Here is a 115,343-nt window from a genome sequence, read left to right on the forward strand (position 1 = left end):
GCAGCATGCAGCTTGGCAGACAGGAGCTGGGGTCGTTCCTGCAAGCGGACGTACTATCGTTACCCCTTACCCCCGAGTGTTAAGTCTGATGAAACGTCTTTCTGTCACGGTGTTGGCAGGACTCCCTCGTGAGATAGAACTGCTGGCCGAAGCGGCTCGTCTTGGCGGTTCTGAGCCGAGCAAAGACTTTCCAGCAATGCGCGCCATTTGCGTTGCTGGTGAATTAATGGGAGACAAGCGAAGGAAGCATATAGAAAAGCTGTGGAATGTGCCTGTATTTAATATGTACGGTTCGACGGAAACTGCCAATATCGCTACAATGTGCGAGTATGGCACAATGCATATCTCAGAACTAGATTTTTTCATAGAAGTACTTAATGAGGACGGTTCAAGCTCCGTCGCTTACGGAGAAAGAGGGTTTGCGGCGATCACGACGCTTTCCCATCAGGGTTCTCCTCTGTTGCGATATTTTAATGAAGATATAGTCTCTGTAGAGTCCTGTTCATGCGATTGCGGCCGAACTGGAGCCAATCTGGTTCATTACGGCAGAAGCAAGGATCGAATACGTTTCGGAGACATCATCTTAGATGTAATGGATATTCAGGAAGCCGTATATTCGTTGTCTCCTGCTCCGGATGCTTGGAAGGTGATAGAGCAGGAAGAGGGGTTGCACTTTTTACTAGATTCGCATTGTTCCAGGAAATGGTCGGAGGAAAATGTCCGTTTTCGATTATCTTCTCAACTTCAAGTGCCGGTTTCCGTTGAAATCACTACATTGGTCGATCGTGTTGAGCTCATGAGTAACGTTCCATCAGTTAAGCCTGTATATATCAAGAAGCGAAGTAACGACACATAAAAATAGATCCATTGAATTTGATACCATAACGATAATTGGTTGGGAAGATTTCTATTATAGACGAAGAGAAAGGATTGTGTATCATGAGCGATAGATTGCAACAAGAGAAATCACGACTTCTCGTAAGTCGTCACCATAAAAACGAAGATACGATTATTCATATTAAGCAAGCGGTGATCGGTGGTTCTTCACATACGCTGATCGTAGGTCCTTGCTCTGTCGAATCAAGAGCACAGCTCGCAACGGTTGCTTCCGCTTTAAAGAAAGCTGGCTTAACGGTCTTACGTGGCGGAGCGTTCAAGCCGAGAACTTCTCCTTACGATTTTCAAGGACTCGGTGAAGAGGGATTAAAAATTATGAAGGATGTTGCAGATGAATTTGGATTGATAACCAATAGCGAAATTATGAGTCCCACTCAAATCGATACAGCCGCTCGTTATATCGATATTTTTCAAATAGGCGCGCGTAACATGCAGAACTTCGACTTGCTGAAAGCCGTCGGTCAAACGAAGAAGCCCATACTGCTGAAACGCGGCCTTTCTGCAACTTTGAAAGAGTTTATGCTCGCAGCAGAATATATTCTGAATCAAGGGAATGACCAAGTTATGTTAATGGAACGTGGTATACGTACTTTCGAGAAAATGACTCGCAATACGCTTGATATTTCCGCTGTTCCAATCTTAAAGCAGGAGACCCATCTTCCAGTACTAGTGGATGTCACTCATTCTACCGGGAGGAAAGATATTCTGTTGCCTTGTGCAAAGGCATCGTTAGCAGCTGGCGCCGACGGGATTATGGTTGAGGTGCACCCGAATCCCTCAGCCGCTCTCTCCGACTCGAAACAGCAACTCAACATCGATGAGTTTCAGACGTTTTGGAAGGGGCTCTGCAATTCTGATTTGTACCATTAACAATTTTCAATAACTGTCAAAGAGAGCACGCACAATTGTCTAATGGAGGTGAGAGTATGGTAGACTCACAGTTTGAACGAAAGCTATCAGATGTTTTACACGGATTGATATTCGACCTTCTGTTAGTGACAGATGGACGGACAACGGACTTGCTAGAAATGCTGTTGAACGAGAAAATGAATGTACATGTGATACGGCAAGAACAAATTGATGGAGAGAATGTAAACCTTATGGGTGAATCCTCGGGAGGTCCAAATTATATTCGAGAATCAGTTTTGATCTGTGAGCAAAGTCGATTTGTCGTGTCACACAACATTGCACTTGTAAATTCTAAGCATGTACCTCCCATTTTGTTCGAGAAAATTGCGCATCGACAAGAGGGAATAGGAAAAGCGATGAGCTCTCTTGGAATGCACACATTCCGAAAGGTGGCTGACTTCGGATTCATCAACGAAGCGGAAACGGTCGATCTTTTTCAACAGCCGATCAAGATCCACTTTCCTAATCTGCAAAACAAGGTGCCTTACAAAAAATACTTCATTTATTTCGAACGTAAACCTGGGATTCAGATGCTAGAATATTTCCATCCGAGCATCATCAGACACCGTTTGCAACAAGAGATGACGAAAGAGCAATCGAACAAAGAAGAATAAGGTTCTGAGAAGAGTAATTGATCAATTTCTTGCTCTACATGGAAAAACGCATCCTTTGGAGTCAGCCAATGCTTTTTGAGGATGCAAGCCTCAACAGTGAAATTTATGCTGAGAGGCAATTTTATTTTTTTTTATTTTTTTTCATTTGTTCAACCATATCGACTCCACAATCGATCATTCGTTCGCCGGCATATTGTACACCCGTCTTTATAGCTTCGAACAGTTTTTCTAAAAGAATATCGACGGGTTGATCACGATTTTTTACAGATTCCATGATTTTTTGCTTGGCTATGTCTGCTCCATTTTTGACTGCTGTCGTATAGTTAGCAGTAAAGTATCTAAATTTCCGATTAATTTCACGGAAGATTTCTGAAAACTCTTCATTTTCCCTAGACAACTGCTTCATCTCCTTATGATACTACATTTTCATACTCGACTCCTTCTTCGTCTTGAAACTGAAGCGATTCAGCCTCTACACGTTGGATTCGGTTTTCAACGTGATCGTAACCTTCATCATCCCGTATCGGAATGGAATCAATCGTTCCTGTTAGTTTCTTGCTAACCCTAGATGTAAACAATGCAACGATAACGCCCACCACAAGTACGAAAACAAGCACGCCACATAAACTCATACCCAAAATGAATAATATTCTATTCTCGACATCCATGTTCTTTGTTTCCATGCTACTTTCACTCCTCCTAAGATAGTTCAGTATATGAGCAAATATCTCAGATCATATAGGTAATGGACTATTATTGGATGAATTCCACTTCAGTCCAATCTAGGTTCGTTAACTCACATAAACATATAAGAGTCATAAACATATAAAAGGAGGTTTTGATCAATGGATGATATTCAAAGAAAAACCGAGTCTATTCCGGTCACAGATAAAGAAGCATTTTCGTTAGTTTCGAAACAGGAGAGCGTTTCGGAGTGGAAGAGGTTTATCCAAACGGAGTTAGAGAAACTAGAAAATCAAGAAAAGGATGATGGAAAAGAAGACTCAAAGAAAACCTCGTCTGCTGAGGCAGAGTCTACTCTCAGTACCCTTATCGAGAAGATACCTGTAGAACAATTGGTCAATAAGGCAATACGAATTATTACTAAGAAAACAGAGCTGGAAAAACCAGAGCCGGAAAAAGGTGAGTCGAAAATACCAATGGGGGAAAAATCGGAATCGAAAAAAGATGAGCCGAAGAAACCAAAGAAGGAAAAATCTGAATCGAAAAAAGGTGAGTCGAAAAAACCAAAGAAGGAAAAACCGGAATCGAAAAAAGGTGAGTCGAAAAAACCAAAGAAGGAAATACCAGAATCGAAAAAGGATGAGTCGAAAAAGCCAAAGAGGGAAAAACCAGAGTCGAAAAAAGGCGAGTCGAAAAAACCAAAACGGAAAACAATACAACCCAAAAAACAGAACCGAAAAAAATAGAGCAGGAAGAACTGGTGGTATATTTAAAACACTGAAGCATCTTGTTCGCGAACAGGCTTTCACAATTCTCAATCGTTTCTTTGTGAATGGCTGAAAAGGAAAATTATATACATGTTTATCGGAAGCAGTTCTTGGAGAAAAAGTGCTATGGCCACAAATGTTTTATATATAGTTTATTTGATGAGTTTGCAAATGACTTGCGATAGATACTCTCCAATTGGACGCTTTCCCCCTCCTTCCCTCGCTGTTAGAAGATTCACTGGACAACGTTGGGTTCTTGATAAAACATGTAGAACGAGGTGAATCGTCCTACAAATCGTTGAAACTATTCAAAGCCGCTCTGTTTCAAGTCGCGACTATTCTTCTTGATCAGTTGGAAATAGCAGAAACAGAAATTAAATAAAAACTTGGTGAGGTGAATTTAGGATCGTGGTAGTAAGATTGGAATTGAAATGCTTGAGCATTTTACACAGGAGAGCAGTTTCTGTTCTTGCTACAACCTGATATGTTCAGTTTTCAAGAATCGGAACATATGTACCTATTAACTATTTCTATAAAATTTTTTCTTTTCCTTCTTTGAAAAAGGAAATTTGTTCTAGACATCCACAAGGGGGAGTTGAACAAGCTTCATTCACCTCGCCACCTTAGAGGTGGGAGTCTTCTTGTGCGAATTTAATAGAAAATTACTAGCTTTGATGCAATGTTGGAGCTTGAAGACTGAAAGTTACATACTTTAAATAGCAAATGAAAAGGGATGGAATAAAATGCTTCCATCCCTTTGTCCATTAGTTTTGAAGTTCAGCTAAACGGGCTTTTACTTTGTCTCTTTTCTCAAGATAATCCTTTTCTTTGCTGCGTTCCTCTTCTACAACATGCGCAGGTGCTTTACCAATAAATCCTTGATTGGACAGCTTCTTTTGCACACGATTTACTTCAGAATCAAGTGTTTTTAATTCTTTCTCTAAGCGGTTCAATTCTTGTTGGATGTCAATCAATCCTGCTAGTGGCAAGAGTATTTCAGCTCCTGTCACTACACCACTGATTGTTTTTTCTTGGATGGAAATGTTCGAATCGATGGTCAGACTTTCAGCATTACACTGTTTATGAATCCACTGCTCACCTTCTTGCAAGTCATGGAGAGTATTCTCGTTATCAGGTTTAATAAAAATGTTGATCTTTTTACCCATAGGAGCATTCACTTCAGCGCGTATATTTCGAACGCTGCGAATGACTTCCATATAGAGTTTCATTTGTTCTACTGCTTTAGGGAATTGGTAATTCTGTTGCGAAATTGGCCAATCAGCAATTACAATGCTTTTCCCCTCATGAGGAAGGTTTTGCCAGATTTCTTCTGTTACAAAAGGCATAAATGGATGCAGTAGCTTTAAGATGTTGTCAAGTGTATAACAAAGAACAGAACGCGTTGTTAATTTGGCCTTTTCATCATCCCCATAAAGAGAGAGTTTAGCAAATTCAATGTACCAATCGCAGAATTCATCCCAAACAAACTCATACAAGATTCTACCTGCTTCATTGTAGTGGTAACTATCCAGTTGTCTTGTAACTTCAGAAATTGTTTCTTGCAGTCTAGTAAGAATCCATTTGTCTGCTGTGTTTAATTCGCCGGTTAGATCCATATCATCAACACCAAAGTCATCCAAATTCATGAGTGTAAAACGGGAAGCATTCCAAATTTTATTGATGAAATTTCGAGCTGATTCTACTCTTTCCCAACGGAAACGGAGGTCTTGACCTGGTGTTGAACCAGTTGAGATCATAAATCTCATCGCATCAGTACCATATTGATCAATGACATCCAGTGGATCAATTCCATTTCCAAGCGATTTGGACATTTTAATTCCGTCTGCATCTCGAACCAACCCATGAATTAAAACATCTTGGAACGGTTTTTTATCTGTAAATTCTAAAGCTGTAAATATCATGCGTGCTACCCAAGGATAGATAATATCGTGTCCTGTAATAAGTACACTGTTTGGGAAATAACGATTTAAGTCATTTGTTTTTTCTGGCCAACCCATAGTGGAAAAAGGCCATAGTGCCGAACTAAACCAAGTATCCAGTACATCTTCGTCTTGAGAGATATTGGAGCTGTTACAGTGCGAACAGTGGGTTGGATTATCGATAGACACCGTTATTTCCTTACAGTTTTCACAATGCCAAGCTGGAATTCGATGTCCCCACCACAATTGTCGAGAGATACACCAGTCGCGAATGTTTTCAATCCAGTCTACGTAGAGCTTCTCAAAACGTTCTGGAACGAATTGAACCTTATCTTCGCTTTTTTGAAGGGCTACTGCTCTTTCAGCAAGTGGTTTCATTTTTACAAACCATTGTGTAGATAGATATGGTTCTACCACTGCACCGCTTCGTTCACTATGTCCAACGGAATGAATGTGTTCTTCTATTTCTACTAGTACTCCTGATTCTTGTAGATCAACTATTATTTGTTTGCGAGCGTCAAATCGATCCAATCCTTGATACTTACCAGCATTTTCATTCATTTTTCCTGATTCGTCCATTACCACAATCTGTTGCAGATCGTGACGCAGACCGATTTCAAAATCGTTAGGATCATGAGCAGGAGTTACTTTTACAGCACCAGTTCCAAACTCTTTATCTACGTATTCATCAACAATAATTGGTATCTCACGGTTTGTTAATGGAAGAGTAACGGTTTTTCCGATTAAGCCTTGATATCGTTCATCTTCTGGATGTACTGCAATTGCTGTGTCTCCTAGCATGGTTTCTGGTCGTGTAGTAGCTACTTGAATATAACCAGTGCCATCAGTGAGAGGGTAGCGTAAATGATGAAGTGCACCTTTTACTTCTTTATGGATAACCTCAATGTCAGAGAGAGCTGTTCGTGCTGCGGGGTCCCAATTGATGATGTATTTTCCACGATATATTAAGCCTTTGTTATATAAGTCAACAAATACTTTTCGAACAGCTTGAGAAAGTCCTTCATCCATAGTGAAACGTTCTCTGGAGTAATCCATCGAAAAGCCTATTTTTTTCCATTGATCATGTATGATAGAGGCAAAATGATGTTTCCATTCCCAAACTTTTTCGAGGAATTTTTCTCTACCGAGATCGTGACGAGAGATACCTTCTTCTCTTAACTTTTCCTCTACTTTTGCTTGAGTCGCGATTCCAGCATGATCCATACCCGGAAGCCATAAGGTATCAAAGCCTTGCATACGCTTCATTCGAATCAAGATGTCTTGTAGAGTAAAATCCAGAGCATGACCCATATGCAACATTCCTGTTACGTTTGGGGGAGGTAACACAATACTAAATGTTTCCTTGTTTTCATCTTCTGAAGCCTTAAATAGCTCGTTATCCAACCAAAATTGATATCTGTCTTTTTCTACTGCTTTAGGATCATACTTTGTAGGCATTGTGATTTCTTTCGTTGTACTTTCCAAATCGGAAACCTCCTAAATACATATAAAATATAAAAATCCCTTTCATCTCAAAGGACGAAGGGATTAGTTCGCGGTACCACCTTTGTTAACAAAAGTACAATAAATAAAATAGTACTCTTGTTCACTTGAACCTGTAACGTAGGTATACGGCTCCAACTACTGATCAAAATTTGACTTTGGCGGGAGCACTCTGGAGTGACATTCAATAGTAAATCCTGAAGAATCTCACAGCTACCGTATAGGTAAATTCTTCTCTCTGAAGGGTTATCCTATTTACTCTTCTCCGTCAATGGTTTCACATATGGTAAATATATTCTACTCAACATAATTGTAGAAAGCAACCTAAATATCATTCTCATTTTGTCCGATTAGGATGTAGCATACTTTTTTAAACTTTCTGTTGCATGGATAGAAGTCATGACTATTTATTAAAATCAGCATCGATCTGTCTCTTATTCCATTGAAATATGGCAAGACTAATCGGTGCTTTTTTGTTTAATTTTGAGTGCCAAAATGTTGATCTGTCCAGTTAAGAGCATAGGTAAACCAATCTTGATTGTTTTTCATGAAATTAATATCATGCCCTGCACTATTTAGTACATAAGCATCAATGGAAGGAACATTCGGTCCTAAGTATGGTTTTTCTATATTTGTCACTGATTCTGGTGTAGAACAATCAGCTTCTGACCCACAAAAGAGATAATCCTTTTCGCCCATCACTAATAGTACTGGTACGCGGATGTCTTGGACGGTATTCAGAGAAACGAGAAGACTCGTAATCTCAGTAGTTGTAAGGGTTTGTTTTAATTTTTCATCTTGATCGATAACAGCAGAATCGACCTCGCCTGGTTTCATGAAGGATTGATAACGGGTATTTGGACGAGTGGTCAGATAACCAAGATCTTGTCCCAAAAGACCAAATTTAGGATCAAGTGAAGCAGGATAAAGATTAAGTGTGAGTTCAACTTTTTCTAATGTACTACTCTGAAAGCCCCTTACGGGATCTGTTAGAATGATACCATCTACATCTTGATAACGAGTGGCTTCTTCCATCGAGATATGGGATCCATAGGAGTGTCCGACTTCTATTACTTTGCTGAAAGCAATGGAACCATTTGGACCAACCACTTTTCCTCCACGAAGAGCTTGTACCAATTGATGAGCTACCCAAGCATCTGAAGCCATATCAATACTTGTACTAAGTGGATGCGAACTTTTTCCTGATCCAATTCGATCGATATTTAAAGTTGCATATCCTGATTTGATCGCTGCATCTACATAGGAATATTGGCCATCAAATCCTGGAAAATCCCAGTAGTTATGATCGTAAGTAATCCCATGTAGGAGAAGCTGGATAGTAGAAGGAGTCTTCCCTTTAGGTAAGCAAAGTTCTCCATAAACCAACTGATTGACAGGGCCACCAGGTGTAAGAGAAACAGGAATATTACTTGCATAGCATTGTTTTTCAGGAGTGGACTCCGCAAATACTGTCTGACTTTCAAAAAGAGGGAGAAAATTAGACAGCGCGATTATGAACAATATAATAAATACTTGCTTAAAACGACTGTGGATCAATTTATCGTCCTCCTTTTTTGTTAGTTTTTTCTGAAAGGTGCAGCAGAGAACGCAACAAGTTTTAAACAGTATACTCCATAATAAGATTGAAATAATAGTTACATTTTAATAAATTATCATACTTTAAATATAACTATTATTTTATATTAAAACGGTGCTCGTGATCTATCAAGAAGATAGAGTGTTCAAAGGATATTCCGCGTTCAAGGAAGGAAAGGAATATTTGCGTGTTTACCAAGAGAAACTGTTTTTTCCTGAGTGAAAATACTTTGTATCCAAGCAGTTGAGTTGAAAGATCCATAATCGCTTCACTCCAGAAAAAAAGGGAAACAGACGATCCCTAGCGAACAAATATATGCAGAATATATGATCGAAGGGAGTAATAGAATCGATGGGTCTGATCTATGAAGAGAAAACGAGTCGAAAAATCGAAGAAGGCAAAAGAGCTATTTTCACCTTAACCGCATATACAGATGATTTTCATTCTGAAAATGATGAAGGCTGCTATACATGTGTGATTCAAATATTTAATGCTGCTCATGATGTAGTTGATGAGTACTACAGACTTTTTCTCGTAGATGATTTCAGCGAAAGACATTACAACAATTTTATTAAAAAATTTTGTAAAGATATGAATTATCGTGATCAATTTCACTTCAAGCATAATGTCAGAGAAGAACGTAACAACAATGGCGAGATTGATGAAGAGCTTGTGGATGTTATCGTTAGACTTAATCAGCTGAATCTCAAGACAAACTATTCTTGTCAAGGAACTAGGGTTCCATGGATAGATAGGCCACACAAATCAAACGGACACAGTGTGGACGCATATATAAGCTTCGTAAAGCCGTTGCCTGGTGAGTTTATACAACTGGTAAATCGATGTGAATATCTTTTGGTTTACAGTTCGATGATTCGATCAAAGAAGCGTGAATACAATTCACGCTTTGCAGAGTGTATGATGCAAGTTATGGATGAATGGGAGCATTTGCTTTTGGAAGCAATTCAACAATAATCCTAGTAAATGGGAATTAAAATAACTAGGAGGCAACATATTGTCGCCTCCTAGTTATTAAACCAATTCTGAAATCAATCTTTTTTCTTCTTACCTAAATGCTTTTTGTTGCGGATAAAATTATTCGTATATTACATTGCTTCGTATCCAATCATAGATTAGATTAGTTGTATTTTCCCACTGGGATTCCAATAATAAATTATGTGAACTTTCTTCTAAATATATATAGGTCCCATTAATTTGCTCAGCTAATTTTTGTATCTTTTGATGGGATACAACAGTATCTTTTCCTGCACCAATCAGTAAGTTAGGGCAATTTACTTTGGAAAGATCGACTTCTGCCGTGGAGTTAATTCCTTCATATATAGCCTGTGGTGATTCAGGATCAAGTAAGCCATAGTACTTTTGTGCATCTTCTATACTGCTACCTAGAAAAAATCTCTGATAAGTTTGCTCAAAAGGAGCAGGGTTGCGAGGATGATTTAGATCAACTGGAATTGGAGCTTTCGTTTCCCCAATCTTGTTAGGAATAGCAGGTGCAAGCAGGACAAGTGCAGCAACTTGTTTGAAAGTACTATAATGTAGGGATGCAAGTCCGCCCATACTATGACCAAACAAAATTGGCTTTTGATTTAATGTACTTACCACAATATCAATTTCGGTAGGAACATCTAGAATACTTCGTTTAAGAAACTCAGATTTATCTAGTTCTCTTGATCCGTTATGATGGTACCAGTTTAGGGCAATAGTATGAAAACCTTGGGAAGCAAAGTAGGATTGATAGTTTTCCCAACACCAGCTACCTTGGGAACCTCCATGAACCATAACGATAGGTGTATGATGAATAAGTTTATCTGGATACGTTAGTTCTATAGCTACACCATTTAACATATCTTTTTCCTTTTTCATATTCTCATTCCTCTTCTAAATAATTTTTTACATGAATTTGCGTGATAAACTGATTGCTAATAGTCCAGTGCTAATAATTGCGGCGATAAATGCAATAATGTGTAATCCAGAAGTGGTTACAGATCCACCAAATGTCATCCCCAATAAACTAGTAGATAATATGCTGCCAATAGAGCGGCATGTTTGAAATAAACCAGAAGCAACACCAGTTTCTTCGGGTAATGTGTTACTATACATTGCTGTCGATAATCCTAAGTTATTCAGCCCATTTGGGATACCCATAATAGCAGCTACAATCAAAATCGTAATCACAGAGGTTTTCGGATCGAGAAGTAGTAGGAGCAACGTTCCGATCACTAAAACAAAACTACCAATGATAATGACAGGACGGTAGCTGGATCGTTGGATAATACGCACAGCAATTGGAGTTACCAATACACCTAAACCAGCAAACGGCAGCATAATGAATCCTGCTATTTGAGGATTATACCCTTTAACTTGATCCAGCCACATTGGTAATCCAAAAAAGAGAGCATAAAAAACGACATTTAATCCAGTAAATTGGAGGAAGACAAAAACAAGACGTATATTTGTGACTAGCATTTTTACATCTATAAAAGGCTTATCTATTTTTGATTCGCGCAAGACAAGCACAATTGCAAATAAAACGGAAAATATGAGTAACCACCACTGAAAACTATTTTTCAATAAGGATAAAAACAATGTTAAACTTATAAGCATGCTGCTAAACAGAATAATTCCAGGTATATCAATGATCTTAAAAATTTCATTTCGCTTTATTGTTAAATTTTTTTTATCTTTTGGAATAAAAATCCATGTCAAGAGGAGCACGATGACTGCGACAGGAATGTTAATCCAAAAAATTGCTTTCCATCCGATATTTGTGACTAGCAAACCACCAAGTGTTGGGCCGAATGCAGCCATTACATTTGAAGTAATGGAAATCAAACCAAGCGAAGACGCAGAGCTATTATTGTTTCTATTTTCTGGTGAAAGGGAACGGATTATGGCTAGCCCTGCTGGATACGCACTGGTTGTACCCAAGGCTTGTAAAACCCGGTAAAAAAGCAACCAGCCAAGAGATGGAGCCCAAATGGAGAGTATGCTACTTCCAATCACCAGACCAACACCAATGCTAAAAATAAGGCGTGCTCCAAATAGATCAGCTAATTTTCCCATCAGGGGTTGTCCTACTGTCGCTGTTAAGTAAAAACAAGTGATCAACCATGTGACAGTAGATATAGGAATACCAAAAGAAGACCGGATGTCAAAAAGTGCAACAGAAATCATGGATGAGTTTAATGGATTGAGAAGTACTCCTAGTGCTATAACCTTTGTTACCCTTTTCATCAATTGCTTTGAATGGATTCGATTGACATCCGTTATTGTATCAATAGCCGTTGTCATACTTTTATCCCTCCTCATGTATCGAAAATCAATTTTATTATTACTTCCAATGCCTATTGTAAGGTTGATGTTTTATAAAGAAAAATATATATTTTTATATAAAATGATAATTAATTTATTATGGATAAAAGAGGTAAAGGGAATGGATTTGTTACATTTTACCTATTTTCAAAAAGTAGCACAAATGGAGCATATGACAAAAGCGGCACGGGAACTGCGCATTGCACAGCCGGCTTTGAGCGCTGTTATTGCTCGGTTGGAAGCGGATTTGGGTGTGCCTCTTTTTGACCGTCAAGGGCGGCAGATCAAATTAAATGTTTATGGAAAAGCCTATTTAAATAAAGTAGAATCTGCACTTCGAATGTTGGAGGAAGGTCGAAGAGAAGTCGCGGAACTGGCAGGTTTAGAACATGGAAGTGTGGTAGTGGCTGCAACTACGTTAAATCGTCTTTCCAAGCTGCTTGGTGATTTTCTCTCTCTTTATCCAGAAGTTCAGTTTCGAATTATTCAATCCTCTACTGAAAATGCCAAGATACAGTTAATAGAAGATGGTCAAATCGATTTTAGTTTTTCTTACCAACCATACGAAAAACCATCTTTTCGTAGCTTTCCATTGATGAAGGAAGAAATTATGCTGGCAGTGCCTCCAAACCATCCTTTTCGAGAGTATACCAGTATTCCATTGCTAGAAGCAGCTGAAGAATCTTTTATAAGTCTAAAAAAAGGTTATGGTTTTCGAGAGATTACAGATTTATATTGCCAAGAGGCAGGATTTACACCCAAGATGGTTGTGGAGTGTGATGAACCAGCAGCTATTAGTAAGTTGGTGAAGGCGGGGCTTGGAGTTGCCTTTTTACCATTTGCAGCACAAAAAGAAGCCCCGAACCTTCCCCTTCTTCAAATCGAGAGACCTGTCTGTCAATGGACACTTTATTTAATTTGGAAAGAAGATCATTATTTTTCTCAAGCAGCACTTCTGTTTCGTGATTTTTTAGTTCAATTTTTTGACAAAGTAAAGCAGATTGATTGGTGTTGACAAAAATAAAGAAAAAAGCTAAGATTTCAATTAAATTAAAATAACTGCCTGCAAAGATTGGAAATAGTAGAAGGAAGCATTAGCTTTTAGAGAGCCAATGGTTGGTGAAAATTGGTAGCTTCTCTCCTTTGAACTCATCCATGAGCTACTCCCTGAACAACTCATTAGTAGGGGATGTCGGTTTTCTACCGTTAACAAGATAGATAGTGTTGGCTATCGAAAACAAGTGGATTAATCATGTTTGGGTTAATCAATTAGAGTGGTACCGCGAGCAAAGTCTCGTCTCTATTTTTATATGGAGGCGGGGCTTTTTTAATATAAAAAAGATGAGGAGAGATTAGGATGGCTAGAAAAATATGGGTGTTTGATACGACTTTGCGTGATGGAGAGCAAGTTCCCGGAGCAAAGCTAAATCTGTACGAAAAGGTTGAGGTAGCACAGCAGTTGAAAAAATTGCAAGTGGATATCATTGAAGCTGGTTTTCCTGCATCTTCTACGGGTGACTTTCAAGCGGTAAAAGCAATAGCAGAGAAAGTAGGAAATACAGATAGTTTGATGATCACCGCATTGGCAAGAGCAGTGAAATCGGATATAGATGCAGTGTATCAAAGTGTGAAATATGCAGTGAATCCTTTGATACATATTGTTTTAGGGACATCTGATATCCATGTGGAGAAAAAGTTTGGTAAATCCAAAGATCAAATTCTCGATATTGGAGTAGAAGCGGTTAAATACGCAAAAACGTTGCTACCGGATGTGCAGTATTCTACAGAGGACGCATCCCGCTCTGATTTTGAATATTTGTGGTCCACCATTGAAGCAGTAGTTAAAGCTGGAGCTACGATTATCAATGTACCCGATACAGTAGGATATGCCATTCCGGAGGAATTTGGAGAACTGATCTTTAAAATAAACGATCGGTTGAAAAATGTAAATGATGAAGTATTACTGAGTGTACATTGCCACAATGATTTAGGGATGGCAACTGCAAACACATTAGCTGCGATAAAAAATGGAGCAGATAAAGTGGAGTGTACCATCAATGGGATTGGAGAGCGTGCAGGAAATGCAGCTTTAGAAGAAGTAGTGATGGCACTGCATACTCGCTCAACTGCTTACGGTGCCTATACCAATGTCAACAAAAAAGAAATCATGAATACGTCCAGATTGGTTAGCAGTTTTATGGGATTGGATGTACAAGTCAACAAAGCGATTACAGGTGGAAATGCTTTTGCTCATTCTTCTGGTATTCATCAGGATGGATTGTTAAAATCTAGAGACGCTTATGAGATTATCAGCCCAGTCGAGATCGGATTGGAGGATATGGAGCTAGTCCTGACCGCACGTTCTGGTCGACATGCAGTGAAAAATGCTTTAGGGAAACTAGGGTTTCAATCATTGACAGATCAGCAATTTGAAGGCATCTTTGCAGCTTTTTTAGCGTTAGCTGATGCGAAAAAAGAAGTATACGATCATGATCTATATGTATTAGTGGAAAACTATTATCGAGAACACGAGAAAAATCAAGATATGAGGTATAGTGATCAGTTTTATGAATTAGTCGATCTCCAAGTCATTAGCAATACAGCTTTCCCATCAGCGAGTATTCATTTGAAAAAAGGAGATCAGACAATTAAGGGTAGTAGTGTTGGAGATGGTCCAATCGATGCACTTTATTCAGCTATCACAGATGTGTGCGATTTGGATGTAAAATTGATGGAATATCATATTAGTAGTGTATCCAGGGGAAAAGAAGCTCTAGGGAAAGTAAAGATACAAGTAGAGTGTAAAGGGAATACCTATACAGCAAAAGCAACAGATACTGACATTATGAAGGCAAGTGCATTGGCTTTTATTAATGCAATAAATAGTATTATAGTAGAAAACTTGATTTTAGTTGATTAATTTAAGATAGAAAGTATGAGGTTTGATAGCATGAATGAAAGAGTACAAGCGGTAGAGCAAATACTTCAAGATATTGGACATTCCCATGAAATCGTGACATTACCAGATGATGCTCATACGGCCCTTGCGGCAGCAGAGGCGATTGGATGTGAAGTCGCACAGATTGCTAAATCTATCATCTTTCGTTTAGAGCTATCAGAAACTGCGTTGTTAGTGGTAGCAAGTGGAATAAATCGGATTGATGAATCGAAAGTAGAGACCATAGTAGGAGAAAAACTGGCCAAAGCAGATGCAAACTTTGTCAGAAAACAAACTGGCTTTGTCATCGGTGGAGTAGCACCGATTGGGCACAGCAACCCCATACAGATTTTGATCGATGAAGATTTATTGCAGTATGAAACCATATGGGCAGCGGCAGGACATCCGAAAACAGTGTTCCAAATGACACCTGAGGAATTGGTGGAGATGACAGGTGGAAAAGTAGTACAGGTGAAAAAATGAGAAGAAGATCATTTTAAGAATCAGTATGATCATTTGCAGCACCTCTCGATTTAAGAGAGGTGCTTTTACTTATGAACCTACCGCACTGTCTTTATCTTTTGGGATCCATCCGCGACCATAAAACCGCAGAATAGCGAAGATACAAAGAATGAGCCAGTATCCCATTTCGACAAAGTACAAGCTCTGGTAGTTCCATTGGTTGTTGATTGCGATCCACACACCCATACAGAAACAAATGGAACTGATGAGATCAGTCAAAATCAGCCATTTGTTGTACGTAACCCCGTTGAGGGATTGCTTTGCACACATATAAATGCCCCAAATGCTATCCATGATGACCAGCATCATAAGCATCCAGTAACTCATATGTGCGATGTGTGAGTTATGGGTAAAGATTTGGATAATCCACTTGCCTGTCAGCAGTTCCAGTGTCAGCAGGAACCCGCATGCTCCAACCATCACTTTGATTGCCCAATTGCAGTAGCGCAGGGAGTTTTTATAGTTTTTCATCCCATATTGCTCTGCTACCAATGGGTTCAGTGCACTGGAAAATCCAACGACCCAAGCGACATCGATGGCATTTTTAATCTGCCATGCGATACGATTGGCAGCGAAGGCATCTTCACTTCCAAGCTTCAACATAGCATAGTTGAAGGTGTTGGCGACAGCCCATCCAGCCAAAAGGGATACTGCGTTAGGCAGTGATTGGCTGATGATTTTTTTCTGTAGTGTCCAGTTGACTTTCATGGAAAAGCCAACATAGGAAAACGCTTTTATCAGCATCTTTCGCCACGTATAAACAGCACCAAACGTAGTGGCGAGAACCGTTGCCCAAGCTGCGCCTCTAACTCCTTGATGCAGAGGGAAGATAAAGAGGTAATCGAGCGGCAGATGAATAAGATTCATTCTCCAGCCAGCTTGAAAGACAGACGTACTGTCTTGAACACCTCTAAGGATAGCTCCCATCGTTTGCATAAGCCATGTTACGATGGAGCAGCCTCCGACGATACGGATATAGGTAGAGGCTTCTGCTGAGGTTTGAGCGTCTACACTGAAGTAGGAAACCATCTCATGTGCAAAACAGATGATTGCAAGACCACCAAGCAGACCTAGAACAGTGGTTAGAATCAAACCTTGCACAGCAACGAGTCTGATCTGGTCATCCCGATTTTCCAATGGTTCGTCGTTTTTTAGAAGATTTTTACCACCTGTGCTCTGTGCCACAAAAGCACAGGTGGAGTTGGATACTGAGAATGCTACAGTGGCAATGGTTCCTAGGATCGTAGTACAGATTCCCACTGCGCTTACAGCTGCCAGACTGATTTTTGCGACGAATACAGCATCGACGAGGTTGAGGCTCAGTTGGAAGACTTGCGTGAGAATGTTGGGCCACGCCTGTTTCCATAGGTTTTTTACATACGGAAGGGACACTTGAACTCCTAGGTAAAAATAGACAGTAATAGTGTGGATAGAATGATTATACCATTTAGTTGATTGAATATTAGTAACAGTCAAGAGTTTTATTATAAAGATAATGGCTAGTGTTGGAGTTACTATTCTGTTAGGAAATATAGAAATAATTATTCTTTAAATGAAATTAGCCGAATATTAAATGGATTTTTCTTTTTTAAAATTAATATCAATTAAATGAATTTCAAAATTTCCCATAGCCATACTTATGCCTTGTCTGAGGTACAGATCTTCGCTTTGTATTTTATGATTCATTTTCGTTCGGATAGAATATAATTCTATTTTAAAATATATTGATGAAATATAATATTATTTCTATAATGATTTTAAATATACTTTCAAACTATAGAAAAGGAGGTTAAGCTTGGTAATTTAAAAAATAAAAATACTACAAAAATCCAACCAGTTGTTTGCGAATTTACAAAAAGCAGGTGAACGTTTTGAGTGTCCTCATAATTAATCACTACCCTCATGAGTTAACCCCATATGAGCAGCTTTATGAATCGTTAGACGAACAATTGGTTCTACTAACCGATACGGAGTCAATAGATACGTATCCCCGAGAAGCATATGCCCATATAGAGGCATTTGATAATTTCCTATAATGAAATGGTGATCGAACGGGCTATTCAACTTCATAACGTTTATCAATTCCGAAAAGTGGTTGCTCTCTATGAATTTGATTTATTGCGTGCGGTGGAATTGCGTGAACCCTTAAATATTGAAGGACAGACTGTAGAAAGTGCTACTCAGTATCGGGATAAAGTGATTATGAAAGAAAAAGTAGCCGCACATGGACTGCGTGTTCCCAAAAACAAACGAATAGACGAAATACAAGAGAAAAACAATAATCGCTGATTTCATGGCATAAAGAATGGCATAAAAATCGAAGCTTTGCTCTTTTAGAACGATCGGTAGGGTAGTTTCAAGCTGGATAAAGATCGTAAAAAAGATCAAACCTGCGATGACATACCAAAAGAGCGTTCGATCTTGGTATAAAACTCTAACTGTATCCTTTAATGCAGGTAGCTGCTTTCGCTCACCAACTGCTAGTGGCTCCCTCCACAACAGATCTAGCACAACTAAACAGCTAAGACCTACACCTACCCAAACAAACAACAAACTGATTGGAGTAACTAACGACCCAACTAATGGTCCTAGAGCCATGGCACTTGTAAGAGCAATAAAGTTATAGTTAGCTACCCGGGAACGATCACTTGGTAGTACAACTAAGAAGATTCGGTCCAAAAGAATTACATCCATCACACATCGACAAAGACCATTAGCAACTACAAGTAGGATTAACACAAAGAAATTGGTAGATAAGCTAAATCCAAAGAACGTTAAAGCCCAAATAGCTAGTATAAATTGGTATAACTTTTTAGAATTCCAGCGATCAGAAAAATAACCGATTACTGGACCGCCAAAAGCCCCCATTATCCAGCCTATTCCCACAATCCACCCAATTTGTTCTTCGTTTAAATGTAAACTTTGTAAGTAAATAACCATAAACGGTAGGATCATAAAGACGATGAAACGAGACAAGAAACTTACGATGATTAAGTAGTTGATCATAGTGTTGTTGGGAAGAACGTGAGAAACTCATCAATATTCACCCCTTTTATTTATGAATTATATTTCTATTCTATCAGGAGTGCATTTTATAAATAAATATAAATATTTACTTCAGTTGAGCAAATTTACTAACATTTTGTTCCAAATTCGCAGTTATATATGTAAATTTTAGAAAAGTATACACTCTTTGGCTTATCTGTCATCATACCATTGTTGTTCTTAGTTCCTTTTTATTCATAGCAAAGTATTCAATGAAGAAGCAGATCCCAGACGAAGAAACATTGGATGTTAATGGTCTTTATGAAGAATGAATGAAATAGTCAAAAAGCAACAAATAGATATTTTCCAAAGTAATAGGAACCTTTTTTGTTTATTTTTTAGGAGCTTGTTGCATTATTCGTCTCAAAAGCGCAGATGTGCACCTAAGCCTTGGGCACAAGTCTCGCTAGGTCGCTGTGCTCCTAGTCTCGCTTTGTGTGGGTGGAGCGTCCTTTGTGTTTTTTTAACAACAGACGCGGAAAACACACACATCCCGGGTTTCCCCGCTCGCGAAGCGGAACCGGAGGTTCCAAAGTAATACTTTTTGGGGTGGATCAGCGACCTTATCCAGTGTTCAAATCTATTTATGCAACAGGCTCTTAGCAATAGGCCCATTATTATTTTTTTAGACAAGGAAAGAGATTTCATTTTCGAATTCGTTAAGGGACATATACTTTGTTTATCCTATCAAAAATTTATTTTCTATCTAATAGAGTAAAAATGAATATAATTGCTCTATCTATATAATCAATCTATTAGAATAGTGTGAATGAACCAGATTACACATAGGTTTTAAACAACAAAAAAATATATTGATTTATTCTTTCTGATAGAGTAATCTAGATGATAATTACTCTATCAGAAAAAGTAATTTGAGTGCAGAAATATTCAATTCGTCGATCAAGGGAATTTATAGGAGAAAAAATGATGAAATTAGGAGGATTTATAAATGATTGAACATGATAAAGGTAATTGGCGACAGATGATCGCCCCATATGAAAAATCCAATACAAAACGTAGTATTTGGCAATTATGTAATACATTTATTCCTTTTGTAATACTATGGTATGCAACTTATTGGAGCTTGTCTGTGTCTTATTGGCTGACTTTGCCTTTAGCAACTATAACAGGAGCCATTTTAGTTCGCATCTTTATTATTTTTCATGATTGTTGTCATGGATCTTTCTTTGCTAGTAGAAAGGCAAATCGGATCGTAGGTACGATTACAGGCATACTCACTTTTTGCCCATATGATCAATGGAAATACAGCCATTCCCGTCACCATGCTACTAGCGGTAACTTGGACAAGCATGGAGAAGGAGATATTTGGACACTTACAGTAGAAGAGTATTTGGCATTGCCAAAATGGAAACGTATCGCTTATCGACTTTATCGTAATCCCGTCGTGATGTTTGGGCTAGGTCCCATCTATATCTTTCTTATCGATTATCGATTTAATCGCAAAGGTGCAAAACAGAAAGAGAAAAATAATACGTATCTAACGAATGCTGCCATTGTTGGGATAGTAGCTTTCTTCTGCTGGTTAATTGGTTGGAAAGCATTTTTACTTGTACAAGGACCTATTTTTTTCATCTCTGGGTTAATCGGGGTTTGGTTGTTCTATGTTCAACACCAATTTGAAGGAGCTTACTTTGAAAAAGAAGAAAATTGGAATCACGTGGATGCTGCCCTGCAAGGAAGTTCCTTTTATAAATTACCACTTATTTTACAGTGGTTCACTGGGAATATTGGTTTTCACCACATCCATCACTTAAGTAGTCGTGTTCCCAATTATTATCTGGATAAAGCACATAAAGAAAACGAATTATTTCAAGATGTTGCACCTGTTACTTTTTTTTCGAGCTTCAAATCATTACGATTTAAAATTTGGGATGAGAATCGGAAAAAATTAATGAGTTTTGGATATATCAAAAAGTTCCTCCACAGCAAAAAAATAAGCTAACAAATTATGTCTTTTTATTCTGCGATTCCTCACTATAATAGAAGAATAGGCTTACATGTGGATTGATCATGCGTTAGGAGGGAAAAAACATTCGAAGTGATATTATTCGTGGACATTTGGACTCCATTATCTTGCGGCTGATATTGGAGAAGGATCGATATGGTTATGAGATATCCAAGGAAATTAGCGAGCGCACAAATGATCGATTTCACATAAAAGAAGCAACACTATATGCAGTTTTCCAACGGTTAAACCGGAAAGAACTTATCGAATCTTACTACGGCAGTATTACACACGGTAGCAAGCGGAAATATTATCGAATCACTCCACTGGGAAAAGCCTATTTGCATGAAATAGCTAAGGAATGGCAGGAGACAAAAGATATCATTGATCTGTTTATGGAGGGAATGTGAGTGAAGACGTTAAAACAACATGTGGAGAGACTTTTTAAGGATGTCCCGGAAAGTGATGAGAAAAAGACAATCATACATGAGATTGTAGAAAATTTAGAGGAAAAAGTACAAGATTTAATGGCTGATGGGAAAGCAGAAGAAGATGCCATTAATAAAGTAATTGTTGAATTCGGTGACGTGCAAGAAATTAAACAAGAGCTGATGCAAAAAACTCTTTCTCCCAAAAAGAATATGTCTAAAGTAAATCTAGGTTTTTCCATATGGGGAAGTCTGTTGATCATTGCTTTGTTTGTTTTTGCTAACTTTTACTACACTCCTCATGAAATTTGGTTCGTTTATCCAACATTTGTCGTTTTGTGGTGGCCCTTATCCATGTTGTTTATTTGGATGAGATCTAGATAGGGAGTGAGGGCGACTCTCCACCATTCGATTTCCCTCTTCTTTTTCGCCTATGAGATTCAAAGAAAGGTATACATATGGTAAAAGATATATAACAAAAAAAGTAAAACTGCCGTTCAGAAGATTAGGCGAACGACAGTTTTTTTGTGCAATCTCACTTAGATGGCCAAATAGCTTCTAGTAATATCCCATTGGTTTTGTCGATAAAGATCATATCTTTTAAAGACTCAATCTCATATATGTCCGTCATTTCTACTTCATTTTTCAGTAACCGCTCACGTAAGATAAGTGCACTGTCTTCATCAGGTAAGGAGAAAGCGATATGTTGCAATACGCCGTCGACAAAAGAATTGGTTTGAAGAGATTCAGGTCGTAGTGAACCTTTTGGGAAGGAAATAATTTTTGCATGTGGATTTTCAAAAAAATGCAAACCTAATCCGTCACAAATACCAGGCTTAATAAATCCATGTCTTCCCCTTCCACCTTTAGCTGGATAAATTTTACCGATTTCCATTCCTAGTATATCTTGATAAAAGTGAATGGTTGTATCCAGATCAGGGGTTACAATGGCAATATGATGGAATCCTCTCCAAGGGAATTTTTTTGATCCGTGACCCATATCTATACATCCTTTCACTTAGCTGTTAAATTTTCATAGGCTTGTTGCAACACTTTTACAGTTACTGCGATCTCCTCTAGTGGAATGTTATTTGACAACTTTTGATGTACCAGTGATTTTGGATTTGGGAGGGAAGCCCATCTGATTTGCCCAGTTTTCGTCATCATAATTTGTTTGATTCGTCGATCCTTCGGATCTTCTTCTCTGAGAACCCAACCTTTACGAATCAGTGCATCAATCACACCAGTTAGCGTGCCGGATTCAACATTCATCTGTTCCCGTAACTTTTTTATCGAAATTTTCTTTTCTGCATCCAATATAGAAAGTACTTGCCATTGGCTATGCCCTAAGTCAAAAGGTTTTAATGTTTCACTAATACTATGGATCAAAACATGATTAAGTTGTCTTACCCAATGACCCAATTGTTGTTCGGCTAAATCATTCAAGTGAACATCCTCCAAAAAAAGAGTATGTACTCATTATATAGGTACCGACATAATGGTACAATGGAACGTTTGCTTCATATTGTTGGTCCATTTTAGAATGTATCTGTTCTTCCTTTCTAAATATTCCTTAACCACTTTCATTTTAAATACAACATCATATTTTGCCATGAAAAATGCACCCTTTAAGTTAGTCTTTGGTCCAACTTTCGGAGTGCATATCAACCTTGTGTGTTTATGTAAGTGTGTATTTCGTTAATAACTTACTAGTGCTGCTAGTAATAAACCAGAAACAATACTCATGCGGGAAGCGAATATTCCGATAGCAACATTTCCTTTTGGTATTTCTTCGATAACATGAAAAGGAGTGAGCCATGCAAAAAGATAAAAGATGACGACTTGAAAAACGATTCCGATCACTCCCCAAATGAGTAGATCCAAAATACTTCCAGAGTTGATGACAACAGAGGCTACAACAATAGCGAGACCGATGATTTTTCCACTTAAATCATGTGCAGCAGCTTTGGCGGCAGCTATTTTTCGCGGGTCATCTGTAGCAGCTCCATCTTGTATGAGACGATATTCACGATAAGGAGTTGTATAAATGAAGACAAGAATCCCTACAATTAAAATCGGTAATGCGACAACGAGATACAATAAAAAATTTAATATCGAATCCAACTGACCGTTCAATACAATACCTCCAATTGTTGTTTTATATTTGTGATCACTTTTAAATTACAATAGAAGTAATCAAAACAAAAGGTTATTTAGTTATTTTATTGTATTTATTTATGTATTCTTAGATTGACAAGAAAGAAGATGTAGTGAAATGTAACGTTTTTATGAACGGAATTGTCAAGGAATAGACATTTTTCACAAAAGAATATAAATTAGGAGGAAAAGGTAAAATTTGATGACAAAGGGGATAGGCATGTTTCGTGTATATCGTTTTCAAAATTATTCTTGGGCACGCTTACGTAAAGACGTAATCGCTGGAATTGTAGTTGGAATTGTAGCTTTGCCATTAGCCATGGCGATTGCAATCGCTTCTGGTGTTCGGCCGGAGTATGGGTTATACACTACCATTATCGCAGGATTTCTGATTTCTTTATTTGGTGGCTCTTTTTTCCAAATCGGAGGACCTACTGCTACCTTCGTACCAGTTTTACTAGGTTTAACAATGGTATATGGGTATGAAAATCTCCTGCTAGCTGGACTCTTATCGGGTGGTTTACTGGTTTTGATGGGGATATTTAGATTAGGAGCAGTCATTCATTATATTCCAAAGCCTGTGACAATTGGGTTTACTGCTGGTATTGCTGTCATCATTTTCTCCAGCCAAATTCATACTTTTTTGGGAATGGAGAATATCAAAGATGGACATATCCTGTATAAATTAAAGCAAATATTTGTCCAGCTACATACGATTAGTTTAGCTAGTGTTGGAACAGCTTTGATTTGTTTGTTGGTTATTTTTTTAGTTCAAAAGTTTCTGCCGCAAATCCCTGCGCCTCTGGTAGGGTTAATTGTTTCGAGTTTTATTGCCACATGGTTTTATCCTTCACATGTTCAAACCATAGGAAGTGCTTTTGGTGGAGTCCCTTCTACACTGCCTTCTATTCATCTTCCTGAGATTACGTGGAGTAAATTCGAGTTGCTATTTTTTCCTGCTTTATCTATTGCTTTACTTGGAGCGATTGAATCTCTTTTGTCAGCTGTAGTATCTGATGGAATGTCTGGTAAGAAACATCACAGTAATCGAGAATTAATCGGGCAGGGAGTTGCTAATATTGTAACACCCTTTTTCGGTGGGATTCCTGCTGCGGGAGCAATAGCTCGAACAGCAACCAACATTCGCAATGGAGCGACATCTCCTGTTTCTGGAATTGTTCATAGCATTTTTGTTCTGCTAGTTCTGCTTTTTCTTTCCCCCTTAACGATGCATGTTCCTCTTGCTAGTATGGCACCGATTTTAATGCTTGTTGCTTGGAATATGAGTGAACGAAAAGAATTTAAATTTGTATTGCGCTCCAAGACAAGTGATTCTATTGTACTATGTGCCACGTTTCTCTGTATTGTACTGACTGATATTGCAATTGGAGTAATGGTTGGACTTGGATTGTCCATATTGTTCTTTGTATTTCGAATGAGCAATGAATTTGTAGTGAGAAAAGCGAATGTGGAACTACAAGAAAATGAGATAACACATGTATACACGTTAAAAGGACCTATATTTTTTGGCACTGCAAAACAGTTGGCAGGTCTTTTAGCAAAAGATTTACCAAAAGATTATCTTATTCTCTCGATGGAGCATGTTCCGTATATGGACATCACAGCTGAAGCAGTATTGAGTTCGATCATTCGAAGGTGCAAGCAACACCAGGTGAAATTTATCCTCGCTGGTTTACAAACTCAACCGCTCGAATTGCTACAAACAACAAGGTTATATCAGAGCTTGGATGAAAAATACATTTTCAAAAGTATAGAAGAAGCAAAAGATTATGCCAAACAACTCGAAATACAATCTTCTCCCATTCAAGTGTATGAAAAGTAACAAAACATGTAAAAAAGAACTTGTCTCGTAGCACCAGATGAGGTGCAGTTCACAGACAAGTTCTTTTGATTTTTATTTCAAGTTCTTTTGATTTTTATTTGCAAATGTACTGGAAATGTACTAGTATAGATGTACTACTTTAAAAGAAGGATATATTTATTCATTAATATCCAATTTAATTATATCATTTGCATCACTTGATGTCAAACATTCTTTTACTAAGAACGTAAGGGGAATTAGGATGAGTATCTCAAATGAAGATTGGGAAAAAGAGCAGCAGCGAGTGGACCATGTAACGATCAAAATTGCTACTTCTTTAAGTAAATTAACAACAGAGACAGATAAGTTAAAGTCAGATATCGTCAATATCCGAAAAGGTTTTTGGGATGATGTGACAGTTAATATGGAGGATGCGGCAGAAGCAGTAGAAACAGCAGCCAGTATCCGTCAACAAGCAGAAGTTTTGTCTGAAAAAGAGCGAACTCACCGTCACACGGATCAACGTGTCGTTTTACTTGAAAAACTGAAAAATTCTCCGTACTTTGGACGTGTTGATTTTCAAGAGGATGGGGAAACGGAAATAGAATCCATTTATTTAGGATTAGGTTCTTTTTACGATGAAGAAACAAGTGAGTTTCTTATTTATGATTGGCGTGCTCCTATCTCTAGTTTGTATTACGATGCTTCTTTGGGAAGTGCATCATTTGATACACCAAATGGAACGGTATCAGGAAAGATGAAAATAAAACGGCAATTTTTGATCCGTCGAGGTGTGATCAAAAGTTTGTTTGACACAAGTGTCACCATTGGTGATGAGATGTTAAAAGAAGTTTTGGGACAGCAAGCTGATCCAAATCTTAAAAATATCGTTTCCACTATTCAAAAAGAACAAAACCAAATTATACGTGATGATAAAAGTCATTTATTAGTAGTTCAAGGAGCAGCAGGAAGTGGAAAAACATCCTCTGCTATGCAGAGAATGGCTTATCTTTTGTATCGGTTTCGAGAAACATTGAAAGCTTGTCAGATCATGCTGTTTTCGCCAAATGCGATGTTTAATAGTTATGTTTCTACTGTACTTCCAGAGCTAGGTGAAGAAAATATGCTACAGTCTACGTTCCAAAATTTTTTGGATCGCCGCTTAGGAAAGCAGTTTCGAGTAGAAGATCCTTTTGGTCAGTTGGAATATGCCTTGAATCCTAGAAATAATAACGATTATTTGGCGAGAATGGAAGGGATACGTTTTAAGTCCTCCCTTTTATTTCTAAATATGATGGATGATTATTTGACCGGTTTAAAGCAATCTGGTTTTTTGTTTCGTGATATTCATTTTCAAGGGGAAGTTGTCATTTCTAAAGATGCTATCAGAAAGCAGTTTTATGAAATGGATTCTAATATGTCTATCAGAAATAGGTTAGAGATCATACAAAAGAATTTACAACAACAGTTAAAGGAAGTGGAAGAAGCACAAAAAGATAAAGAATGGGTGGAGAAAGAAGTTGATCTTTTAGAAGAAGAAGTATATACGAGGGTACACCAACAACTGCAAAAACAAAAGCGATTTGCTGATAATACGTTTGATGATCATACAAGGGAGTATGATATGTTAGCTTCCATTGTGATAAAACGTGCGTTTCGTGCTACTTATCGATTTGTTAATCGACTTTCTTTCGTGGATGTCAAAGGGATATATAAGCAATTTTTTGATCCAGAAAAGACAGACAGCAATTTACCAAAGTATTGGAAACTTATTTGTAAACAGACGAAACAAAAGATCGATCAATCTATCTTGCTATATGAGGATGCAACTCCTTATTTATATGTAAAAGAATCCATTGAAGGATTTGATACGAATCGTTCTATTCGTCATGTATTTATCGATGAAGCTCAAGATTACTCTGCCTTTCAATTTGCGTTTATCAAACATTTATTTCCCAAAAGCAAATGGACCGTTTTGGGGGATATTAACCAAACGATTCATGCTCATCAGCTGGAGGATGGATTAACTCCCTTGCTTTCTTGGTTTGAAACAGATCGATCCAAAAAAATAATCTTTCATCGAAGCTATCGATCTACAAAACCAATTATATTATTTACGAGAGAATTACTCCCGGACGGTCAGAAGATTGAACCATTTGAACGCCCAGGTTTGCTTCCCGCACTTACCAAAGTGACTAATAAGGAAGAATTAGTGGAGGGATTGGTCCAGCAAATCAAAAAATTACAAGGGTACCTTTCTTCTATTGCAATTATTTGTAAAACGAAGAAGGAAAGCATGGAGGCGTATGAACAATTAAAAGAGAAGATTGACGTGACACTCATTAAAAATGGGAATAGCTCTTTTAAAAAAAGAACTGTCATTATCCCGTCCTATCTGGCAAAAGGAATTGAATTTGACTCCGTTTTGGTCTATAATGCTTCGGATCAAGTTTATGACAGAGAAGAAGAAAGAAGATTGTTTTATACGGTTTGCACAAGAGCAATGCATGAATTGCATTTATTTTCCTTAGGAGAGGTATCTCGATTTATAAAGAATGTTGATCCTAGCTTATATGAAATGGAAAAACCCACCTAAAGTGGGTTTTTATGTTTGTTATTTATGATTCATCTAATAATATTTGATATAAGCAATCTTGGTCCATTTGGGTGGTCATCATTTTCTTTAGGCTAATGTGTTCCGTATGGGTAATGGGGAGAGTTTCTGTTTCGATTTCACTTCTGAAAAAATGAATATGGATAAATATATTTTTTGTGTATTTCGCTAATCTGTTAAAATAGTGCTGGACATCTGCCCGAAATCCGTACATTTGATTTTCTGTTTTTTCGTAAAGTTCACAGGAACATACTTCTGTAGTAAGAAAATATGTCTGAAAAGTATGGGGAACAAGGGCTCGAAAAGATTTATTTTTGTTTGGATGAAGCTCTAAATTAGGAGATAGCATCATATAGGCCTTATGATGGATGTTGGATTTAACAGCGAAAGAGATATAATAACACATGTTTTATATTCGTCCTCCTTAGCAGATTGTATTATTATATACAAAAAAAGAATAATAAAACGGAAAAGTCACGAAAATGAAAAGAGATTTTCATTTCCTAATAGTAATATTTTATTAATAGTTATTATGCGATTGAAACAGTGAGTTATAATACTATAAAATCCATAGAATAGGGAGCTAAGCATGCTAACCATCAGGCACATTAAACCAAGTGATACATATCATTTGCGACATACAATCTTACGACCCAACCAATCCATAGAAGATTGCATGTATAAAGGCGACGAAGACGACTCTACTATTCATCTAGGTGCATTTTGGGAGGGGAAATTAATTAGCATAGGAACTTTTATGCAAGTATCTCATCCTGATTTAGGTGGAGATTTTCCTTATCAACTGCGTGGAATGGCTACCGATCCAAATTATCGCCGTCAAAAAGCAGGAAGTACATTAATGGCTCATGCGGAATCACTATTAAAAGAAAATAACTGTGATTTGCTTTGGTGTAATGCACGTTATAACGTAAAGGACTATTATGCACATATGGGTTTCCAAGAGCATGGGGATATATTTGAAATTGAACCCATTGGATTACATGTAGTGATGTTTAAAAACCTAGACTAAAAAAGAAAGGGGAGTCCCTTTCTCTAATAATAAGTCGGATTATTCCAATTAATGGTAAAAAGAAAACATCATTTTAGTATGTATAATTATTGTTTGAAAACACACAGAAAGTAGAAGCAAAGTTAAAAGAGGGAGAAATTATGGGGAAACGTATTTGGTATACTGTCATTCGAAAACTCATTGTATTTAGTTTGATTACGATCATAGGGTTGCTAGGTGGTTTTGGAGCGAGTCTCATTTTTGGCGGACGTGCTGTATTGATCGGGATCAGCGCTACTGTCATGATCGTAATCTCGGTCGCGCTCCTCATGACGGTAGTAAGTTTGATTGTAGATGGAGTTTTGATCAGGGCTGGTGAATGGAAACGATGGGTGAATCTATTGCTTATTATTGTCTCTACTTTCCTACTGGTATATTATTACTTTTTGGATAAAGGTATCTTTTTAGACTTACCAGAGTTTAAGATACTCAGTCAAATTGTATTATATGGTTCAATTGTGTTGTCCTTTTTATATTGGGTAATAGATGGGTGGGCTGCGAAGTTTATAAAAAATCGTTTCAGTAAAGAAGGAATAGAGAAACAGACCAAAAGCTGAGTTGTAAGACTCAGTTTTTTATATAAAACTATTGATACTTCTTGACAGGAGTGATTTCTTTGACCACTATCCTCATCGTGGAAGATGATAAGGAAATTAGTAGTCGCTTGCAGTCGATGTTAAACAAAAATGGATATGAGGCTTATTGTGTGGATGACTTTGAAAATATTATAGCTACTTTTACTTCGCATAATCCTAAAATGGTGTTACTAGATGTCAATCTTCCTTTTTATGATGGTTATTATTGGTGCAGACAAATCCGCTTGCAGTCGAATTGTCCTATTCTATTCATATCAGCAAGGGAAGGAAAGATGGATCAAGTAATGGCATTGGAAAATGGAGCTGATGATTATATTACCAAACCATTTGAATTAGAAGTGGTGCTGGCTAAGATACGCAGTCATTTTCGAAGAGCGTATGGGGATTATGCGTTGACGAACGCGGAGCGTTTATTAAATGTCAATGGACTTCTTCTTTACTTAAATCGCTATGAATTGCTCTTTCAGGGCCAGAAAATAGAGTTGAGTAAAAAAGAATTAGTGTTAATGGAAGTACTGATGAATGAAGTAGAACAAGTAGTGAGTCGTCATTATTTGTTGGAAAAGCTCTGGGACGAAAATACTTTTGTAGATGATAACACACTAAATGTCTATATTACGAGGGTGAGAAAAAAGTTAAAGGATATTGGTATAGTAGGAGCAATTGAAGTGGTAAGAGGTGTAGGTTATCGTCTAAAAACTTCCTGGAGGGGGTAGGTATGAAGTTATTTTTAAGAGAGCACCTTGTTCTTATTTTCCTTTATCTTCTACAACTTGCTGCGATCTCTCTTGTTTTTTGGTACGGGGAATACCAAAATAGTTGGATTGTTTCCTATGCACTTTTTTTAGGTTTGGCATGTCTCATTTGTTATTTACTCTATCGCTATATTCGCTATCGAGCATTTTATCAAAGACTCACCCATTTACCGAAAACGTTAAAAGAGACAGTGATGTCTTTGTCTGATGCTACCATTGCAAAAAAGGTACAACAACTGCTTGTTACCCAATATCGATTTTACCAAGAACAACTTCAACGTTATCAAGTAAAACAAGAAGATCATTTAGCATTTGTGAATTTATGGGTTCATCAAATGAAAACACCTTTATCTGTGATTTCGTTGATCTTGCAAGAACAGGCTAGTCCAGCCTTCGATAGTATTCGTGACGAAATAGAAAAAGTATCAAGTGGTTTGGAGATGATCTTGTATGCTTCTCGTTTGGATGCATTTGAAAAAGACTTCCGAGTAGAAAAATTAAATCTTTCTTCTCTATTGAAGCGTATTCTACATGAAAATAAGCGACTATTTATTCAACATCATATCATGCCGAAACTTGAAGTGGATTCTTCCCTAATGATTTTCTCTGATGAAAAATGGCTAGGTTTTGTCATGAAGCAATTGCTTACCAATGCTGTTCGATATTCGGCAGGAAAAGGAAAAACAGTAAACATCTCAGCTTTTCAACATGGAAATCGAATTGTGGTAGAGATTGAGGATCAAGGTATAGGAATTCCTCCGCAAGACATTCATCGGGTTTTTGAATCACATTACACAGGAGAAAATGGACGGCATTATCGAGAATCAACTGGAATGGGCTTATTTTTAGTACAGGAAATATGCAGTAAATTAAGCCATCACATCTCGTTAAGATCAGAAGTGAATGTGGGGACTACCATCTGCATTGAATTCTATAACAATGATTCTTACCAAAATGTAAGTTTGATTTCATAAACATCAATTGGAGAAACTAGTGAAATTTATTACAGTAGAAGTCAAAGAGAGGAGAGGAAGCTGTAATGGATATTTTGCAGATTAAAGAATTGCATAAAGTGTATGGAAAAAATGAGTTGACAAATGCACTAAATGGTATCACTTTCTCCATCCAAGCAAAAGAGCGTGTAGGAATTATGGGTCCGTCTGGAAGTGGAAAAACAACCTTACTGAATATTATCTCTACTATCGATGAACCTACTTCTGGAAAAATTGTGTTAACAGGAGAAGATGCACAACAATTATCTCTAAAACAACGAAGTCATTTTCGGCGGAAATTGGGCTTTGTCTTTCAAGATTTTCATCTGCTTTACAACCTTACGGTCAGGGAAAATATTACCCTTCCGCTAGTGATGCGGCAAGAGAGCAAGATGTTGATCACTGAACGTTTAGTAGTATTGGCGAAACAACTTGACATTCAATCCATTCTCGATAAATACCCATTTGAACTTTCAGGAGGGCAAGCACAGAGAGTAGCTATAGCTCGTGCGATTATTCACCAACCTTCACTCATTCTTGCAGATGAACCCACAGGTAATCTAGATTCTAAAGCTTCACGGAATGTTATGGAGTTGCTTTGCAGCGTTCAGGAAACAGAAGAGTCAACATTGTTGTTAGTTACCCATGATCCAGTGGTTGCTAGCTATTGTCATCGAGTACTTTTTATTAAAGATGGAAAACTGGTCAATGAAATCCATCTAGGTGCAAATCGTCAAACGTTCTTTCAGAGTATTATCAATACACTCTCGTTATTGGAGGGTGATCTAGGATGAACTATTTTACGCTAGCACTAAGCAGCATTCGCCGAAATGGGAGAGCTAATCTCGCGTATTTCTTAAGTAACCTTGTGTTTATCGTAATATATTTTCTTGGCAGATTGTTTATGAACCATCCTATGACTTATAAGTATTTTCATGATGGTGATGGATTTGCTTTATATGGTATTTTTTATCTGATATTGTTTACTCTTTTTTTAATAACTTCCACAAGTTTCTATCTTCAAACGCGTAAAAAGGAGATAGCACTTTATTCGTTGCATGGTGCTTCGTTTGGTCAAATTGGTTTATTGATTATGTTAGAAAATATGGTAGTGGGATTTTTTGTGATTGTAACAGGAATTGTTGTTGGATTATCTTTGAGTAAACTGTTCTTTATTCTAATAACTCCCATGCTCGGCACACCTATTTTTACGTTTTATCTTTCATTTGAAGTTATTTGGGATACTGTATCAACATTCGGATGTTTTTATATCGTCCAATCCATTTTATTATTGTTTATGATTCGTTCGAATAAAGTAATAAAGCTGCTAAAAGAGAGACGATTACCAACAAATCAACGAAAACTTTCTATGGTGTTATTTGTGATTGGCCTCGTATTAACAAGTTCAACCTTTTTGGTTCCTTATTATCAGCCTACTGATCTATTCCTTTTTTATTTTGTATTTATACTTGCTTATATTTCACCACTAGTTGGTTTTTATTTGATCCTTGCAAATTATAGTACTTTCTATTGCCAATTAACAAAGCGAAATGATCCCGAACAACCTACCCATGTATTGAGGAGATCGAGACAATTATTCCAATCGAAATCTATTCCACTAATGGGAGCGATCTCTGTTTTTTTCTTATGGTTATCCCTTTCTTCGATAATTGATTTGTTGTCCACTTACGATTCAACAATGGGAGTATATAAGGATTATCCTTTTACGTACTATCTATTTGCCAATGAAAAGGATAAGAGTAAACTGCCTGTATATGATAGGCTACTTCAGCGGCAATTGACTCAGAAAAAAGTGAACTATAAAAACTATTCATTCGAAGCTATTATTTTGAGAGAAAAAAGTGGGGGATACATCAGAGCAATACGTTATTCTGACTATCAGTCTATTGCTGCGATATTAGGTCGGAAACATCCTAGATTACAAGATGCTCAAATCATTTATTTAGCAACACGAGAAGGTAATTGGATCAAACAAAAACATACAGAAAACACACTACGAATACAAAAATATCAACATCCTTTTCAGATTCAAGCAATAGACAAAAATATTATTCCACGGCATGATGTGATAGTAGTTTCAGATAAAATGTTTATTCAATTGTCTACAATAAAAACAACAAGTAATTACCCACCTTATCGACAATTGCCTGATGAAAAGTACATTGCATATTTGGTTCCACAATGGATGAAGAATCTGCCTAAGTTATTTGATCAGGAAGTCAAAGTTAGTGATTCAGTCAGTAAAAGTATGATGTCAGAAGGTTTTGGAATTGATTCTAGACCAGGATTTTCTTTGGCTGACAATAGTGTCTTAAGTTTGCTTGAAGCAATCGTTTACTTCTTCGCTGGTGTTAGTTTCTTATATTTTCAGAGCTATATGAAATTGGAAGAAGAAAAGGAGCAATATCAGATTTTATCAAAACTGGGTTGGTCGGAAAAAGAGATGTATCAGCTTGGTACTTGGCAAATGTTCATTTACTTTTTCATTCCATTTATTTTAGGAGTAATCCAAAATGTACTACTAAACCCTAATAACTTAGCAATAGTATCACTTGCAATGGGAATACAATCTCTTGCTTTGATTGTGTATTTTGTTTTTGCTCGATCCTCTTATCTCCGAAAAGCCATACCAAAAAAAGAGGTGTTGTAAAAAAACAGAACTGAGTGAAATACTCAGTTCTGTTTTTCATAAATGGGAACCCAACCTTCTTTTCCTTTAAAAATTCGAACGGCTACTACTTGTTTATCTTCCATCAAGGTAAAGTAATGACGGTAGTTTTCTGGTACAGAAATGAGGTCTCCAGGTTCTAACTCTACATCTACAAATCGTCCGTTCGGACCCTGGATTGCAAAGATTCCGTGACCGCTTACAATAAAACGAACTTCATCATCAGTATGATGGTGTTCTTTAAGGAAGTTATTCAGCAACTCATCTAGATTTGGAGTATCAGGAGATAAAGAAATAACATCTTCTGTCACATAACCACGACGTGCGGATAAATCATCGATTTCTACTCGGAAAGTTTGGATGATTTCTGCTTTTTCACTGTCTGACAGGTCATATTTTTCTTGAAGATGGCTAGGAAGTTTTGCGATGTTCCAATGTTCGTAAATAACACCTTGGCTTTCCAAATACTTGCTCACTTCTTGTTGATCGGAAACACGTTCTTGGTTGTCGTGAAAACGTAATTGTGCCATATTTACACACTCCTAAATGTATTGGATTTTAGATGAAGCTATCATTTGTAATTTCACTTCATAGGAAAAAAGGAATTCTAAGGCTTCTAAATGTTTTTTCGCTTCAAATCCATTTTTTCCCCAAGCCGTAATGCCATGATTCCGAATCAGTACTCCAGGAATTTGTGGCCTGATAGCATTGCCAAACAAATCAGCCAGCGCGTTTAGATCAGCCAGGTTTTCGATAATGGGTACTGCAATCTGAGCATCTTGTTCCCAGATACCAAATGCTTTGATCAGCTCTTGATTGCGGATCACAACTTGTCCCTGGTCGCCATAGAGTTCGGAGATAATATTGTTGTCGACAGTATGGACATGTAAGCAACATCCAGCACTCGTGCGTTTATACACTTCCACATGTAATGCCGTTTCAGCTGAGACTTTTGCATCCGTTTCTTCTATTGGATTCCCTTGTTCATCGACCAATATAAAATCATCAGGTGTATGCTTCGTTTTATCTTTTCCGCTTGCAGTGACCAGAAAGGTAGTAGGGTTGGTAGTTATCTTAATTGAAAGATTGCCACTGGTGCCAGGAAACCAGTTTCTTTCAGCCAATTCTTGCTTGATCATTGAGATTTCTTTGAGGCGCGCTAGTAAGAGACTCATACTGGCTTAACTCCTTTTAAATCTTGGATAATATCTGTGAATTGCTCAAATGGAGTATAAGGTATTTGTAATTCTTCACATTTTTGGATTAAGAAATCTCTTGCATAAACACGATCAGCAAGTTTGGCAGCTTGTAAGTCTGTGATCGAATCTCCGATGACGATTTTCTCGTATTTCGTGCTGTCAAATTGGCGTAAAATGGAAGGTTTGCAACATCCACAATCATTGGAACAATGTGCGTCACAGGCATGTGGCCAAATAATATCAATTGTCTCCTTCGAGAAATCACTTGCATTACAGTAAATATGATCTCGATCTATATAGGGATCTAAGATCGGATATACAAAAAAGTCTATACCGCCAGAAACGATATAAAGTGGGATATCCTGTTCTTTTGTGTGAGCAATAAACTCAGCAAATCCTGCTCGAATAATACCAATTTCTTTTACATATCGAATGATTTCTTCCTTTAGCGTACTTGGTAACAAGGAAAACATTTTGCCTACCCCTTCTTTGACAGATAGGCTTTGGCTTAACACTTTGTCTTTGAGTGTTTCCCATTCAGGAGGAGCAAAGTGTTTCATAATGGATACGATGTTATCAGATTGAGTGATCGTTCCATCAAAATCACAAAAGATAATTGGTTTTTTGCTCATTTTCCTTTATCACCCCATTGTTGAAGTGCTACTGCAAGTTTCTTGTGTATTTGAGCTGCTTCTTTCAGTGGAATACCTTTTTGGACAGCTTGGATAGCTTGTCGAAATGCTTTTCCACCAGCAGCTGCACCGTCTGGATGTCCATGCACGCCACCACCAGCATTGATTACAGAATTCATTCCAAAATCTTCGATCAACCTTGGAACGAGAGCTGGATGAATTCCAGCAGATGGTACAGGCAGTGCTCTTTTCCATTTTTCATGGGGGGAAGTCAGCTCTCGTGCAATCCCTAAAGCTGCGTTTTTTTCAAGTGCTACACTTCCATAAGGAGACGGAAATAGTACCAAATCAGCTCCAGCTGCGCGCAATAATTTCCCATACCACAATGGTGCGCTTACTCCATAGTGAGCAGATGCAGTCACTGCACCTCCAAATGAGGGATGTGCCAAAATAGGGATACAGATATCTTTATCTTCTGCTAATGCCTGCAACGTGTCTAAGCCATATGTAAACACATTGAACAACAATGCATTGGCCCCCAGCTGCACAGCTCTTTTTGCCTTTTCTAATAGTTCAGTAGAACGACCAGAGAGATTTACAGCATATAAAGTCGCTTCTCCTGTTTCGTGTTCGGTTTCTTGAAGTACCTTTTTGGCAGCATCGATTCGTTGTTCAAAAGGAGTAGCAGGGTTGTCGAATAAGATCTCATCATCTTTCACAATATCGACACCGCCAAGTGCCTGTGCTCTCAGTTGCTGTTTGAAGAAAGTAAGATCTCTGCCGAGAATGCCTTTAAAAATACTCATCAATAATGGCCGGTCGGAAACTTCTAGTAGATTGCGTACACCCAGATTTCCAAAGGCAGGGCCTGGAAAACGCTGTGCTAATTCTGGTGTGAAATCGAGATCCACTAGCTTTACTTTTCCATCAAGGGATAATTTCCCAAATACCGTTGTGAGGATTGCAGGGATATCAGCGGAAAAGTTGACAGCCGGATAGGAGATGGTGATCAAACCCTGATCATCAGAGATTTCTTTGACAGAAATAACTTCTCCTTTGTGTTTCGCCAATTGCTTTTGATCTACCTCAGGTAAGCTTGTCCATGAACCGACAGTTAGTCCAAGGGCGATCTGTTCTGCTTTTTCTAGTAAGTTTCCCTTGTTTGGTACTAAATAAGTTGCAGTTGCTGCACCCATACTTTATCCCTCCTTTATCGAAAAAAATGATAAACCCTCTTCCGAGAGGAAGAGGGGATGTTTTACGCCACTTCCTCTTATCTTTCAGTTTGAAAACTGTAAGAATTAGCACCGTTTTTACCTTTTAGGTAAATCGGTTGCCGGGCTTCATAGGGCTCGTCCCTCCACCTGCTCTTGATAAGAGAATGTCTGATTTTATATGCAACAGTTAGTAAGATTATGAATGAATATAATTCTTTTGTCAATGAAATAATGCCAACTGATCCAATCGGTAAACTGCTTCTTCCAATCGTTTTTCGTCTGTGAGCAAACCTACGCGAACATAGCCATCTCCTGCTTTTCCAAACCCTATGCCCGGGGCGACTGCAATATGTGCCTGATCTAAAAGTTTTGCAGCAAAAGAAGTGGAGGTATACCCAGAAGGTACTGGAAGCCAGCAAAAGAAAGAACCTTTTGGCTGAGGGACTTTCCATCCTATTTGAGTTAGACCAGAAATGAAAGTATTTCTGCGATTTTCATACGTTTGAACCAACTCTTTTACACAGTTCTGAGATTCTAGGAGGGCAGTTGCAGCAGCCTGTTGAACTGCTCCGAATAAACTGACATAAAAATGATCTTGTAACAGTTCAATCGCTTGAATGACAGATCGATTTCCAAGTGCAAACCCAACCCGCCAACCAGCCATGTTATAGGTCTTACTCAATGTATAGATTTCGATACCAATTTCTTTTGCTCCTGGAGTTTGTAAGAAACTAAGTGGTTTTTGTCCATCAAAACCAATTGCTCCATATGCAAAATCGTGAACAACACAAATACTGTTTTTCCTTGCAAGTTTTACGGTTTCGGCAAAAAACTCTGGTGTTGCAACTGCGGCAGTTGGATTGTTCGGGTAGTTTAAAAATATTAGTTTTGCTTGTTCTAAAATTTCTTGGGATATGTGATGATAGTCAGGGAGAAATTGATTTTCTGCTAAAAGTGGCATCATTTCCATTTGGGCTCCTGACATGGCAATACCAGACCAATAATCAGGATACCCAGGATCAGGTACCAATGCGACATCTCCTGGATTTAAAAAACATTGTGCGATTTCTACTAATCCTACTTTTCCGCCAAATAGAATGGCTACTTCTGTTTCTGGATCAAGTGATACGTGATATTCTCGTTGATAGTAGGTTGCGATTGCTTCTTTGAGAAAAGAAAATCCTCGAAAAGGAGAGTACTTATGAAATTGTGGATTTGTAACTGCTGTTTGTAAGGAACGAATAATATGTTCAGGGGTGGGAAGATCCGGATTTCCTTGTCCTAAATTGATGACATCTTTTCCCGTTTGAACATAATGATTTACATCTGTTACCAATTTAGCGAAAAACTGTTTGGGTAATGCCTTTAATCGGTCAGCATATTGAAATGTTTGCAATTTTCCCACTTCCTAGTTCGTATCTAATTATCTTATGCTACAATCTAGATGATCAACTGTCAAAAATATTTTACTAAAAAAAGAATTTTTGTTGACAAAATAAAAATAAGCCTTTACTATTCTGAGGTAGTACTTATTCAAAAACATGGATAAAAAATATATAGGTTAGTTATCTCTTATCAAGAGTAGGTGGAGGGAAATGGCCCGATGAAGCCCAGCAACCGACCGTAATACCATCGCGAGATGGAGCTCATGTTTTTTTATGGGCCGTGGAATACATCCACGCAAGGCACGGTGCTAATTCCAACAGGACGTTGTTAGTTCTGTAAGATAAGAGGTTTGGACTTTTCCGAGCCTCTTTCTTACAGAAAGAGGTTTTTCATTTTGTCTGAAAAAGGAGAGGTCACTGATGACAACAGCTCAGGAGCGTTCGTATCAAGCACTTACAATTGATACGGTTCGATCAGTAGTCGAACAGCTCCAGTATTTTGAAGATGTAAAACAATTGGAAGTATCGGAGATTGGAGATGGCAATCTCAATTATGTGTTTCACCTTCAAGACCCAAAGACAAGTAAGTCTTTGATTGTAAAGCAAGCATTACCCTATGCAAAAGTGGTAGGAGAAAGTTGGCCGCTTACATTAGACCGGGCGAAAATCGAATATTTATCCTTACAAAAAGCAGCAGAAGTGGTTCCTGAATTAGTTCCTGTCGTTTATGATCATGATCAAGACTTAGCTTATACCGTGATGGAAGATTTATCTTCTCACGTTATTCTTCGCTCTGGATGGATAGCAGGAAACAAGTATCCTGAGCTCGGAAAACATATTGGTACGTATACCGCACAAACATTATTTCATACCAGTGATTTTTACTTACATCCATTTACCAAGAAAGCATTGGTCAAAGATTTCCTAAATCCAGAATTATGTAAAATTACGGAAGATCTCGTTTTTACTGATCCATTTTTTGATCATGATACGAATGAGATTTCTGATGAAATAAGACCTTTTGTCGTGAAGCTTTGGCAAGATGAAGAGTTAAAACGCGAGGCAGCCAAACTCAAACTTCAATTTCTCACAGAAGCAGAAGCTTTGCTCCATGGGGACCTTCATTCTGGAAGTATTTTCGTTACCAAAGATTCTACTAAGGTGATTGATCCAGAATTTGCTTTTGTTGGTCCTATTGGTTTTGATCTAGGATCTTTTCTTGCCAATCTATTGCTAAACTATCTTTCTCAAGAAGCTCACCTCCAAAAAAGTGAAGATTTACAGGCTTTCCGCAAGTATTTATTGGATATAAGCCAGCAAACATGGGAAACGTTTGCCACTCAGTTTTTAGAACTGTGCAAGACTAAAGGGCATTTCACTTTTTCAAGTATTGAGGGCGTAGCCGAATCATTCCTTGAAAAAGTATGGCGGGATACACTTGGCTTTGCAGGTTGTGAAGTAGTTCGTAGAACAATTGGTCTTGCACAAGTTGCTGATCTTAATTCGATCGAAGATGCACCAGTTCAAATCGATTTAAAACAAAAGGCACTGACTGCTGGAGCAACATTGATTAAAAATAGAGGAAAGGTGAAAGATATCCACGCTTTTCTCGCTTGGGTGGAGGAATCGTTAACATGACAGTTGTGGAGCAGAAAGTCGGAGTAGTATCTGTAATTTACAAAAAAGATCACATTTCTTTATTGGATCAGCGTTTATTGCCGCAAAAAATGGAATACGTTCAACTTTCTACTCTTCAAGATGTTTGGCATGCCATTTCACGTTTACAAGTGAGGGGTGCACCGGCTATCGGCATAGCTGCAGCCTTTGGGCTTGTCATTTGGGCTAATGACTGGAAATCATCTGATTTTCCTAGTTTTCTTGACTCACTACGAGGTGCGAAATCTCAGTTGGCAAGCTCACGGCCTACCGCTATCAATTTGAAGTGGGCATTAGATCGAGTTGCAAATCAAGCAGAGAAGTCAAGCAGCGTTTCAGAAGCAAAATTAGCGATGGAAACAGAAGCTTTGAAGATCCAAGCTGAAGATGAAGCAACTTGCCGAAAGATCGGTGAATATGGGTTGGCATTGTTTGCGGACGAACAGAATATCATGACGATTTGTAATGCCGGCAGTATAGCAACAGCAAGATATGGTACTGCTTTAGCCCCTTTTTATCTATCAAAAGAAAAGGGATGGAACCTCCACATCTATGCCTGTGAAACGAGGCCGCTTCTACAAGGAGCACGTCTTACTACTTGGGAACTGCAACAAGCGGACATTGATGTCACATTGATTACAGACAGCATGGCGGCACACACCATGCAGACCAAAGGGATAGACGCTGTGATAGTTGGATGTGATCGAGTTGCTAGAAATGGTGATATTGCCAATAAAATAGGCACTTTTGGACTTGCTATTCAAGCGAAAGCATTGAATATACCATTTTATGTGGCAGCACCGCTGTCTACATTTGATATAGATACAGCTACTGGTAAGGATATACCGATTGAAGAACGTTCTGACGAAGAAGTCACATGTATAGGAAATGCGCAATTGGCACCGTTATCTACCAAAGTCTTCAATCCCGCGTTTGATGTTACACCTGCTGATTATATTACAGCGATTGTTACTGAACAGGGAATTTTCACTCCAAACAACTTAGACAAACTCATCGAGCAGATAACAAAGGAGACGGTATCATGAAACGTACGAAATGGTTTATTCTTTTCCTCATCTCGATTATTGCTTTAACCGCTTGCTCTAATGAACAAAACCAAGTAAGCCAATCAACGAATAATGATTCTGTTTCAACATCGACTAGTCAAAGCAAGAACACAGAAATCCCAGAAAAATTAAAGAAGCATCTAAAAATAGCAGCTATATCGCAATTGTCTATCGGTACGTTTTCAAGTCAATATATAGCAGGAGTACAAGCACAAGTAAAACAATTTGGAGGAGAAGTGCAAGTATATAATGCTGATAATGATCTTTCGAAGATGGCTTCATATATCGATAATGCAGTAAGTCAAAAAGTGGATGGGATATTATTGGATCATGGTCGCGCAGATGCCCTCCTTCCAAGTGTAAAAAAAGCAATAGCAGCAGGTATCCCTGTCATTGCTTTTGATAGTGACCTGCGAATCCCTGGTGTCACTGTTATCGACCAAGATGACTACTCCTTGGCTTGGAATTCCCTTCGTACTCTCGCGCAAGATCTCAATGGAAAAGGGAATATTGTCTATGTTTGGGTCGGCGGATTTGCTCCGATGGAAAACCGCAATGTCATTTATAACGCTTTTAGACAGCGTTATCCAGAGATCAAAGAGATTGCTAAATTTGGGAATGCTTCTAACAACACTGCACTTGATACACAAACACAGATGGAAGCTATTTTGCAGAAATATCCAAAAGGTCAAATCGACGCTGTATTTGCTCCTTGGGATGAGTTTGCAAAAGGAGTTACAAGAGCAATTCAACAAGCAGGAAGAAATGAAATCAAAGTATATGGAATCGATTTAAGCGATGAAGATTTGCAGCTAATCCAACAGAAAAACAGCCCTTGGGTAGCAACAACAGCAACAGATCCATCGGAAATGGGAAAAATTCAAGTTCGATTCCTCTACCAAAAAATAGCTGGAGAAACTATTCCCCAAGTATTTAGTGTACAGCCTCATTTGGTTGAAAAGAAGAATTTACCTGATCAAGCTGTAACAATGGATCAGTTAGGAAAATACATTCCAGAGTGGGGAGCTACCAAAACGGCTACTTCCCCTTGGATGGACAAGTTAGTTGAGGCGAATAAGAAATGACACTCCAAATGAAACGCATTGTCAAATCTTTTCATGAGAACAAGGTGCTCAAAGAAGTAGATTTTACGGTTCAAAAGGGTGAAATTCATGCTTTATTAGGAGTGAATGGAGCAGGAAAGAGTACATTAGTAAAAATTTTGTCTGGTCAACTCCAAAGCGATAGTGGAGAAATAAAGATAGGAGAGCGACTGGTGTCGCTCTCTTCTCCACATCAAGCAATCGATGCTGGAATCGGTATTGTTGTTCAGGAAGTGGATACAGCATTATTTCCTGAACTTACGGTAGCGGAAAACGTGAGTATACATGAATTGGTACAAGGTCCTGCATTTTTTAGCAGAAGAGAACGAAAAAAACGAGCAAAAGAATGGTTAGAGCGAGTTGGATTAAACATTTCGATGGACCGCTTGGTATCCGAATGCAGATTGAGCGAAAAACAGCAAATCGTAATTGCCCAAGCACTGGCCAGAAATGTGCAGTTTCTTATTCTAGATGAACCAACAGCACCGCTGAGTGAGGTGGAAACAAAAGCTTTGTTTCAGCTCATGATCCGTTTAAAAGATAGTGGAGTAGGAATTGTTTTTATCTCTCATCGTTTGCCTGAAATTCGTGCTATTTGTGATCGAGTAACGGTATTGCGTGAAGGACGAACTGTTTTGCAAAGTGAAGTATCGGAACTGACAGATGATCAAATTGTTGAAGCAATGCTTGGTAAACAATTGTTAGCGATTCAAGAGAAATCACCCAGACAAAGTACTACTCCTTTGTTAGAGGTTCAGCAATTTTATGTTCCTAAATTAGATAAATCGGTAACTTTTACCTTACACGAAGGGGAAGTTTTAGGTATAGCTGGTTTGGTAGGATCTGGAAAAACAGAGATTGCTAGAGCTCTAGCAGGTCAAGATAAGAGTTCTAGTCTTGTTACGATAAGAGCAAAGCATTGGAAAATAAAACATCCACGAAAAGCAATAGAAGCTGGGATTTGTCTCATTCCAGAAGAACGGCGTAAAGAAGGGGTATTGGTCGATTTTCCAGTAGACCAAAATATTTCCTTGCCACATTTGGATAAAATTACCCAAGCAGGATGGCTAGATCGGCGGAAAGAACGACAATTAGCAGAAAAAGTGATAGAACAATTAAGCATTCGAACTTCCTCTTCCAAACAATCAGTTGGGCTTCTCAGCGGAGGAAATCAACAAAAAGTATCAATTGGAAGATGGTTGGATACGGATGCTTCCATCTACCTATTTGATGAACCAACAAAAGGTATTGACATTGGAGCAAAAGTAGATGTTTTTTCGATTATCTCCAAATTGGCAGAGGAGAAAAAAGGTATTTTGTATTTTACAAGCGAGCTAAACGAATTATTGACGATTGCTGATCGGATACTCGTGTTATATGATGGCAGATTTATTGCAGAGAAAAGGACAAATGAAACAACATTAGAAGAGCTTATGACATTAGCAACAGGAGGGAATCCAGATGGAACAGAGCATCGAGGTAGCGAATGTCCCTAAGAAGAAAACAAAGAGTAAAGATGGATGGATTCGTTTTTTGACCAAGTATGGTACGATCATCGCGATTCTCTTGATTATAGCTTTTTTCAGCATTTTATCGGATGAATTTTTCACCTATAAAAACTGGACAGATATACTACGTTCTATTTCAATTACTACATTAGTGGCTATTGGGGTTACCTTATCCCTAATCGTAAAAGGTTTTGATTTATCAGTAGGTTCAACCGTGAGCCTCGCTACGATTACTAGTACAGCTGTGATGGTTTGGTATCGACAAGAAACGGTGCTTGCTATTTGTATACCGCTATTAGTTGGATTGTTAGTAGGGCTTATAAATGCATTTTTAATTGTTAAAATCCGCTTACCAGATATGTTAGCAACACTTGGTATGATGTATATGATCAATGGTCTTCATTTGACGATTACAAAAGGATACAGCATCTATAACAATATGCCGCTTCAAGATGGATCTCTAGCACCGGGGAAAATTTTGCCTTCTTTTTTGTTTATTGGTCAAGGTGAAATTTTTTCCGTTCCCTTTCCCGTGATTGTGATGTTTTTCTTTGTGATAGTAATTCATCTTTGTTTGAATTTTACGAAGTTTGGTCGCCTATTGTATGTTACAGGTGGAAATGAAGAAGCAGCAAGGCTTTCGGGAGTTCCTGTAAATAGGTACAAAGCTTATGCTTATGCTTTAAGCGGTTTATTTGCCAGTATTGCAGGCATTGTTTTGGCATCACGTATTGGGACGGGACAAGTTTCTGCTGGAGCCTCTCTACTGATGGATTCAGTTGCAGCTGCATTAATTGGATATTCCGTGTTCGGGGCAAATAAACCAAATGTATTAGGTACATTTATAGGTTCTATTTTAATTGGGATTTTGTTAAATGGATTAACTATGCTCAATGTTCCGTATTATGCCCAAGACATTGTCAAAGGCGCTATTTTGGTTGGTGCTTTAACGTTAATGTATAAAAGTAGGAAAGAAGTATAGGGATAGGCTTATTCCGTTTCTCTTCCTAGTAGACTTCCATATAATAATAGAAGTCTTTAGGAGAGGAGGTACTGCTTTGAGTACTTTACAGTATATACCTCACCACAAGTTGGGAACGAAACACATCGGCAAACCTATGAAATTAGTTTTAAAAAATGGCAAAGTGATTTACGGCGTGATTAAAGAATTACACCAAAAAGGGATCGTGTTTATTCCTGTACAAGTGAAGAAAGAGAGAGGAAAAGCGAAAGCTCAGTGGTTTTTCCCGCTGTTTCCTATCTTCTTACCCTTTCTCTTCTTTATTCCGTTCTTGTTTTTCTGCTTTTAGGCTAAACCAGCTTGTATCTTTCGAGGATACAAGCTGGTTTGATTTTTGTATTGTTGTTATGAATCAAGCTTCTAATAAGATGGATTACTACCTCTATGCCATTTTTTTCACGATATCCCTAGCAATCCAAACTCCACATGCACCTGCTTGTGCTAGTCCACGGGTGATTCCTGCTCCATCGCCGCCGAGGTAAAGTCCTGCTATCTCTGATTCGAAATGCTCGTTTAATTTCGGACGAGCGGAATAAAATTTTGCCTCTACCCCGTAAAAGAGGGTATGTTCGGAAGCGATCCCAGGTGTGACATAATTAAGTGCTTCCATCATTTCTTTTAAACTGCCCAGTGTATGAGCGGGCAATACATAACCAAGATCCCCTGGTACTGCCTCTTTCAAGGTTGGCTCGATAAAACCTTCCTTGATTCGCTTATCCGTGGAGCGACGACCTTTTTGAATATCACCATATTTCTGAACAATGAGTCCTCCATTGGACAACTGATTTGCCAGTCGAGATATTTCATGTGCATATTCTGTTGGTTGATTGAAAGGTTCTGTGAACTGATGGGAAACAAGTAATGCAAAGTTGGTGTTGGCACTTCCGAGGTTAGGATCTTTATACGAATGACCATTCGCTAACATGATACCAGAGTGATTTTCGACAACTACGTGTCCTGATGGGTTGCTGCAAAATGTTCGAACTTTGGTACCGATAGAGGTATTATAAATAAATTTTCCTTCATAAAGATGTTTGTTGATTTCACTCATCACAATGTCAGATGTTTCCACACGAACACCGATATCTACTTGGTTGGAGTACATTGGTAAGCGGCGTTTCTTCATTAAAGTAGTAAGCCATTTGGAACCATCACGACCAGGTACAATGACCACTTTGTCAGCATATAAGATTGTACCATTTTTTAGTTCTACACCGGTAATGGTATGCTTTCCACCGGTTTTCTCAGTTATAATGTCAGCAACTTCGGTTTTAAATCGCATTTCTATTTTTGTTTCAAGGTATTGAAAAATACTAGCTAGAATCGAGAGATTTTGTTCGGTTCCAAGGTGACGTACTTGTGCACGCAATAATTTAAGGCCAACAGCAGCACCTTTTCGTTCAATTTCTCGAACTTCTTCTGTTAAGGGATCTGTAATGGTATCTGTAGCTCCATGCTCCAAATTGATCTTATCTACATAACGTATCAAATCTACTACTTGATCATTTGGCAGAAAGTCTGTCATCCATCCACCAAACTCACTGGTAATATTGAATTTTCCGTCAGAGTAAGCACCAGCACCGCCAAACCCATTGGTGATGGAACATGCAGGCAAGCAGCCCGCAAACTCTTTTTTTTGGGTAGCAGGTGGGCATTTTTGAATTTTATGTTCGAGGATAGGACAGTTACGTTTGTAAATATCATGTCCCTTATCTATCAATAGTATTTTTGCATTTGGCATTTTTAAGCTGAGTTCATAACAAGTAAAGATGCCAGCGGGTCCTGCTCCTACGACGATTACATCGAATCGATTACTCACAGCAAATCCCCCTAAGTTATAGTAGGCAAACCTTATATAAGATACATGATTCAACTATAAATATCAATAATAATATTTACCAAAATGACAACAATTCGTATCTTAAGAGGAACGTGATACGTACCGCCTTCAAAGGTAAAAAAACTCCCGACAACATGAAAATGTGTTGTCGGGAGACTGCTTTTAAATAAGTATTTAATTTACTCGCTTTGCACCCCAATAATGGGTTTGGGAGTACGAATTGTTTAAGGAATCGATTTGCAGATCATTCTTTTCATTTTCATTGGAGATATATAATCCGTCACCTAAGTAAATTCCAACGTGAGAGACACCAGATTTATAGGTTCCTTGCAAGAAAATGAGATCCCCAGGTTGGAGATTGCTTCGAGAGACGGAAGTACCTACTTGTGATTGAGCTTCTGATGTTCTAGGTAAATTAATACCTCTATATTCACGGAATACATATTGTACCCAGCCAGAGCAGTCAAAATTAGGATAACTTTCCGCGCCGAACACATAGTTGACTTTACCGATCATTGCTCTTGCTTTGTTGAGCCATGATGTATCAGATAGTTTCCCAGGATCGCTGACACCTGATGATTTCGCGAGTGCTTTGAGTTGTTCACTCTTTAGCTGTTTTTGTAAAGCTTTGTACTCAGCTTGTAATTGCTTCATCTTTTTTTCTGCATCATCGAGTAATTGTTTGGAGTTAGCTGCTTCTTGTTTAATAGCTGCTTGATTTTTCTGAATCGCTTCTGCTTGATCTTTATACTTTTGATAAACTTGGTAGTCATTTTCCATCAACAAGCGAATACCTTCTAAACGACTTAGAAATTCAGAAAAAGAAGTAGAAGCAAGTAATTGTGCTTCCATATTGTTGTGCCCAGAAGTATAAAGGCGGACCAACACGGAATCCAAACGCTTTTTGGTTTCGTCCTGTTCTTGGTTCAATTTGGTCAATTGCTGGAAAGTATCGTTCAGACGCTTGTCTGAAGATGCGATTTCCGTTTGAATTTTATCATATTCTTTTTTCGCCGCTTGGTACTGATTTAATGCTTGTTCAACTTTTGCTTTCGTAGTGGTAGTAGACGGTGCTGCATAACTGTTATTAGCCAAAAAGGGGTTAACGGCTAACGTGAGCGCTATTACCGCACTACATAAATAGTACGTCTTTGTTTTGTGGTTACGTTTCAGCATGTCAAACTCCTTATTTGGAATAGGCTGATTTTCCGCTACATGTTTCAATTATTTTCCAATCTTTCGCAAATAAGATAAAGACTGCCTTTATTGCCGGAAAATCAGAGTAACACGAGTATACCATTTCTTTATGAAAATGACGACGAAATCTAAAAAGGTTTCGCAAAACTGACAATTCATAAATGACTTATTTTTATATATAAATGGATTGAATGTATATATTTCAAGGCATTAGAAATGATAAGAAGTGGGCAGCCAAGCGCTGCCCACTTTCAATTTGTGAAATTTACCAATTCATTATGGTGAAATAGATTCCAAATTTTAGGGGATTAAAAAGAGGCATATGGAGAAAATATTTACTTGTTTTTTACTTATTATTCTTATGTTTGTTGTCTTTGTTTCACACGAAGAAATAGGTTTATTTACAATAAATTTTAAAAATTGATATAATAAATAAAGTTTGTTTTTCTGTCAATCGCTCTAACGAGAATAGGATTTTTCAGAATGAGTAAGCAAACAACAAGAGGTACAGAAAAAACGTTCACAGATCTACAGAAGTCGATTTTGTGTATGCTGGAAGCGAATCCTAGACAAAGTGCGGCCCAACTGGCTGAAAAGCTCAAGCGGGATCCATCTTACCTGAGACGGACATTGAATGAACTGGAGAAAAAGAAAGCAGTTCATTCAGTGAAAGGACCAGGAAGATCTGGTGGAAGAAGAACTCGCTACTTTGCACTACCTTTCCATTCTATCACTGTGCCTCCAACTATGGGAGATCAGATCTTGCACATGCTGGAATCGATGCCCTGGGTAAGTGCAATTGAGCTGGGTGAAAAGCTAGATTTTCATCAGGTTTCAATTTATAAGAAACTGAGAGAGCTGGAGAATAAGAAAGCAGTGATTTCAGTGGAAGGACCAAAAGGCATCCGTCTGTTCGCGCTATCATCTGAGCCGCTGGAAGGAGCCCCAATTACTAAGTTGCTCAGAAAGCAGCCCAGCGCTTATGAGCGAGCTCTTCTGATTCTGCTGCAACTGTACAAATCCGGAAATTCTTGGGTGGAAGCATCCAAGGTGAATGGCATCTCGAATCCGATGTTTGATTACCTGCTTGCGGAGAAGTTGGTAAGAAAGACTATTCATAACAGCCTTTCTTACTACAAACTGACTATTCCTCTGGGAGTTGATGAAGCGGTGAGGATCAAGCAGCTATGGCATTCGACTAAACGGGATGGCACCTGAGCGTGCTTGATTTTCCCTTACCAATCTCAGTGGAGTTGGTTGAATTCGTCCTCTGTTGATGATGGTTCCTTGGAAGAGGGATAAATTCAGCAGAGGGCGAAAATATTTATCATGCATACAGACAAGCCCAAACATCCAACCTCCTGTTCTAATAGGAATAGTAATTAAAGATAAAAAGTAGCGTACACAGTTGGATACATCTATCTTTAGCGAAAAAAGACAAATGACTTGCATTACATATTCTGCAAATATACAATAGGCATTAACGAAATAGCTTAGGGGTGCTTTTTTTTGGATAATGAGCAACTACTAGAGGCGATTCAGAGCAGCTTCCTGTCGGAATTAAGCAAATTGGAAAATCGGATTTCGCAAGAAATGAATACGTTGAGACAAGATTCAAAAACTCGTTTTCTAAACGTCGAAGAATGTATTACCAAGTTGCATGATGATACGAGTGAAGGATTTCAGGAAGTCAAAAATATTTTGTATGAAGATGTTGTGGAAATTACTAATGAAATGGTAAGCGATAAAGAATTGATTAGAAGAGAAATCGATGCATTAAAGGGACGAATTTATTTACTAGAAAAGAAATTGAGTAAAATAAGTTAATAGATGTAACCTTCCGATGACTCTCTTTGAGTCGTTTTTTTATAGGGGAAATTAGTATGGGTGAATTAAAGCAGCGTGTTCAAGCTGTTATTAGAGAAAAACAACTAACTTCGCTTCTCAATCGTACCAAGTGGGAGAGATTACAGAAATCTGTAATAGAAGAATTAGCCTTTCCACCTGCGTATCAAATAAAATATGTATTGGAAAATAGGCCCTATCCAGAAAGCTTTGAACAAGATGTCTGGTATTGGGGGGATTGGGAAGAAGGACTTGAGCCTTTTTATCATATAGAGTGGATCCGGGTTAGACCACGATATGTAAAGAAAAGGGGAAAAATATCAGAGGGTGAAATTATTGATATTACAGAAGAATTCATCCGTTTACTACGAAAATGGAGGATTCCATTTGTTGTGAAAAAGGAATCCATTTATATATATGGTTATGTAAAACATGCAGATGTATTTTATGTTGATTGTCACAAAGAATAGGGTGTTTGTTTTTTTGCCTAAAAATGATAAAAAATTTAATAATTATCGACTATTCCTGTTTTCGGTATACTTAGTGGTGTTTTTTCGCTACCATAGTAGAGGCAGTGGAAAGAAGGAGTAGACGAATGAAGAAAATATGTTCGATATTGTTATTATCGATGAGCTTTTCTTTACTGATTTTACCTGTCAGTGTTTTTGCACAACCACAGGTAAAAATTATTACGAAGCAGTCAGTGTTTGAAGATGAGATCGTAGATTCGCCCAAAGAAAAACAGTCTCTTGTAAAAAGTAAAATCGAAAAAGAGCCAGACAATATCAAAACAACCCAAGATCAGACAAAACCAAATATTGAAGCAGAGGCATATCTTTTAAAGGACTATCTATCCGGTGTTGTCTTAGCGGAGAAAAATCAAAGTGATCCACGTCCGCCGGCAAGTATGACAAAAATGATGACAGCTTATATTGTACTGGACCAAATAAAACAAGGAAAACTTCATTGGACGGATGAAGCGGTGATTAGTAAGCGAGTCGAAGATATCAATGAAGCACAAATTTATTTACAAAAAAATGAAAAAATAACGATTAAAGAATTATTTACTGGATTAATGGTACAATCTGCAAATGATGCAGCAGTAGCTCTAGCAGAACATATAGCAGGGTCAGAAGAAGCATTTGTCAAATTAATGAATCAAAAAGCCAAAATATTGGGATTAAAACATACCCATTTTCTCAACTGCTCTGGATTGAATCAAGAAGATTACCCAGATCCTCCTAAAACCCAAGGTCAGCATGTGATGTCGGCAGAAGATACCGTTCAGTTAGCAAATATGCTAATAACTGTTCATCCAGAAATATTTGACTTTACTACCATCGCAACCTACACTTTTCATCCAGGCACCCCAAGAGAACAGAAAGTAAATAACTGGAATAGTATGTTGCCAGGATTAAAACATGAATATAAAGGCGTTCAAGGGATAAAAACGGGTTCCACCCAGCTGGCAGGCTTCTGTTTTGCTGGTACAGTGAAGCGAGATCAAACCCGTTTTCTATCTGTAGTAATGGGGACAACATCCAAAGACAAACGCTTTATCGAGACAAAAAAGTTGTATGACTATGGATTTAGTCAATTTAAACGGTTAACCTTTTTGAAGACAGGTCAATCAGTTCCCGGTCATGTTTATGTGCAAATTGCAAATGCAAAAGGGAAGAATCAAATTGCAATCGTTGCAAAAGATATAAACATACCTGTACCCGTACAAACCAAAAGCAAAAACGATTACAGTTATCATGTAACATATAAAAGTAATCTGAAGGCACCATTGAAAAAAGGTACAGTAGTGGGAATGGTAGAGCTTTATTATAAAGGGCATCAAATAGAAGGCTTTAAACCGATACAAGTTGTGACGAAAAATGCAGTAAAACAAGAGAACATCTTAGACCGTATCTCTGATTTTATAGCTAGCTAATATGGCAAAAGAGGCTGCTTACCTTAAATAGGAAGTGGTCTTTTTTTGTGAGAAGAAATAGACATCGATTTATGTTTGCAAAGTGCTTCATAAACAATTGCTAGACTTGAGCAATTAAATGTGTTCTATTTTTTGAAAAATGGCAATTCTATACATAACATATGGTATAATTAAGTGTCCATTCCTTGGACGACCTACGACTGAAGGGAACCCCCTTGAGCGACGAAAACGAGCAGAAGTGTAAGTGCAGAGATCGGTTTCACGACAAGGACTGCACCCTACAACTGAAGGGTGGGAACCAGTTCTGGGTGGAAGATCCCCAGAAGCCACAGTGTCGATGCTCAGCGAGCAAGGGACACCACCCGACCTGTACTTATCGCGGCCCGAAGCAACAGGGGTCGATCCCCAACCAGCGAATGTAGGTAGGTGTATCTATGAACGCATCTGCGATACCCAAAGCCCGTGTCCTAGCTTAAACAAGCCAAGGATGCGGGCCCGCGTTTGCAACTGATATATAAAATAATTTATATAGCATAGAAAAAAGCGGATGTCAGAAGACATTTCCGCTTTTTTATTAGGAATAAGCCATGATTCGTCCATTGAACAACTGCAATTCCCCTTTTAGCTGTTTGGCGATAAACTTTGCATACTCGTTGCCTTTGGCAACATCATGATGAGTGGCATCTTCCGGCAATACGATTTGTACATAATATTGCTGAGTATCTTCTTTTTGTCCTACTCCAATCACTATATGGTTGTTGAGATGAGGATCATTTCCTGTTAGAAGCAAATATTTGGTGCCGTCTGTTTCCTTTTCTTCCATCGTGTAGGGGAAAGCGGCTGCTTCGTAATCCCAAGCGAGCTGTTTTCCTGTATTGCGGGTCATTTCTCGATAATAGTTAAGTGTGTTTTGGACATCTGCTAGTTCAATCGTTTCAGTACGTCGAATGTAAGCGCTTTTTTTCAAAAAGATCATCTATCCTTTCTTAAAGGGAATTCATTTACTCCTCTGAATTGTACCACTTTACCGAATATGATACACTAACCGCTAGCAATGTTAGGAAAGGATTGGGTTTTTATGGATAAATCGGACTTGTTTGATGATCTGCGGGCGGAAATCGGTTCCGTAGCAGATGGTTGGAAAGGAAATGACACCGTTTTATATGAGGCAGTATGTCAACTTGTCTACGATCAAGTAGATGAATATAAAAGCGTTTCCATTTATTTGACAAAAGAAGATCACTTTGAACGGAAATTTCATCAAGGCATCGATACGTTGCCGATGAAGATTCCATATGGAGAAACCGTACTGAGCATTGCAGCCCTGCGTGGTGGTTTGTCGTCACATACGGATAACACATTTACCCAATTATGTATCCCATTTTATTATGGTCATCATTTGATTGGTGAGATTGTCATCACAACAGATACAAGGGATGGAGTAGATGATGATGATTACACGTTTTTTAGTGAGATAGCATCTCTGTTGGAAAATAAGTTGCAAAAATATAAATAAATGATAGCCTATTGACATAAATAGTATAACACAAATATAATAAAGGCACATACTAATACGACGGAGAGGAAGATGGGTAAATGGAAACCATCGTCTGCCAAACTTGTGAAGAAATTATTGCCTTTCAAGAAGCTGATAAAGTAGGTACGTTATACGGTACTTGTGATCATTGTCATGAGGATCATCAAGAATAAAGTAATAGGTTATACTCGTCCACCAATAGCGGACTTTTTTTAAAAGTAACAAAAAGCCTGATATCACAGTGTATCAGGCTTTTTGCTTTATATTTAATCTCGATGAACACGTCTTGTCCAATGGGAACGAATCACGCGGACGTTTTCCACAGAAGGGTCTTCGGTGCCTTGGACAATCAGTCCAGCTGCTTTGTTTTTTTCGATATAAGCGATATTTTCCTCGGTAATCCGTTCACCTGGCAGTAAGATAGGGATTCCTGGCGGGTACATAAAAATAAACTCTGCGATAATCCTTCCAGCGGCTTGTTGGAAAGGAATCGATTCGGATTCACTGTAAAATGCGGTACGCGGATTGAGTACGAGCTCTGGTATATCAGGCAGTGAGATCGATTCTTTTTCAGTCCACGTTTTCCCTGCAAAAGTAGTTGCTAGATCTCGGAGCCCATTTAGTAACTTCCTAATGGTTTCTTCTGTATCCCCTAGTGTTACCAGACAGAGAATGTTATACAAATCGCTCATTTCTGCCTCAATCTGATGATGCTCTCGTAACCAATCACTAGCCTCATGCCCGCTGATGCCGAGTTTTCCCACATGGATTAGTAGTTTGCTTTCATCTAAGTCATATCGGGCATCCGTACCTAACCACTCTCGGCCAACACAGATAAGTCCAGTAATCTCATTGATTTGTTCACGTGCATCTCTTGCCAATTTCAGCGTATGAGTGAGTGCTGCTTCTCCATGAATGGCCAAATACCTGCGAGCAGTGTCTAATGAAGCTAATAAGATATAAGACGTAGATGTAGTTGTCAGCATACTCATTATTGCTTGTATATGCTGAGGATCAACCAAGTTCCCTTGCATATTCAATACGGAACTTTGCGTGAGTGAACCTCCTAGTTTATGAACACTAGTCGCTGCCAAATCTGCTCCAGCATCCATTGCTGAAATCGGAAGTTCGGAGTGAAAATGCGTGTGAACCCCATGTGCTTCGTCTACCAAAACCGGAATGTTGTGTGCATGTGCAATTTGGACAATTTCTCGTAAATTACTAGTAAAGCCGAAATACGTAGGATTGATCACCAAGACTGCCTTAGCGTCAGGATGTTGCTCGATTGCTTCTGCGACTTGCATTGGAGTGATTCCATGTGCAATTCCGAGCATCGGGTCTAACTCTGGGTGAATAAAGATTGGGTTGCAGTCGGCAAATACAATAGCGGAGAGTACCGATTTATGGACGGTGCGTGGAACGATGATTTTATCTCCAGGTTTACAGGTGGCAAGGATCATCGCCATGATGGCACCGCTGGTTCCCTGTACAGAAAAAAAAGTCCGATCTGCGCCAAATGCTTCAGCTGCTAGTTTTTGGGCTTGATCAATGATTCCTTGCGGCTGGTGTAAGTCGTCCAATGGTTCAATATTTATTAAATCGATGGATAAAGCATTCATTCCCATAAACTCACGAAATTCTGCATCCATGCCTTGGCCTTTTTTATGTCCAGGTATATGAAAAGGTAATGGATTGGAATCGGCATATTTTTTCAATTTGGTAAAAAGTGGGGTGCTGTTCTGGTTGGATTGCTTCATTATTTTTTCGGCCCTGCTTTCTACTCGTAATCACAAAACAAGCCTATTGTACAAGAAATACACATGTAGGTAAATGATAATTATAAGATATTTATGTATTTTTATTCGAACGACAAATGATAAAGAGGTAGAAGCTGATCAAACGTCTTTTCTATTTTCTTTTGCAGGACATTGCCATTAAGACTTACTGCTTCTTTACGGGGGATTAGCATACCACAGAGAAATTCTGCTTTCTTTACGGTAGCTAACCGTTTCATGATCGATTCCCAATTCTCCTTATCCAATGTTTTAACTAGCGTAACATCTGGAATCGTGTGATCGAGGGAAATGTAGAAGTCTTTTGGTATTTGATTGCTATATTTTTGTACGTTTTTCAAGAAGTTGTTCGCAAATTGTTGCTTTTGTTCACATTCATAGATTAACGCGAACCAAGCAAAGACAAATGTATCCCGTAAACCTAATTGAAAATGAGGATGAGCTTTGTATCCTCGCTTATTGGTAGCCCAAGCGACCCATGTTTCCTCTGGTGGATTTACAGTTCTTCTGGCATGTCTTGCAATATGGGTGTAGACTGTATCTCCTAATTTGTTAGTCAAATGGGCAGAGACATGTTCTCCTATAGTTGAAAATTTCGGTTGAATTTCTCTTTGTAGCGCCTCCATTCTTGTCTCCAACCCATCAATCGCAAACACATGAAAATCTTGTTCTGTAAAAGTAGGGAATACCATGATCCATCTATCCTTTCTTTTTATCTTCTTTAGTATGTAGAAAGAATTAAATTTTACTATTTTCTTGTCTTCTTCTCATCAAATACCGTTACCTTCTTGCTATCCATTCATATACTAATTTAATCTCCAAAAAGGACTGGCTCCATGTGTTTATTTCAAATGAGCTCGGGGCATCCTGTTATCAAGTGGTGGAGTTGCCACTTGTTAGTAAAATGAAAAGGGGTGCAGTGGTTACATGGAAGATGTCATTCGAGCTTTCAAGTGCCGAGATCCGGAGAAACGAATTCCCGTATTACGTATGGAACTGGATTATGAGCTGTCCCTGTTGTACGAAGCAATGCTAGAAAATAGCGTACACAAAATAGATCAATGTAAAAAAAGATTGCAAGAAATACGCCGTGAAATGTTGATGTTAGAAGCATTGTAAAAACCCTGAAAAACCGCTACTCTCGATTAGTAGTGGTTTTTCTAATTTATAAGAAGCTAATAATCTCATTATGGCATATATTGAATTCAAGGAAAAACAAGGGGGTATGGGTATGGCAGTTCAAATTTTTGCTCACCGCGGTTATTCGGGAAGAGCGATGGAGAATAGCTTGACGGCTTTTCGAATGGCAAAGGAAGCAAAGGTAGATGGAGTTGAATTGGATGTTCATCTTACCCTTGATAGGGAAGTAGTCGTTATCCATGATGAAAGGTTGGATCGCACGACTACTGGAACAGGTTGGATCGGTCAATTATCTTATGATCAAATCTCCCAGCATTCTTTACTCACTTTGCCAAATGAAACAGTTCCAAAACTCTCCGATGTTTTGGAATTATTTTTCGATACATCTATTGTGGTGAATATCGAGTTGAAAAATCAATATATTCGCTATCCTCAATTGGCAGAAGAGGTAGTAAATTTAGTAGAGTATTATGGGATGCAGCAAAGGGTTATTGTATCTTCTTTTTATCATCCATGCTTAATAGAACTAAAAAAGTACAGACCGTCATGGAATATTGCTTTTTTGCTCGATTGTGCCCTTTATGAACCTTGGAAGTATGCGAAATCCTTGGATATCCACCAATTACACCTTCATTATACCGCTATTGATCAGCAACTCTATTCTGCATGTAAAAACAATGGTGTCGTAATCAGAGCTTATACGGTAAATGAAGAAAAAGAGATGTTTCGACTAGCATCGATCGGGATAGAAGCAATGATTACCAATTATCCGGGTAGATTGCGCCGAGTAATTGATCACATAGATATGGAATGTTAGAGTAGAAATGATGGTGTAGTATGGATAGACAAGGGAGTGTCGTTCACATTGTTTAACTGGATTTCTGAAGTCCCTCCATGGACGTTATACTTTATTATTTTGATCCTTAGTGTTGTGATTTATAAGGTAGCATTTGCTAGAAAATTACCACCTTTAAAATCACTCGTCATTTATTTTGTATTAGCAATAGGATGTGTGCTATTTTGGATCATGCAATTAGCACAATTTCCTATGATTCAGGCATTATTGATTACAGTAGCAATAATTGTTGTGACCCGTTTTCGACTTTGGTATAGTAAAAAACAGGCAAAATAGGGTTAAAATGGGAGGGTAAGAGGTGCAACAAAAAGACGCTCTGTTTAATTGGTTGCAAATCAAAATTGTTTGGGAAGCTAGACCAAGTGATGTATCTGCAAAAGATACAGTGGAATTCTTTCAAACTATGTTGAAAGAAGATCATGAGGTAACGGCTATAGAGATGAAAAAACAAGATCATGCATATCATGTTTCTTATCACCAAAAAGGGGAAGAGTATACGATCTCTTTCCCTGGAGAATTAGCGGAAAAATTATTAAAGGATATTACAGAAGAGCCCAAATATAATCAATGTCTCTAAGTTTTTTCCATACGATGCATATTTACTTTTGCCGTAATTCGATCATGACAAGCATCACAGATTTGAATCTTATGGGGATGTTTTATAATTTTTCTGGCTTGTGATTTGGTAGGTGTAAATGGTTCATCACAAAGAATACAAATTACTTTCATCAGAATCAATAATTCCTTTCTAAGTAAACAGGTCATACATCCTTAAGTATACACCAAATTTTTTCATTATAGTATCTCGAGCGAGAAAACCCATGGTTTAATATCGTGGGATGAAAGCGAACGTTGGATAAGAGGAAAGAATTTCCTTCATCTGTTCAACCTTTAAAAAAAGCAATTTTACAAACAAACATTCGCATGGTAATATATGTCTAGTCGCAGCAGACGAAAACCAAGTTGTTTGCGGCAAAGAAGAAATTAACAAACGAAAACCGTGGGGAACACGGGGTTAGCTTGGTAATAAAATAGTCATGAGACTATCGTCCCAAGAATCCAACGGTTTTAGCCATGTGGAGTTGTAAAAAAAAGAGAGTAGCAACTTTTCTGTTCTGCTCTCTTAGTTTTTTTCAAATATAATTAAAAAGGCACATCAACTGGTTATATAAAGAAGATCGTAAAAAGTAGTGTATATACGACTTAAGATGGAGAGAAGAATACAACTTATCTCCCAAGCAAATTGTATTGTTTATTTATATAATGGAGATAACGAAAAAGAAAAGGAGCGGTTACATTGGACACCAAGGGAATAAAAATTTTGGTGCATGCTAGTACATGGTTTGCTCCAATCTTACTCCCATGTATTGTCTTCTTTATCATCCAAGATCGATCTGTGAAGCGAATTTCCCTCCAAGCCATATTTTTTCACTTGATCATGGTAGTATTGATTTCTGTATCGTGGTTTTTCTCCTTCATTCTCATAGGTATACCATTCTTGATTATTTTCGGGCTGATGGCGATTATTTGTCCAATTATGGGTATCATCTATGCAGTGCAAGATCGCCAATACCAATATCCAATTGTGAAATGGTTTATCCAGTAAAAGTACAAGAAAGGATAGAACTTCATGTTCTATCCTTTCTTTTTTTTAGGATTCGCATTATATTAATATAAAAAATGTTTTTATATTTTATTTGTTTCATTGTCTGTTATACTGCAAATAACATCATTCGGAATCTTAATTTTTATATCGTGGAATTTAATAATGCAGTGGATAGACAATGGAGGAAAATAATATGGTGGAAGCAGATTTAGTGAATCTTTGTAAACTTGGAAATATCCCATCGACCACTTTCTTTCATCAACCGACGAGAAGTGCAGCCGAAACTCAAGCAGTATTACCAAAAGGATGCCTTGTACAAAAAACCATTACATGCAAGTTAGCTGATAAAACTACAAATAAACTTGTTTTATGGACGGGTGTTGCTGATTTTCGAATTCATCGTTCTTTACATAGAGAGGCATCTCAATTATTAAATTTAAAACGAATTCGAAGTCATACATTTAATCCGAAAGAGATTGAACCCCTACAATTTTATGGTGTTCCAGAAGGAACAGTGAATCCCTTTCTTTCTTATAGCTCACCTGCTACCAGGAATCTCGATGCTATTTTTTTTCTTCCTTGGCCTAGTGAATGGAATGAAAAATACAAAGTCGCTATTTCATTGTCACTGCAAGAAAGTCTTATCATTTCACTCTCTCATTTAAAGCATTTACTATGGGAATACCAGCAACGGATTTTTCCAGATTTACATGTTTTTGAACTTTCAGAGATACCATCTTATATGGCACAAGAAGTAAAAAACAACAACTATCCTAACTAATGTTGTTGTTTTTTTATTTATCTATTTCTTTATGGATATCGCTTCATAATATTCTTCTAAAGTAATCTTTTTTTGGGTAATCTCTTTTGCTATTGCTACTCCTACATAGCGAATATGCCAAGGTTCGTATTTATACCCAGTAATTGCTTCTTTTCCTTTTGGATAACGGATAATAAATCCAAATTCCTGTGCGTGTTCTGCTAACCATTTGGCTTCAGGTTTTTTTCCAAAACAATCTTCTGCTGCACAGGTTCCGTCTTTACCTGTCATATCAATGGAGAGACCTGTTTCATGTTCACTTGTTCCAGGGATTGCACTATAGGTTCTTGCTTTGTTATATCCGTCACGTTTTACATAATTATTGAAAAGTGCTTGTTGTGTTTGATAGGAGCGATATCCTGAAACTCCTTTGAGGAAAATATGATCCTTTTTCGCATCTTTCACCATTTTTTCTAATTGAACTGCTGCTTCTTTGCGTAGTTGGCGTTTTTCGGTAGAAGCACTTGCAAGAAAAGGTATGTTAGGGAAGACCAAATCTTTTGGGTTAAAAGTTTCTGGTAATTTATTGAACTTGTTTACCAACACGGAGATATTATCAGGTTGAGCTACTATTTGTAACTGTTTGGAAGCTGGAACCTCAGTGTTACTTGATTGTTGGTTCGTTTGTACTACAATCGATTCCGGTGATGTGACTTTTGGATTGGTAGGTTCTGCATGATTGGTACATCCAAACGATACCAGAGAAATTAGACAACAGGTCATGCAGATCGCAAATTGCTTTCTCATTATGTGATTCTCCTAATGTAGGTATGATTTTAAGAGTTGCGGGATAGGAGTAGTAAGAGTGAGCAAAAACATAAAATGTTTAGACTTCAACAGACACCTATTTAATATATTTATGGTAAAGAAAAAGAGGGAATAAATCAAATGGCAAATATAGAGGAAATGAGAAATTTTCTATAAAAATAGAAAAAGCCATCCTATTTTTAGAATGGCTTTCCTATGAACCAAAAGGTTTTCTTATTTTTTAGGAACTACTTTAGTAGGTTGTGGTGCGATTCGTTCAGCAATCGCTGCTAATTCTTTTAAGGTCCCAGAAATAGGCTTACCTTGACGTATATCCTTTGCTACGTTTTTAATACGTTGCACTAAATCTACATCTGCAGTAACGAGAGCTTTTGCACCAACAGGGTCTTTGTGTAAAGCTTCTGCGACAGAATATTTCACTGTCCCAACTCTACCTCGATCCAAATTTGCGTCTAAATCAAGACCGACAATCGAGTATTTTCCAACCGAGACAGCAGTTGCATCTTTTACATGAGGCACATGCTTGGCAATTTGTTCAAGTCGATTGGAAACATTCCGGGAAGATTTGTTATACTGAGGGACGGGAACAGTTTGTTTTACCCGCTGGGTATAAGAAATCTTTTGGGTTTTAGGTGTAACTTTATTTGGAGCGGATTTTTGTGGCGCACATCCAAATAAGAGCCCTGCGGTCAAACTAAATATACCAATCAAACGAATAAAAGCAACCATATATGGATAACTCCTTTCTGTCAGTTATCCTTTAGTTTGCTCAAAGGAGAGCTCTTCATGCAGGTGGAAAAATATGTATTAGGGCCTATTGCGACTAATAGTTATCTGCTTTATGATGAAACGAGTAAACAAGGCGTTGTAATCGATCCAGGGATGAACCCGACAGTTTTAACGGATCGGATTAGGCAATTGGGTTTAACAATAGAAGCAATATGTTTAACGCATGCACACTTTGATCATATCGGGGGATTAGGGATATTAAAAAAACTTACGAGTGCTCCTGTTATTGTCCATGAGACCGAACAAACTTGGCTTTGTGATCCTGTTCTAAATGGTTCAGGTACATTTGCTGGAACAGAGCCTATGTCATTTGAACCTGCAGATATAGCGGTCAAAGGTGGAGAAACCCTTTCCTTTATGGGGAAAAATTTTAAAGTATTGTTTACTCCAGGTCATTCCCCTGGTAGCATTTCCCTTTTCGATGGAGAAATGGTCATTTCAGGTGATGCCTTGTTCAAAGGAGCGATCGGACGTACGGATCTCCGAGATGGCGATTATACAACTTTGATTCAGTCCATTGAAACTCAATTATTTACACTAGCAGATGAAATTATTGTTCATCCTGGACATGGTCCGTCTACGACGATTGGTCATGAACGAAATACCAATCCGTTTTTTTCCTAAGAAGGAGGAAGACTGTTGAAGTTGATTCGCACTTTACTTATATTTGTTCTGCTTATTGCAGTAATATATGCTGTATATGATGCTTCCGTAAATCAAAAACCGGTAGTCCAGTATGCAAACTGCAAAGGAGATATCGGGATTGAAGTGAAAAACTGTGCACCGAACTTTAAATTAAAAACGTTAGATGGTAAGAAAGTGGAACTGTACCAAACCAATGGTAAACCCACAATTATCAATTTTTGGGCATCATGGTGTGATCCATGTAAAAAAGAAATGCCTTTTTTAGAAGCAGCGTACAAAGAACACAAAGATCAAATAAACTTCCGAATGGTAAATGAGACTTCGCAAGATACCATACCAAACATCAAAAAGTTTATGAAACAGTATAAATACACTTATCCAGTTATTTTGGATCAAGAAAATGAAGACGGTCAGACAATTGGAACAGACCACTATCAATTGCTAGGTGTTCCAACTACCTTTGTCATCGATTCAACTGGAATGATAACACATAAAGTCGTTGGTGAAATGAGTAAAGAAGAACTGCAAGATATTCTCGATGAAGTGTTATCGTAGAGAGGATAAATTTTCATCATGGAACAAGTAACAATTTGGTTAGCATTTGCAGCAGGAATGCTGTCATTTGTTTCTCCCTGCTGTCTACCGCTTTATCCTTCATATCTGTCATACATAACTGGGGTTTCTGTCTCACAGTTAAAAGAAGAAGGTCGCTCTACACATCTCACTAAGTTAACAATGATCCACACCTTCTTCTTTTTACTTGGTTTTTCACTCGTTTTCTATGCATTAGGTTTTACTTTTTCATGGATTGGTCAATCATTTGTAAATTACAAAGATTTGATTCGTATGCTCGGCGGCGTTTTGTTGATTTTTATGGGTTTATTCCTCATCGGGATCATTGAGCCAAAATTTATGATGCGTGAAAAGAAATGGGATGTGTCCAAACAAGGTCTGGGTTATCTGAGTTCTATGCTGATCGGTATCAGTTTTGCGGCTGGTTGGACACCTTGTTTGGGACCAATACTAGCTTCTGTGCTAGCTATTATCACAATCAAGGCACAGTTAGGAATCGGTTTTTTGTATATCACGATGTATGTGCTTGGATTCGCAATCCCTTTTTTCATAATGGCCTTTTTTATTGGACGAACCAAATGGATACTCAAATATTCGAACCAGGTCATGAAGGTTGGTGGAGGGTTGTTGATTTTATTCGGCATTATTTTATACACCAATCAAATGACCACCATTATCACTTGGTTTACCAATCTAACCGGAGGTTTTACCGGGTTTTAGTCTGAAGGGGAAAAGAAAATGAAGAAACAGACAAGATATTGGGTGAGAAGGATATTATTGCTTTGCTTAATTGGACTAGTAGGATACGCAATTTACCAAGTTTCTACGGATACAGGTGGAAAACCAGTAGAAGGTGATAAAGCTCCAAATTTTACTCTTACTACACTCGATGGGAAGCAGCGAAGCCTTTCGGAACTAAAAGGCAAGGCAATTATGCTCAACTTCTGGGGGACTTGGTGCCCTCCTTGTAAGACAGAAATGCCAGTGATTCAACAAGCTTACATCATGAACAAAAACCGCGGATTTGAAGTTGTTTCTGTTAATATCCATGAGAATGAGTTACCAGTTAGTAATTTTGTTAGACAATTGGGACTTACTTTCCCCATCTGGATGGATAAAGATAGGGAAGTAGTAAAACAATACAAGATCGGACCCATTCCTAGTTCCTTTTTTATCAATCGAGATGGGGAAATTGTAAAGAGAGTGGAAGGTCCCTTGCAACTGAGTCAATTGCAACAACTAATTGATCAAATAACATCTTAGACTATGGAGTGATCTATATGGAAAAATACCAACATATACCTGCATCTGTTTTTGGAAAAAAGTTTGAAGAGGAAAAACATAATTATGTTTTTGTTGATGTTCGTACCAAAGAAGAATATGAGGACGCGCACGTAGAAAATTCCATCCATATTCCATACGATGAAATGGAAGAACGTTATGAAGAATTACTTTCTCATAAAGATGAAAATATTTTGTTGATCTGCCGAAGTGGGATGCGCAGTCAAATTGCAGCTCAAATACTCTCCGAACGGGGATTTGAAAAGCTGTATAATCTCGAAGGAGGCTTATTGGAGTGGACTGGTCGTCTACACAGATAGAAGGGATGTCGCAAGTGATTCGCAGTCATTTGCGGCAGACTTCTCATGAACAACTACCTTTTGCAAAAGTTATGGAACTTGCTTTATATCATTCCTCTTATGGTTATTACACGAAGCCCATTCCCAAATTAGGGAAAACGGGCGATTTTTTTACCAATGTTCATGTTAGCAATCTATTTGGACGTGTTTTGGCGGACTATTTTTTGCAATATTGGCAAGAATACAAGTCACCCTATCCTCTTCAATTGGTTGAAGTAGGAGGGGGCGATGGCAGATTAATGGAGCAGATCGCAAATCAATTTCATCAAAAATCAATCCCAAAATCAGAGGTTTTTTTGTATGCCCTAGAGAAAAGCAAATATCATCAATCCCTGCAGCAAAAAAGGATGAAGGATATCCCTTATGAAGTTAAATGGATTCAACAGTGGAAGGAAATACCTTATGCTCCCTTTACCATTGTCTATCTACATGAACTGATCGATGCTTTTCCAGTGCATCGTCTGTTCTGGAAAAAAGGAAAGTGGTGGGAGATTTATGTTTCTGAGCAAAATGGTGAATTTATAGAAGTATATGGGAAGCTGTCGAAGGAAGAATTAGTGCTATATACAGACTCCATTAAGGGTGATCTGGCAGAAGAACAACAAATAGAAGTGAATCTTCATGCTAAATCTTGGATACAAGAAGTTGCAAATGGCTTGGAGTCTGGGTTGATATGGACACTGGATTACGGCGGACTATCAAGGGGATTACATAGTATTCGATATTTAGATGGAACAGTACGGTTTTACCAAAATCATCAACATGTGTTTGATCCCTATCAAAAATTAGGAGCAGTGGATATAACAGCCCATGTCAATTTTGAAGATCTGACAAGTTGGGGAGAGGAAGTTGGTCTAACTACTATTTTTTATGGAACCCAGGCGAAGTTTTTACAAATTGCAGGGATATTATCATACACTAACCCGCTTTATCGAAATGCAATCAAACAGCTTCTATTGGGGATGGGAGAGCATTTCCAAGTTCTCATACAAAAGAAATAGACGAGAAAAAAGAACCCTACATACAAGGGTTCTTTTTGGGCTAATAAACAAAAGTTGCGTATGCCACCATACCACAGAAAGATATCAACATGTAGCTACCAAATATGTACATATAAGTTTTTTCTGTGAAACGTTGGTAACCAAGCACTACAAACAAGATGGCTTGGAAGATGAAGAGACCTGCTTGGGTGTACATATGACCAGCAACAAACATCAACGCGATTGCTAGTGCCCAAAAACCGAGTACACGAAACATGCGATCCACAAAACCACAGCCTTTCAATAGATCAAGATGAGTCAAGAAATAATTACCGTTATTAAGAGCATCCGCTCAAGCAATCTTTATTATACCTAGTTCAGATATTTGGTTCAAGTAGTGTTACGGCAAAGGGTTACATCTAGATACTAGCATAACTCTTTTGGCATATTTCTTTGCATCACCCTTGAGAAAATATATTCGTTAATCCCCATAAAACGTATAGTTCTAGCAATTTGAGGATATAAAAAGGATAGAGATATACTATTGTTCGGTTTTTAAGCATAGGATAGAACAGTCAAAAATATTGCTTAGAAAAGGAGGTTTTGAATATGGCTGTAAAGCGTCAAGATGCTTGGTCATCAGAAGACGATATGGTATTAGCTGAAGTAACCTTGCGACATATTCGTGATGGCGGTACACAATTATCTGCATTTGAAGAAGTAGCTGAGCGATTAGGAAGAACTCCTGCTGCTTGTGGTTTTCGCTGGAATAGTTCTGTTCGTAAAAATTATGATGCAGCAATACAAGTAGCCAAAACAGAACGTCAAAGACGTGGGCAAGAAAGGGCACGTTATACAACTCCTATAACTCTTAGTAGTGTTCGAGTAGATAATACTCCAACATTGGAATCATATGAGGATGAATATTCATTAGATCATGTTATCCGATTTTTGCGTCAGCATAAAAATGAAGTAGGGGAATTAAAAAAACAACAAAAACAACTGGAACAAGAGTTATATGAAAGAGAAGATGAACTAAGGCGTTTGGAACACGAAAATAAAGCAATGAAAGAACAATTGAATGCGGTAGAGTCGGATTACCAATTGGTAAATGAAGATTATCGCACATTGGTGCAAATTATGGATAGAGCGAGGAAATTAGCTGCAAGAAACGAAGACTTAGAAAAAGAACCGAAATAATCTCCAGTACTGCTGACCAACCAAGTCGGCAGTTTTTTATTTTAAAAGAATCGACGCTAATCGGGGAAAATTTGATACGATAGAAAGGAAATATATTTTGTCCAAACTGAATATTTTTTAGAAATGATTGGCAAAAAGAAAGGGGTTTTTATGATGGCAAAAGTAGAAGCGACAATCGTAGGGATTGTTTCGAAGATACTGGTTTCCATCGGGGAAGAAATCCAAAAAGGCCAAGAAGTAATTGTATTAGAGTCCATGAAAATGTTAATCCCAGTAGAAAGCGCTATCGCAGGGAAAGTTACGGCTGTCCATGTGAAAGAAAGTGATTTTGTCAATGAAGGAGAAGTTTTAATAGAACTGGAAGAATTAGTATGAAAGTGAAAATAGTAGAGGTAGGACTCAGAGATGGATTGCAAAATGAACCCAAAATGCTCTCTACTGACTTGAAATTGGAATTGATCAACAGGCTTATCACTGCCAATCTCACGAATCTTGAAATAACTTCATTTGTCCATCCCAGATGGATTCCCCAATTAGCAGATGCAGATCAACTGGTTCCAAAACTTACCACTACTAATAAAAAGATCAGCTATCGAGCGCTAGTTCCCAATCTTAAAGGAATGGAGCGCGTAAAGTCCCCACCTTTGACAGAAATAGCCGTTTTTGTATCAGCAAGCGAGACACATAATCTCAAAAATGTAAACGGTAACATAAAATCCACCATCGATCAAATCGCACAAATTGTGCAAAAAGCTAAAATATATGCACTGCCCGTAAGAGGCTATATATCTTGTGTTTTTGGATGTCCCTATGAAGGAGAGGTTTCTTTAGCAGTTGTAGAAAACCTATGTTCTTGTTTGTTTGATTTAGGGGTGTACGAAGTTTCCCTAGGAGATACGATCGGTATTGCAGTTCCCAAACAAGTGAAGCAAGTACTTCAATCCCTGCAAACTTCTTTTTCAGGTAAGTTAGCCATGCATTTTCATGATACAAGAGGGCTCGCATTGGTTAATACTTATATGGCGTTAGAAAATGGTGTTACAACCTTCGATAGTTCGATAGGAGGAATAGGAGGATGTCCTTATGCACCAGGAGCTTCTGGAAATGTAGCAACAGAGGAAGTAATAACCTTATTACATGGTTTAGGTGTCGAAACGGGAATTGATTTAAATACTCTGTGTGAAACAGCTCATTGGTTACAAAGTGTACTAGGAAAAAAGCTTCCTTCAAAAGTATTACAGTATTATCTTAGCAAAGGTGGGAATGAAGGATGACTTGGATCAAGAGGGAACAACGTGGATTTATCACATTACTTCAACTACAACGCCCGGAAGTACATCATGCACTTAACCGGCCATTATTGCGTCAATTAAGTCAATATCTAGACGAAATAGAGAAAGAAAAAACCAGAGTAGTGATCATCACAAGTACAGGGGAAAAAGCATTCTGTTCGGGCGCAGATTTAAAAGAACGTCAAACAATGAGTGAAGATGAGGTAAGGAAGTATCTCACCTTGATTCGACAAACTTTTTTTCAAATTGAATCTTTGTATTGTCCTGTCATTGCTGCTATTGAAGGGATAGCATTCGGTGGTGGAATGGAGTTAGCTCTTGCTTGTGATTTTCGAATTGCTGCAAAAAACGCAGTATTTGCCCTGCCTGAAACTTCATTAGGAATTATTCCTGGAGCGGGTGGGACACAACGTTTAAGTCGAATAGCTGGTATAACCGCAGCAAAAGAGCTCATTTATACAGCTAAACGTATATCTGCAGAAACTGCAAACAAGATGGGGATTGTCAGCAAAGTAACCATGACAGGAGAAGCTTTGAATGAGGCAATTTTTATGGCGGAGGAAATTGCCAAAAATGCACCATTGGCTGTTTGGCAAGCGAAAATGGCGATTGGGGAGGGTTATCTTTTAGAAATAGGATTAGCGATGGAAAAAGAAGCTTATGCCTATGAGCATTTGATCCCTACAAAAGATCGTTTAGAAGGTTTGTCAGCATTTCAGGAGAAGAGAAAGCCACGGTTTCGAGGGGAGTAATAGAATATGAGTGAACTTACTGATAAAAGTAAACGATTACAAAATGGAGGTCATCCTAAATATCATCAGAAATTGGCGGAGCAGGGTAAATTGTTTGCTCGAGAACGTTTAGCACTGTTACTGGATGAAAATTCTTTTGTTGAGGATGGATTATTAGCTAATTCATTGGAGGAAGGATTGCCTGCTGATGGAGTGATCACGGGAATAGGAAAAATAAATGGCATGACAGTTTGTGTTATGGCAAATGATTCAACAGTAAAAGCAGGTTCTTGGGGGAAAAGGACAGTTGAAAAAATCATTCGTATCCAAGAAACAGCAGAAAAATTAAAAGCTCCTCTGTTTTATTTGGTAGACTCTGCTGGAGCACGAATAACAGATCAACTAGAGATGTTTCCTGGAAGACGTGGAGCTGGAAGGATATTTTATAATCAAGTCAAGCTATCCGGTGTAATCCCACAAATTTGCCTCTTATTTGGCCCGTCAGCTGCTGGTGGGGCTTATATTCCAGCTTTTTGTGATGTTGTTATTATGGTAGATAAAAACGCCAGTATGTACCTAGGCTCTCCAAGAATGGCTGAGATGGTGATTGGACAGAAGGTTTCTTTGGAACAGATGGGGGGAGCACGTATGCACTGTTCCATCAGTGGCTGTGGGGATTTTTTAGCAAAAGATGAGGCCGATGCCATATTGATTGCTCAAACCTACTTTTCTTATTTCCAAACACCAGTACAAGTCGATTATTGCATCAGTCCCATAGCTGATAAAATTAGCGAGCTTATTCCACACGAACAAAATGTTCCATTTGATATGAAAGAAGTAATAGGTGCATTGGTTGATAAGGATTCGATTTTGGAGCTCAAAGAACTTTTTGCTCCAGAATTAATTACGATGTTTGCACGTCTTAAAGGCAAGACGATTGGGATCATTGCGAACCAATCGAAAACAAAAGGGGGAGTTTTATTTGGTGATTCTGCGGATAAAGCAGCCCGATTTATTACCTTGTGTGATGCCTATCAGATACCATTACTCTTTTTAGTGGATGTACCCGGATTTATGATTGGTACACAAGTAGAGAGAGCAGGTATCATTCGTCATGGAGCCAAAATGATCGCAGCAATGGCAGAAGCGACCGTTCCAAAAATATCGGTGATTGTTCGGAAAGCATACGGAGCTGGTTTATATGCGATGGCAGGTCCAGCATTCGAACCAGATTGTTGTATTGCACTGCCGACAGCTCAAATCGCTGTGATGGGTCCAGAAGCAGCAGTAAATGCTGTTTATCATAATCAGATTCAAGCTTTAAATCCAGAAGATCGCGATTCTTTTATTCAAATGAAAAGAAAGGCGTATCAGGAAGATATTCATATCTATCGGCTAGCTAGTGAATTGATTGTGGATGTCATGGTGGAACCTGAAGATTTGCGAAATGAGTTAGCAAAAAGGTATGATCTATATAGTGAAAAACAAGTGAATTTCAGTAAACGAAAACATCCTATTTATCCGGTGTGAGATCAGATGAAAATTGGTATAATTGGAGGAGGGTCACTAGGGCTTTTATGGGCTACTCGTATGAGTGAGTATGCAGACGTGACCCTGATTTGTAAATCTGAGCAACAAGCTGAAGTGATCAGGCGAGATGGTGTTATCCTTACCACTTTAAATGGTCAAAAAATCAGATATCGGGTTACAGCAGAATGGATTGATGAATTCAATCATTCTGCTGGTTTTGATGTGCTGTTTCTGATGACTAAACAGCCAGCATTGAATCGAGTACTTTCTATTATTCCATCTTTTACCCATGAACAAACGCATGTCATAGCATGGCAAAATGGTCTAGGGCATGTCGAAAAATTACGAGCCTGCTCTTATTCCAATAGTTATGCGGTCGTAACAACCGAAGGTGCGAGAAAAATATCAGTAAATCATGTCCATCATACAGGAAATGGCTATGTTCGAATAGGGAGTGTAAATCAGATTCAAGAAGATGCCATTGATCCACTTTTTCTTTCTCTCATGCAATCTATTGGGATTCAGTGGGTTGAGGATATTGAAAGGTATATGTGGCAAAAGTTTGCAATAAATGTAGTGATCAACCCTTTGACGGCCCTTTTGGAAATACCAAATGGAAAATTGATGGAGATAGAGACACAAACTATTATCAAACAACTGATTAAAGAACTATGTTTAGTAGCAGATGCAAAAGGTTTTTACCTCAACCAGACAGAGATTTATCAACAAGTGAGCGAAGTTTGCTTTATGACGTCAAAGAACTTATCTTCGATGCTTCAAGATATTCGAAATAAACGACAGACAGAAATTGATTCTCTCAATGGAATAGTAGTTTCGTATGCTGACCAACTTCGTTTGGCTGTTCCTACTCATATTGCTTTGACTGAGTTGATAAAAGCAAAAAGTATGTTGTTTTGAGCATGTGGTATACTTAACTTATGATAAGTAAGTAGCATCTGGAAGAAGGGCTGGCGGAAATTGAAAATAGAAAAGTGTTTGATTCCTAATGAGAAACTCCAACAAAAAACATTGTTTTACCATTATGATCCAACCCAAGACGAAAGCTACTTTGAGCGTTATCGTTATGTAACCAATCAAAAATACAAACGTGAACAGTTGGTAGAAGTCCTTCGGAATTATCATCATCCTGAATTAGTCCATCCAGCTATCGAATTAAATCTAGATCGATTGTCATCAACTGATAGCGTTGTTGTTATTGGGGGACAACAGGCTGGTATATTAACAGGACCGTTATATACGATTTATAAAGTGATCACGATTATTCAATTAGCAAAGAGGGAAGAAGAACGCCTCCAAAAACCTGTAATACCTGTTTTTTGGATTGCTGGAGAAGATCATGATAGGCAAGAAGTAGACCACGTTTTTATGCCTGAAGGAACAGGTATGGTGAAACATTCCTTCCCATTGCAAGATACGAAAAAAGCATCTGTGTCTACTATTACAATCGAACCACATGTTGTTCACCAATGGCTAGATGAGCTGCATCAAGCGATTGCAGACCGCCCATATAAAACAGGTTGGGTTGCTCTTTGTGAGCAACTGACACAAGAACCTGTTACATGGACTAGATTTTTTGCCAAAATCCTTCATTACTTATTTGCAGAATATGGTTTATTGTTAATTGATTCCCATGATACGCTGCTGCGGGAACTGGAGGCAGATTACTTCCACCAAATGATTGATAAGAACCATGTGCTGGGTGACGCGGTGAGCCGGGGTATTCAAAAATGGGAAGAAGGAGGGAGTCCCTCACCTCTACAATTTGAAGATAACCAAGCCCATCTATTCATCGAAGAAAACGGACAGAGGGTTGCCCTTTATCGAGAGGGAAATCAATTTACTAGTCGTAATCATTTTTTTCAGTATAAAATAGATGATCTACATGAAAAGCATAACAGACTTAGTAACAATGTAGTAACTCGGCCACTGATGCAGGAGATGGTATTTCCAGTTCTGGCTTTTGTTGGAGGATCCTCAGAAATAGATTACTGGGGTTGTTTAAAAGAAGCTTTTTCTGTATTCGGATTGCAAATGCCCATTGTTTATCCTAGACAAAATGTTACAATTGTGGAGCGTTCGATTGAAAAATATCGAGAAAATTGGGGAGTAGATTGGGAAACTTTATTTGCAGGTAAAGGGCAATCATTGATAGAGTTATGGAAACAGACCAATCAACCACCTAATGTAGAGCAACAATTTGCAGAATTAACCCATCGATTGGAAGAACTCTACACACCATTTCTTCAAGAACTTACCCAAACAGTAGGTGGGAATATGGAGCAAATGGGAGAGAGTACAGCAAAAAAGTTACAAAATCATGTGAGTTGGTTGAAACAAAAAGCATATGGTGTAATAGATACACAATTAGAAGTGACGCTTCGGCAACAGAGGATGGTTGTAAACGCGATCTATCCACTAGAGGGATTACAAGAGCGATGTTATAACCTTGTTTATTTTTGGAATAACTATGGACTAGATTGGCTCCATATGTTATGTAAACAAGAGTTACCCGAATGGAATACTCATCAATTGTTATTTCTATAGGTAAAAAAAGAAGGAGTGAAGCGTTAAATGAATGCTTTGACAGACAGTGTAATAAAAGATATCTCTTTGGCCCCAAGTGGGAGACAGAAGATCAATTGGGCAAAAGACCATATGCCTGTTTTAAATAGAATCAGAGAACGGGTAATCGTCGAAAAACCGCTCGCAGGAAAACGAGTAGCTATTTCTCTTCATTTAGAAGCAAAGACAGCGTGCATGGCAGAATTGATTCGGGATGCCGGTGCTGAAGTTGTCATTACAGGAAGCAATCCTCTCTCTACGCAAGATGACATTTGTGCCGCTCTGGTTTCAGAAGGTGTAACTGTATTTGCTCGTTACAATCCAACTCCAGAAGAGTATAAGTCTCATTTTATTATGACATTGGAAACAAAACCTGATCTTATCATTGATGATGGTGCAGATTTAGTGACCATTCTACATAGTGAACGTCCAGACTTATTAGAACAAATACAAGGCGGATGTGAAGAGACCACCACAGGAATTAAACGTTTATTGTCATTAGAAAAATCAGGGCAGTTAAAGTTTCCAATGATTGCAGTAAACGATGCATTTTCTAAATCACTATTTGATAACCGTTATGGCACTGGCCAATCTGTTTGGGATGGGATCAATCGTACCACCAACCTAGTAGTTGCAGGAAAGACCGTAGTAGTAATTGGTTATGGCTGGTGCGGAAAAGGTGTAGCAATGCGCGCAAAAGGACTAGGTGCTCGTGTAATTGTCGTGGAAGTGGATGCTATCAAAGCTACAGAAGCTCATATGGAAGGTTTTACTGTTTTACCAATGGTGGAAGCAGCAAAGCAAGGCGATTTCTTTGTAACTGTTACGGGAAACAAGGCTGTTATTAGCCGTGATCATTACGAAGTGATGAAAGATGGAGCGATTTTGGCAAATGCTGGTCATTTTGACATCGAAATCAATATAGTAGCACTTGAAGAAATGGCTGTAAAAGAAGAAGTAGTGAGGAAAGATATCACCCAATATCTGTTAGCAGATGGACGCAAAATCAATTTACTGGCCGAAGGGCGTTTAGTAAACCTAGCAGCAGGTGATGGTCATCCAGCTGAAATAATGGATATGACCTTTGCACTGCAAGTGTTAAGTCTCCTTTATTTAAATCAATCCAATGAAAAAATTGGAGCACATGTGATTGATGTTCCCTATGAAATTGATGAACAAGTATCACGTCATTTCTTGGAATCATTAGGAATTCAAATTGATGAATTAACTCCAGAGCAAACAGAATATCTCAATAGCTGGCAAGTTTAATCATATTTTCCAAAATAAGATAATTTTGTTCAAATCCTGTACACAAGTGCAGGATTTTTTGTATGGATTGTGGTATACTTACCAATGTGGAGGAAAGTGGAGGGAAGTGGAGAGCTGTGGTTCCACTTATCATTCAACTAAGAGTAAGAAGTGAGGGATAGCAGAAAACTCATAAAACTGGTCATTTTATGAGTAGATCAGGAGGGTCACATTGGCATGTTTATGGGGGAGTTTCATCACAGTGTTGATGAGAAGGGAAGAATGATTGTCCCAGCAAAATTTCGAGAAAATCTCGGCTCCTCTTTTGTCCTAACTAGAGGACTGGACCAATGTATTTTTGCTTACCCTCGAGCAGAATGGACACAACTAGAACAGAAGCTAAAAGCCCTACCCTTTACCAAAGCAGATGCACGTGCCTTTACTCGGTTTTTCTTTTCAGGTGCTTGTGAAGTTGATTTGGACAAGCAAGGCAGAATTGTATTACCATCGAACTTGCGAACTTTTGCTAATCTTACAAAAGAATGTGTCGTTCTTGGAGTTTCTTCCAGGGTTGAGATTTGGGATCGATCGATTTGGGAAAGCTACTATGCAAAATCGGAAGAGTCGTTCAATGAAATTGCAGAAAGTATTGTCGACTTTGACTTGTAAAAGGATGATCAAGCATTGTTTCAACACATCACTGTATTGTTAAATGAATCCGTAGATGCACTGAACATTAAATCAGATGGCGTATATGTAGATTGCACCTTAGGCGGCGCAGGACATAGCAGCTTGATCGTAAAAAGATTGGGACCAAATGGCACACTTATTGGTTTGGATCAAGATAATCGAGCACTAGAAGCAGCAAAACAAAAAATAAGCCAAGCTTCCTGCAGAGTGATTTTACATAAGGCTAATTTTCAACATGTAAAAGAAGTAGTAAAGTCATATGGTATCGACCAAGTAGATGGTGTTTTATTCGATCTAGGAGTTTCATCTCCTCAGTTAGATGAAGGGGAGAGAGGATTTAGCTATCATGAAGATGCACCGCTCGATATGCGTATGGATCAAGAACAAGAATTAACTGCTTATCAAGTGGTCAATCAATATTCCGAAGAAGAACTGAGTCGTATTTTATTTCAGTATGGGGAAGAGAAATTTTCTAGGAGGATTTCTCATCATATTGTGCAACATCGGATGCACAAACCTATTGAAAGAACGGCTGAGTTAGCGGAAATTATCAAAGAAGCAATACCAGCAGCAACAAGGAGAAAAGGACCTCATCCAGCTCGAAGGTCATTTCAAGCTATACGTATTGCAGTGAATAACGAACTTGGAGTGTTTGAGGAAGCTTTGCAACAAGTAGTACCTCTACTTCGAAAAGGTGGGAGAGTAGCGGTCATTTCCTTTCATTCCTTGGAAGATCGAATTTGTAAACATTTTTTTCAAGAACAAGCAGTTGGTTGTATCTGTCCCAAACATTTTCCTGTTTGCGTTTGTGATCATAAACCAGCTCTCACCATCATAACAAGAAAACCCATTGTTCCTACGAATGATGAAATAGAAGTAAATGCACGTGCTAGGTCAGCTAAGTTACGAGTAGCAGAGAAATTATAGAGGTCAAAAAAAGAATTCAAATAAATGAAAAGATAGATGAAGGTCAAAAAAAGAAATTGGGTCAATGAAGGACAAAAAGAGAGAATAGAAGAGATGGTAAAACGGTCATGAAGACAGTCTTGTTAGATAAAAGAAGAATCATTGTAACAAAAAGAAAAATAGAAGAACATAGGTCAATCGATTTAACTGGTCGAAGGGTTGGTATTCAAATGAATCCCACGACTTTAGCCTTGTGGAGTTTCAAAAAATACATCATTCTTCAGTTGTGTAAAGGATTTGAGCGAAGAGTAGAGGGGGATCATTGTGCGTAAAGAACAAGGGAATACCTCGTTAGCCTATCAATTACCAGTATCTACACCTAAGACTCGCACTCAACCAAGATCAAGAAGAGTTATCAAAGGTCTTCCGTCCAGTGAAAAAGTACTATACTTAGTAAGTACAGTTATATGTATCATGGCTGCTATCTTTGTATTAACTCGATATGCTGAATTAACGCAACTAGATGTATCTATCCAACAAACGGAGTCAAGAATTAACAAAGTAAAAGAATTGAATACTCAGTTAGACTCTGAAAAATTGAAAGGAAGTAGCTTAGAACATATTCGTCAGTTTGCAGAGCAAAACGGATTGCAAATCATTCCCTCTATTCACCCTTAGTTAGGCGTACAATTTGTCAAAATAGAATGGTGGCACTAGTATGCAGCATTCGGAAAAGAAAAATAAAGTTCGTTCAGTCATGATTGGGTTCACACTCATGGTGCTACTGAGTTGTGTATTAATACGATTATTGTGGATTCAAACATTTGATTCAAAAGAATTATTAGCAATGGCAGAGAAGCGGTGGGAAAATTCTAACTCCATCTTGCATGCGAAGCGTGGTTCCATCTATGATCGAACCAAACAAGAAGCTTATACATGGGAAGTACCAGGTTATTATTTTGTTGCTGATCCAAGTCAAATTAAGGATGTCTCCCAAACAGCGAAAATATTATCTCCACTACTGGAAATACCAGTTGGAGTGTTAGAAGAGAAGCTTTCTCTTAAAAAAAAGGCTGTTGAAATCAAGTATGAAGGGAAAGGGAAATATTCCCCCTCTATATATAGCAAAATATTTGCTTTAAAGAAAAAAGGTAAAGTTGCTGGTATATATGGATATCCCACACATATGAGAGAGTATAATAGTTCAGAGTTGGCGCATGTATTAGGCTTTTTAAATAGCAATGGTGATGCTGTTGGTGGTGTAGAGCAAGTCTATGATAAATGGCTCCGTGGTGTAGATGGTACCATTAAATATCATAAAGCCAAAAATGGAATGAGGATCTCAGATGGACCAGAAACATTTAAACCGCCTGTAAACGGAAAAGATTTAATCTTATCAATTGATGCTAAAATACAACATGAAACAGAAGACGCAATAAATGAAGCAATGAAAAAATATCAGGCAAAAGGTGCTACTGCAATTGTAGCGGATCCTAAAACAGGCGAAATATTGTCGATGGTAAGTAGGCCTACATTTGATCCCCAAAATATAGCAAAGACTTTTGATCCAGCAAAAAATGGACATAATATTGCCGTTGAGAGTCAATATGAACCAGGTTCCACTTTTAAAATTGTTACATTGGCTGCAAGCATAAATGAAAAGTTATTTAAACCCAATGCAACATTTGCTTCCGGTTCTATTAAAGTTGGAGATCGAACTTTTCACGACTCCAATCGTAGTGGATGGGGGACCATTACGTATCAACGTGCTGTAGAATTATCAAGCAATGTAGGATTTATTCATCTAGGTCAACAACTTGGAGCAGAAAAACTGTCCGATTATATTCGCCGTTTTGGATTTGGTAGTATTACCGAAAAATTTGGGAAAAGAACAGGGATTGATTTACCTGCTGAAGGTAAAGGATATTATTATAATCGCGCCTTGTATCCAGTAGAGTTAGCGGCTAGTTCATTTGGACAAGGTATTTCTGTTACTCCAATTCAACAGATTGCAGCGATCTCTGCTATTGCTAATAATGGTTATTGGGTCAAGCCCCATGTATTAAAAGAAGTAGTGGATCCACGTACCAAGAAAGAAGTGTATCAATATCCTATCACGAAGCATCAGATTATAGAACCACAAACAGCGACAAAAGTAAGGCAAATTTTACGTGGAGTAGTTCTAAATGGAACAGCAAAAGCTGCTAATTCGCCTGATTTTGAAGTTGCAGGTAAAACGGGAACGGCACAGATTCCTGATCCAAAAGGGGGATATATTCCAAATGAATATATTGTATCCTTTATCGGATTTGCTCCTTCCAGCCATCCTGATGTGGTAATATATGTGGCTTTTGACAGGCCGACTATGAATTTTTCCAGCATGTCCGGTGGAGCAATTGCAGCACCTGTTGCCCGTGAAATTTTAGAAAAAATATTACCAATACGCCAAGTAACAAGTAAATAGCCGGTGTATTGACCTTCCAGAGGTACAGCCCGCTATATGAAGATTATGTTTTTCTTATCTACCAAAAAAGACTCTTTGTGATGGAGTCTTTTTTGTCTTTCCTACGTTTTCCTCCTCTTACAAAGTACCGAATACCAATCAGAGGGATAGAGATTGCAGTTGCAAGCAAGATACCTACAAACATGATTCTCAATCCTTTCTTTTGTTTGTCTCTAATTTGCACTTGTTGTATAAAGTTTGCCTGATGCAAAAATGTTTTTTATACATGTATGTCGGCAAGTGGCAAAATGTTATGGTCTAGGGACTATTTTTATTTTTTTCTTAGATGGACACAACAAACCCGCCCGGTTATGTTAGGGCGGGTTTTATCTATCTATTGTTGTCCGCTGACCTTCAAATAAAATTTCGCATTTGTTACATGGATGACAGGAATGAGCCAGAAATATCCGATTCCCAATGTAAGAATACAGAGGATGCCCCAGCCGATAAAGGACAAACTTAGGACAAAATAATGCCATTTATGTCCATGCATGATTTGTATACTCTTTTTCATTGCTTGTCTGACATTTAATTCGGGATGATCAACCAATATATATGGGGTCATAGCATAGCAGTATGCTTTATAAATACCAGGAATGATCAAAAGTAAGCACCATAGCAGAATATAAATACTAGGGACAATAGTCCCTCGAATTGCTCGGAATATCTGTTTTCCATTTTTTAGAAAGATAAATAAATACCGGACGTGAACAGATTCATTACGTGAAATGGATAAAAAGACAAAGGTTAATCCAAAGGAAAGAGTGCTCATTAAGACAAGGGATGTAGCAATATCCAAAACTGTGTACCAGATAGGTTGTTCAATTGGCATTCCATAAGTGAATAAACTATAAAGATTGACAAGTTCACCGATAAGCATCAGGGGAGCATATAAGAAGAAGAAGATCAAAAGGCAAAGGTATACAAATCCCCATCGTCCCTTCAAAGAATGAAAAGCAGATTTTTGTAATTGAAAGTAATGCAATAATTTCACTCCTATTTTATTTTTTTACTAGTGTTGAAAATAGAGGGTATTACGAACACATTTGAAGATTGAGTCTAGTGAGTTGAATGTAGATGATAATAAGCTGTATGGACCGAAGATAAAAAAGGAAATTAATTTCTCTCGCATTTTGTCTGAAATAAATCATATAATTAAGTTTAGATTCGAACCTTTTTAATAGACAAGATGTGAGGTAATATTTAAAAATTGTAAACCTTTACATGTTAAAAGTAAATATATTTTTTATATATAGATAGAACTGAATGCTGTTTTTTGTTTTCAACATGGAATGTTCACCCTTTAGGGTTGAAAGCGAGTATAAAGTATATTACATTGGTTTTTGGGATTTACAATGTGGAAAATATCTGCGAAGTGCGATAGAAGAGAAAAACAAAAATACTCGTAGAGACTTTAATATGAGGGAGGAGCGAGTTTTTTGGAAATGGTCAAATCCTTTGCTAAAAAGTTTTATCGAGGCTTGCTGTTTATTGTTTTGCTTGCTATTTTAATGCTTTGTACGATCTTATTTATTACCTTTTTAGCCGATCCTTCAAGAATGATTGAAACGATTAAAGGTACCTTTGGAATAACATAAGATAATAATGAATAGCTAGTAGCAGTTATGGAGAAAGTTGTATATAATATTACCAACAAGTGAGGATAGGGAAGAGTAAGCATCCCCTTTTATAAAGAGAAGAGAACCCTTGGCTGTGAGGTTTTCGATAAAAGATTGCTGAATGTCGCCCTTGAACTGTCTTTCTGAAAGAAGTAGGAAAGATCGGATGATGTCCGTTATCATGATGAGTGCACAAACTTTTTATTTGTTTGTGAACAAAGGTGGCACCGCGAAACCAGTCTTTTCGTCCTTTGAGATGAAAAGGCTTTTTTATTTATATAAAGGAGTGACGCATTAATTTATTGAACTAAAGTACATCGGACTGAAATGGGATAAATACTGGTAAAAAAAAGGGGAGAAACTTATAAATAAAAACGTGCAAAATAGAAGCGATAATTGCAAATTTACAAACTTAATCTATGAGAGCTAGGACTGTTCTCCTGCCTCTATATATTGACGAATAATCTTCTACCGTGCAAAATGAACAACGAGAAGTTTTCTAAGGAGGAAGCCAAAGGTATGTTGCAAACAGCAAATGATGTCTGGAATTGGTTGTCAAGTCATACTCCTGCAAAAATACGTCCAGGGTTAGAGCGAATGGAACATGTATTGGAAGAGTTGGGTCACCCCGAAAGACGTTTAAAGGTGATCCATATTGCAGGAACCAATGGGAAAGGTTCTGTAGCAGCAATGCTATCGAGTGTATTACAAGAGGCAGGTTATTCGGTAGGACTTTTCACCTCTCCAGAACTTACGCATTGGAGTGACCGTATTCAATTAAATGGAGAAGGAATTCCGGAACAAGAGTTGATTCGCTGGACGGAACGCCTTCGTCCTATCGTAGAAAAGATGGACGAGCCTCCAACAGAATTTGAATATTGGACATTGATTGCACTTTGTTATTTTGCATATGAAGCAACCCCTTGGTTTACCATTATGGAAACTGGTCTAGGTGGGCGATTGGATTCAACCAATGTAGTTTATCCATTAGTCAGTATCATTACAGAGATTGATCGTGATCATATGGAGTTTCTAGGTTCTACCATCGAGGAGATCGCTTTAGAAAAAGCGGGGATTATTAAGTCTGGAGTACCAGTAGTGACCAGTACGAAAGGCGAAGAAGGACTAACAGTTTTGGAAAAGGTGGCGAATGAAAGACATAGCAAATTTTATGCATTCGGCAAAGATTTTGATGTTCAAGCTATTTCACATGATGAGAAGGGGCAATCCTTCCATTTTACCAGCAAAATGTTAGAAGAAAAATTTTGCATCCAGTTAAAAGGGAAGCATCAACTCGCGAATGCAGGGGCAGCTATCATGGCGATTTCCATTCTATGTAGTCAGTATGCGACCATTGTAGAAACAAGTCATTTGGAAAAAGGACTGGCAAAAGCAACTTGGCCGGGACGTATGGAAGAAGTTAGCAGGCATCCAATCGTTTTACTGGATGGAGCACATAATGCATCTGGGGTAAGGGCCTTAGCGGATACCCTACGTAATCATTATACATATGAAAAGTTATTTGTTGTCTTTGCCATGATGAAAGAAAAAGAATCAGAAATGATACAGCCACTTCTCCCGCTTGCCTATCATATTGTAACTACAGAAGTATCGAATCAAAAGCGTAGTCGGACAGCAAAGAATTTGATGGATATCATTTTAGCTCAAAATCCGAACCAATCTGTAGAAGCTATTGCATCTGCCGAACAGGCACTGCAAACCGTCCAAGCGCAAGCAGGACCAGATGATATGATTGTGGTTGCAGGTTCACTATATTTGATCGCCCAAATTAGACCACTATTTATGTAGACATAAGAGAGGATGGGATGAATTTGACAAAACAGCATGTCCATTTTATCGGTATAGGTGGCTACGGCATGAGCGCGATTGCTCGTGTTTTGCTTGACTTGGAATATGAAGTATCTGGTTCTGACGTGGAGAAAAATGCCCTTGTGGAGAAACTTATGGATCGAGGTGCAACTGTTACGATCGGCCACCGAGCGGAGAATGTGATCGGAGCAGACAAAATTGTTTATTCCACCAGTATCGCAGCCGATAATGTGGAATTAGTGGAAGCCACAAAGAGAAGAATTCCAACCTATCATCGTTCCGAAATGCTTGCTGAATTGCTAAACAGCAAGAAGGGGATAGCGGTAGCAGGGGCACATGGGAAGACAACCACTTCTTCAATGTTAGCTCAAACACTGGAAATCTGTGATGTAGATCCAACCTATATCATAGGCGGGGAGATTGTTGGGCTAAAATCGAATGCCAAAGCAGGCAAGAGCGACTATGTTGTGGCAGAAGCGGATGAGAGTGACGGGTCTTTTTTAGCGTATCAACCTCATCTGGCAATTGTTACCAACATTGAAGCTGATCACTTGGAAAATTATGATAATGATTTTGAGAAGTTAAAACAAGCCTATGTAGAATTTATCAATCAAGTACGACCTGAAGGCACAGCAATTATTGGCTGGGATGATGCGCATGTTCGCAGCATTGCACCTCAATTGACCAGTAATGTGATCACTTATGGCATTGACCATCCTGCGGATTATATGGCAAAAGAGATAAAGCCAGAAGGACATCTCATTTCATTTGCCGTTTATCAAGGAGAAGAGCGATTAGGCAAAGTGACCTTACAAAAACCTGGTAAACACAATGTATTAAATGCTCTTGCCGTTGTGATTGCGAGTCTTACACTTGGTCTGTCATTTGATGAAATTGCAGCTGCTCTGTATCAATTTCAAGGAGCGAAACGTCGTTTTCAAATCATTGGAGAAGTAAATCAAGTTCTAGTAGTTGATGACTATGCACACCATCCAACGGAGATCGCGGCAACACTAAAAGCAGCAAAAGCACTAAATCGTAGAATTGTTGTCGTTTTCCAACCACAGCGTTATTCTCGTACACATCTGCTGATGAAAGAATTTAGTGAGTCTTTTGCTGAGGCAGATGAAGTAATTATCAATACACTATATGCACCAGCCGGTGAAGCTCCTATCCCTGGTGTAAGTGCAGAACGTTTGGCAGAATTAATCAAAGAAAACAGCAATCCCAATACGATATTTCTAGCAGAGCATATTCAGGTGATCGATCATCTTATGACCCATTGTAAAGCGGGTGATTTGGTATTTACGATGGGTGCAGGTGATATCTGGCGTGTATCTCATGGCTTGGTAGAAGAACTGAATAAGATTGCAAAATAGCATTATTCTGCTTGAACAAAAAATGATCTAGACACCTTTGAGCCTAGTTCATCGTAGGATGTCCGACATAGCATATATGTCGGCTTTTTGTTTGAGATGTCAGGTAAAATTGAGTTATCTGGGCACCTATGGTAAGGTGAAGGATGGTAAAGTTCAACAAGGGAGGATATTACCTTGGTACATAAAAGTTTAAAATGGGTTTGTTTCATTGTACTTATCTTTAGTGTTCTAATTGGTTGTTCCAAACCAGCCAGCGATGTTCCTAAGCAGACAGCACAAAATGATGTAACCAGTTTAAATTGGCAAGTTCCCAAGTTTCAAGCAACGGATCAAAATGGAAAAACAGTTACGAATGATACCCTGAAAGGGAAAGTTTGGCTAACCCATTTTCTTTTCACTCGCTGTCCTAATATTTGTCCGCCTATGACCGCAAATTTAGCAAAGGTGCAAAAAGAAATTGAAAAAGAAGGCATACCTGCAACAATGGTCTCCTTTACGGTCAATCCGGAATATGATAAACCAGACGTCTTGAAAAAATTTGGACAAGATCATGGAGCCAATTTGACAAACTGGTATTTTCTCACAGGATACTCATTTACAGATATTCAGAAGTTAGGAAAAGATGCTTTTAAAGGTCAGATCAGTAAAGTGGAAAGCAATGATCCCAATACGGTGCTCTATAATCACCCATCGCAGTTTTACTTAGTAGATCAAACCGGGAAAGTTCGCAAGTTTTATGATGGGTTAAAACCAGATGTCAAGCAAATTGCAGCAGATGTGAAGCAGATAGTAGGGAAGGGGAAATAATTCCTTTTTTCGATTAACATGAACAGAGTTAGTTGATCTGATAACTTCTTATTAAGTGGACATTTAGAAAATGATCTATGACTCTGCCGAGAATCATGTTACAATCGATATAACCTAATCCTTTGGAGGACCTGTGGTCGAGAATCACACCCCTGAGGTGTTCGCTGTGTACCGGACCGACGCGGCTCGGGAGGAGCGTCGAATCGATCAGCTCCCGGAAGTTCAGAAGCTGCTCACGCGTGCTCTGACCTTCTGCACCGAAGCATCCAAGACCGCCAGGCAGAACGATGACAAGCCCCTCACCAACAAGGTGGGGCGGGTCGCGATGGCCGCTGAGAAGATCAGCGAGAAGGTCGGAGCGAAGGTACTCGTCCCGGAGGGAGACATCGAATCCCTGAAGCAGCTCCTTGAGGGCTAGGGATGAAACCGCTACTGATACATGTAAATGTATTAGTAGCCGGGGCAGCAACATAATGTTGCCCCAACCCGTAAAATTCACCACCGTACATTGGTGGTTTTTATTTTACATGGGCGATTGTTCCAGCTGTTATGGCATTTATCTGTGTTTCCCTGATGGGGAATGAGCGAGCAGCAAGTTCTGGCAAACTAGCGACCGAATAAAAATTAGGAAAGCAACTCTATCAAAAAGAGTTGCTTTTTTGATATGATAATCTCAAAAAATAGAAATGAATGATAAAATTGGAAGTTTTTTATCTGCTGATTACTGTTCTATGCAGTGGTCTTCTAGGTTTTCATTTGCCATGGATAGGAAAAAGATTGCTGGTTTATCGTAAAATTCCGCTTTCTAACACCAAAGATGTTTCCATCTTTTTAGGTGTTATTGCTAGTTTAGCTGGAGGGATGATTGTATTTCGATTCTCCTTTTTTTGGGAAGTTATGCTAGCAATGATTTTTCTCTTTCTTTTATTACTGATTGGCTGGATAGATTGGCATACTGGCTATATTTTAGATCAGTTAACGATCAGCGGATCGTTAGTCATTGCTGGGATCCAGTTAGTTTGGAACCCTTCTGAACTATCATCCAAACTAGTAGGCAGTATCTCTATTTTTCTTCTTTTATTTCTTTTGGCGAAGACTACCAATCGTTTGGGGCAAGGAGATGCAAAGTTAATGGCGATGTGTGCCCTGTTGATGAATTGGCAGAGTGTATTGTTGGCGATTTGGTTGGCTTCTATTAGTGGGCTCATCTACCTAACAATTGTCTCATTTCGAAAAAAGATAGGCATGCGAAAATATGCATTGCCATTTGGTCCTCATCTCGCCTTTGGATCGTTTAGTTCTTATTTATTTGGGGAACAGTTAAACCATCTTTTTTCCAGCGAAGTTGTTCTATCAATTCTATCAGTTCATATACTCTAGTAACACGTTTTGAGAGAGGGTAGATGAAATGGAAGTAAAAATAGGGACAAAAGTACATGCAAATATAGCCGAAAAGAAGAATAGAGACTCCTTTGAATCAAATGTAAAAATACAGACAAAAAAAACCGGAAAATCGGATTCAAAGCCAAATACAAAACCACGAGTTATACCATTTCCAATGGAAGAAGAGAAAAAGAATGTGATCGACTGGGCATCTCCTGGAAAGCCATTTGCACGTGAGAAAAAAGATCAGCGAAAATTGGTTCATCTATTTATATCGATCGCTGGTGCTCTTCTTGTGGGGACAGTAATGGGTTTTTCTGTATTAGCATTGTTTTTCTCTGATCATCCTAATACAAACAGCAATAGTATAGATGCTCATTTACCGGTAACATCTTCCGATAAAGCACCTACTGTTCAAGAACCAGTGAAACAAAAACCGGTAGCTTCTATTCCTGTGAGCATCAATCTACCCAAACTACAAGTTTCTCTTTTACAAGCTGGTAACTATCAATCTAAAAGTAGTGCAACCAAAGTAGCAGAAAAGTATCGAACCAACGGGTTTGCAGCTGTTATGTCTGATCAAGCACCATTTCGGATTTATCTTGGGGTGGCAGTGAATAAAACAAGTGCCCAGCTGTTAAAACAGCGATATGCTGCAAAAGGGATTACCGTCTTTGTGAAAGATCAGACCCTCGCTGGAAAAGGTCCTAAAATGGAAGGATTAGTTGAAACATTGAAAATGGGAAATCAGTTATTTACCGAGTTGCAAGCTATTTCCGTTACAAGTATTACAAAAGGACAGAAGATTCATATACCGAGTAACTTAAAAGAAAAACAGATGGCTTTTATGAAAGCAAATCAGCAATCAAATCAGCAATCAAATCTTTATCCTGCTGGAACACGTGCTGCAATGATGGAGCTAGCTAGAGGTTTGGATCAATCCGTTCAAGGGGCGATAGAATTTTCAAAGCATCCAAATGATACACTTGCTTGGTTTATTCAAGAAGGTCTTGTTCGTTATATCACGGCTTATGAACATCTTCTCTATTCCCTGAAGGGAAACAAATGATGATGGTTGCGTGATTTTTTGTGAAAATAATGATAAAATATTTCTAGAAACAAAAATTATTTTCTAGAGGATAAGAAATTTTTTCCGTTTTATTTTATCTCCATAAAGAAAGCTATCCCTTTATCCATATCTTTGAGTATTTTTGGATAGGTTTTTCTTTACTTTCTTACTTTGCAGGAGTTCACCAAAATATTGTAGAATAGTACAGTACGTATATTCCCATTTTTGTTTCCCTTAGGAGGAATCACTGGCTTGACTCAGCTTATTCTCGCCTCTTCCTCACCTCGTAGGAAGGAGCTTTTGGAGCAATTATCGCTGTCGTTTGAAATTGTTACTAGTTCCGTGGATGAATCACTGATCGAGCTTACTGAACCTGAACAACTGGTTATGGAGTTGGCACTTCTCAAAGCAAGATCAGTAGCTGCCACCTCTTTTTCGTCTGCTGTCATAATTGGAGCTGATACAGTTGTTTCGATCGATGGTCAAATTCTTGGAAAGCCCGTAGATGAGAAACATGCAATAGCAATGCTTCGCCAACTATCAAACAGAAAACATCAAGTATTTACTGGCATTTCACTTGTAGTGGTAGAAGAAGGACAGATCACACAACATATCACAGATTTCCGGCAAACGGATGTGTGGATGAGATCTTTATCCGAACAAGATATTTCATGGTATGTGAGTACAAGAGAGCCTATGGATAAAGCTGGTTCGTACGGTATTCAAGCATATGGTGCATGTTTTGTAGATCGTATTGATGGATGTTATTTCAATGTAGTAGGTTTGTCACTTCCATTGCTAGAACGAATGTTTCGACAACTTGGCTATCACTTAATGACAGACTTTACGCGCTAAGGGGGGCTAGTTGTTGCTAATTCGGGATCTTCCAACAGGTGAACGTCCAAGAGAGAGGATGATGCGTCTAGGACAAGCATACCTCTCTAACGCAGAGTTAATCGCTTTGTTACTGCGAACTGGTACAGCAGGGTTGTCCGCTACCCATCTCGCAGAGACTTTGCTCAGTAAAACTGGAGGTCTTAGAGGACTTGCCAATATGAGCCTAGCAGAGCTGACACAATTGAAAGGAATAGGACCAGCTAAAGCTATTCAGTTAGTGGCTGGCTTGGAGTTGGGCAGGAGATTTACCAGAGTACAACCTGTCGAGAAGCAGAGGATGCAAACACCAGAAGATGTAGCAAGTTTTGTAATGGATGAGATGCGGTATTTAACACAAGAACATTTTGTTTGTATCTATTTGGATACGAAACATTGTGTTATTGAAAAGAAATGTGTCTTTATTGGAAGTTTAGATGCGGCGGTTGTTCATCCTCGGGAAGTTCTACGTGCAGCGATAAGTGCGAGTGCTTCTGCTTTCATATGTGTACATAATCATCCGAGTGGAGACCCATCACCTAGTCGAGAAGATATCGAAGTAACAGAACTTTTATACCAAGCATCCATCACAGTGGGAATAGACTTATTAGATCATATTATCATTGGTGACCAACGATTTATTAGTTTAAAAGAACGGGGTTTTTTTCCTCTATAAGTAGGAACAGGAAGGAAAAAAGTAGGGTATAGCGAAAGAATAATGGAGATGGGGTGAGATTAGAATGGCTAAAGTAGTAAAACCAAGTGTATTAATCAAAGGTACCAAAGATGGACTTCTTTTCTTTTTAGATGATAGCCTCCCCTTTTCCATAGTGCTTAATGAGTTAAAACATAAATTGTTACATGAAAATGCGTCCCATATCTGGAATGGCCCTGACATGAGAGTGCAAATAAAGTTGGGGAAAAGACAGATTACGAGAAGTGAAGAACAAGATTTACGAGAAGTTTTTTCAGCCCGAAAAAATCTTCACATTCATACCTTGGAATCTGATGGTATACCATATTTATTGGACTCTCCTCGGAAGATGGAAATGCTTACTGGTACTGTTCGATCAGGACAAGTTCTTTCCCATCAAGGAGATTTATTATTACTTGGTGATGTCAATCCAGGGGGTTGTGTACAATCAACTGGCAATATTTTCATTTTAGGTGCACTCCGTGGATTGGCTCATGCCGGAAGTGATGGAGACGAGTCTGTCATCATTGCCGCTTCTATTTTTCGACCGACACAACTTCGAATCCATAATATTATCTCACGACCACCAGATGAGTGGAAAGAATCCGAGAATCACATGCGTTTTGCCTATATAGTCAAAGAACAGATCGCAGTAGATAAGATGAATCATCTCAGTCATATTCGCCCTGAAATGGAATGGAAAGAGATCGGTAGGAAATTTGGCTAGGGAGGAGGACCAGTAATGGGAGAAAGTATTGTTGTAACATCAGGAAAAGGAGGAGTAGGAAAATCTACTACTTCTGCTAACATAGGCACTGCATTAGCGCTAATTGGTAAAAAAGTATGTTTAATAGATACAGATATTGGTCTGCGAAACCTAGATGTCTTGATGGGTTTGGAAAATCGAATTGTTTATGATATTGTCGATGTTATCGAAGAAACCTGTAGAGTGGATCAAGCTCTGATACGTGATAAGCGATGTGAAGAATTGTATTTACTCCCAGCTGCGCAAACGAAAGATAAAAGTGCCATCACTTCCAACCAATTGCGCAGGTTGATAGCTGATTTACGGGATCAATTTGATTATATTCTTATCGATTGTCCAGCTGGCATTGAATCCGGATTTCAACATGCCATCGCAGGCGCAGATAAAGCGGTTGTTGTAACTACTCCAGAGCATACAGCTGTCCGCGATGCCGACAGAGTAATTGGTTTATTGGAAAAAGAACGAATTGCAACACCAAAATTAGTGATCAATCGTTTTCGGAAACAACTAGTGAAAGATGGAGGCATCTTGGATGTAGAAGAAGTTGTTTCTATTTTATCGGTAGATTTATTAGGCGTAATTCCTGATGATGAACATGTGATCCGATCAGGAAATGCTGGGGAACCAGTGGTATGGAATAGTGCCTCTCTTGCTGGCAAGGCATACCGCAACGTAGCACGACGCATCATGGGAGAAATGGTTCCCTTGCTTGTGCAGGAAAAAGAACAAAATATGCTGGTTAAAATGAAGAAATGGCTAGGATTTGCTTGAACTACTGACCCCGAAGGGGGTTTTTTATTTGGGAAAAAATGCATTTCCAATATAGGGTAATATTGTACAAAAATGTATTTTTTTAGGATTAAAAAAGAAAATTCATTCTTTATTACAAATAACTGATTGATTGGCATTTACAAAAAGATATAATTATAATGGGGGAGGATGGATTGATAGGAGTTTTTAGAAGAAAATTCCGTAAATGTAGAAAAAGAGGAGGAACCAATGAGTATCTTAATTTTAAACGCAGTTTCCCATGCAGATTGTCCATATGATGAGTTGTTAGGTGACTTGGGTGAAGAGCTAATTTTGCTCACAGATCGTAGATATGTAGACGGCTACCCTAGACAAAAATACGCCTATATTGAAGCATTTGACTCATACGACGTAAATAGTAACGTTGAACTTCGGGCGATTGAACTGTATGAGACTTACCAATACCATACTGTAATAGCTTTAAAAGAAATGGATATTTTAAGAGCCGCTAGTATTCGAGATTGGTTTGACCTCCAAGGACAGCGTACCGATAGCGCTGAACAATATCGGGATAAAGTGCGAATGAAAGAAGTTGCTGGCGATAATGGTATTCCAGTAACGAAATTCCGCCGTATTCACTCCTCTTTCGATCTCATCCAATTTGTCAAAGAGTATGAATTTCCAGTGGTCATCAAGCCTGTTTTAGGCAGAGGTTCAACGGGAACATGTGTACTTGAAGACAAAACCGCGCTGTCACAATTCATAGAGAAAGGTGTTCCTTTGGAAATCGCAGTAGAGAAGTTTGTAGAAGGCGAAGTGTATCATGTTGATGGAATTGTCCAAGAAGGAAAACTAGAATTTATTAGTGCTTCCAAATACTATGACGCTCCTCTGCATTTTCATACTACTAGTTATCAAGGTGCATACTTATTAACTCCTACAAGCAGGATTGCTGAGAGATTAGTAGAGATGACCAAAAAGTTGCTAGCAAGTCTTGCCACCCCCGATTTCACCACTTTTCATGCTGAATGGTTTCATACTCCTGATGATCAAATTATATTGGTTGAAATCGCGAGTCGAACTGGTGGCGGACGGATAGCTCAAATGAATGAACATGCATTTGGAGCAAATCTATTAGAGGCTTCTTTGCGATTACAATGTGGTAAATCAGTTCCTGTTCCTTCGTTGGAAAAACAAAAACATCCAGATATTTTAGCAGCATGGATGATTCTGCCTCCACACAAAGGTACCCTCCGCTCTCTGCCAACTGGTCAGCCACCAGATTTTGTAGTTGAATACAAATCAGTAGGCAAGATTGGGCAAAATTATAACGACCCTGTAAGTCAAGTTGATCATATCGCCTCTTTTGTAGTTGAGGGGGAGAATGAAGAGATTTTACAGGAACGTGCACAAGCAGCGTATGAGTGGTTTCACCAATCAACTACTTGGGATTAGACAAGGAATTGTAATTGTAAATATTGGTGTAAAAAGGCGACCTACAAGGTCGCCTCTTCCAATTGGAGCTATTTTTTTGTTGGTAATTTTGTTTTGCACCATTTTACTGAGGAAGTCCATACTTTGTGTACCCAGTCGCGGACTTTTGCCATTTACCATACCCTCCTTTTCAAGATGTACACTAGGAGCATATGAAGGACATCTCTGACATATGATTGTACAAATTGGTACGAGCAGTGAGAGGTAGGGATAGCAAATGGCCGATTGGGGATATGAGTTAAATAAAAACAGAGAACAAAAAATTCGCTCATTGGAAAGAAAATTAGAATCGATGAATCGAACACCTACATGGGAGCCGAAAGAAAAGTTTGATGAGATAGATAGGTCATCCATTGTAAAATGGACAGATACACAAGAAGGAAAAGCAAAAAACAATTCCCAAAATGTGTTTCTCATGCAAATGGTAGCTGCAACTATGTTATTTTTGATTACCCTTGTAGGAAGCCGATACCCAGCTACAGAAAGATGGATATCTACTGCTTGGAATCAGAAAATTCCTTATGAGAAAGTAAGTGCTTTTTACCAAGAAGTAGTAGGTAGTCGACCGACTTTGCTGCCTGTGTTTTCAGGTGAAAAAAAACAAGTAGAGAGATGGGCAGCCCCAGTCAAGGGAAAAGTAGTTTTGTCTTTCAATGAACAACGAAAAGGTATCGTCATTCAAACTGCTGGTAAAATGCCGATAACAGCTGCAAAAACGGGTGTGGTTACTTTTGTAGGAAATAAAACAGGTATAGGGCAAACAGTAATTATTCAACATGAAGATGGAAAACAAACATGGTATGGATTTCTTGGTAAGATTCAGTTAAAAGTGAAGGATAAAGTAAAAAGAGGTCAGACAATTGGTCAAGTTACTCCTCGCAGTAATCAGTATTTTGTTTATGTAGCTCTTCAAGAAAATGGTCAATTTATCGATCCTACTGGCATTATTCCTTTTAGGTAGGGCAAATGGCTATATTTCAGAGATTTCGATTACATCCAACATTTTGGTTGTTAGTAGTTATTTCGGTTTGGACAGGGCATTTTCTAGAGATCATCACTTTATGTATCTTGGTTTTCATTCATGAATTGGGTCATGTTGCAGCTGCTTGGTCATATGGTTGGCGAATTCAATCCATCGAGCTTCTGCCAATTGGAGGAGTTGCAAAAACAGATGAGTGGGGTACAGTTCCAGCTAAAGAAGAAATTGTAGTAGCCTTAGCAGGGCCCTTTCATCATGTTTGGATGGTATTGTTTAGTTTACTCGCCTTTCATTTAGGTTGGTGGAGTGAGGCTTGGACTACTTATTTTATTCAAGGAAACTTGTTCATTGCCCTCTTCAACCTAGTACCAATCTATCCCTTGGATGGAGGAAGGGTACTTCAAGCATTGCTAAGTTATGTGCTGCCTTACCGCTTGTGTATTACGGTTACCTATTGGGTGAGTATTATTTTAACTATAGGTCTCATTGGATGGGGATTATCATCATCTTTTCCCTTGTTTACGATTTCTCTGTTTTTACTCATGACAAATATAAAGCACCTTCGATCACACCATCTTCAATATTTACGTTTTTTGTTATATCGTCATCATAATGGAATAAATCATGATGTACCCATACGTCGTATCGTGTTGCAGCAACCGATTATAACTTCTTCTTTAATGGATCGCTGGTACAAAGAATCTTATCATGTCTTTGAGTTGAAGGATAAATCAGGTACATTGATGGGTTTTATTCCAGAGGAGAGGTTGTTAAAAAAATATTTTGAAGACGGGAAGATAGGTAAAATACAAGATCTAGTTGGTTAGGGATACCATACAGAAGCAAGCATTTGCATCAACAAAGGCTTCTGCTCCGATGGGAATGGGATAATTAGGTAAGGAATGTCCAGCAGGCAAGCCGTAAAAAGCCGGTTTCCTAACTCGCTGCATGTGATCCGTTAATATTTCCCTAACAGGTATGCTAGGTTTGTTTGCTGGAGCATGACATTCGGTAAAATCACCAAATACAATACCACTGCAAGCTTGTAATTTACCAGCTAAACGAAGTTGAGTTAACATGCGATCAATTCGATATGGATTTTCACCCACTTCTTCGATAAATAAAATACGGCCTGCTGTATCGATTTCAAAAGCAGTCCCAAGTGACGCCACTAGCAATGACAAATTTCCTCCTATCATAGACCCAACTGCGTTTCCAGGGAAAAGGCAGTGGGCTTTTTTTGTTTTAGGATACGAATAACTACCCGTAGGATTTCGAAGTAATCGCCACAGATCAAACCACCAATCTTCTCCTGCTGATTTGGGTAATTCTGCTAACATTGGACCATGAATGGTAGGTATTCCGGTTATTTGATAGATGGAATTAAGTAAAGTAGTAATATCACTATAACCGATCAACCATTTGGGATTACGACGAATAAGCCCAAAATCGAGCTGGTCAACGATCCTAAGACAACCATATCCTCCGCGCAAGCAGAGAATTGCTTCAATTTCAGGGTCAGCAAACATGCGATGTAAATCCGCTAAGCGGTCTTTATCGTTTCCTGCTAAAAATCCATTTTGATCAAAGATAGCATCCCCGAGAATGGGTACATATCCAGTATCATATAGATAATCGATTGCTTGGTGTGTTTTATCGGGATCAACAGAACTCGAAGGTGCCACAATGCCAATATAAGCTCCTTTGCGTAAAGGTTTTGGTATCATTCCTTCAACCCCTTTTTATATTGAATATGCCTAAATGCCACTTATCGAAAGATGGAACATGTTGCGATGTAATCCTTCCTTATTTGAGATAGTCATTTTTAAACTGAAATATGCTTATAATATCGTTTCTGTCTGAAGAAGGTAATTTAAAATGGATGATAATCTATTGTTTAATGTATAAATCAATTTTATTATTAAACGAATATTCAAGAAAAGTACATTATTATGCGGATTCGAATAGATATTTATCTATTACAATATGAAATATCCTTATCAAATAAAATAAACGAATGATGTGAAAGAAGGAATTTGCGAAATGTTCAAAAAGGCTGTTTCTGGTGCATTTGCAGCTACTCTTATTTTGGCAATACCAAGTCTTGCATTAGCATGTAACTGGGGAGTACAAGCCAGTGGAGATTGTAAAAAATTAGATGTAACCGTTTCAGTTGAACGTGGCAATGACGAAAAAGCTGGAAATTATGAACTATACTGGTCGAAAGACGGTAATCCAAAAGAAGGAGAAAAGATTGCAACTGGTGAAATCCCAGCTTTGGAAAAAGGAAAAGTACACAGCATTTTCTATGATGTTGCACAAAATAAAAATGGGAAAGAAGGACACTATGTTTTCCATTTGATTGAACCCAAAGGTTCTATCTGGAGCAAAGAAATCGTGGTGACAAATTGTACCGAAGTTCCGCCAGCATCGGATAATGGTGGAACGACAACACCACCAGCAACAGATAACGGAGGAACAACGACTCCACCAACAACGGATAACGGTGGAACGACAACACCACCAACAACGGATAACGGTGGAACGACAACACCACCAACCACCAATAATGGAGGAAACACAACGCCACCAGCAACAGACGCGGGCGGTAAAACTCCTATACCAGTAGTGACCAAGCCAAATGGTGGTAAACTGCCCAAAACTGCAAGTTCTTACCCCACTGCAATCGTACTAGGAGCAGCACTTGTCGCAGGTGGAGCACTTTCCCTTCGTTTACAAAAACAAATATAATCAAATCATACAACAGAACAAAAAGGATAGCATCGTTGCTATTCTTTTTTGTTTCAGTAAAAAGGGATAGAACAATAGAAGAAGATATTTGAAAGGTGATAGAATATAAAAAGATGGCACGTTTTCGAATTCGTTGGAGATTACTTTGGTGAAGCATACGACGAACAACAAAGAAGTTCGACTGACTCCTACTCAACAAAAGATTTTGCAGGTATTGGAAGCGAAATCTATCAGCCTGCGAACATCAGAGCTTGCACAGGAACTGGGAGTATCAGAAGTTACGATCAGGCGTAATGCCGCTGTACTCAGTGATCTCGGTCTGATTAAAGTAACTGGAGGAGGACTAAATTGTCATCGGTATTACTACACCTCCGCTAACAGTGCAACTGATTCGCCAAATCCCACTCTCCCTAGCTTTGTGGATCAAAATCTTCCACTCCTTTACAACCAGAAAAAGATTTTGCAAGTATTGGAGAAAAAGGCCTGCTGGGTACGAGCATCAGAGCTTGCACAGGAGGTGGGAGTAGCGAAATTCACTATTTTCCGTCTCATCGATGGATTGATCCAACTAGGGCTAGTAAAAGCGACGGGGAAGGGAACAACTGCGGATCCTCGTTCTTTTACGCTTTCTATCTATGCGGATCAGCCATTCCCAGAGCATTCAGTAGATCAGCAAATTTTGGATGCTTTGGAGCGGGGTTCTTGCACGGTGGCTCAGCTTAAGGCTCAACTCAGTAAGACGAAGGATTATGCAATCCGTAACTATCTTTCCGAATTGAGTGACCAAGGTCTCGTAAAAGAAAGAAAGAGAGCAGATGGTCAAGCAAGTGTCTATGTTTTCACGCATTTCTTGATTTTGACGCAAATGCTGAGATTGGGAACGTGGATTCCTGCTGGGAGAATCAAGGATGCCTCCCCCCGTTCTCTTGCGGAATTGCAAAAGAGAGGGTGGGTTAAGAAGGCAACAAAAGATGAAATCGACTACTACATGCTAACTGCAAATGGTGTATGGGCAGCTAGAAAGACCGTACAAAAAGTAAAGCGCAGTCATCCTCAACTGTTGGCTTTCGTAACGAGTCTTTCTTAGCTTGTGTACCTTAGCAGTTAGAAATAACACCCTCTGATTACGCTGTGAATCGGAGGGTGTAAAATGTTAAAAAATAAGAATAAGCTAGTAGCATTTTATCGTAAAACTGTAAGTTAATTATGATTCGTGTTTTGCTAGTACTTTCCGTTTTTTATGAAGGATCTGCTCTCCTAATTGAGCTAAAACTTTTTGTCCCTCCATCGTAGGATGAACATCATTTTGCGCTAAGCGAACTAAGGTATACTGCTGTTCATCAAATGCAGCATGTGCATCTGCTACTTTTAAATGAAATTTATTTGCATTGTTTTCGATGATGGTATTGAGTTGCCCGATCATCGATTCTGATAAAGGATGTAGATAAATAGATGCAGATGGGAATGGATTGTACAAATTATATAAAACAATTTTAGATGAAGGTGCAAATTGTTTAATGTGCTGAATGATGATTGGCAAGTTCTCAGCAAATTGTTGTGTTGCTTGCTCAAATCCTTTTTGCTGTTCTGGGGTCAATTGAATTGGTTTCTGTGCGTTTTCCGGATTTAATAATCCATATTGAGAGGCAAGTCTTAAGATATCATTGCTTCCAATATCTAACGTGATAATTTTTGCTTGTTCCACTGCTGTTTGAAATTTTTCGGTCTGCAAAGCTTGTAATAAGTCGCCTGATGTCCAACCAGGGACTCCTAAATTTTCAACTTTCTTATTTAGATTGGCTCCCATTAAGTAAGGAAAGGCATATGGAGATGGAGATTGATTATCCCCTAAATTGTATCCAAATGTAATGGAATCACCTAGTGCTACAAGGGATGAATGATGTGTTTTTTGAGGTGAAGCAAAAGAGGAGTAGGGTAAGACAAAGGTGCTTAATAGTGTAAGGGCAAACATAAGTATGGTAACTTTTTTCATGCAAACAACCCCTTGATGATTGTATTTTTGTGACCAACACAATCATATTACAATTTATTTTATATTGGTATGAATATATTTATCAGTGTGGTTTGTTTTATATTGATATAGGGATATAATGTGGATGCTTAATTCGTAAGTAAAATTCAATTTGAATGATGAAATACAAAAAGAAGATGCAGTATAGTTTTATCTAATATTTTGACCATCATTACCTCTGTTCATTACAGGTAGTTTTCATATAATATAAAACTGGAACATAAAAGGAAGGTTTTCGATTGACCGAAAGATATGTCTTCCGCTAAGTCTGAGCTCCCCCGTATCTGTGGTGTACTTCAAGTTATTTTTATTTACAGGAGGCACAAATGGATATTGTAATCAAGGAAATGGTAAATGGGGATCAAAACAAATTTGCCAACTTAGACGATAGTTTTGTAATAGATTCTGCTCTCGAATTGTTTGTACAAAATCAAAAAGTGAGTTATACAGTCAAAGGACTTCCAAGTTATACAAAAAGTTATCAAGATGATCCAACTGAAGAAATGTCAGATAAAGATTATTTGGCTTATATCGATGACCCAAATAAGATCATTTTTTTGGCCTTTGTAGAAAGTGGGCTGGCGGGAAAAGTTATGGTGAAGAGAAATTGGAATGAGTTTGCTTATATCGAAGATCTGCAGGTAGACAGCCGATATCGAAGGCATGGAGTTGGCAGAATGCTTGTTGAAAAAGTGAAACAATGGGCTTTAGATAGAAGCTTATCTGGTATTATGCTGGAGACACAAAATACAAATGTTCGAGCATGTAAGTTTTACGAAAGCCTTGGATTTGTCATCGGTGGTTTTGATTTTTGTCTCTATAAAGCTGTACAACAGGTTGAAGAAACAGCTATATATTGGTACTTGCTGTTTGATTAACATCACAAAGAAGCTTGATCCCATTACGGTGATCAAGCTTTGGTTTTATTCATCTATACTTATGTTATTGATTTATGTTTTTGTTTCAAAGTCTCAAACACTTGAGTTGCTATATGGCCCACTTCATCTGTCACAGCTCCAAGTAGTTGGATTGATTCTTCGAAGTTAATTGCCTAATATATGTGTTATGTTTTTATATATAAGCGTAAGTTCCTTCTTATTTAATGGAGGAAATAAATGTTGTGATCCGATAAACAGGGTGTAATAAATTTTTGCTACCAAATCACTATCTATATTTTCTTTATAAATATTATCACATAATACTTTGACGGAGTTCCTTCTTTCTATGTCAACACGTTGTTGATAAGAATAAACTAATTCATCGTGTGAAGCCCATGCTCGTATGTTTACTTCAAGTGAAGATTCTGCCAATAAATTAATTACAAGTTCAGTGAGACGATCGAGTTGTTCACGGGCACTCCCTTCCCTTTGGCTTAGATCTATCAATTTTAAAGTCATGTTTTCCTCCCAAAATTGGAGCAATGCATGAATATAATCTTTACGATTTTTAAAATGATGGTAAAAGGATCCTTTTGTCAGCTTTAATCGCCTACAAAGTCCATCAATTGTTAGTTCATCTGGTCCTGCTTCTGCCAGTACAGCACAGCCTTCTTTTAACCAAGATAATTTCGTTTTGCTATTCATGTGTTGGAGCCCCTTTTTTGGAATAGTATACCGTACTATGCTCTTCATACAGAGTGGTCCGTAAAATTTCTTCAAGAAATTGGAATTTACTATACTCATTCGGAAAAACTGTACATTTAGACATATTCTAAACTCAATTTAACGGTCGTCACATGTTAAAGAGTTCATTAAGATTTATCGCTATTACAGCAAATATATGGAATATCGAAGCTTTCTTCTTTTGCTAGCTGACCGATTTAAATGTACACGCTTCTTTCCATCTATTTCGAGTGGGCAAAAATTCATTTTTGGAATATTAGAGATTGCCCCTTTTATTATCATAACAAATTAATGTATTCATAGTTGGTGGAATATTCGGTTTTGACTTTCTTATTACTGTGTTTCAAATGAAAATTGTTGATAGTATCGCGTTGAGGCTTTACCTTCTTGAACAAAAGTATGAACAACGTACCATAATAATATTGGTTGAGTGCAACGATAAAATAGATTTCTGCAAAGACAACCACTAAAACAACGAGCGTTCCAAAAGCAAAGGCCATTCAGTTTTTTAAATTTTTCCGCATCATGTTTTATGTCTTCATAAATAATCATATCCCCACACGGTTTCCAAATACGTTGGTGTGGAAGGATCAACTTCTATTTTTTTCGCAGCCTTCGTATATGAATGTCTATCATTAGGTTTCTTGTTTCCAAGCTATTCGTTCTCTTCGTGTTTTTTAAATATACTAATAAGTATTTCGATATTGTTTTGGGGTAATTCCCGCAAATTTTTTAAATACCTTGGTGAAATGACTTTGATCTGTAAAGTGGAGATATGTCCAAATATCGGTCAAAGAATAAGAAGTAGAGGTGAGCAGTCTCTTTGCCTCCTCTATTTTTTTTTGCTGAATGTAGGTACGAAGGGGAATGCCAACTTCTTTCTTAAATAATTGACACAAGTAGATAGGGTTTAAACGAATGGTTTTGGCGATGTCAGAGATGGTGCATTTATCATAAAGATGTTGAGAAATATAGTATTGGCAAGATGTTACTACTTTTGAATATTTGCTTTGTTTTTGAAAGTGGACTTCCTGTGCAAATTCACAAAATGCAGCGTGGAGAAATTGGTCAATCACATCTAGTTCCGATAAACTCTCTAAGTTTTGAATATAAAGATCACTCATGGTATATGCCTGTTCCAATTGCAATCCACCATCTATGGCTGCTCTAGTCGCAAGTGTTATACCGCAAATCGCTAGGTTTTTTTTGTTTCGCAAGGCACTCGTTTTGGAAAGTGTTCCTATACCTTTGGGAGAGGGATGCTTTAAATATGCAATTAAGTCATCTGTATTTCCTTCTTTAATGGCATGCATGATTCGTTTTTCATGTAAATCACTGTGAAAAAAATGATTTTGACGTTGAAAAGACAATTGAGCAGATATAGCTTTTTCTATCCCAGTGCGGTATTCCAAATTTGTATTTTTTTTCGTTTTCTCTAGCACCGTTTGTCTCCTCCATCATACATACTATTTTTCTTTAGATTTTACTATAAAAACGCTTTCAATATAAATAGAATACTTACAGAAATAGATAATTTACTCCAATTCATAAAATGCGAAGTTACATAAAACTGGAAGGGAGAGTACTTGGATATCAAAGAAGAAATATATGGGGGAGATAATTACGATGCAGGGAAGAAAATCATATAGTCGTCTAATAAAAGTTTCCTTAACAACTGCTGCCTTGGCTTTATTTGCTACAGTTGGTGCAAATAGCATCCATGCTTTTGCAAAAGAGAAAGAACAAAGTACTACGCCTAAATTAGTAGACGAAAAGTCCATTGATGCAGTGATAAATGCCATGACAATAGAGGAAAAATCCAAATTAGTTGTGGGACAAGGGATGCCTGGTCTGATGGGCAACCCTGTGGCTAGTGTCGCTGGAGCAGTTGGAAAAACCTATGCAATACCTCGCCTTGGAATTCCAAGTTTACTTTTTGCCGATGGACCTGCTGGACTTCGAATTCTCCCGACTCGAGAAGGGGATACCAACACGTACTATACAACCGCGTTTCCAATTGCAACCGCATTAGCTTCTACATGGGATACCAATGTTGTAAATTCCGTTGGGAAAGCACAGGGTAACGAGGTTAAAGAATACGGGATTGATGTCTTATTAGCACCTGCCTTAAATATTCAACGCAATCCATTGAATGGACGGAATTTCGAATATTATTCAGAGGATTCCCTGATTGCTGGTAAAATGGCGGCTGCAATGGTGAACGGTGTGCAGTCAAATGGAGTAGGTGCAACCATCAAGCATTTTGCTGCTAATAACCAAGAAACAAATCGGATGACCATCGATACCATTGTATCGCAAAGAGCATTGCGAGAAATTTACCTCAAAGGTTTTGAAATAGCGGTAAAAGGTTCTCATCCTTGGTCCGTGATGAGTTCTTATAATAAAATCAATGGAACATCTGCCTCACAAAATAAAGATTTATTAACAACCGTACTGCGTAATGACTGGAATTATAAAGGTTTTGTGATGAGCGATTGGTTTGCCGGTACAGATGCAGTCGAGCAGATGAAGGCTGGAAATGATCTCATCATGCCGGGATCACCTGCACAATCTACTGCGATCGAAAATGCGGTTAAGAATGGAACATTGGATGAAAAGATTTTAGATCGAAATATTAAAAACTTCCTATTAACAGTGCTCCAAAGCCCGACCTTTAAAAACTTGAAGCATTCCGACAAACCAGACTTGAAAGCACATGCCCAAGTAGCTCGTCGAGCAGCAGCTCAAGGGATGGTATTGCTAAAAAATAACAATGTATCTTTGCCATTAAGCAAGAATGGGAAAATTGGATTGTTTGGAAATACCCAAATCGAAACGATCAAAGGCGGAACAGGCAGTGGTGATGTCAATGCTGCTTATACGGTTTCTATAGCTGACGGTTTGAAAAATGCAGGATATAAATTGGATGAAACCTTATACAAGAGTTATCAATCCTATATTTCTACTTTAAGACAAATGGATGAATACAAAATTAAAGATAGTCCCTGGGGTGCTGCGTTTGGGAAAGTTACTCCACCGATCCCAGAAAAATCGTTGAGTGAAGAAGAGATCCAAACAGCAGCAAAAACAACAGATACAGCTGTCATTGTAATCGGTAGAAATTCTGGTGAAGGTGTGGATCGGAAAAATGAAAAAGGGGATTTTCTCCTAACAGACCAAGAACAATCCATGATCACCAATGTTTCCGCAAAATATCACGCACAAGGAAAGAAAGTAGTTGTCGTTTTAAACATCGGTGGTCCTATAGAAGTAGCTAGTTGGAGAGATAAAGTGGATGGTATTTTGTTAGCTTGGCAACCTGGACAAGAAGCAGGTAATGCAGTAGCAGATGTAATATCTGGAGCCGTTAATCCATCAGGTAAATTGGCACAAACCTTTCCACTGAAATATAGTGATGTGGCATCAGCTGAAAACTTCCCAGGAACTCCAACGGATAACCCAACAAAAGTAGTTTATGGGGAAGACATCTATGTTGGCTATCGTTACAACACCACATTCCATGTAAAAGCTGCTTATGAATTTGGCTACGGTCTATCCTACACCAAATTTGATTACAGTAAGATACAAGTGAACAAGAAACAATTTAAAAATAAGATCAAAGTATCTGCTACTGTACAAAATACAGGGAAAAAAGCAGGGAAAGAAGCAGTGGAAGTTTATGTGAGTGCTCCAAATGGTAAGCTGGAAAAACCAGCGTTGGAATTAAAAGCATTCGGAAAAACAAAAGAACTGAAACCAGGTCAAAAACAACAGTTGACATTTGAATTGGATGCAAAAGACTTAGCTTCGTTTGATGAAAGTAGTTCCGCATGGATTTTGGAAAAAGGCACCTATCAAGTAAAAGTAGGCGCATCATCAGAAAATCTAAAAGGAGTAGCTACTTTTACTGTTGATAAAACGATCGTAGTAGAAAAAGTAAATAATGCCCTAGCCCCTCAAGAAAGTATCCATACACTTTCCAAAAAATAATAGCAGCAATAGGAAAGTCCCTAATCTTAGGGGCTTTCTTTCCTTGATTACATTATTCGGAATAAATGGTATAATAATAAACGTAGTCAAACGTACATAAAAAAGGAGGGCTCTCATGATAATCGTGTCCCCAAACGAATGGAGCAATGAGAAAGATAATTCCAGCTTTATACTTGAGCTAAACATTCCCATAGATTTAGGAAACGAAAAACAAGAGGGGTAAGTAACCCTCTTGTTTTTTTACTATGGAAAGCAAGCTGCGGTGGATAAAGGCTGTTTCTATCATTTAATTTTTGTGTTTTCGAAGCATTTCTTGTAAAAACTCTTGTGATTTTCCTCTGGCAACACTCAACGTTTTCCATTCTTCATTTTTTATCAACTTACCAATATATACAATCTGTCCCATGTGATTGGAGTAATGAGCGATTTGTCGCTCGATAGCTTGTAAAACCGTATGATCTTCTCCTCGAATCTTGATTTTACGTTCTAGGTCGTCCGGTTTAAGGGATCCTAGTGTAGTAAATAAAATATTCCACCCAGTTTCCCACGCCTCAAGCAGTGCTTTTTTGCTCTCGTAATTTCCTTCAAATTCAGCATCACGATTTCGGTCCGGCTTTTCCCCATCTGTCGTAAATATATCTGTCCATCGTGATCGAGTATTGCCGCTTATATGTTTGACAATGACAGCGATACTATTGGATTCGGAAGACGGCTGAAAATGAAGTTCCTCATGAGTTAACTGAGCAAAAGTTTTATCCCCTAGTGATTTCATGCTTTGGAAAGTAGTGATGGCAGTTTGCAGGTAGTGTTGTCCAATATGCATCTTGGCACCTCTTTTATAGAAGAGTAAAAGATAAGTTTAGTTTATCATCAATCCGGCCTGTTTTGATCTCTTAGAGGATTGTCTAACAATTGATAATAGAAGAAAAGCGGCCGAATTAGCCGCTTTTTCATGAATTATTTTCCTATTAGTAGGAATTATTATTAATTACAAACCACACATTCTTGACCCCTTGCCCATTGGTATCACCTTTTGTTTTATCTTTGCTAAAGTAATACAATGGAAATCCTTTATAAGTAACTTGTTTTTGTCTTGTATCGTCTCTTTTAATAGCTCCAAAATCTTGGCTGTTTAGACCATTTGGAATAGATAGCTTTTCTGCTGTAAATGGCGGCCATGTTAAGAGACAATCATCTTTACAATTGCTGACACCAGGTTGATCTTTTTTAAAGTAATATAAAGTCATGCCATTGGAATCAGCTAAATATTTTCCTACTTTATCGTTTTCCAATACTTGCACACCGGCTGAGGCAGAAGCTTGATTACTGGAACTATTGCCGTCACTGCTATAGTCGCTGTTATAATCGTAGTTGTTAGTATTGTTTGTATTTGCATTATTGCTGGAAGGTGTCGATGCTGTTTGCTGTTGTTGGGGCTGTGAGTAAGGTTGACTGGAACATGCTGCCAGTAAAAGAAAAGCTGCCAAACTACAAATTGCGAAAGTCCATTTTCTCATATTGTTATTCCTCCAAAAATTTTTGTAGTAACCAATATAAAAGACGAAATATTGGGAATTTTTACATTGGCCAACCTCTTTATTGTTGGCCGAACTCACAAGCTGATCTATCTCCATTGACTAAATCTTGTATCTGTTTATTTACATATGGTTTTATTTCTGCAGCTTTTGCATTGGTTAAAGTGACAAATGCAATGAGAAGAATGCTGAATAAACCAATGATAGACCAGGTTATCGATTTTCGCTGAAAAGAGGTGATCATGATGATTCTCTTTTTTAGCTGAGCTTTATTTGCAGAAAAATTTGCTACAGTAGGTAAAATCGATTTTACTGAGTTAATTTGCAACAATTTGATAAGCGTATATCCATAGTTTTTTACTTCATCGGAATGAATGTGGGAGATCGCCATTTCATCACAGGATAACTCTTGATCTTCTCTCATCCGATGATAGGCATACCATAGGATTGGATTAAACCAGTGAAAGATAAGTAATACCGTCATGATCCAGTTCACCAAAATATCTTTGCGTTTATAATGAGCTAGTTCATGAAGGAAGATATACCGTAATTCATTGTGATCGAACTCTTGAAGCCCATTCAGCGGAATCAATAGTTTTGGTCGAAAAAAACCGTATAAAGTGGGACTTTCCACCTCTGTTGTTGCTAGCAGGGAAATGGATGATTTTACTCCCATTTTCTCCTTACAGTGTTCAAAAAGCGTTAAGATCATATCATCCATAATCTTTGAAGTGTGTTTTAATTTCTTAGAAAACTTTCGATTCATTCGGAAAAGATAGATGGTGAACAGGACAACCCCAAGTATCCAAATAACCAAAGCGCCGATATAAACCCAAGTACTGATATGCAGAGAAGTAACAGAAGACAAGGGATTTTTCTCATTATCTGTAAATGTAAGTTGAAGCTGGGCTCTGTCGTCTTGCGCGATTTCTTGGATTGGGGCTTTTTGTTCATCTACTAAGGAAAACAAGTTAAACAGACTAAAAGAAGTTTCAGGTGTCCATGGTAAGATCAATCGAAACAATAGGACAAACCATATCACATACTGCCACTTTGCTTTTAGGCGTTCTTTCATGATTCCTTTTACGAGTAAGATCAAACCTACCAAGACAAAAGCCATGATTGAAGTGGTACAGATCCATTGAAATAAGTCAATCAATGACAATATAATTTTGTCCATCTTCAGCTCTTCCGTTCATTTAGAATCTGTTTTAGTTCCTCAATATCTTCCTTCGTTAAATCTTCATGTTTTAAAAAGTTGACCAAAAGAGGTTTCAACGCTCCTCCATAGAGCCGTTGGAGGAAGGATTTACTTTCTGCCTGTAAACATTCTTCTTCTGTTACCAATGGATAATAGAGATAAACTTTTCCCTCTTGTTTAAATCCCAATGCTCCTTTCTTGACTAATCTGTTGATCAGACTCTTGATCGTTGCAGGCTTCCATTCAGCATCATCACTGAGAGCATCAATCACATCATTTGCAGTGGAAAGAGGTTTTGTCCAAAAGACTTTCATCACCTGCCACTCAGCTTGCGAAATACGTGGTAATTGCTTCATAATCCATTCCTTCTCTCAACGATTACACTTGTAATTGATATTTCTATCTTAAGATTACAAGTGTAATCGGATTATGTCAATACGAAATTGATAAAAAATTTGATTAGATTCAATGTTTTTATTCATTATGAGGATCTTAATTTCAAGAGATAAAAGCGGAGAAAAGGTGAGTGGATCTATATGGTGAAGGTGATAAATTTCAAATTAAAAAAGCTTCGGACTTGATTCATTAAACGTCAGCCGAATCTTCTTTTCTTTACAAGAAAATATTCCTATTTAAGGGATAATCTTTTGGTATATATGAATGTGCTTTTATTTTATTATCGAATTAAAATAATAAGTTTTTTTGCAATGATATTGAGATACCAAATACACTAAGCAGTTTAAAAGAGGGGAAAATTTTATGAAACCAATTATAGGGATAACCGCAAATTATTCTTATGAAGAAGAGGTTGGTACGAAAATTCATATAGGGGTAAAAGGACAACAATGGCAAGTATTAGCGGATGATTATATAAGAGCTATAGAGTTTGCAGGGGGGACTCCCATTATCATACCCATCACCAAAAATATAGACAGCCTTCTGCCTGTTTTATCTATATTAGATGGAATTATCTTTTCAGGAGGATCAGATATCGATCCACAATGTTATGGAGAATTACCTAAGTTTGGTTTGGGACAAATGGATCCTTTGAGAGATCAGCACGAAATTCAACTTGCGCAAAAAGTTTTATATGAAATGGAAATACCAGTATTAGCTGTCTGTCGTGGATGTCAATTGATAAATGTAGCAGATGGAGGAACGCTTTATCAACATTTACAGCATGAAAAACGAGAGGCGATCAATCATTCACCACAGTCCCCGAAATATCACGCAACCCATCCAGTAAATATAAAGACCGATTCGAAACTGCACTCCATTTTTAATAAACATAAGGTTCACGTTAATAGTTTTCATCACCAAGGGATAAAGAAGATCGGAAAAAATTTTGATGCAACGGTAACTGCTCCGGATGAACTAGTAGAGGGTATAGAAATGAGAGGAGAGCGTTTTGTTGTTGGTGTTCAATGGCACCCAGAAATGATGATAGATCAACAGCTTGAATCTAAAACTTTGTTTGAAGTCTTTGTTCAAACATGCAAACAAAGAGTAAATTAGAGATTATTACACATGGTAATCCCTAGAGTGGAACAGCTTGAAACTATATGAATTAGATTTTTAGCGAAGTTGTTTAGCTGAAACAGCAAATACTAAATGTATTTAAAAACGTGTATGATTTTCAACTAACATCCCTGATGCTAAAAGAAAAATCCCGAACCAGAAGGTTCAGGATTTTTATGAATTTCAATATAGCAAAAAATTTATAGTAGAGCTAAAAGATTACTCAGCAGGTACTAAGAAAAACTTTTCAGCAGTCTGGGAAACAACTACCCATTCTCTTGAATCATTTGCCAAACCGCTGCCAACGATGTTAAGATACCAAGCATTATTTTCATGTTCTATCTTATAACCGTCTTGATACGGTTTAAAAGTCCATTTCTGTGCACTAGACTCTCGATCCAAATAAATGTAATTGTACCAAGGGCTCCAATTGCTATGGTTAATCGTAAAGGAATTGTATCCTCCATGTGTCGATTGCTGCATTTGAATAACATACTGATTATCGCCCTTATCTATTAGGCGAACAGGAGTACCTACAGGGTATTTTTCACTAGATCCATCTCTGCCAGATACACGAACATAATCCCAATTACTTGCACTTACTTGATAAGTTAGCGCACGTTTTAGATTGTGTTCTGGAACAAGGTAATATAGTTTGCTTGTATCAATTTGTGCACCTTCTGCATGTACTTTTCCTGTAGTTGGAGTTGCTAGTAATAAAGAGAAACTAAGGACGAAAACAAATAGCATAGAAAAATATCTTTTCAAATTCATACCACCTTAATTAATATTTTCCATCTACTAATATTTTATCAAATGGGAATAAAATGTAAATATGAAAATTTCATATATATTCTATTTTTTTCTGTTAGAAGGAATGGATTTCGCTTGTTTGAGGTTGCTGGAAGCAGGGACAAAACCCCAATGGTCAATCATTGCCTTTCACAAGGTTGTTCGGGGACAAGGAAATTCATCTTACTGCAATTAAATATATCAAGAAAAAAGAGTGGATAAGGGATTCAATGTATATATAAGACACGAAATTTGATGTCTTCGAAATCTCTATTAAGAGGGTAATACTTGAGGTAAGAGTATGGGATAAAAAGAGAGTAAAAAAAAGCGGTCGAAGCCGCTCTATTTTTTTATTTTTTGTTTCAAGTATTGTAATTCTTGTTGATAGTGTTTGAACCAACTTATGCCATCATTCTGATGTTTGGCGCAAGGGACAAATTTACTATAGCCAGGGTAGTTTTCATCGATATAATCTGGGTCTTGCTCTTCTCTGGCAGGTGGCCCTGAGATTTTCCCGCTTTTCCATCGAATGGGGAATGACCAACATGCTGTAGGTTTAAACTTCCATGGGTGGAAATCTAATTCTGTAGCTGCTTTTTGCAGGGAGCATAGTCCATTTTCTAAGGCAAACACACAACGTGTTTTCTCAAAGTGAATGGGAAAATGCTCAGAAGTATAAGTATGCGGTTTTACTGCTGTTTTTCTGCCGATTTGAATATTTTGCCAATTTCCATCGACAATGAATTCTTCAGGAAGATGCTGAAAATATTCGGGATATCGGTGAACGGTCGTTTTTAACATTTCTTCCTCATCTTCTAAGAGATACACCCCATCATAACAACAGATCGCCTCACACTTTAAAGCACAACTCCTTATTTTTGGTTCTGTTCCATACTCTTGTTCTAACTGGTGCAAAACATCATGGCGGAAGTGAAGAATAGGTTGAATATATGTTTCCTCCCAATGTTCAAAAGAAGAAAATAATGTATCAGTTACAAGCCTGTCCTTAGCGACTTTTTGGATGGAATCGCGGATGATTTCGGGAAAACCTTTTATACCTTCACATTTTAAAACGGACTCTATCATCTCTAGCATAAGTTGTGCTTTTTCATTTGGAATTACATCTTCCAATTGCAGATATGCTGCGACCGCTTGTGCATATAAGCCTGGAGTAGAGTCTTTTTTGATCGATGTTAGCATTTCTTTTGGATGGGGATGCGTTTTGGCTAAAAACGCAGCAGCTAACAAGGAAAACGTAGCAGCTAAAGAGGACAAGTACTCATATCCTCTGTTATCACATTCCATCTTATAGGTGATTAAATTTGAAATAGAGAGCGGATCACCAAATCTAGCAAGACAAATAGACCGCCAAATTAACCCATAATACAAATCCCAATTGTGCTTGATCTGCTTGGATAGGAGAATTCCTTCTTCGTAATACTGAAACGCTTCTGATAACCGGCCTTGAATCGTTAATATGTTTCCATAACAGATCGCAGCGATATTGTGGGCATTCACCCAATTACTAGCTTTTGCTCTCTTATATACACGCTCTATTTCTTTTTCTGCTTCTGCTAGCTTTCCGATACCCATATATCCATCCGCTAGATTTACGCTGGACAACATCTGATTATAGGTATCATGAAAACCAGAATAAGCTTTTTTACATATAGATGCCTTTTCAACTACTTGCTGATTTAAGTCGACATTATGGCATAAAAGGGAAAACGTATGATGAAAGGAGGCGTTTATCCTTTCGTTATCTTCCAAAAAATCTTGGAAATCTCGTTCCATTATTTTCAATGCTGTAAATCCTTGTTGGTTTTGCCCGGCATAAAAATAGGCATTTACCAATTGTTCATGGCATTTGTATGCTTGATAATCTTTGGTGGAAGATGCCTTCTGGACCGCTTTCTCTGCTAGAGATACAGCTTTTTCGGTGTGAAAGAGCCGTTGATGATATTTGGATTTATATAGAAGACCGAGTAAATCCTGATCTTTTTCGTTATGGAGAAACGTATTCTCTGAGTATAGTTTGATATACTTTTCTTCCAAGTCCACTTCTCCTGCGTCAAAAGAGGCTTTGATGAGGATACTCAACACATATTTGTAGTTTTCATTGGATAGACCGGAGGTGGATATGAGACTATCTCCAACTTCCATACAGCTTTTGAAGAACCCATTTTGCAAACAGAGTTCCAATAACCGGATACCTGCTTGGGTATACAGTTCATGAAGTACAGCTTGTTGGTTACTTTTTTCTACTTGGTAACGAAATTCTTCATAGATCGTAATTTGTTCGTTACTGTCCAGTGTATCAATTTGCGAGGTGGAGATGATTTCTATATAAAATTCCAATAACATCGCCTCAATTTGCGGGCGATGCGGTAAATCTTCCAATATTTCCCTTGCGATTTCATAGTATAAACGACGATTAAAGGATGACATTTCCTCAAAGAGGACATGTTTTTTTACTTTTATGAGATTGTAGGGAGTCTCCAAATGATAAAAATGAGACATATCCACGTAAAATTCGTGCTTGAACTTTTGGATACAGCGCTCTAAAAAAGGTTTGGAAAACTTAATCCCTTGCGCACTGCCCCAAGCAAGCAGCAAGACCTTCTGTATCCCTAAATCCAAAATTTTTTCTCTAGCAATCTCTTTCTTTTTATTAGAGCTAAAATGCAAACGCGACAGTGGGATTTGGAGTTCACCAGTTGCCCCGATAAAACCAGGAGTATTTTTTATCCGCTTGATCGAATCCCATAGCAGCTCTAAGTCCCCGCTGCATTCCATCGCCAATTTTTTCTTCGCTATAGTGCTGATATTACTTAGCTCCATACTAATAATCTGTTCAATATCGCTATTGCGTAACTTTTTCATTTTGATGAGATGGGTTTGGCTGATGTCTTTCGACTGGTTCACCAATGCCCCAAAGTGAGCCAAATTCTCTCCCGTTGAAGTCAAGTTTTGTTCTTTTAAACTAGATCCCCAGCATGTACATAAAATTAAGATCGGCCATTTCTTTTCTTCGCTTGTTTTCACTAGCCGTTTTATGAAGGATAGAGTCAGAGGGTCAGCCCATTGCGCATCATCCACCACAAGGATAAGCGGTAACTTATGTTCCTTTTTATTGGTAGAAAGGATGGCAGAAAAGATCTTCATCGTCTGATCGATAAAAGAGGTGTATTCCTGTTGGGCGAGAATAGCATTGCGATCCCGGTGCTGATTCTCCTTATTGGTCCGCCAATTATTCCACATGTTTCGAAGAGATTCATATGTATTTAATCCGTTATCGAGCCCAGAAAGGATGTCGGAGATAAGTCCCAATGCCGCTCCGCTCCCGGGAAATGCATAATTAATAAAGAGTGAAACTCCATTGCGGATCGCCTTCTTATTATCCTCACTCTGCCGTTTTTTTTCAATCAATCCACCAAGATGAAGCTTGACTTGTTTACGGATTTGATTGAGTGCTGTTGTATGATAACGGCTGTTCCGTTCATCCGTATTGGGACACCGCAAAGCCATCCACAGCCAAGGCATTTCTAGTTCCTTGTTGTTTTCCAGCACATCAAACTCCGGCACAATCGTCATCGTGTGCTTCGTATCTTCTAAGTTATCCGGCCAATAATTGGGGTCATCATCATAGATTGTCAAGTAATGGTACAACTCTTGAATCAACCGAGTCTTCCCAATCCCCGTATCTGCTTCCAATATCACCACATTGGTATTTCCAGCTTTCGTATCTTCATATATATCCAGCAACTTCGCTAGTTCTTTATCCCTGCCGATAAAATCGTTCGATTTAAAGCCCAACTTCATGAAATCACCTCTTTATGCAATAGTTGGCATAGTCAAAATTATAGCATAATAGTTAATCTATTCAGTTATTTCTTTAAGAAGAAAGTCGTTTTTTGAAGATTTATGTAAATTTTCTCTTAATCTATGAATCAACTAAAGGTATAATTAATTTTGCTAGTGAAAGGAGAAAGAATATGATCACAGGTGAATTGAGAAACAAAGTAGATAAAATATGGGAGATTTTTTGGACGGGTGGAATTACCAATCCACTATCAGTTATTGAACAATTTACATATTTGTTATTTATAAAAGGATTAGATGAAGTAGAGACAGCAAAAGAAAAAGATTCTGCTTTAATTGGAATTGAGTATAACGGATTTTTCCCAACAGACCCAGAAGGTAAGAAGGTACGTTGGAGTGTATTTAAGCAACTTGGTCCAGAAGAGATGTTTGAAGTTGTTTCCAAACAAGTATTTCCCTTTATTAAAAATTTACATGGGAAAAAGGACTCTGCTTTTGCCAAATATATGGATGATGCTCTATTTTTGATCCCTACTCCTCAAATGCTATCACGAATTGTCAATGCTATCGACAAATTACCATTAAACAATGAAGAAGATAACAAAGGTGATCTCTACGAGTATTTGTTATCCAAAATATCACAGGCTGGTACAAACGGACAATTTCGCACTCCACGCCATATCATTAAAATGATCGTTGAACTCATGAGACCAACACCAGAAGATATCATCGTCGACCCAGCAGCTGGTTCCGCTGGTTTTTTAGTCGCGGCCGGAGAGTATTTACGCCAAAATCGCAGTGACCTCTTCCTTGTAGAAAGTTTAAAAAATCATTTTAATAATCACATGTTTAACGGCTTTGATATGGACCGGACAATGTTACGAATTGGTGCAATGAATATGGTGCTCCATGGTGTTGGAAATCCCAATATCCAATACAAAGATTCTTTGTCCGAACAAAACAAAGAAAAAGAGAAATACACCTTAGTTCTAGCAAATCCGCCATTTAAAGGTTCTCTTGACTATGATTCCGTTTCACCTGATTTACTAAGTGTAGCGAAAACCAAAAAGACAGAACTTTTATTCTTATCTCTATTTCTACGGATGCTAAAAGTCGGTGGACGTTGTGCAGTCATCGTTCCTGATGGTGTTCTCTTTGGCAGCTCCAAAGCACATAAAGCGATTCGCCAAGAGATCATAGATCGACATAAACTAGAAGCAGTTATCTCCATGCCTAGTGGTGTATTTAAACCATATGCAGGAGTTTCTACAGCTGTTGTTATTTTTACCAAAACTGGTGCAGGTGGTACGGATAACGTTTGGTTCTATGATATGAAACAAGATGGATTTTCGTTGGATGATAAACGAAATGAGATAGAGCAAAACGATATTCCGGATGTTATCAAACGTTTTCATGATTTGGATACAGAGAAGGAACGGAAGCGTACAGAGCAATCCTTCTTTGTCCCAGTGGATGAGATTCGAGAAAATGAGTTTGATTTGTCGATTAATAAGTATAAAGAGATCGAGTATGAAGAAGTAGAATATGATCATCCAAGCGTGATTCTGGAACAAGTGAGAAAATTGGAGAATGACATTGTTCGGGGGATGGATGAATTGGAAAAGATGATAAGTGGGAAGTGATAATATGTCGTTTATAAAAGAATCACTTGGAGAAGTATGCTCTATAAAAGGAGGATATGCATTTAAGAGTACTGATTTCAAAACAGAAGGAATACCAGTTATTAAAATCGCAAATATAGTAAATAAAAAAATAATTTTTGATAAAGATTCTAGTTTTATTTCTTCCTCAGTATTGGAAAACTTTAAGGATTTTTTAGTTAATAAAGGTGATATATTAGTTGCTTTGTCGGGTGCAACGACAGGTAAGTTTGGTATTTATGATTCTGATGAAATTGCCTTGCTTAATCAACGAGTAGCTAAAATTGTACCATTAAATAACAAAATTAATCATAAATACTTATTCTATTGTATGACAGACTTACAAGATAAGGTACTTCAAAAAGCTAATGGAGCTGCTCAACCAAATGTAAGTCCTAAAGAAATATCTGAATTTAGGATACCATTACCATCTTATGAAGTTCAAATGAGAGTTTCTAATGTTATTAGTAAGGCCCAAGAACTTATTGACAAACGAAAAGCACAAATTGAATCATTAGATCAACTTGCAAAAAGTTTATTTTGGGATATGTTTGGTGACCCAGCATTAAATAAAAAGCAATGGATTACAAAAGAAATAGTTAATCTAGTAAAAGAAAGAAAGGATCTAGTAGATGGACCTTTTGGGTCAAACTTAAAGGTAAGTGATTTCAGTGATAAGGGTGTTCGAGTAATTCAAATAAATAACATTGGCGTAAATAGATTTATAGATAAGAATAGAAAGTTTATTACACATGAGAAATTTAGGAGTCTTATTAAACACAATGTTTTACCTGGTGATATAGTGATTGCTAAAATGGGGGAACCATTAGGAAGAACATGTATTATTCCTCAATCTTTGAGTTCTGGAATTATTGTAGCAGATTGTATGAGGTTAAGGCCTAATGTGGAAATAGTAAACAGGAATTACTTAACCTTTTTATTAAATTCCAATTACGTAAAAAATCAATTTAAAAAGCTCTCTAGAGGAAGTACAAGAATACGGTTAAATTTATCAATGTTAAAAACAGTAAAATTAATTCTTCCACCTATCGAACTACAAAACAATTTCGCAAATATTGTCCAAAAAATAGAAGCCCAAAAAACTCTACTCCAACAAAGCCTAACCGAACTAGAAAACAACTTCCAATCCCTAATGCAAAAGGCGTTTCGTGGTGAATTATTTCCAGAAGAAGAGTTAGAGGTAAAACAAGATACCCCTAGTCAAACCCAAGGAACTTTATCTTTTACATAAATCATCAAAAGGAGAGACGGTTTTGTTATCCAACTTTGAATTTCTGCAAGAAAAAAAGTTGTTTGCTAGTTTTGCTGGTGCTTGTTCGGAAGCGGAGCAAAGTATGCATATTAGTCCGGCAACGTGTGCGATACTATCCCGACGAGCGTTGGAGTTAGCGGTAAAGTGGTTGTACGAGCACGATAGTGATCTAAGAGTTCCATATCGAGATAATCTGACTTCGCTCATCCAGGAGCCTACGTTTAAGGCGATCTTGGATGAGAAGATCAGACCTGTTCTTCGTTATGTCGTCCAGTTAGGGAACTCTGCTGTGCATACGAATGTGAAGGTAAGGCGTGATGAAGCGATGGTATCTCTGCATTACCTTCATCAATTTGTTTCTTGGGTTGATTATTGTTATGCAGATCACCATACCGCTGGAAAATTTGATGAGAAGCTTGTCCCTATAGGCGACGAACAGCGGATGACCAAGAGGGAATTACAAGATTTATTTGATCGTCTAAGCTCCAAAGACCGTAAGTTAGAAGAAGTAATCAAAGAAAATGCAGAACTTCGCGAACGAATTACTTCTAAACGGAAAGAAAATACACAAGATTATGATTTCCAAGTCGATCAACTCGACGAGGCAGAAACCCGAAAACGTTATGTAGATTTGGAACTAAAACTTGCAGGTTGGAACTTTGAAGAAGATGTGCGAGAAGAAGTTCGGGTAGAGGGAATGCCCAATCAATCGGGTAAAGGCTATGTGGACTATGTTTTATTTGGTGATAATGGGAAACCGCTTGCAGTGGTGGAGACAAAGAAAACATCTCATGATGCCATCAAAGGCCAACATCAAGCGAAGTTGTATGCCGATTGTGTGGAGAAGCAATTTGGACAGCGACCTGTTATTTTTTATACCAATGGCTTTGAAATGTATATATGGGATTATCCATTTTACCCAGAACGTAAAATTAGTGGCTTTTATAGCAAAGAAGAACTTGATTTATTGATACAGCGTCGAGATCTTCGAAAAACATTGGATACAATTGAAATCAACACAAGTATTACCGAGCGGTATTATCAAAAAGAAGCAATCTTAAGTGTGTGCCAAGCGTTAGAAAAAAAGCAACGAAGTTCGTTGATCGTGATGGCAACAGGTAGTGGAAAAACACGTACCGTCATTTCTATCGTTGATGTATTGGTTCGGCATAATTGGGTGAAAAATGTCCTATTTTTAGCAGATCGGCGTGAATTAGTAAAACAAGCAAAAAACGCATTTTTGGAACATCTCCCGACTTTGCCTTCCTATAGTTTAGTTGATTCCAAAAATCAGCAAACAAAAGCAAAAAACAAAGAAGAAAAAAAAGTAGACGTCGAATCAGCTAATCTCATTTTATCTACTTATGGAACGATGTTGAATAAAATCGATGAGGCGAAACGAAAAGATGGGAAAAAGCTGTTTACGGTAGGCTATTTTGATCTGATTATAGTAGACGAATCGCATCGGAGTATCTACAAAAAATATGGAGCAATCTTTGACTACTTTGATAGTTTATTAGTTGGTCTTACCGCAACTCCGAAGGCAGAAGTAGATTATAATACGTATGAAATTTTCGATCTTGAATCCGGAGTACCAACCTATGCCTATGAATTAGATCAAGCGGTAAAAGATAAACATCTCGTACTTTTTCATCCAATTGAAACAAAATTAAAGTTTTTGGAAAAAGGCATCTGTTACGATGACCTTTCTGATGAAGAAAAAGAGAAGTATGAAGATACATTTGGATCAAGTGATGATATACCAGATAAAGCTTTAAATGATTGGTTGTTCAATGATAACACTATTGACAAAGTAATCGTTGATTTGATGGAACGAGGTTTAAAAGTCGAGGGTGGAGAGAAGTTAGGAAAGTCAATTATTTTTGCCAAAAATAAAAAACACGCTGATCGGATTGTAAAGCGATTTAATAAATTGTATCCAGAGTATGTTGGAGATTATGCTAAAGCCATCGTTCACGAAATACCTTATGTAGATAATATGTTGGAAAACTTCAAAAATCCACAAAAAATGCCCCAGATTGCTGTTTCGGTAGATATGTTAGATACAGGAATAGATATCCCGGAAATCCTGAACTTAGTTTTCTTTAAAAAAGTACGTTCCAAAGCGAAGTTTTGGCAAATGGTGGGGAGAGGTACGCGTACCTGTCCTGATTTATTTGGAGTGGGACTGGATAAAGAGTATTTTCAGATTTTTGATTACTGTAATAAT

General features: G+C 38.1%; 117 protein-coding genes, 2 riboswitches and 3 other annotated features (2 of these 122 only partly in view). Of the genes, 79 read left to right on the forward strand and 38 right to left on the reverse strand.

Features of this window, described 5'->3' with window-relative positions; all coding sequences use genetic code 11:
* From MK805_RS03130 to MK805_RS03140, 3 genes are all read left to right on the forward strand, one after another.
* Positions 1 to 856, forward strand: the 3' portion of a protein-coding gene (locus tag MK805_RS03130) for a phenylacetate--CoA ligase family protein (protein WP_240873733.1). Its footprint begins 380 nt before the window's first position; 856 of the gene's 1,236 nt are visible here — the last part of the coding sequence; its start codon lies off the left edge, out of view; its stop codon occupies positions 854 to 856.
* Positions 857 to 939: 83 nt separating this feature from the next.
* A complete protein-coding gene (locus MK805_RS03135; protein WP_240873734.1) occupies positions 940 to 1,767 on the forward strand; it encodes a bifunctional 3-deoxy-7-phosphoheptulonate synthase/chorismate mutase in 828 nt (275 codons plus the stop codon).
* Positions 1,768 to 1,823: 56 nt separating this feature from the next.
* Positions 1,824 to 2,420 (forward strand): chorismate pyruvate-lyase family protein, encoded by a 597-nt coding sequence (locus MK805_RS03140; protein ID WP_240873735.1) that lies wholly within the window; start codon positions 1,824 to 1,826, stop codon positions 2,418 to 2,420.
* Positions 2,421 to 2,541: 121 nt separating this feature from the next.
* Here MK805_RS03140 and MK805_RS03145 read toward each other — a convergent pair whose 3' ends face one another.
* Positions 2,542 to 2,826, reverse strand: a complete 285-nt coding sequence (locus MK805_RS03145; protein ID WP_240873736.1) for a hypothetical protein — start codon at positions 2,824 to 2,826, stop codon at positions 2,542 to 2,544.
* A gap of 4 nt (positions 2,827 to 2,830) precedes the next feature.
* The gene (locus MK805_RS03150) at positions 2,831 to 3,103 is read right to left on the reverse strand and encodes a hypothetical protein (RefSeq protein WP_240873737.1); all 273 of its coding nucleotides are present in this window, start codon (positions 3,101 to 3,103) and stop codon (positions 2,831 to 2,833) included.
* Positions 3,104 to 3,265: 162 nt separating this feature from the next.
* Between MK805_RS03150 and MK805_RS03155 the strand changes: the two genes are divergently transcribed.
* A complete protein-coding gene (locus MK805_RS03155; RefSeq protein WP_240873738.1) occupies positions 3,266 to 3,850 on the forward strand; it encodes a hypothetical protein in 585 nt (194 codons plus the stop codon).
* A gap of 785 nt (positions 3,851 to 4,635) precedes the next feature.
* On the opposite strand, the gene MK805_RS03160 is transcribed toward MK805_RS03155, so the two are convergent.
* Positions 4,636 to 7,269: a valine--tRNA ligase gene (locus tag MK805_RS03160; protein ID WP_240874265.1), complete on the reverse strand. Its 2,634-nt coding sequence runs from the start codon at positions 7,267 to 7,269 to the stop codon at positions 4,636 to 4,638.
* A gap of 74 nt (positions 7,270 to 7,343) precedes the next feature.
* Positions 7,344 to 7,595, reverse strand: a binding site (T-box leader).
* 196 nt (positions 7,596 to 7,791) lie between these two features.
* Complete coding sequence (locus MK805_RS03165) at positions 7,792 to 8,871, reverse strand: alpha/beta fold hydrolase (RefSeq protein WP_240873739.1); 1,080 nt, start codon at positions 8,869 to 8,871, stop codon at positions 7,792 to 7,794.
* Between the two features lie 391 nt (positions 8,872 to 9,262).
* Here MK805_RS03165 and MK805_RS03170 point away from each other — a divergent pair, with 391 nt between their 5' ends.
* Positions 9,263 to 9,886, forward strand: coding sequence for a hypothetical protein (locus MK805_RS03170; protein WP_240873740.1), 624 nt, complete (start codon positions 9,263 to 9,265; stop codon positions 9,884 to 9,886).
* Positions 9,887 to 10,006: 120 nt separating this feature from the next.
* Here the strand turns inward: MK805_RS03170 and MK805_RS03175 are convergent, their stop codons facing one another.
* Both MK805_RS03175 and MK805_RS03180 read right to left on the reverse strand, forming a co-directional pair.
* On the reverse strand, positions 10,007 to 10,795 hold the full coding sequence (locus MK805_RS03175; protein WP_240873741.1) for an alpha/beta hydrolase: 789 nt from the start codon (positions 10,793 to 10,795) through the stop codon (positions 10,007 to 10,009).
* A gap of 27 nt (positions 10,796 to 10,822) precedes the next feature.
* The gene (locus tag MK805_RS03180) at positions 10,823 to 12,223 is read right to left on the reverse strand and encodes an MFS transporter (protein ID WP_240873742.1); all 1,401 of its coding nucleotides are present in this window, start codon (positions 12,221 to 12,223) and stop codon (positions 10,823 to 10,825) included.
* A 142-nt stretch (positions 12,224 to 12,365) separates the two neighbouring features.
* On the opposite strand from MK805_RS03180, the gene MK805_RS03185 reads away from it, so the two are divergent.
* From MK805_RS03185 to MK805_RS03195, 3 genes are all read left to right on the forward strand, one after another.
* Entirely contained in the window at positions 12,366 to 13,259 is an 894-nt protein-coding gene (locus MK805_RS03185; RefSeq protein ID WP_240873743.1) for a LysR family transcriptional regulator, read from the forward strand.
* Between the two features lie 44 nt (positions 13,260 to 13,303).
* Positions 13,304 to 13,549, forward strand: a binding site (T-box leader).
* Between the two features lie 52 nt (positions 13,550 to 13,601).
* Entirely contained in the window at positions 13,602 to 15,164 is a 1,563-nt protein-coding gene (locus MK805_RS03190; RefSeq protein WP_240873744.1) for a 2-isopropylmalate synthase, read from the forward strand.
* A gap of 30 nt (positions 15,165 to 15,194) precedes the next feature.
* Positions 15,195 to 15,665 carry a YbaK/EbsC family protein gene (locus tag MK805_RS03195; protein WP_240873745.1) on the forward strand — a complete coding sequence of 157 codons (471 nt, stop codon included), beginning with the start codon at positions 15,195 to 15,197 and terminating at the stop codon, positions 15,663 to 15,665.
* A 69-nt stretch (positions 15,666 to 15,734) separates the two neighbouring features.
* Here the strand turns inward: MK805_RS03195 and MK805_RS03200 are convergent, their stop codons facing one another.
* A complete protein-coding gene (locus MK805_RS03200) occupies positions 15,735 to 17,096 on the reverse strand; it encodes an MATE family efflux transporter (RefSeq protein WP_240873746.1) in 1,362 nt (453 codons plus the stop codon).
* A 479-nt stretch (positions 17,097 to 17,575) separates the two neighbouring features.
* On the opposite strand from MK805_RS03200, the gene MK805_RS03205 reads away from it, so the two are divergent.
* Complete coding sequence (locus tag MK805_RS03205; protein ID WP_240873747.1) at positions 17,576 to 17,740, forward strand: hypothetical protein; 165 nt, start codon at positions 17,576 to 17,578, stop codon at positions 17,738 to 17,740.
* Positions 17,741 to 17,849: 109 nt separating this feature from the next.
* Here the strand turns inward: MK805_RS03205 and MK805_RS03210 are convergent, their stop codons facing one another.
* Positions 17,850 to 18,710, reverse strand: a complete 861-nt coding sequence (locus MK805_RS03210; protein ID WP_240873748.1) for an MFS transporter — start codon at positions 18,708 to 18,710, stop codon at positions 17,850 to 17,852.
* A 988-nt stretch (positions 18,711 to 19,698) separates the two neighbouring features.
* Here MK805_RS03210 and desA point away from each other — a divergent pair.
* The 3 genes from desA (at position 19,699) to MK805_RS03225 (ending at position 21,527) form a co-directional block, all read left to right on the forward strand.
* Positions 19,699 to 20,712, forward strand: coding sequence for a Delta(5) desaturase DesA (desA, locus tag MK805_RS03215; protein WP_240873749.1), 1,014 nt, complete (start codon positions 19,699 to 19,701; stop codon positions 20,710 to 20,712).
* A gap of 116 nt (positions 20,713 to 20,828) precedes the next feature.
* On the forward strand, positions 20,829 to 21,125 hold the full coding sequence (locus tag MK805_RS03220; protein ID WP_240873750.1) for a PadR family transcriptional regulator: 297 nt from the start codon (positions 20,829 to 20,831) through the stop codon (positions 21,123 to 21,125).
* Positions 21,126 to 21,527: a permease prefix domain 1-containing protein gene (locus tag MK805_RS03225; RefSeq protein ID WP_240873751.1), complete on the forward strand. Its 402-nt coding sequence runs from the start codon at positions 21,126 to 21,128 to the stop codon at positions 21,525 to 21,527.
* A gap of 151 nt (positions 21,528 to 21,678) precedes the next feature.
* Here MK805_RS03225 and MK805_RS03230 read toward each other — a convergent pair whose 3' ends face one another.
* From MK805_RS03230 to MK805_RS03240, 3 genes are all read right to left on the reverse strand, one after another.
* A complete protein-coding gene (locus MK805_RS03230) occupies positions 21,679 to 22,143 on the reverse strand; it encodes a VOC family protein (protein WP_240873752.1) in 465 nt (154 codons plus the stop codon).
* 14 nt (positions 22,144 to 22,157) lie between these two features.
* On the reverse strand, positions 22,158 to 22,589 hold the full coding sequence (locus MK805_RS03235; RefSeq protein WP_240873753.1) for a MarR family winged helix-turn-helix transcriptional regulator: 432 nt from the start codon (positions 22,587 to 22,589) through the stop codon (positions 22,158 to 22,160).
* A 252-nt stretch (positions 22,590 to 22,841) separates the two neighbouring features.
* Positions 22,842 to 23,279 (reverse strand): DUF350 domain-containing protein, encoded by a 438-nt coding sequence (locus MK805_RS03240; RefSeq protein ID WP_240873754.1) that lies wholly within the window; start codon positions 23,277 to 23,279, stop codon positions 22,842 to 22,844.
* Positions 23,280 to 23,520: 241 nt separating this feature from the next.
* Here MK805_RS03240 and MK805_RS03245 point away from each other — a divergent pair, with 241 nt between their 5' ends.
* A complete protein-coding gene (locus tag MK805_RS03245) occupies positions 23,521 to 25,143 on the forward strand; it encodes a SulP family inorganic anion transporter (protein WP_240873755.1) in 1,623 nt (540 codons plus the stop codon).
* Positions 25,144 to 25,384: 241 nt separating this feature from the next.
* On the forward strand, positions 25,385 to 27,718 hold the full coding sequence (helD, locus tag MK805_RS03250) for an RNA polymerase recycling motor HelD (RefSeq protein WP_240873756.1): 2,334 nt from the start codon (positions 25,385 to 25,387) through the stop codon (positions 27,716 to 27,718).
* Between the two features lie 22 nt (positions 27,719 to 27,740).
* Here the strand turns inward: helD and MK805_RS03255 are convergent, their stop codons facing one another.
* Positions 27,741 to 28,142: a hypothetical protein gene (locus tag MK805_RS03255; RefSeq protein ID WP_240873757.1), complete on the reverse strand. Its 402-nt coding sequence runs from the start codon at positions 28,140 to 28,142 to the stop codon at positions 27,741 to 27,743.
* 183 nt (positions 28,143 to 28,325) lie between these two features.
* On the opposite strand from MK805_RS03255, the gene MK805_RS03260 reads away from it, so the two are divergent.
* From MK805_RS03260 to MK805_RS03285, 6 genes are all read left to right on the forward strand, one after another.
* Positions 28,326 to 28,766 (forward strand): GNAT family N-acetyltransferase, encoded by a 441-nt coding sequence (locus MK805_RS03260; RefSeq protein WP_240873758.1) that lies wholly within the window; start codon positions 28,326 to 28,328, stop codon positions 28,764 to 28,766.
* An 89-nt stretch (positions 28,767 to 28,855) separates the two neighbouring features.
* Complete coding sequence (locus MK805_RS03265; RefSeq protein ID WP_240873759.1) at positions 28,856 to 29,362, forward strand: hypothetical protein; 507 nt, start codon at positions 28,856 to 28,858, stop codon at positions 29,360 to 29,362.
* A 59-nt stretch (positions 29,363 to 29,421) separates the two neighbouring features.
* Complete coding sequence (locus MK805_RS03270; protein ID WP_240873760.1) at positions 29,422 to 30,117, forward strand: response regulator transcription factor; 696 nt, start codon at positions 29,422 to 29,424, stop codon at positions 30,115 to 30,117.
* 2 nt (positions 30,118 to 30,119) lie between these two features.
* A complete protein-coding gene (locus MK805_RS03275) occupies positions 30,120 to 31,130 on the forward strand; it encodes a sensor histidine kinase (protein WP_240873761.1) in 1,011 nt (336 codons plus the stop codon).
* 65 nt (positions 31,131 to 31,195) lie between these two features.
* Complete coding sequence (locus MK805_RS03280; protein WP_240873762.1) at positions 31,196 to 31,942, forward strand: ABC transporter ATP-binding protein; 747 nt, start codon at positions 31,196 to 31,198, stop codon at positions 31,940 to 31,942.
* Positions 31,939 to 33,819, forward strand: a complete 1,881-nt coding sequence (locus tag MK805_RS03285) for an ABC transporter permease (protein ID WP_240873763.1) — start codon at positions 31,939 to 31,941, stop codon at positions 33,817 to 33,819. Before MK805_RS03280 ends, MK805_RS03285 begins: the two co-directional genes overlap by 4 nt.
* A gap of 23 nt (positions 33,820 to 33,842) precedes the next feature.
* Here the strand turns inward: MK805_RS03285 and MK805_RS03290 are convergent, their stop codons facing one another.
* The 5 genes from MK805_RS03290 to MK805_RS03310 form a co-directional block, all read right to left on the reverse strand.
* The gene (locus MK805_RS03290; RefSeq protein WP_240873764.1) at positions 33,843 to 34,367 is read right to left on the reverse strand and encodes a 1,2-dihydroxy-3-keto-5-methylthiopentene dioxygenase; all 525 of its coding nucleotides are present in this window, start codon (positions 34,365 to 34,367) and stop codon (positions 33,843 to 33,845) included.
* 12 nt (positions 34,368 to 34,379) lie between these two features.
* Positions 34,380 to 35,012, reverse strand: coding sequence for a methylthioribulose 1-phosphate dehydratase (locus MK805_RS03295; RefSeq protein ID WP_240873765.1), 633 nt, complete (start codon positions 35,010 to 35,012; stop codon positions 34,380 to 34,382).
* Complete coding sequence (locus MK805_RS03300) at positions 35,009 to 35,668, reverse strand: 2-hydroxy-3-keto-5-methylthiopentenyl-1-phosphate phosphatase (protein ID WP_240873766.1); 660 nt, start codon at positions 35,666 to 35,668, stop codon at positions 35,009 to 35,011. Before MK805_RS03300 ends, MK805_RS03295 begins: the two co-directional genes overlap by 4 nt.
* Positions 35,665 to 36,864, reverse strand: a complete 1,200-nt coding sequence (locus tag MK805_RS03305; protein WP_240873767.1) for a 2,3-diketo-5-methylthiopentyl-1-phosphate enolase — start codon at positions 36,862 to 36,864, stop codon at positions 35,665 to 35,667. Before MK805_RS03305 ends, MK805_RS03300 begins: the two co-directional genes overlap by 4 nt.
* Before the next feature lie 74 nt (positions 36,865 to 36,938).
* Positions 36,939 to 37,048: riboswitch (SAM riboswitch) on the reverse strand.
* Positions 37,049 to 37,105: 57 nt separating this feature from the next.
* Positions 37,106 to 38,281, reverse strand: coding sequence for a pyridoxal phosphate-dependent aminotransferase (locus tag MK805_RS03310; RefSeq protein ID WP_240873768.1), 1,176 nt, complete (start codon positions 38,279 to 38,281; stop codon positions 37,106 to 37,108).
* 173 nt (positions 38,282 to 38,454) lie between these two features.
* Positions 38,455 to 38,618: riboswitch (SAM riboswitch) on the forward strand.
* Between the two features lie 72 nt (positions 38,619 to 38,690).
* On the opposite strand from MK805_RS03310, the gene mtnK reads away from it, so the two are divergent.
* From mtnK to MK805_RS03340, 6 genes are all read left to right on the forward strand, one after another.
* On the forward strand, positions 38,691 to 39,908 hold the full coding sequence (gene mtnK, locus MK805_RS03315) for an S-methyl-5-thioribose kinase (RefSeq protein WP_240873769.1): 1,218 nt from the start codon (positions 38,691 to 38,693) through the stop codon (positions 39,906 to 39,908).
* Positions 39,905 to 40,972 carry an S-methyl-5-thioribose-1-phosphate isomerase gene (mtnA, locus tag MK805_RS03320; RefSeq protein ID WP_240873770.1) on the forward strand — a complete coding sequence of 356 codons (1,068 nt, stop codon included), beginning with the start codon at positions 39,905 to 39,907 and terminating at the stop codon, positions 40,970 to 40,972. Before mtnK ends, mtnA begins: the two co-directional genes overlap by 4 nt.
* Positions 40,969 to 42,078, forward strand: a complete 1,110-nt coding sequence (locus MK805_RS03325; RefSeq protein ID WP_240873771.1) for a sugar ABC transporter substrate-binding protein — start codon at positions 40,969 to 40,971, stop codon at positions 42,076 to 42,078. Before mtnA ends, MK805_RS03325 begins: the two co-directional genes overlap by 4 nt.
* Before the next feature lie 8 nt (positions 42,079 to 42,086).
* Complete coding sequence (locus MK805_RS03330; protein WP_240873772.1) at positions 42,087 to 43,592, forward strand: sugar ABC transporter ATP-binding protein; 1,506 nt, start codon at positions 42,087 to 42,089, stop codon at positions 43,590 to 43,592.
* A gap of 28 nt (positions 43,593 to 43,620) precedes the next feature.
* Positions 43,621 to 44,586 carry an ABC transporter permease gene (locus tag MK805_RS03335; RefSeq protein ID WP_240874267.1) on the forward strand — a complete coding sequence of 322 codons (966 nt, stop codon included), beginning with the start codon at positions 43,621 to 43,623 and terminating at the stop codon, positions 44,584 to 44,586.
* 76 nt (positions 44,587 to 44,662) lie between these two features.
* Entirely contained in the window at positions 44,663 to 44,914 is a 252-nt protein-coding gene (locus tag MK805_RS03340; RefSeq protein WP_240873773.1) for an LSm family protein, read from the forward strand.
* A gap of 93 nt (positions 44,915 to 45,007) precedes the next feature.
* Here the strand turns inward: MK805_RS03340 and MK805_RS03345 are convergent, their stop codons facing one another.
* Together MK805_RS03345 and MK805_RS03350 are read right to left on the reverse strand one after the other, a co-directional pair.
* On the reverse strand, positions 45,008 to 46,444 hold the full coding sequence (locus tag MK805_RS03345) for an NAD(P)/FAD-dependent oxidoreductase (RefSeq protein ID WP_240873774.1): 1,437 nt from the start codon (positions 46,442 to 46,444) through the stop codon (positions 45,008 to 45,010).
* Positions 46,445 to 46,639: 195 nt separating this feature from the next.
* Positions 46,640 to 47,641 carry a C40 family peptidase gene (locus tag MK805_RS03350; RefSeq protein WP_240873775.1) on the reverse strand — a complete coding sequence of 334 codons (1,002 nt, stop codon included), beginning with the start codon at positions 47,639 to 47,641 and terminating at the stop codon, positions 46,640 to 46,642.
* 504 nt (positions 47,642 to 48,145) lie between these two features.
* Here MK805_RS03350 and MK805_RS03355 point away from each other — a divergent pair.
* On the forward strand, positions 48,146 to 48,880 hold the full coding sequence (locus MK805_RS03355) for a winged helix-turn-helix domain-containing protein (RefSeq protein WP_240873776.1): 735 nt from the start codon (positions 48,146 to 48,148) through the stop codon (positions 48,878 to 48,880).
* Here the strand turns inward: MK805_RS03355 and MK805_RS03360 are convergent.
* Positions 48,848 to 49,015: a hypothetical protein gene (locus tag MK805_RS03360; RefSeq protein ID WP_240873777.1), complete on the reverse strand. Its 168-nt coding sequence runs from the start codon at positions 49,013 to 49,015 to the stop codon at positions 48,848 to 48,850. The two genes, MK805_RS03355 and MK805_RS03360, sit on opposite strands and share 33 nt — an antisense overlap.
* Before the next feature lie 156 nt (positions 49,016 to 49,171).
* On the opposite strand from MK805_RS03360, the gene MK805_RS03365 reads away from it, so the two are divergent.
* The 3 genes from MK805_RS03365 to MK805_RS03375 all read left to right on the forward strand — a co-directional run bounded on the left by MK805_RS03365 (position 49,172) and on the right by MK805_RS03375 (position 51,443).
* Positions 49,172 to 49,489, forward strand: coding sequence for a hypothetical protein (locus MK805_RS03365; RefSeq protein WP_240873778.1), 318 nt, complete (start codon positions 49,172 to 49,174; stop codon positions 49,487 to 49,489).
* A gap of 56 nt (positions 49,490 to 49,545) precedes the next feature.
* On the forward strand, positions 49,546 to 49,977 hold the full coding sequence (locus MK805_RS03370; RefSeq protein ID WP_240873779.1) for a DUF6678 family protein: 432 nt from the start codon (positions 49,546 to 49,548) through the stop codon (positions 49,975 to 49,977).
* Between the two features lie 125 nt (positions 49,978 to 50,102).
* Positions 50,103 to 51,443 carry a D-alanyl-D-alanine carboxypeptidase family protein gene (locus MK805_RS03375; protein ID WP_240873780.1) on the forward strand — a complete coding sequence of 447 codons (1,341 nt, stop codon included), beginning with the start codon at positions 50,103 to 50,105 and terminating at the stop codon, positions 51,441 to 51,443.
* Positions 51,444 to 52,017: 574 nt separating this feature from the next.
* Here MK805_RS03375 and MK805_RS03380 read toward each other — a convergent pair.
* Positions 52,018 to 52,419, reverse strand: coding sequence for a DUF1885 family protein (locus MK805_RS03380; RefSeq protein ID WP_240873781.1), 402 nt, complete (start codon positions 52,417 to 52,419; stop codon positions 52,018 to 52,020).
* Between the two features lie 102 nt (positions 52,420 to 52,521).
* Between MK805_RS03380 and MK805_RS03385 the strand changes: the two genes are divergently transcribed.
* Entirely contained in the window at positions 52,522 to 52,959 is a 438-nt protein-coding gene (locus MK805_RS03385) for a hypothetical protein (protein WP_240873782.1), read from the forward strand.
* A gap of 80 nt (positions 52,960 to 53,039) precedes the next feature.
* Positions 53,040 to 53,153, forward strand: coding sequence for a GapA-binding peptide SR1P (locus tag MK805_RS03390; RefSeq protein WP_240873783.1), 114 nt, complete (start codon positions 53,040 to 53,042; stop codon positions 53,151 to 53,153).
* A 93-nt stretch (positions 53,154 to 53,246) separates the two neighbouring features.
* On the opposite strand, the gene MK805_RS03395 is transcribed toward MK805_RS03390, so the two are convergent.
* Together MK805_RS03395 and MK805_RS03400 are read right to left on the reverse strand one after the other, a co-directional pair.
* Positions 53,247 to 54,737, reverse strand: coding sequence for an aminotransferase class I/II-fold pyridoxal phosphate-dependent enzyme (locus tag MK805_RS03395; RefSeq protein WP_240873784.1), 1,491 nt, complete (start codon positions 54,735 to 54,737; stop codon positions 53,247 to 53,249).
* Positions 54,738 to 54,838: 101 nt separating this feature from the next.
* Positions 54,839 to 55,465 (reverse strand): YktB family protein, encoded by a 627-nt coding sequence (locus tag MK805_RS03400; RefSeq protein ID WP_240873785.1) that lies wholly within the window; start codon positions 55,463 to 55,465, stop codon positions 54,839 to 54,841.
* A 235-nt stretch (positions 55,466 to 55,700) separates the two neighbouring features.
* Here MK805_RS03400 and MK805_RS03405 point away from each other — a divergent pair, with 235 nt between their 5' ends.
* The 4 genes from MK805_RS03405 (at position 55,701) to MK805_RS03420 (ending at position 57,346) form a co-directional block, all read left to right on the forward strand.
* Positions 55,701 to 55,892, forward strand: coding sequence for a hypothetical protein (locus MK805_RS03405; protein WP_240873786.1), 192 nt, complete (start codon positions 55,701 to 55,703; stop codon positions 55,890 to 55,892).
* 112 nt (positions 55,893 to 56,004) lie between these two features.
* Positions 56,005 to 56,730, forward strand: a complete 726-nt coding sequence (locus tag MK805_RS03410) for a glycerophosphodiester phosphodiesterase (RefSeq protein WP_240873787.1) — start codon at positions 56,005 to 56,007, stop codon at positions 56,728 to 56,730.
* Positions 56,731 to 56,778: 48 nt separating this feature from the next.
* Positions 56,779 to 57,045: a YlaH-like family protein gene (locus MK805_RS03415; protein WP_240873788.1), complete on the forward strand. Its 267-nt coding sequence runs from the start codon at positions 56,779 to 56,781 to the stop codon at positions 57,043 to 57,045.
* Between the two features lie 22 nt (positions 57,046 to 57,067).
* On the forward strand, positions 57,068 to 57,346 hold the full coding sequence (locus tag MK805_RS03420; RefSeq protein WP_240873789.1) for a hypothetical protein: 279 nt from the start codon (positions 57,068 to 57,070) through the stop codon (positions 57,344 to 57,346).
* Here MK805_RS03420 and MK805_RS03425 read toward each other — a convergent pair.
* Positions 57,343 to 57,498: a DUF2197 domain-containing protein gene (locus MK805_RS03425; RefSeq protein ID WP_240873790.1), complete on the reverse strand. Its 156-nt coding sequence runs from the start codon at positions 57,496 to 57,498 to the stop codon at positions 57,343 to 57,345. The two genes, MK805_RS03420 and MK805_RS03425, sit on opposite strands and share 4 nt — an antisense overlap.
* A gap of 568 nt (positions 57,499 to 58,066) precedes the next feature.
* On the opposite strand from MK805_RS03425, the gene MK805_RS03430 reads away from it, so the two are divergent.
* Together MK805_RS03430 and MK805_RS03435 are read left to right on the forward strand one after the other, a co-directional pair.
* Positions 58,067 to 58,375, forward strand: a complete 309-nt coding sequence (locus MK805_RS03430) for a DUF4870 domain-containing protein (protein ID WP_240873791.1) — start codon at positions 58,067 to 58,069, stop codon at positions 58,373 to 58,375.
* Between the two features lie 193 nt (positions 58,376 to 58,568).
* Positions 58,569 to 59,156, forward strand: a complete 588-nt coding sequence (locus MK805_RS03435) for a hypothetical protein (protein WP_240873792.1) — start codon at positions 58,569 to 58,571, stop codon at positions 59,154 to 59,156.
* A 21-nt stretch (positions 59,157 to 59,177) separates the two neighbouring features.
* Here MK805_RS03435 and MK805_RS03440 read toward each other — a convergent pair whose 3' ends face one another.
* Positions 59,178 to 59,942, reverse strand: coding sequence for a M15 family metallopeptidase (locus MK805_RS03440; protein ID WP_240873793.1), 765 nt, complete (start codon positions 59,940 to 59,942; stop codon positions 59,178 to 59,180).
* 234 nt (positions 59,943 to 60,176) lie between these two features.
* Positions 60,177 to 60,692 carry a YhcN/YlaJ family sporulation lipoprotein gene (locus tag MK805_RS03445; RefSeq protein WP_240873794.1) on the reverse strand — a complete coding sequence of 172 codons (516 nt, stop codon included), beginning with the start codon at positions 60,690 to 60,692 and terminating at the stop codon, positions 60,177 to 60,179.
* A 57-nt stretch (positions 60,693 to 60,749) separates the two neighbouring features.
* Here MK805_RS03445 and MK805_RS03450 point away from each other — a divergent pair, with 57 nt between their 5' ends.
* Genes MK805_RS03450 through MK805_RS03475 form a run of 6 tightly spaced genes read left to right on the forward strand, consistent with a single transcriptional unit; the run spans position 60,750 to position 64,611 of the window.
* The gene (locus tag MK805_RS03450) at positions 60,750 to 61,376 is read left to right on the forward strand and encodes an MBL fold metallo-hydrolase (RefSeq protein ID WP_240873795.1); all 627 of its coding nucleotides are present in this window, start codon (positions 60,750 to 60,752) and stop codon (positions 61,374 to 61,376) included.
* Between the two features lie 15 nt (positions 61,377 to 61,391).
* Positions 61,392 to 61,952, forward strand: a complete 561-nt coding sequence (locus MK805_RS03455) for a TlpA family protein disulfide reductase (RefSeq protein ID WP_240873796.1) — start codon at positions 61,392 to 61,394, stop codon at positions 61,950 to 61,952.
* An 18-nt stretch (positions 61,953 to 61,970) separates the two neighbouring features.
* On the forward strand, positions 61,971 to 62,690 hold the full coding sequence (locus tag MK805_RS03460; protein WP_240873797.1) for a cytochrome c biogenesis CcdA family protein: 720 nt from the start codon (positions 61,971 to 61,973) through the stop codon (positions 62,688 to 62,690).
* 18 nt (positions 62,691 to 62,708) lie between these two features.
* Positions 62,709 to 63,233 carry a thiol-disulfide oxidoreductase ResA gene (resA, locus tag MK805_RS03465; RefSeq protein WP_240873798.1) on the forward strand — a complete coding sequence of 175 codons (525 nt, stop codon included), beginning with the start codon at positions 62,709 to 62,711 and terminating at the stop codon, positions 63,231 to 63,233.
* A 17-nt stretch (positions 63,234 to 63,250) separates the two neighbouring features.
* Positions 63,251 to 63,571, forward strand: a complete 321-nt coding sequence (locus MK805_RS03470) for a rhodanese-like domain-containing protein (protein ID WP_240873799.1) — start codon at positions 63,251 to 63,253, stop codon at positions 63,569 to 63,571.
* Positions 63,547 to 64,611, forward strand: a complete 1,065-nt coding sequence (locus tag MK805_RS03475; RefSeq protein WP_240873800.1) for a class I SAM-dependent methyltransferase — start codon at positions 63,547 to 63,549, stop codon at positions 64,609 to 64,611. The genes MK805_RS03470 and MK805_RS03475 overlap by 25 nt, the downstream gene beginning before the upstream one ends.
* A gap of 40 nt (positions 64,612 to 64,651) precedes the next feature.
* Here the strand turns inward: MK805_RS03475 and MK805_RS03480 are convergent, their stop codons facing one another.
* Entirely contained in the window at positions 64,652 to 64,876 is a 225-nt protein-coding gene (locus tag MK805_RS03480; RefSeq protein ID WP_240873801.1) for a DUF2626 family protein, read from the reverse strand.
* 323 nt (positions 64,877 to 65,199) lie between these two features.
* On the opposite strand from MK805_RS03480, the gene MK805_RS03485 reads away from it, so the two are divergent.
* From MK805_RS03485 to MK805_RS03545, 13 genes are all read left to right on the forward strand, one after another.
* Positions 65,200 to 65,790: an RsfA family transcriptional regulator gene (locus MK805_RS03485; RefSeq protein WP_240873802.1), complete on the forward strand. Its 591-nt coding sequence runs from the start codon at positions 65,200 to 65,202 to the stop codon at positions 65,788 to 65,790.
* Between the two features lie 153 nt (positions 65,791 to 65,943).
* Positions 65,944 to 66,165, forward strand: a complete 222-nt coding sequence (locus tag MK805_RS03490; protein ID WP_240874269.1) for a biotin/lipoyl-containing protein — start codon at positions 65,944 to 65,946, stop codon at positions 66,163 to 66,165.
* On the forward strand, positions 66,162 to 67,064 hold the full coding sequence (locus MK805_RS03495; RefSeq protein ID WP_240873803.1) for a hydroxymethylglutaryl-CoA lyase: 903 nt from the start codon (positions 66,162 to 66,164) through the stop codon (positions 67,062 to 67,064). Before MK805_RS03490 ends, MK805_RS03495 begins: the two co-directional genes overlap by 4 nt.
* On the forward strand, positions 67,061 to 67,834 hold the full coding sequence (locus tag MK805_RS03500; protein WP_240873804.1) for an enoyl-CoA hydratase-related protein: 774 nt from the start codon (positions 67,061 to 67,063) through the stop codon (positions 67,832 to 67,834). The genes MK805_RS03495 and MK805_RS03500 overlap by 4 nt, the downstream gene beginning before the upstream one ends.
* 6 nt (positions 67,835 to 67,840) lie before the next feature.
* Positions 67,841 to 69,343, forward strand: coding sequence for an acyl-CoA carboxylase subunit beta (locus MK805_RS03505; RefSeq protein ID WP_240873805.1), 1,503 nt, complete (start codon positions 67,841 to 67,843; stop codon positions 69,341 to 69,343).
* Positions 69,344 to 69,349: 6 nt separating this feature from the next.
* The gene (locus MK805_RS03510) at positions 69,350 to 70,261 is read left to right on the forward strand and encodes a ketopantoate reductase family protein (RefSeq protein WP_240873806.1); all 912 of its coding nucleotides are present in this window, start codon (positions 69,350 to 69,352) and stop codon (positions 70,259 to 70,261) included.
* Positions 70,262 to 70,321: 60 nt separating this feature from the next.
* Positions 70,322 to 71,908 (forward strand): bacillithiol biosynthesis cysteine-adding enzyme BshC, encoded by a 1,587-nt coding sequence (gene bshC / locus MK805_RS03515; protein WP_240873807.1) that lies wholly within the window; start codon positions 70,322 to 70,324, stop codon positions 71,906 to 71,908.
* Between the two features lie 27 nt (positions 71,909 to 71,935).
* The gene (locus MK805_RS03520) at positions 71,936 to 73,195 is read left to right on the forward strand and encodes an adenosylhomocysteinase (protein ID WP_240873808.1); all 1,260 of its coding nucleotides are present in this window, start codon (positions 71,936 to 71,938) and stop codon (positions 73,193 to 73,195) included.
* A gap of 216 nt (positions 73,196 to 73,411) precedes the next feature.
* The gene (mraZ, locus tag MK805_RS03525) at positions 73,412 to 73,843 is read left to right on the forward strand and encodes a division/cell wall cluster transcriptional repressor MraZ (RefSeq protein WP_240873809.1); all 432 of its coding nucleotides are present in this window, start codon (positions 73,412 to 73,414) and stop codon (positions 73,841 to 73,843) included.
* Positions 73,844 to 73,858: 15 nt separating this feature from the next.
* Positions 73,859 to 74,791 carry a 16S rRNA (cytosine(1402)-N(4))-methyltransferase RsmH gene (rsmH, locus tag MK805_RS03530; protein WP_240873810.1) on the forward strand — a complete coding sequence of 311 codons (933 nt, stop codon included), beginning with the start codon at positions 73,859 to 73,861 and terminating at the stop codon, positions 74,789 to 74,791.
* Positions 74,792 to 74,898: 107 nt separating this feature from the next.
* The gene (locus MK805_RS03535; protein ID WP_240873811.1) at positions 74,899 to 75,102 is read left to right on the forward strand and encodes a hypothetical protein; all 204 of its coding nucleotides are present in this window, start codon (positions 74,899 to 74,901) and stop codon (positions 75,100 to 75,102) included.
* On the forward strand, positions 75,095 to 75,448 hold the full coding sequence (locus tag MK805_RS03540; protein WP_240873812.1) for a hypothetical protein: 354 nt from the start codon (positions 75,095 to 75,097) through the stop codon (positions 75,446 to 75,448). Before MK805_RS03535 ends, MK805_RS03540 begins: the two co-directional genes overlap by 8 nt.
* 40 nt (positions 75,449 to 75,488) lie before the next feature.
* Entirely contained in the window at positions 75,489 to 77,234 is a 1,746-nt protein-coding gene (locus MK805_RS03545; protein ID WP_240873813.1) for a peptidoglycan D,D-transpeptidase FtsI family protein, read from the forward strand.
* 373 nt (positions 77,235 to 77,607) lie between these two features.
* Here the strand turns inward: MK805_RS03545 and MK805_RS03550 are convergent, their stop codons facing one another.
* Positions 77,608 to 78,258, reverse strand: coding sequence for a DUF975 family protein (locus MK805_RS03550; protein WP_240873814.1), 651 nt, complete (start codon positions 78,256 to 78,258; stop codon positions 77,608 to 77,610).
* Positions 78,259 to 78,712: 454 nt separating this feature from the next.
* On the opposite strand from MK805_RS03550, the gene MK805_RS03555 reads away from it, so the two are divergent.
* The 14 genes from MK805_RS03555 (at position 78,713) to MK805_RS03620 (ending at position 91,743) form a co-directional block, all read left to right on the forward strand.
* The gene (locus MK805_RS03555; protein ID WP_240873815.1) at positions 78,713 to 78,871 is read left to right on the forward strand and encodes a hypothetical protein; all 159 of its coding nucleotides are present in this window, start codon (positions 78,713 to 78,715) and stop codon (positions 78,869 to 78,871) included.
* A 53-nt stretch (positions 78,872 to 78,924) separates the two neighbouring features.
* Positions 78,925 to 79,147: a binding site (T-box leader), on the forward strand.
* Between the two features lie 264 nt (positions 79,148 to 79,411).
* Entirely contained in the window at positions 79,412 to 80,701 is a 1,290-nt protein-coding gene (locus tag MK805_RS03560; RefSeq protein ID WP_240873816.1) for a bifunctional folylpolyglutamate synthase/dihydrofolate synthase, read from the forward strand.
* A gap of 17 nt (positions 80,702 to 80,718) precedes the next feature.
* Positions 80,719 to 82,101, forward strand: coding sequence for a UDP-N-acetylmuramate--L-alanine ligase (gene murC / locus MK805_RS03565; RefSeq protein WP_240873817.1), 1,383 nt, complete (start codon positions 80,719 to 80,721; stop codon positions 82,099 to 82,101).
* 174 nt (positions 82,102 to 82,275) lie between these two features.
* Positions 82,276 to 82,908, forward strand: coding sequence for an SCO family protein (locus MK805_RS03570; protein ID WP_240873818.1), 633 nt, complete (start codon positions 82,276 to 82,278; stop codon positions 82,906 to 82,908).
* Positions 82,909 to 83,041: 133 nt separating this feature from the next.
* Positions 83,042 to 83,326, forward strand: a complete 285-nt coding sequence (locus MK805_RS03575; protein ID WP_240873819.1) for a hypothetical protein — start codon at positions 83,042 to 83,044, stop codon at positions 83,324 to 83,326.
* 272 nt (positions 83,327 to 83,598) lie between these two features.
* Positions 83,599 to 84,288, forward strand: a complete 690-nt coding sequence (locus tag MK805_RS03580) for a prepilin peptidase (protein WP_240873820.1) — start codon at positions 83,599 to 83,601, stop codon at positions 84,286 to 84,288.
* 28 nt (positions 84,289 to 84,316) lie between these two features.
* Positions 84,317 to 85,360, forward strand: a complete 1,044-nt coding sequence (locus MK805_RS03585) for a hypothetical protein (protein ID WP_240873821.1) — start codon at positions 84,317 to 84,319, stop codon at positions 85,358 to 85,360.
* 252 nt (positions 85,361 to 85,612) lie between these two features.
* On the forward strand, positions 85,613 to 86,215 hold the full coding sequence (locus tag MK805_RS03590; RefSeq protein WP_240873822.1) for a Maf family protein: 603 nt from the start codon (positions 85,613 to 85,615) through the stop codon (positions 86,213 to 86,215).
* A 13-nt stretch (positions 86,216 to 86,228) separates the two neighbouring features.
* Positions 86,229 to 86,909: a RadC family protein gene (gene radC / locus MK805_RS03595; protein ID WP_275092322.1), complete on the forward strand. Its 681-nt coding sequence runs from the start codon at positions 86,229 to 86,231 to the stop codon at positions 86,907 to 86,909.
* Positions 86,910 to 86,973: 64 nt separating this feature from the next.
* Positions 86,974 to 87,654, forward strand: a complete 681-nt coding sequence (locus MK805_RS03600; protein WP_240873824.1) for a septum site-determining protein MinC — start codon at positions 86,974 to 86,976, stop codon at positions 87,652 to 87,654.
* 15 nt (positions 87,655 to 87,669) lie between these two features.
* Entirely contained in the window at positions 87,670 to 88,464 is a 795-nt protein-coding gene (minD, locus tag MK805_RS03605) for a septum site-determining protein MinD (protein WP_240873825.1), read from the forward strand.
* 228 nt (positions 88,465 to 88,692) lie between these two features.
* Complete coding sequence (locus MK805_RS03610; RefSeq protein ID WP_240873826.1) at positions 88,693 to 89,898, forward strand: ATP-grasp domain-containing protein; 1,206 nt, start codon at positions 88,693 to 88,695, stop codon at positions 89,896 to 89,898.
* A 256-nt stretch (positions 89,899 to 90,154) separates the two neighbouring features.
* Positions 90,155 to 90,898, forward strand: a complete 744-nt coding sequence (locus MK805_RS03615; RefSeq protein WP_240873827.1) for a M23 family metallopeptidase — start codon at positions 90,155 to 90,157, stop codon at positions 90,896 to 90,898.
* Between the two features lie 5 nt (positions 90,899 to 90,903).
* The gene (locus tag MK805_RS03620) at positions 90,904 to 91,743 is read left to right on the forward strand and encodes a M50 family metallopeptidase (protein ID WP_240873828.1); all 840 of its coding nucleotides are present in this window, start codon (positions 90,904 to 90,906) and stop codon (positions 91,741 to 91,743) included.
* Here MK805_RS03620 and MK805_RS03625 read toward each other — a convergent pair.
* Positions 91,732 to 92,643, reverse strand: coding sequence for a S66 peptidase family protein (locus MK805_RS03625; RefSeq protein ID WP_240873829.1), 912 nt, complete (start codon positions 92,641 to 92,643; stop codon positions 91,732 to 91,734). The genes MK805_RS03620 and MK805_RS03625 overlap by 12 nt on opposite strands.
* Positions 92,644 to 92,959: 316 nt before the next feature.
* On the opposite strand from MK805_RS03625, the gene MK805_RS03630 reads away from it, so the two are divergent.
* Positions 92,960 to 93,667 (forward strand): LPXTG cell wall anchor domain-containing protein, encoded by a 708-nt coding sequence (locus tag MK805_RS03630; RefSeq protein ID WP_240873830.1) that lies wholly within the window; start codon positions 92,960 to 92,962, stop codon positions 93,665 to 93,667.
* Positions 93,668 to 93,815: 148 nt separating this feature from the next.
* Entirely contained in the window at positions 93,816 to 94,754 is a 939-nt protein-coding gene (locus tag MK805_RS03635) for a DeoR family transcriptional regulator (RefSeq protein WP_240873831.1), read from the forward strand.
* A 117-nt stretch (positions 94,755 to 94,871) separates the two neighbouring features.
* Here MK805_RS03635 and MK805_RS03640 read toward each other — a convergent pair whose 3' ends face one another.
* Entirely contained in the window at positions 94,872 to 95,660 is a 789-nt protein-coding gene (locus tag MK805_RS03640) for an SGNH/GDSL hydrolase family protein (RefSeq protein WP_240873832.1), read from the reverse strand.
* Positions 95,661 to 96,025: 365 nt separating this feature from the next.
* Here MK805_RS03640 and MK805_RS03645 point away from each other — a divergent pair, with 365 nt between their 5' ends.
* Positions 96,026 to 96,577 carry a GNAT family N-acetyltransferase gene (locus MK805_RS03645; RefSeq protein ID WP_240873833.1) on the forward strand — a complete coding sequence of 184 codons (552 nt, stop codon included), beginning with the start codon at positions 96,026 to 96,028 and terminating at the stop codon, positions 96,575 to 96,577.
* Positions 96,578 to 96,742: 165 nt separating this feature from the next.
* Here the strand turns inward: MK805_RS03645 and MK805_RS03650 are convergent, their stop codons facing one another.
* Positions 96,743 to 97,282: a TetR/AcrR family transcriptional regulator gene (locus MK805_RS03650; RefSeq protein ID WP_240873834.1), complete on the reverse strand. Its 540-nt coding sequence runs from the start codon at positions 97,280 to 97,282 to the stop codon at positions 96,743 to 96,745.
* Between the two features lie 725 nt (positions 97,283 to 98,007).
* On the reverse strand, positions 98,008 to 98,763 hold the full coding sequence (locus MK805_RS18000) for a helix-turn-helix domain-containing protein (RefSeq protein WP_240873835.1): 756 nt from the start codon (positions 98,761 to 98,763) through the stop codon (positions 98,008 to 98,010).
* A gap of 166 nt (positions 98,764 to 98,929) precedes the next feature.
* Here MK805_RS18000 and MK805_RS03660 point away from each other — a divergent pair, with 166 nt between their 5' ends.
* The gene (locus tag MK805_RS03660; RefSeq protein WP_240873836.1) at positions 98,930 to 101,311 is read left to right on the forward strand and encodes a beta-glucosidase; all 2,382 of its coding nucleotides are present in this window, start codon (positions 98,930 to 98,932) and stop codon (positions 101,309 to 101,311) included.
* 286 nt (positions 101,312 to 101,597) lie between these two features.
* On the opposite strand, the gene MK805_RS03665 is transcribed toward MK805_RS03660, so the two are convergent.
* The 4 genes from MK805_RS03665 to MK805_RS03680 all read right to left on the reverse strand — a co-directional run bounded on the left by MK805_RS03665 (position 101,598) and on the right by MK805_RS03680 (position 104,406).
* Positions 101,598 to 102,134 (reverse strand): DUF1572 family protein, encoded by a 537-nt coding sequence (locus MK805_RS03665; protein WP_240873837.1) that lies wholly within the window; start codon positions 102,132 to 102,134, stop codon positions 101,598 to 101,600.
* Positions 102,135 to 102,279: 145 nt separating this feature from the next.
* Positions 102,280 to 102,828, reverse strand: coding sequence for a COG4315 family predicted lipoprotein (locus MK805_RS03670; RefSeq protein WP_240873838.1), 549 nt, complete (start codon positions 102,826 to 102,828; stop codon positions 102,280 to 102,282).
* 79 nt (positions 102,829 to 102,907) lie between these two features.
* Entirely contained in the window at positions 102,908 to 104,026 is a 1,119-nt protein-coding gene (locus MK805_RS03675) for a M56 family metallopeptidase (protein WP_240873839.1), read from the reverse strand.
* A 2-nt stretch (positions 104,027 to 104,028) separates the two neighbouring features.
* Positions 104,029 to 104,406 carry a BlaI/MecI/CopY family transcriptional regulator gene (locus tag MK805_RS03680; protein ID WP_420833049.1) on the reverse strand — a complete coding sequence of 126 codons (378 nt, stop codon included), beginning with the start codon at positions 104,404 to 104,406 and terminating at the stop codon, positions 104,029 to 104,031.
* A gap of 400 nt (positions 104,407 to 104,806) precedes the next feature.
* On the opposite strand from MK805_RS03680, the gene MK805_RS03685 reads away from it, so the two are divergent.
* On the forward strand, positions 104,807 to 105,562 hold the full coding sequence (locus MK805_RS03685) for a gamma-glutamyl-gamma-aminobutyrate hydrolase family protein (RefSeq protein ID WP_240873841.1): 756 nt from the start codon (positions 104,807 to 104,809) through the stop codon (positions 105,560 to 105,562).
* Between the two features lie 222 nt (positions 105,563 to 105,784).
* On the opposite strand, the gene MK805_RS03690 is transcribed toward MK805_RS03685, so the two are convergent.
* Positions 105,785 to 106,339 carry a hypothetical protein gene (locus MK805_RS03690; protein ID WP_240873842.1) on the reverse strand — a complete coding sequence of 185 codons (555 nt, stop codon included), beginning with the start codon at positions 106,337 to 106,339 and terminating at the stop codon, positions 105,785 to 105,787.
* A 360-nt stretch (positions 106,340 to 106,699) separates the two neighbouring features.
* Positions 106,700 to 110,179, reverse strand: coding sequence for a DUF3109 family protein (locus MK805_RS03695; RefSeq protein ID WP_240873843.1), 3,480 nt, complete (start codon positions 110,177 to 110,179; stop codon positions 106,700 to 106,702).
* Positions 110,180 to 110,352: 173 nt separating this feature from the next.
* Here MK805_RS03695 and MK805_RS03700 point away from each other — a divergent pair, with 173 nt between their 5' ends.
* The 3 genes in view from MK805_RS03700 to MK805_RS03710 are tightly spaced (at most 22 nt apart) and all read left to right on the forward strand, a layout consistent with a single transcriptional unit that may run on beyond the window.
* Positions 110,353 to 111,822, forward strand: a complete 1,470-nt coding sequence (locus MK805_RS03700) for a type I restriction-modification system subunit M (protein ID WP_240873844.1) — start codon at positions 110,353 to 110,355, stop codon at positions 111,820 to 111,822.
* Between the two features lie 4 nt (positions 111,823 to 111,826).
* Positions 111,827 to 113,092: a restriction endonuclease subunit S gene (locus MK805_RS03705; protein WP_240873845.1), complete on the forward strand. Its 1,266-nt coding sequence runs from the start codon at positions 111,827 to 111,829 to the stop codon at positions 113,090 to 113,092.
* A gap of 22 nt (positions 113,093 to 113,114) precedes the next feature.
* A protein-coding gene (locus MK805_RS03710; protein WP_240873846.1) for a DEAD/DEAH box helicase family protein crosses the window boundary here: on the forward strand, positions 113,115 to 115,343 show its 5' portion. It continues 1,134 nt past the right edge of the window; the window shows 2,229 of its 3,363 coding nt (coding positions 1-2,229); it begins with the start codon at positions 113,115 to 113,117; its stop codon lies beyond the right edge, outside the window.

It is taken from the genome of Shimazuella soli (assembly GCF_022511585.1).
GTDB lineage: Bacteria > Bacillota > Bacilli > Thermoactinomycetales > Thermoactinomycetaceae > Shimazuella > Shimazuella soli.

Coding starts and splice junctions, on each gene's coding strand:
- MK805_RS03135 (WP_240873734.1), top strand. CDS start 940: ATGAGCGATAGATTGCAACAAGAGAAATCACGACTTCTCGTAAGTCGT.
- MK805_RS03140 (WP_240873735.1), top strand. CDS start 1,824: ATGGTAGACTCACAGTTTGAACGAAAGCTATCAGATGTTTTACACGGA.
- MK805_RS03145 (WP_240873736.1), bottom strand. CDS start 2,826: ATGAAGCAGTTGTCTAGGGAAAATGAAGAGTTTTCAGAAATCTTCCGT.
- MK805_RS03150 (WP_240873737.1), bottom strand. CDS start 3,103: ATGGAAACAAAGAACATGGATGTCGAGAATAGAATATTATTCATTTTG.
- MK805_RS03155 (WP_240873738.1), top strand. CDS start 3,266: ATGGATGATATTCAAAGAAAAACCGAGTCTATTCCGGTCACAGATAAA.
- MK805_RS03160 (WP_240874265.1), bottom strand. CDS start 7,269: ATGCCTACAAAGTATGATCCTAAAGCAGTAGAAAAAGACAGATATCAA.
- MK805_RS03170 (WP_240873740.1), top strand. CDS start 9,263: ATGGGTCTGATCTATGAAGAGAAAACGAGTCGAAAAATCGAAGAAGGC.
- MK805_RS03175 (WP_240873741.1), bottom strand. CDS start 10,795: ATGAAAAAGGAAAAAGATATGTTAAATGGTGTAGCTATAGAACTAACG.
- MK805_RS03180 (WP_240873742.1), bottom strand. CDS start 12,223: ATGACAACGGCTATTGATACAATAACGGATGTCAATCGAATCCATTCA.
- MK805_RS03185 (WP_240873743.1), top strand. CDS start 12,366: ATGGATTTGTTACATTTTACCTATTTTCAAAAAGTAGCACAAATGGAG.
- MK805_RS03190 (WP_240873744.1), top strand. CDS start 13,602: ATGGCTAGAAAAATATGGGTGTTTGATACGACTTTGCGTGATGGAGAG.
- MK805_RS03195 (WP_240873745.1), top strand. CDS start 15,195: ATGAATGAAAGAGTACAAGCGGTAGAGCAAATACTTCAAGATATTGGA.
- MK805_RS03210 (WP_240873748.1), bottom strand. CDS start 18,710: ATGATCAACTACTTAATCATCGTAAGTTTCTTGTCTCGTTTCATCGTC.
- desA (WP_240873749.1), top strand. CDS start 19,699: ATGATTGAACATGATAAAGGTAATTGGCGACAGATGATCGCCCCATAT.
- MK805_RS03230 (WP_240873752.1), bottom strand. CDS start 22,143: ATGGGTCACGGATCAAAAAAATTCCCTTGGAGAGGATTCCATCATATT.
- MK805_RS03245 (WP_240873755.1), top strand. CDS start 23,521: ATGTTTCGTGTATATCGTTTTCAAAATTATTCTTGGGCACGCTTACGT.
- helD (WP_240873756.1), top strand. CDS start 25,385: ATGAGTATCTCAAATGAAGATTGGGAAAAAGAGCAGCAGCGAGTGGAC.
- MK805_RS03255 (WP_240873757.1), bottom strand. CDS start 28,142: ATGTGTTATTATATCTCTTTCGCTGTTAAATCCAACATCCATCATAAG.
- MK805_RS03260 (WP_240873758.1), top strand. CDS start 28,326: ATGCTAACCATCAGGCACATTAAACCAAGTGATACATATCATTTGCGA.
- MK805_RS03275 (WP_240873761.1), top strand. CDS start 30,120: ATGAAGTTATTTTTAAGAGAGCACCTTGTTCTTATTTTCCTTTATCTT.
- MK805_RS03280 (WP_240873762.1), top strand. CDS start 31,196: ATGGATATTTTGCAGATTAAAGAATTGCATAAAGTGTATGGAAAAAAT.
- MK805_RS03285 (WP_240873763.1), top strand. CDS start 31,939: ATGAACTATTTTACGCTAGCACTAAGCAGCATTCGCCGAAATGGGAGA.
- MK805_RS03290 (WP_240873764.1), bottom strand. CDS start 34,367: ATGGCACAATTACGTTTTCACGACAACCAAGAACGTGTTTCCGATCAA.
- MK805_RS03295 (WP_240873765.1), bottom strand. CDS start 35,012: ATGAGTCTCTTACTAGCGCGCCTCAAAGAAATCTCAATGATCAAGCAA.
- MK805_RS03300 (WP_240873766.1), bottom strand. CDS start 35,668: ATGAGCAAAAAACCAATTATCTTTTGTGATTTTGATGGAACGATCACT.
- MK805_RS03305 (WP_240873767.1), bottom strand. CDS start 36,864: ATGGGTGCAGCAACTGCAACTTATTTAGTACCAAACAAGGGAAACTTA.
- mtnK (WP_240873769.1), top strand. CDS start 38,691: ATGACAACAGCTCAGGAGCGTTCGTATCAAGCACTTACAATTGATACG.
- mtnA (WP_240873770.1), top strand. CDS start 39,905: ATGACAGTTGTGGAGCAGAAAGTCGGAGTAGTATCTGTAATTTACAAA.
- MK805_RS03325 (WP_240873771.1), top strand. CDS start 40,969: ATGAAACGTACGAAATGGTTTATTCTTTTCCTCATCTCGATTATTGCT.
- MK805_RS03330 (WP_240873772.1), top strand. CDS start 42,087: ATGAAACGCATTGTCAAATCTTTTCATGAGAACAAGGTGCTCAAAGAA.
- MK805_RS03350 (WP_240873775.1), bottom strand. CDS start 47,641: ATGCTGAAACGTAACCACAAAACAAAGACGTACTATTTATGTAGTGCG.
- MK805_RS03355 (WP_240873776.1), top strand. CDS start 48,146: ATGAGTAAGCAAACAACAAGAGGTACAGAAAAAACGTTCACAGATCTA.
- MK805_RS03360 (WP_240873777.1), bottom strand. CDS start 49,015: ATGTTTGGGCTTGTCTGTATGCATGATAAATATTTTCGCCCTCTGCTG.
- MK805_RS03370 (WP_240873779.1), top strand. CDS start 49,546: ATGGGTGAATTAAAGCAGCGTGTTCAAGCTGTTATTAGAGAAAAACAA.
- MK805_RS03375 (WP_240873780.1), top strand. CDS start 50,103: ATGAAGAAAATATGTTCGATATTGTTATTATCGATGAGCTTTTCTTTA.
- MK805_RS03380 (WP_240873781.1), bottom strand. CDS start 52,419: ATGATCTTTTTGAAAAAAAGCGCTTACATTCGACGTACTGAAACGATT.
- MK805_RS03385 (WP_240873782.1), top strand. CDS start 52,522: ATGGATAAATCGGACTTGTTTGATGATCTGCGGGCGGAAATCGGTTCC.
- MK805_RS03390 (WP_240873783.1), top strand. CDS start 53,040: ATGGAAACCATCGTCTGCCAAACTTGTGAAGAAATTATTGCCTTTCAA.
- MK805_RS03395 (WP_240873784.1), bottom strand. CDS start 54,737: ATGAAGCAATCCAACCAGAACAGCACCCCACTTTTTACCAAATTGAAA.
- MK805_RS03400 (WP_240873785.1), bottom strand. CDS start 55,465: ATGGTATTCCCTACTTTTACAGAACAAGATTTTCATGTGTTTGCGATT.
- MK805_RS03405 (WP_240873786.1), top strand. CDS start 55,701: ATGGAAGATGTCATTCGAGCTTTCAAGTGCCGAGATCCGGAGAAACGA.
- MK805_RS03410 (WP_240873787.1), top strand. CDS start 56,005: ATGGCAGTTCAAATTTTTGCTCACCGCGGTTATTCGGGAAGAGCGATG.
- MK805_RS03425 (WP_240873790.1), bottom strand. CDS start 57,498: ATGAAAGTAATTTGTATTCTTTGTGATGAACCATTTACACCTACCAAA.
- MK805_RS03435 (WP_240873792.1), top strand. CDS start 58,569: ATGGTGGAAGCAGATTTAGTGAATCTTTGTAAACTTGGAAATATCCCA.
- MK805_RS03440 (WP_240873793.1), bottom strand. CDS start 59,942: ATGAGAAAGCAATTTGCGATCTGCATGACCTGTTGTCTAATTTCTCTG.
- MK805_RS03445 (WP_240873794.1), bottom strand. CDS start 60,692: ATGGTTGCTTTTATTCGTTTGATTGGTATATTTAGTTTGACCGCAGGG.
- MK805_RS03450 (WP_240873795.1), top strand. CDS start 60,750: ATGCAGGTGGAAAAATATGTATTAGGGCCTATTGCGACTAATAGTTAT.
- MK805_RS03460 (WP_240873797.1), top strand. CDS start 61,971: ATGGAACAAGTAACAATTTGGTTAGCATTTGCAGCAGGAATGCTGTCA.
- resA (WP_240873798.1), top strand. CDS start 62,709: ATGAAGAAACAGACAAGATATTGGGTGAGAAGGATATTATTGCTTTGC.
- MK805_RS03470 (WP_240873799.1), top strand. CDS start 63,251: ATGGAAAAATACCAACATATACCTGCATCTGTTTTTGGAAAAAAGTTT.
- MK805_RS03485 (WP_240873802.1), top strand. CDS start 65,200: ATGGCTGTAAAGCGTCAAGATGCTTGGTCATCAGAAGACGATATGGTA.
- MK805_RS03490 (WP_240874269.1), top strand. CDS start 65,944: ATGGCAAAAGTAGAAGCGACAATCGTAGGGATTGTTTCGAAGATACTG.
- MK805_RS03495 (WP_240873803.1), top strand. CDS start 66,162: ATGAAAGTGAAAATAGTAGAGGTAGGACTCAGAGATGGATTGCAAAAT.
- MK805_RS03500 (WP_240873804.1), top strand. CDS start 67,061: ATGACTTGGATCAAGAGGGAACAACGTGGATTTATCACATTACTTCAA.
- MK805_RS03505 (WP_240873805.1), top strand. CDS start 67,841: ATGAGTGAACTTACTGATAAAAGTAAACGATTACAAAATGGAGGTCAT.
- MK805_RS03510 (WP_240873806.1), top strand. CDS start 69,350: ATGAAAATTGGTATAATTGGAGGAGGGTCACTAGGGCTTTTATGGGCT.
- MK805_RS03520 (WP_240873808.1), top strand. CDS start 71,936: ATGAATGCTTTGACAGACAGTGTAATAAAAGATATCTCTTTGGCCCCA.
- mraZ (WP_240873809.1), top strand. CDS start 73,412: ATGTTTATGGGGGAGTTTCATCACAGTGTTGATGAGAAGGGAAGAATG.
- MK805_RS03535 (WP_240873811.1), top strand. CDS start 74,899: ATGAAGACAGTCTTGTTAGATAAAAGAAGAATCATTGTAACAAAAAGA.
- MK805_RS03545 (WP_240873813.1), top strand. CDS start 75,489: ATGCAGCATTCGGAAAAGAAAAATAAAGTTCGTTCAGTCATGATTGGG.
- MK805_RS03560 (WP_240873816.1), top strand. CDS start 79,412: ATGTTGCAAACAGCAAATGATGTCTGGAATTGGTTGTCAAGTCATACT.
- murC (WP_240873817.1), top strand. CDS start 80,719: ATGAATTTGACAAAACAGCATGTCCATTTTATCGGTATAGGTGGCTAC.
- MK805_RS03580 (WP_240873820.1), top strand. CDS start 83,599: ATGATAAAATTGGAAGTTTTTTATCTGCTGATTACTGTTCTATGCAGT.
- MK805_RS03585 (WP_240873821.1), top strand. CDS start 84,317: ATGGAAGTAAAAATAGGGACAAAAGTACATGCAAATATAGCCGAAAAG.
- MK805_RS03600 (WP_240873824.1), top strand. CDS start 86,974: ATGGCTAAAGTAGTAAAACCAAGTGTATTAATCAAAGGTACCAAAGAT.
- minD (WP_240873825.1), top strand. CDS start 87,670: ATGGGAGAAAGTATTGTTGTAACATCAGGAAAAGGAGGAGTAGGAAAA.
- MK805_RS03610 (WP_240873826.1), top strand. CDS start 88,693: ATGAGTATCTTAATTTTAAACGCAGTTTCCCATGCAGATTGTCCATAT.
- MK805_RS03615 (WP_240873827.1), top strand. CDS start 90,155: ATGGCCGATTGGGGATATGAGTTAAATAAAAACAGAGAACAAAAAATT.
- MK805_RS03620 (WP_240873828.1), top strand. CDS start 90,904: ATGGCTATATTTCAGAGATTTCGATTACATCCAACATTTTGGTTGTTA.
- MK805_RS03625 (WP_240873829.1), bottom strand. CDS start 92,643: ATGATACCAAAACCTTTACGCAAAGGAGCTTATATTGGCATTGTGGCA.
- MK805_RS03630 (WP_240873830.1), top strand. CDS start 92,960: ATGTTCAAAAAGGCTGTTTCTGGTGCATTTGCAGCTACTCTTATTTTG.
- MK805_RS03640 (WP_240873832.1), bottom strand. CDS start 95,660: ATGAAAAAAGTTACCATACTTATGTTTGCCCTTACACTATTAAGCACC.
- MK805_RS03645 (WP_240873833.1), top strand. CDS start 96,026: ATGGATATTGTAATCAAGGAAATGGTAAATGGGGATCAAAACAAATTT.
- MK805_RS03650 (WP_240873834.1), bottom strand. CDS start 97,282: ATGAATAGCAAAACGAAATTATCTTGGTTAAAAGAAGGCTGTGCTGTA.
- MK805_RS03660 (WP_240873836.1), top strand. CDS start 98,930: ATGGGGGAGATAATTACGATGCAGGGAAGAAAATCATATAGTCGTCTA.
- MK805_RS03665 (WP_240873837.1), bottom strand. CDS start 102,134: ATGCATATTGGACAACACTACCTGCAAACTGCCATCACTACTTTCCAA.
- MK805_RS03670 (WP_240873838.1), bottom strand. CDS start 102,828: ATGAGAAAATGGACTTTCGCAATTTGTAGTTTGGCAGCTTTTCTTTTA.
- MK805_RS03675 (WP_240873839.1), bottom strand. CDS start 104,026: ATGGACAAAATTATATTGTCATTGATTGACTTATTTCAATGGATCTGT.
- MK805_RS03685 (WP_240873841.1), top strand. CDS start 104,807: ATGAAACCAATTATAGGGATAACCGCAAATTATTCTTATGAAGAAGAG.
- MK805_RS03690 (WP_240873842.1), bottom strand. CDS start 106,339: ATGAATTTGAAAAGATATTTTTCTATGCTATTTGTTTTCGTCCTTAGT.
- MK805_RS03695 (WP_240873843.1), bottom strand. CDS start 110,179: ATGAAGTTGGGCTTTAAATCGAACGATTTTATCGGCAGGGATAAAGAA.
- MK805_RS03700 (WP_240873844.1), top strand. CDS start 110,353: ATGATCACAGGTGAATTGAGAAACAAAGTAGATAAAATATGGGAGATT.
- MK805_RS03705 (WP_240873845.1), top strand. CDS start 111,827: ATGTCGTTTATAAAAGAATCACTTGGAGAAGTATGCTCTATAAAAGGA.